Source organism: Thauera sp. 27 (assembly GCF_000310125.2).
Taxonomy (GTDB): domain Bacteria; phylum Pseudomonadota; class Gammaproteobacteria; order Burkholderiales; family Rhodocyclaceae; genus Thauera; species Thauera mechernichensis.
Window position 1 is genome coordinate 1 of the sequence record NZ_AMXB01000002.1, and the last position, 115,343, is coordinate 115,343.

The following is a 115,343-nucleotide window of genomic DNA, read 5'->3' on the forward strand; positions in this document are numbered from 1 at the left end:
CGCCGTCGCGCCCCCGCCCGCCCCGGGTAGCGGCGGCAGGTCGGCGGCAGCCGCCTCGCGCCACTGCCCCGGCGCCAGTCCGTCCAGGGTCCACGGCCCGATCGCCAGCCTCACCAGGCGCAGGGTCGGGCACCCCACCTTCGCGGTCATGCGCCTCACCTGGCGGTTCTTGCCCTCGCACAGCACGATCTCGAGCCAGCTTGTCGGCACGCTCTTGCGGAAACGCACCGGCGGCTCGCGCGGCCACAGCCAGTCAGGCTCGCCAACGCGCCGCGCATCACATGGCCTGGTATGGAAGTCGCCCAGGTCCACACCCGCGCGCAAGCGCGCCAGGGCGGCATCGTCGGGTTCGCCTTCGACCTGTACGAGGTAGGTCTTGGGCAGCTTGTGGCGAGGATCCGCAATGCGGTGCTGCAGCCCGCCGTCATCGGTCAGCAGCAACAGGCCCTCGCTGTCGGTATCGAGCCGGCCCGCCGCATAGACGCCCGGCACGGCGACATAGTCCTTCAGCGTGCGACGCCCATCCTCGTCAGAGAACTGGCACAGCACGCCGTAGGGTTTGTTGAGCAGGATGAGACGGGACATGGCAGGCGGACCGAGGCGTGCGGGAGGGCGGATTATCGCGCGATCGCCCCGTGCCGCAGCATGAAACGGAGGCGGCTCGGGGCCAATGGGTCGCGGGGCAGGACCTTAGTTTACGTGCGAAAGGAGTTCCCCTTGAAGGTCAATCCTCCTCTACCCGAAGCCCAGCCGGCGGCCCTCGCGCACAAGTGCGGCAAAGGCGTCCGCCTCGAGCGGAGCGCTGAAAAGGTAACCCTGCATTTCATCGCAGTTGTGGCGGCGCAGGAAGTCGAGCTGGGCCCGTGTCTCGACCCCTTCGGCAACCACCGTCTGGCCGAGACTGTGGGCGAGCGAGATCACCATCAGCGCGATTGCGGCATCCTCGGCTGAGGTCGTGAGGTCGGTCACGAAGGTCCGGTCGATCTTGATGCTGTCGATGGGAAAGCGCTTGAGGTAATTGAGGCTCGAGTAGCCGGTGCCGAAGTCGTCCAGCGAAATCTGCACACCGAGCGCCTTGAGAGCCCGTAGCGTGGCGATGGTGGCCGCAGGGCTGCGCATCACACCGCTTTCGGTGACCTCGACATGCAGCTGCTTCGGCGCGACCTTGGACGAGCACAGCGCCGCTCCGAGCACACCGACGAGGTTCTCGTGCTGGAACTGGCGGGCCGACACATTCACCGCGACGCTCACATCGCACAGCCCCTGCTCGCGCCAGTCGCGCAGTTGCCGGCACGCGGTCGCAATCACCCACTCACCGACGGGTACGATCAGCCCGGTCTCCTCCGCAAGCGGAATGAAGTCGCCGGGCGGGATCAGCCCGAGGGACGGGTGGCGCCAACGGATCAGCGCCTCGGCGCCGACGACGCAGCCGGTGCGCAGCTCGACCTTGGGCTGGTAGTGCAGTTCCAGTTCGTCGTGCTCAAGTGCGTAACGCAAGCCGTTTTCGAGCTCGAGCCGCTCGAGCGTGCGCGCGTTCATCTCGGGGGCGTAGAACTGGAAGCGATTGCCGCCAAGATCCTTGGCGCGGTACATCGCGACGTCGGCATTCTTCACCAGGGTCGGGACGATCGCACCATCACGCGGGTAGAGCGACACGCCAAGGCTACCGTTGACAACCAGGTCATGCCCCGACAGCCTCATCGGCGCCGCCACGGCCACCAACAGCTTGGACGCGATGGTCGCCGCGTCATCCTCGGCGCCGAGTTCCGGCAGCACGATCATGAATTCGTCCCCACCCAGCCGCGCCACCGTGTCGCCCTGGCGCACGCAAGCGGCGAGACGACGAGCGACCTCGCAGATCAGCTCGTCGCCAACAGTATGGCCGAGACTGTCATTGACGAGCTTGAAGCGATCCAGGTCGAGCAGCATCACTGCCACCGCCCAGGCACTACGCTCGGCATGGACAATCGCCTGCTGCAGTCGGTCGTTGAGGAGATTGCGGTTCGCAAGGCCGGTCAGCGCATCGTGATTGGCCTGCTGTTCGAGCTGCTCCTCGTAGCGCATGCGTTCGGTCAGGTCATTAAGGATGGCGATGAAGTGCGTCACCCGGCCACCGTGATCGCGCACCGACGCCAGCGCGATCTCGTTCCAGAACAAGCTGCTGTCCTTTCGATAGCAGCGCAGCGTGACGCGGGCATCGCGTCCCCAGCGGACAGCGTCGCGCAGCCGCTCGATGTCGGCTTGGTCCCAGTCGCGACCGATCAGCAGGCGCGCATTGCGACCGATCGCCTCATCGGGCCCATAACCGGTCATCAGCGTGAAAGCGGGATTCACGTAGAGAATCGGATTGTCGGCCGCCTGGTCGGCCGCACTGATGACGATCGCATTGATGCTCTCTTCGATCGCACGATTGTGCAGCCTGAGCGTCGCCTCGGTGCGTTGCTGGGCAGCGCGCGCGCGCAGGGTGCGGATGCCGTAGGCGATGTCGTCGGCGAGTTCGACGAGAAGCTCGACCTCGTCGGCGTCGAAAGCATCCTTCTCGGCCGCGACGATGCACAGCACGCCAAAGCTGTCGGCTTCGTGGGCCAGCGGGAGCACTGCCGCAGCATTGAAGCCACGTTCGAGCGCCACCGCCCGCCAGCGCACGACACGCGGGTCGCTGACGATGTCATGCACCACCTGAGGCTTGCCGGTGCGCACTGCCTCACCCGCCGGGCCGCGGCCGAACTCGTTGTCGGCCCACGAGAGGCGGAACGAGTTCAGCTGCCCGGTGTCGTCCCCCGCACTCGCGACGGTCTCGATCGTGCAATCCCGATCATGCCGCGCCATCCCAATCCAGGCCGAGCCGTAGTTGCCTAGCGCGACGAGAAAACCACACATTTCTTCAAGCAACTGGCGCTCGTCGGTCGCACGCACGAGCGTGCGGTTGCACTCGGCCATCACTCTGCGGGCACGCAGCACCCGCCGCAATTGTCCTTCGGCGCGCTCACGGGTCGCGACCTCGCCCGCAAGGTCTGCGGCCCGCCGCTCGAGCTGGCCGTAGAGGTTCCAGTTTTCGTAGATGTGGCCTGCCTGCGCAGCATGGGCGCCCGAGATCCATTCGTCCTCAGCGGTAAACTCCGACGCACCGAGCTTGTCCAGCAAGCAGACCCAGCCGAACACCGAGGTCGCCGAAGCGATTGGCGCTGCAACGCCGCAATGCACGGCAGGGAAATCGCGCGGCAGCCCCACACCTTCAGGCCGCCCGTCGGCATTGACGAAGCGCACGGGCCTGCGCTCGGCGAGCACGCGCCGAAACGGCCCCTCGTCGAATCTGCGCCCCTGCAGCCCCTGTGCCTGCTCCGGCGACAGGCCGCAACCGAGCACGAAAATCGATCGGCCGTTGCCGCGGTGCTCGAAGCAGAGAATTGCGTAGCGCGCTCCCGTCAGCGAACGCGCGCCCTGGCACACCTTGTTGAGCAGCACTAAGGTATCCCGCTCGGCAGACAACTGCAGGTTCAGCTCGGTGAGCGCCGCGAGGCGCTGGTTGGCACGCTCGAGCTCGGCAGCCTTCTCGGCCAGCTTGTCAGTCAGCACCCGCAGGTGTTCGCGGTCGAACGCCTCGTCGGTGCCTACGGCAGCCGCCCCCTTGGGCTCGTTCGCGAGAGCCTCGTCAATGGCTGCGAGGATCGCCTCGGGGCCGGAGGGTTTGGCAAGGATCCGCGACACGCCAAGAATCGTCGCCAGCTTGCTCGCCTCGCGCTCATGGTAGTTCGCGGTGTAGAACATCACCTGGGTGTCGGCAATCGCCGGCTCCGCGCGCAGCCTACGCACGAATTCGTATCCGTCCATCGTCGGCATCAGGATGTCGCAGATCACCAGTTGCGGGCGCTCGGCCCGCACGATGGCGAGTCCCTCGGCGCCATCGCCAGCCTCGAAGGTCTCATGACCATCGTAGCCGGCAAGGGTGGCGATCAGCTCGCGATTCGCCGGATGATCATCGATGATCAGAAGCTTCGCCATCTCACTGCTCCTTTACGGCCCAGACGATGAACCCGCGTGGCGCCGCCCGGCCTGCAGGAACTTCTCAACCTCGCCGATGAAAGACTCGGGCACGATGGGCTTCGACAAGTAGCCGTCGAAGCCCGCATTCATCACGCGTGTACGATCGGCCGCCATCGAGAACGCGGTGACCGCGATCACGGGGAGCCCGTCCAGGGTCGCGTCCTGACGGATCCGGCTGAGCAGCTCGAAGCCGTCCATCACCGGCATCCTCAGGTCGCTGATGACCAGATCCGGGCGGGGCAGCTGATGCACGAGCGCAAGCGCCTGCTCCCCGTCCTCGGCACGCAGTACGGTGTGGCCGCCCGCCTCCAGCAGGTAGCCGACCAGTTCCAGGTTGGCCTCGTTGTCATCGACGATGACGATGCGGGCAGCCATGGTCATCCTCCCGGCAGCACGAGTGTGAAGCTGCTGCCCCGGCCCGGCGCGCTCTGCACAATGATCCGCCCGCCCAGCGCGTCTGCAAGCTTCTGGCTGAGGTGCAGACCGAGTCCGGTGCCCTCGGCCCCCTCGGCGCCCTTGCCGCGTTTCGCGGCAATGCGCGAGAAAGGCGCGAACAGGCGTGTCTGGTCCTCCTCGCTGATGCCCATGCCGGTGTCGCTCACGGTCACTGCGACCACCTCCGCCGCACCTTCCCGCATCCGCGCCAGGCGCAGGACCACGCAGCCTTCCTCGGTGAACTTGATGGCGTTCTGCACGAGGTTGATCACGATCTGGCTGAACGCACGCCGGTCGGTGCTGAGCGGGCAGGCTCCGGGCGGCGCCTCGACGCTCAGATCCAGGCGCCGCCGCTCGGCCTCGGGGCGCAAGGTCCCGACGATATTGTCGATGAGCGCCCGGCAATCGATGATCTCGGGGCTGAGTTCTATCTTGCCCGCCTCGATCTTCGCAATGTCGAGCAGGTCGTTGATCAGCGCAAGCAGATGCTGGGCACTCGATTGCACGGTGCGCAACTGCTTGTGCTGCGCCTCGTTGAGTGGGCCCGGAAGCTTCATCAGCAGCGTGCCGGTGAAGCCGATGATCGCATTGAGCGGGGTACGCAGCTCATGGCTCATGTTGGCGAGGAAGTGGTCCTTGGCCGCGTTCGCCCGCGCCAGTTCGACGTTCTTCTGCTGCAATGCGCACTCGAAGCGCTTGCGCTCGGTGATGTCGCGGATGGCACTGGAGACCAGCATCCCATCCTCGGTCTCGAGCGGGCTCAGACTGATCTCGACCGGAAACTCGTCGCCGTTCTTGCGCCTGCCATACAGCTCAAGTCCCACGCCCATCGGCCGCACGCGCGGATCGGCGAAGAAGGCCTTGCGGTGCCCCGGGTGTTGCGAACGGTAGCGCTCGGGCAGCAGCATCTCGATCGATTCGTCGGCAAGCTCCGTGCGCGTGTAGCCGAACAGCCTCTCGGCCTGGGTGTTGACCAGCACGATGCGGCCCGCGCGGTCGACGATGACCATCGCATCAGGAGCCGACTCGAGCAAGCCCCGGAACTTCTGCTCCGCCTTCTTTCGCCCGCTGACATCGCGGATCGCGCTCATGACGAAGGCGCCCTCATCCGTCGCGAGCGGACTCAAGCTGATCTCGACCGGAAACTCCGTACCATCCTGGCGCAGACCGAACAACTCCAGGCCACTCCCCATCGTACGCGTGCGCAGCTGGCCGAAATAAGTGACGCGATGCCTCACATGCGCGCCACGGAAGCGCTCGGGCAACAGCGACTCGACCATCCTCCCGTGTAGCGTGCCCGAGGCATAACCGAACATGGCCTCGGCCTGACTGTTCGAGAATACGATGTACCCGGCCGCATTGATCATCACGATCCCGTCCGGCATGGATTCGAGCAGGTTCCGATAGCGCGCATCCATCAGCTTCGCATCGCGGGCGGCCTTGAGCTCGGTGACGTCCTTGATGGTGACGACGACGTGCTCGGCTTGCCCCGAGGCATCCGGCACCGTCCTGCACAAGATGGAGACGTAGAGGAGCGAACCATCCTTGCGCCGGCGCAATGACTCGATCGCGGCGTAGCCATTCTCGAGCACCTCGCGCATCATCCCGCGCTCATCGTCGAGACCGTCGGCGGGCACCAGGATCTCGCTCAGCGCGCGCCCCACCACCTCATCCGCGCGGTGGCCAAAGATCTCTTCGGCACGACTGCCCCAGTACAGCACCGTCCCCCTCGGATCAACCACCAGGACGGCATCGGGACCCTCTTCGAGAAAAAGTCCGCACGCATCGGTTGCCATGCCTACCCCCTCCGCAAGCTGCCGCACCCGCTTGCCCACAAGCTGCCAGGTTGTGGAATCTGCAGCTGCACAGGTGGCAAAGGGCCGGACGCTCAAGCCGACGATCAATTCGGTCTGCGCGGCATCGACAGCCATGCTCATGACAAAGATATAGCAGCGTCCTACCCGAAGATCAAACTGCGCGACCGGATTGATCGTCCGCTACCGATCGCCGCGAGACACCACCCGCGAAGCGGCGACACCCCCTTCGCGGGGCTCGGTCGACCAAGGGGGGAGGCTCGATGTGGGCGGCTTTCGCCCGCACGATGGAGGGCGATTGATGATTGAGGTGCGCACGACAGAAGGGCGCGCAGGAGCCGGAACCATGCAAACGGGGGTGGCGGAGGCGGTGAGATTCGAACTCACGAGGGGCGTAAACCCCTGACGGTTTTCAAGACCGTTGCATTCAACCGCTCTGCCACGCCTCCGCAAGGCCGCGGATTATAGCGCAAGGGCCGACGGTGCGCATTTGCCGCAAGCGTCACCCATTTCCCGCAGCCATGCTAGCGCCCCCCCCAGCGTTTGCCCCCACTTTTGGAGCGGCGCCAGCCGCGAGGGAGTGGGAGCGATAGGCGTGAGTGTTCGCGCCAAAGATCTCGCGGCTGGCGCCGCTCCAACAGTGGGTTTCGTGCGGCTGCGGGCCGTTGACGGTGTGGTGCTGCACGGCGCAGCTCATTGCCGCGCCGTGCGACGCTCTGTCAGGCGTCCTGGCCCTGGATGCGCATGTCCAGGCGTTCGAGCAGGCTGCGGTCGCGGCCGGTCTGCGGGTTGGGGGTGGTAAGCAGGTGGTCGCCGTAGAAGATCGAGTTGGCGCCGGCCATCAGGCACAGCGCCTGGAGCGCCTCGTCCATCTGCTCGCGGCCGGCGGACAGGCGCACGTAGCTGGTGGGCATGGTGATGCGGGCGACGGCGATGGTGCGTACGAACTCGAACGGGTCGATCGGATCGACGCCGGCCAGCGGGGTGCCGGGGATGGGCACGAGGTTGTTGATCGGCACCGACTCCGGGCAGGGCTCGAGGTTGGCCAGCTGGGCGATCAGGCCAGCGCGGTGGCTACGCGTCTCGCCCATGCCGACGATGCCGCCGCTGCACACGTTGATGCCGGCAGAGCGCACGTTGTCGAGGGTGTCGAGGCGATCCTGGTAGGTGCGCGTGCCGATGACCTTGCCGTAGTACTCGGGCGCGGTGTCGAGGTTGTGGTTGTAGTAGTCGAGGCCAGCCTCCTTGAGCGACTGCGCCTGGTCCTGGTCGAGCATGCCCAGGGTCATGCAGGTTTCCATGCCGAGCGCCTTCACCTCGCGCACCATCGCAGTGACGCGCTCCATGTCGCGCGCCTTGGGCGAGCGCCATGCGGCGCCCATGCAGAAGCGACTGGCACCCTGGGCCTTGGCGGCGCGCGCGGCGGCGATCACCTCGTCTACCGGCATCAGCTTGGCGGCCTTGACGTCGGTCTCGAAGTGCGCGGACTGCGAGCAGTAGCCGCAGTCCTCTGCGCAGCCGCCGGTCTTGATCGACAACAGCGTCGACAGCTGGATCTCGCTCGGGTTGAAGTGTTCGCGATGCACCTGCTGGGCGCGAAACACGAGGTCCATGAAGGGCAGCGCGAACAGTGCTTCGACTGCCTCCACCGACCAGCGTGCCTGGCCCGTGGGCGAAAGGGTTGCGGGCGCGGCGCTGCGGCGCAGGGATTCGGGCGAGATGGTGGCCAAAGTGCTCATGGTGTCTCCGTTGTAAGGTCTTGAGTCTTGAAGAGTGTGTGCAATGCGGGAACGTTGAGGTAAGGCGCGATCGCCTCCGGCGTCGGTGCAGGCAGGCGCGGGATCAGGCCCAGGCAGGGCGCACTGCCCAGCCCGTGGGCAAGTGCGTCGAGGTTCTCGGCAACCCACGGCATGTCGGGGTCGACAGTGTTGGCCACCCAGCCGCACAGGTGCAGGCCGCGGGCACGGATGGCCTCTGCACTGAGCAGGGCGTGGTTGATGCACCCCAGACGCAGGCCGACCACCAGCAGCACCGGCAGGCCAAGCTCGACAGCGAGGTCGGCGGAGTCCCACGCCCCGTCCGGGCCGGCGGCGTCGCCCAACGGCACGCGGAACCCGCCCACACCCTCGACCACGATGCGGTCGGCACGCTGCGCCACGGCCGCGACCGCTGCAAGCACGCCGGCACGCTCGATACGCCGGCCTTCGAGCGCGGCGGCGACATGGGGTGCGCAGGCAGCGGCGAACTGATAGGGGCAGATCTCAGCGGCGGTGATCGGCATGGAGGCTGCTGCGCGCAAGGCGTACACATCCTCGTTGATGCATTCACCATCGATAAGCTCGGTACCGGCGGCGATCGGCTTGAGGCCAGCGGCGCGCAGGCCGCACTTGCCGAGCAGGGCAACGATGGCCGCGCTGACCCGGGTCTTGCCGATTTCGGTGTCGGTGCCGGTGACGAAGATGCCTTTTGAGGCGTCGATCAAGGGTGCTCTCCTTCGCTCGCGAGTTGCGCCAGTGCGGCGCACAAGCGGTCTACGTCGGCGCGGCTGTGCGCCGCGCTCAGGGTTATGCGCAGGCGCGCGCTGCCTGCCGGCACGGTGGGCGGACGGATGGCGGGGACGCGCAGCCCGCGCGCCTCGAGCGCCGCCGACAGTGCGACCGCGGCGGCATTGTCGCCCACGATGAGCGGTTGGATGGCGGTCGCGGACTCGGCGAGCCGCCAGCCGCAGTGCGGGTGTGCGGCGATGACGGCGGCGAGCCCGGTGCGCAGCGCTTCGACCAGCGCATTCAGGTGGCCACGCCGCGCCGCGCCCTCGTCGCCCGCGATCAGCGCCAGGCTTGCCAACTGTGTGTGGGCGAGCGCCGGCGACGGCGCCGTGGTGTAGATATAGCTGCGCGCGCCCTGCACCAGGGCTTCGACAACCAGCGGGTGGGCGGCGACGAAGGCACCGCTCACGCCCGCAGCCTTGCCCAGCGTACCCATGTAGATGATGCGTTCGCTGCGCAGGCCGAAATGTGCGAGCGCGCCCTGCCCGCCTTCGCCCAGCACGCCAAAGCCGTGGGCGTCGTCCACGATCAGCCAGGCATCGTGGCGCTCGGCCAGGGCGAGCAGTTCGGGCAGCGGCGCAATGTCGCCGTCCATGCTGAACACCGCATCGGTGACGATGAGCCGCAGCGCCGCGGTGCTGTCGGCAAGCATGGCGTCGAGCAGGTCGAGCCGTGCATGCGGGTAGCGCCGCATCCTGGCCTCGGCGAGCAGGCCGCCATCGATCAAGGAGGCGTGGTTGAGCTTGTCGGCGAAGATCACCGCCTCAGCGTCGGCCAGGGTGGTGAGCAAGGCCAGGTTGGCCATGTAACCCGAACAGAAGCCCAGCACCGCCGCCTGCGGGATGTACGGCGCCAGCCAGCGCGCGAGTTCATCCTCCAGCGCCGCATGGGGCGTGGCGTGGCCGCTCACCAGTGCCGATGCGCCGCTGCCCACGCCCCAGCGCCGCGCGCCCGCGGCAAGCGCGTCGATCAGCGCCGGATGCGCGGCCAGGCCGAGGTAGTCGTTGCTGCAGAAGGCAAGGAGCGTACGCGTGCCCTCACCGCCCTCGGCCAGATGCTGGAGGGGCGCGCACGCTGAGTCAACGACACGCCGCTGCCGCCACAGTGCGGCCGCCTCGCGCTCACGCAGTCGGCGGTTCAGGTGTTCGAGCAACATGATGAGGCGCGGCCTGGGCCGCATCGGCCAGGGTCTGTTCAAGGGTGTCGAGGGTGCGGGCGGCCAGCCAGGCCGCGAGTTCGTCATCGAGCACGTAGGGCGGCATCAGATACACGGTGCGACCGATCGGGCGGATCAGCAGCCCCCTGGCCCTGCCGGCAAGGTGGAAGCGCTCGGCGAAGCGCTCGCCGGCATGGGGCTCGCGCACATCGAAGGCCCAGATCATGCCGCGCTGGCGCAGGTGTTCGATACGTTCATCCTCGGCCAGCGGCGCCAGCGCCGCGCTCAGCGCGGCGGCAGGTGCGCGGTTACGCGCGATCACATCGTCCTCGGCAAAGCGGTCGAGCACGGCCAGCGCCGCCCTGCACGCCAGCGCGTTGCCGGTATAGGAGTGCGAATGCAGGAAGCCGCGTGCGATGTCGTCATCGAGAAAGACGCGATAGATCTCGTCACGCGTGAGCACCAGCGACAAGGGCAGGTAGCCACCGCTGATGCCCTTGGACAGGCACACGAAATCCGGCCATACGGCGGGCTGGGCGGGCGCGGCTGCCTGCTCGAAGGCGAAGAAGCTGCCGCTGCGGCCACAGCCCACGGCAATCTCGTCGGCGATCAGGTGCACCTCGTAGTCATCGCACAGGGCGCGCAAGCCGCGCAGATAGGCCGGGTCGTGCATCGCCATGCCGGCAGCGCATTGCACCAGTGGCTCGACGATGAAGGCAGCGATGTGTTCGTGACGGGACTCGAACAGGGCGCGCACCTCGGCCAGCGCACGCGCGGCCACGTCGGCCGGGCTCTCGCCCGCGGCAGCAAGCCGTGCATCGGGCGAGGCGACGAGGTGGGCGCGCATCAGCAGCGGGTCGTAGGCGTCGCGAAACACGGCGACGTCGGTGACGGCCAGCGCGCCCAGGGTCTCGCCGTGATAGCCCTGGCGCACGCAGACGAATTCGCGCTTGTTGCCGCGCCCGCGGTTGCGCCACGCATGGAAGCTCATCTTGAGCGCAATCTCGACCGCAGAGGCACCGTCGCTGGCATAGAAGGCATGGCCGAGGACGCCACCAGTGAGCGCGTTCAGGCGCTCGGCCAGTTCCACCGCCGGCGCATGGGTGCAACCGGCCAGCATGACATGGGGCAAGGTATCGAGCTGGTCGCGCAGCGCGGCATTGAGGCGGGCGTCGGCATGGCCGAACAGGTTCACCCACCACGAGCTGTTGGCGTCGAAATAGCGCCCGCCCTCGTAGTCGTACAGCCACGGCCCGCTCGCGCGCGCGATCGGCAGCGGCGACACCGTCTGCGCGCGCTGCATCTGGGTGCAGGGGTGCCATACGCTGGCGAGGCTGCGGCGCTGCCAAGCAGCGTTCGGCGCTTCGCCCGCAGTGGACGGGAATCGAGGGTCTGATGCGGGACTCACCACGAGCTCATTTTGTATTCATAATTACGGACAAACGGCGCGCCATTCTCCCAGCACGGGGGGCAAATGTGAACCCTCGCTACAGCGACCCGGCCCACTCTTTCAGCCGCGCTCGAAGAGCGCGACCGACTCCACATGCGAGGTCTGCGGGAACATGTTGGCAATGCCCGCCCCACGCAGCACGTAGCCCTTCTCGCGCACCAGCACGGCGGCGTCGCGTGCCAGCGTCGCCGGGTTGCAGGACACATACACGATGCGCGCTGGCGAATGCTCACCGCCAAGCGCCTTCGCTACCGCAATCGCACCTTCGCGCGGCGGATCGATCAGCATCTTGTCGAGCGGGCCGAGCGCGGCCAGGCTGTCCTCGGTGGCCTCGAAGAGGTTTGCGGCGTGGAACTCGGTGAGGCTGTCGAGGCCATTGCGGCGGGCATTGTCGAGTGCGCGCGCGACCAAGGCATCGCTGCCCTCGACGCCAATGACCCGGGCCCCAAGACGCGCGATCGGCAGGCTGAAGTTGCCCAGGCCGCAGAACAGGTCGGCGATGCGCTCACCCGCACGCGGCGCGAGCAGTTGCATGGCGCGGCGGATGAGCAGGCGGTTGATGTGTACGTTGACCTGGGTGAAGTCGGTCGGGCGGAAGTCCATGCGCACGTCGAACTCGGGCAGCGTGTAATGCAGCGCACGCTCGGCGGACGGATCGAAAGGTATGGCCGTGTCTGGCCCGCCCGGCTGCATCCAGGCCTGGATGCCCTCGGCTGCGGCGAAGGCGGCGATGCGCTTCTCGTCTGCGCGGCTGAAGGGCTGCAGGTTGCGGAACACGAACACCGTAGTGTCGTCACCGATCGCGATCTCCACCTGCGGCAGGCGGTCGGCGATCGACAAGCCGGCGATCATCTCGCGCAGGCGCGGCAGCAGGGCCGAGATGCCTGCGGGAAGAACCGGGCACTCGCGCATGTCAACGATGTAGCTTGAACGCCGCTCGTGAAAGCCTATACGCAAGCCGCCCTTGCTCGGCACGAGGCGAACGCCAAGACGGGCGCGATAGCGGTAGCCCCAGGCCGGTCCATTGACTGCCGGATAGATGATGGCGGGCCGCAGTTTGCCGATATGCCAGAGCGCATCTTCCAGGATGCGCTGCTTGGCCGCGGCCTGGGCGAGCGGGTCGAGGTGCTGCATCGAACAGCCGCCGCACACACCGAAGTGAGCGCACCGCGGCTCGACCCGCTGGGCGCTGGAGCGCAGGATTCGCACCGCAGTCGCCTGTTCGTAGTTCGGCCGGCTGCGCTGGACCTCGTACTCGACACGCTCTCCGGGGAGACCGCCTTCGATGAAGACGGTCTTGCCGCCGACATGGGTAACGCCACGGCCTTCGTGGTCGAGTGATTCGATGGTGGCGATGCTCATGACGGTGCGCAGGCGGGGCGGGAAACTCGGGAGGGCGATTCTACCGCGGGAGCGCAGCACCGCGCGCGGCACCCCGGTGCAGCACCCGAGCACACCCGGCATCTGACATCCGGATACAAAGTCGCTCGAAACCAAAACGCCAAGCCATTGTTTACAAGCATGTTGTCAACAACCCGAGAGCTATTGCGCTGCAGCAGTCCGAGCAGCCATACATGCTAATATGCCCGCGTCCAGTCAGCCCTCGAGGTTGGCAGACACCTACACAAACCAAGAATCCCTTCTACAAAAGGAAGACACGTGATGAAGCATCCCCTTCTCGTTGCCGCCCTCGTCGCCGTTGCCGTTGCCGCTTGCGGCAAGAAGGAAGAGCCCGCCGTCCAGGCTCCGCCTTCGGCTCAGGAACAGATGAAGGAGTCGGCAGCACAGGCCGTAGAGGCCGCCAAGGAAAGCGCAGCTGCTGCGGGTGAAGCCGCCGCTGCCGCAACCGAAGCTGCCAAGGAAGAAGCTGCAGCCGCGGTCGAAGAAGCGAAGGAAGGCGCCGAAGAGGCCAAGTCGGCAACCGACGCCGCAGTCGAAGCGGTCAAGGAAGAAGCTGCTGCTGCGGTCGAACAGGTCAAGGACGCCGCCGAAGCAGCAAAGGCCGAAGCGGCCGCTGCGGTGGACGCGGCGAAGGAAGCGGCCGGCGCAGCCGTCGGCGCTGCCAAGGAGGCGGCGAAGGACTGAGTCGCCCTCGCCACCCAACAAAAAAGCCGGCTTGCGCCGGCTTTTTTGTTTCGTGCGCAGTGTCGATCAGCGCAGTTGTTGCTGCAGCAGGCCCAGCATGCGGCGAGCGGTGTCCGAGTTATCGACGCCGCCCTCGCGGCTGAGCACGCTGACGCGCGATGCGTCGCCCTGCCCTTCCACACGCAGGCGGTATTCACTGCCAGCCTGGGCCGGCTTGTCGTCACTGCGCCAGAACGCGAGACGGGACAGGAAGCCCTTGTTGGGGCTGCGGTTGTCCGCATCCGGATCAACGTAGCGGACGTAGTACAGGCCCTGTGCGCGGTCGCGGTCCTCGACCGTGAAGCCGATGCGGTCGAGTGCGAGGCCAACCCTGCGCCAAGCGCGGTCGAAGGGCTCCTCGACCTGCAACGCAGCCTGACCATCGGCCGCGGAAACGACTCGCGCGCGCTCGGGCGCGGCTGGCGCAACCAGTGCAGCCTCGGCACGCGCCTCCTCGGCCCCGAGGTGCACCATCAGGCGCCGCAACATCTCGGCCTCGAGCTCGGGGTCGGCAGGACGCGGCTGCCAGATGGTCGAGTCCTTCGCCTCAGTCGGATAGATCTCGATCATGCCGCGGTGACTGACGTAGATCTCCAGCGTCCCGGCGTCCTTGCCCTGTTCGAAGCGGGTACGGAACTTGTCGCGCTCGGGGGTCGAGAACAGGCCGTCGAGTACGCGGCCGATGGTCGAACGCACGAAGTCCTGCGGAATCTTGGCACGGTCTTCGGCCCAATCGGTTTCCATCACGCCGATTTCCGGGCTGTCGATGTTGAGGATGAACCCCATCTCGAGCCAGAAGTCCTTGACCTTGGGCCACAACTCGGCGGCATTGCCACCGACCACGAGCCAACGCTGGCTGCCTGCGCGCTCGATGCGCATGGTGTCGGAGCCGGCCAGCACTTCGGGACTCCCGCTCGCGACCGTCGAGCGTCCCGCACGGTCGGCCTCATAGGCCGAGTAGGTCGCGATGCCGGTGCCCGCGGTATCCGGCACGGCAAAGCGGTCGTCGCGCCGCGGCGCGGTCAGGTCGGGCGGAACCTCGAGCGGCCGCTCGATCTGGCGTGCGCTCTTGTAGTCGATGCGCTTGCCTTCGAACATCGAAGTCGAGCAGCCGCCAAGCGCCAGCGAGAGCGCGACCAGGGAAAGGGAAGTGCGCGTGGAACGATTCATGGAATACCTGGACAGAGGGTTTCGGTTCAGAACTGGATGCCGGCCTTGCTCAAGGCCTTGCGCACACGCTCGTGGTACGCCTCGGCCAAGGGCGTGAGCGGCAGGCGGATGCCATCGCCGATCAGGCCCATGCGAGCAACCGCCCACTTGACCGGAATGGGGTTCGCTTCGCAGAACAGGTCGCGATGCAGACCCGTGAGCGCAGCATTGGTTTCACGCAGGGTCTTCATGTCACCCGCAGCGGCCGCTGCGCACAGCTGGTGCATGGCACGCGGCGCCACGTTTGCGGTGACCGAGATGACGCCATGGCCGCCCAGCATCAGGAAGGCGGCAGAGCTCATGTCGTCGCCGCTGTAGAGGCCGAAGCCCGCCGGCGCGCGCTCGATGAGGTCGCAGGCGCGATCGAGGTTACCGGTAGCGTCCTTGAGGCCGACCACGTTGGGGATCTCGGCCAGCCGCAGCGTGGTGTCGTTGCCGAGATCTGCAACCGTGCGCCCGGGCACGTTGTAGAGGATCAGCGGCAGTTCGACCGCCTCGGCAATGGTGCGGAAGTGCCGGTAAAGGCCTTCCTGCGACGGCTTGTTGTAGTAGGGGACGACCGACAGGTGGGCATCGGCGCCGGCACGGGCAGCAAAACGAGCCAGTTCGACCGCCTCGGATGTCGAGTTGGCACCTGTTCCGGCGACGACCGGGACCCGCCCAGCCACGTGCTCGACGGTGCAGCGGATCAACTCGCAGTGTTCATCGACGCTGACCGACGGCGACTCGCCAGTGGTGCCGACGATGACGATGCCGTCCGTACCTTCGGTGATGTGCCAGTCGATGAGCTTGCGCAAGCTCGGGAAATCAAGACTGCCGTCGTCATGCATGGGCGTGACGATGGCGACAAGCGATCCGGTAATCATGGCGTGGGGGCGTGCGTAAAAGATTCGATTCTAACCGATCGCCGGATTCGGGCCAGCCTCGCGCGCGTGGAGGTCACGCACGCGAGGCTGGCCCGCAGCGGCAGGCTCAAAGGTCTGCAAGCGCCTTGATGTGGGCAACGACCGAGCGCGCCAGCGACGACAGCGAATAACCGCCCTCGAGGATGGACACGATGCGGGTATGCCCACAGTCCGCAGCGACCCCCTTGATCTGCTCGGTCGCCCACACGTAGTCGGCCTCGACCAGGCCAAGCGAGCCCATGTCGTCCTCGTAGTGGGCATCGAAGCCGGCAGAGATGAAGATCATTTGCGGGTTGTGGCTGCGCAGCGCCGGTACGACGACATCGCTGAAGACCTGGCGGAACGCATCGCCGCGGGTCCCCGCCGGCAAAGGCACGTTGCACATGTGCGCGGGCGGATTGTCCGTTCCGCTGTAGGGGTAGAAGGGATGCTGGAAGATCCCCGCCATCATCACCCGCGGATCGTTGCGGAAGATGTCCTCGGTGCCGTTGCCATGGTGAACGTCGAAGTCGACAACCGCGACGCGTTCGAGGCCATGGGCCTCGAGCGCATGCCGTGCTGCGATGGCGACGTTGTTCATGAAGCAGAAGCCCATCGCCTTCGCACGCTCGGCATGATGGCCGGGCGGACGCACGGCGCAGAAGGCATTCTCGATCTCGCCCTTCATGACCAGGTCGGTGGCGAACACCCCGGCACCGGCCGAGCGCAGCGCCGCCTTCATCGTGCCCGGCGACATCGCGGTATCCGGATCGAGGTGGCGAATGCCGTGCTCGGGCACGTTGCCCACGAGGTCGTCCAGGTACTCGGCCGGATGTACGCGCAGAATCTGCTCGCGCTCGGCAACGGGCGCGTCGTAGAAGGAGATGTACATGTCCAGACCAGCCGCGATGAGCCGGTCGTTGATCGCCGACAGCCGGTCCGCGCATTCGGGGTGCATCGATCCCATGTCGTGCAGCCAGCAGTCACGATGCGTGATGAATGCCGTCGTCGTCATACTCCTCCCTCTCATCTCGAGAACAATGATTCGGCCTCAAGTGGCGCGTGCGCGCCCGGGCCCATTATTGACCTGGCAACGTCACCCCTGGCCGCGGGAGCGCTGCTCTTTGTCGTCTATTATCACCGCTTCCAAGCCAATTTCACAGTACGCGCCACGATGCCCCTGCACCATGCGAATCGCCTGCTCGAAGCAGCAGGCCGGATCATCCTCGGCAAGGACCGGGAGCTGCGTCTCGCCCTTGCCTGCCTCGTTGCCCGCGGCCACCTGCTGATCGAGGACGTTCCGGGCGTGGGCAAGACCACGCTCGCGCATGTCTTCGCGAGGCTCACCGGGCTGCAGTTCCAGCGCATCCAGTTCACCAGCGACCTGCTGCCGGCCGACATCCTGGGCGTGTCCGTGTTCGATCGCGAGTCGAGCGCGTTCCGCTTTCATCCAGGGCCGGTGTTCGCCCAGCTGATCCTCGCCGACGAGATCAACCGTGCCACCCCGAAGACGCAGAGTGCGCTGCTCGAGGCCATGGAGGAGGGCCAGGTCACCGCCGACGGCGGCACCTTCGCGCTCCCCGAGCCCTTCTTCGTGATCGCAACGCAGAACCCGGCACACCAGATCGGCACCTTCCCGCTGCCCGAGAGCCAGCTCGACCGCTTCTTGCTGCGTATCAGGCTGGGCTATCCCGACCGCGAGGCCGAACGTGCGCTGCTGATGGGCGAAGACAGGCGCGGCATGCTCGGGCGCCAGGCTGCTGTGATCAGCCCGGCGGCGCTCGTCGAGTTGCAACAGGCGGCCATGCGTGTCCATGTCTCGGCGGCCCTGGTCGATTACCTTCAGGCTGTGCTCGAGGCCAGTCGCGGCAACCCCGAGCTTGCCGGCGGACTCAGCCCGCGCGCGGGCCTGGGCCTGCTCGCGGCAGCGCGCGCCTGGGCGCTTATCGAAGGTCGCGACCACGTCCTGCCCGAGGACGTGCAGACCCTCTTCCCCCACGTCGCCGGCCATCGGCTGCACCTGGCCGGCGACGGCCGCCCGGTACCGGCGGCAACGCTGACGCGTCTGCTGCACGCGGTCAAACTCGTCTGATGATGAGGCCAGGGCAAGGCCGCGCGCTGCGCATGCTGGAACGGGCCGAGCGCTGGCTGTTCCGTATCGGCACCCCGGAGCCGGCGCCGATCCGCCTGGTGCAGCGACGCATCTACGTACTGCCTACCCCGGCCGGACTCGCCTTCGCCGCCGCCCTCGCGACCATGTTGCTGGCCTCGATCAACTACAACCTCAGCCTCGGCTACGGCTTCGTGTTCCTGCTCGGCGGGACGGCCATGGCGAGCATGGTGCATGCGTTTCGCAACCTGCTTGGCCTGTCCATCCGCGCCGAGCGCTGCGAGCCCGTGTTCTGCGGCGACACCGCCGGCTTCGTGTTCAGCATCGATAACACGCGTAACCGTCGGCGCCCTTCGCTCAGCCTGCGCGCACACGGCCAGCAGGTCGGCTTCGACACCGGCCCCGCACAGCTCACCCGGGTATGCCTGCCCTGCCCGACGACGCGGCGCGGCCAGCTCAGCCCTGGGCGCACGGTCATCCAGACGACCTGGCCGCTTGGCCTGATCCGGGCGTGGAGCGTATTCGTGCCCGAGCAGCACTGCGTCGTATACCCTGCGCCCGAGCCGGATCCGCCCGCGCTGCCGGAAGATGCCGGTGCCGATGCCGGAATGCGCGGACGCAGCCGCGACGGCGACGACGATTTCACCGGCCTGCGCACCCACCGCAGCGCGGACTCGCCGCGCCACGTTGCATGGAAGGTACTGGCGCGCGGCGGGCCGATGCTCACGAAATCGTACGCCAGCTGGAGTTCGCCCGACCTCGTGCTCGACTGGTCGCAGCTACCACAGCAGCTCGACGATGAACGCCGGTTGTCGCGCCTGACAGCCTGGCTGCTCGCGGCAGAACAACACAACCGGCGCTACGCTCTCAAACTGCCCGGATGCGAAGTCGCGAGCGGCCAGGGCAAGGCCCACCTCGAGTGCTGCCTCGGCGAGCTTGCCCGCTTTGGCGCGCCACGGGAGGAGGCATGATCGGCCGGCTGCTGCGCGCCCTTCCCATCCGGCGCCACTCAACGGCGCCGCCGGAGCGCGCCCTGGACCGTCGTCAGGGCGCCTGGCTGTTGGGCGGCGCCGCGCTCACCCTCGCCCCGCATGCGCTATGGCTGCCGGCCTGGGCGAGCGCTCTTGCAGCCCTGCTGCTGTGCTGGCGCGGGCTGCTGCTGTGGCGAGGCAAGCGGCCACCGGCACGCCTGCTGCTGCTTGCCGTCGCGGTAGCGGTTGCCGTGGGGGTCCGCCTCGAATTCGGCCATTTTTTCGGCCGCGAACCAGGCGTGACCCTGCTGGCCCTGCTGCTCGGCCTCAAGCTGCTCGAGTCGCGTGCAGCGCGCGACATTCGCGCCGGGGTGCTGCTGTGCCTGTTCCTGCAACTCGCCATCTTCCTCGAAGATCAATCCTTGCCTGTCGCCGCCCTCGCACTGGGCGCAAGCCTGGTCACCCTGGGCGCGCTGGTGGCGCTTGCCGACCCGGGCGGACCGCAACGCGAACACCTGCGGACGGCGACACTCCTGGTCGCCCAGGGCCTGCCCTTCATGCTGCTGTTCTTCGTGCTGTTCCCGCGCGTGCAGGGGCCGCTCTGGGGCTTGCCTGCAGATGCGTTCAGCGCGCGCACGGGTCTGTCCGAAACCATGGACCCGGGCTCGATCAGCGAGCTGAGCCTGTCCAGCGCGATCGTCATGCGCGCGGTGTTCGACGGCGCACCGCCCGCGCCGACCCAACGCTACTGGCGCGGCCCGGTGCTCACCGAGTTCGACGGCCGCACCTGGCGCGCAGCCCCCTTCGTTGAGGCCGAGACGCCGTTCTACGTGGTGTCCGGACCTCGGCTCGACTACACCCTCACCCTCGAACCCCACAACCGGCGCTGGCTGCTTGCCCTCGACTTTGCCGGCAGCGCAAGTCCGGCGATACGCCATGCAAGCGACTACCACGCCCTGGCGGTGACCCCGCTGCGCGTACGTAGCCGCCTTGCACTCACCGCTTACCCTGACATCCTCACTGGGCTCGAGGAGGACGCCGACGTGCTGTCGGCCGCCTTGCGCCTACCGGCCGACAGCAACCCGCGCAGCCGCGCGCTTGCGGCCGAACTGGCCGCGGGTGCGGCATCCGACCGGGAGACACTGGCGCGCGTGATCGACTACCTGCGCTCGGGCCGCTACATCTACACGCTGCGCCCGCCTCTGCTCGGTCGCCATAGTGCGGACGAGTTCCTGTTCGACACACGCAGAGGCTTCTGCGAGCACTTCGCCTCGGCGTTCGCCGTGCTGATGCGCGCTGCCGGCGTGCCGACACGGGTGGTGACCGGCTACCAGGGCGGCGAGATCAACCCGGTCGACGGCAACCTCGTCGTGCGTCAGTCCGATGCGCACGCCTGGAACGAGGTCTGGCTCGCCGGCAGCGGCTGGGTGCGCATCGACCCTACCGCGCTCGCCGCCCCCCAACGCATCGACGACGGTCTCGCGGCTGCGCTTGCCGAGTTCGACGGCCTGCCGCTGATGCTGCGCGCCGACATGGAATGGCTACGCGCGCTGCGCGATCAGTGGGAGGCGGTATCGAATGCCTGGAACCAGCGCGTGCTGGGTTATGACACCGAGCGCCAGCGCGCCCTGCTCGCCCGCATCGGGTTCGAGCGCGTCGATGCGACCACGCTTGCTGCAATCCTGAGCCTGGCCACCGCGGCACTGTTCGGCGTGCTTTATCTGTGGGCCATCAGGCAGCGGCGTGCGCAGGACCCTCTGGAGCGACAGTGGGCCCGCTTCTGCACTCGCATGGCGCGTCAGGGACTGGGGCGCGAACCGTGGGAAGGCCCGCTCGACTACGCCGACCGGCTCGCGCGCGCGCGCCCCGGGCAGGCAGATGCGTTACGTACGATCTGTGCAAGCTACGCCAGCCTGCGGTATGGTCGGGACGTCGACAAGGACGCGCTCAATGCCCTGCGCCACCGCATCGATGCCCTTCGCAACCCGTAGCCACCGAATGCCATGCCCCGCCTCTCAGCCTCCAGGCCGCTGCGCCAGCTCGCAGCACTGCTTGCACTTGCCCTGCCTGCCCCCCTGCTTGCCTCCTACGCCGACCGCGATGATGCGCGCAGCTTCATAGCCGAGGTCGCCGCCCGCCACGATTTCGACCCAGCCGAGCTCCACGATGCGCTCGGCCGCGCCCGCCACGACGCCAGCGTCATTCGCCTGATCACCCCGCCTGCGCGCCGCGGCGCCAGGTCATGGCAGAACTACCGCAGCCGCTTTCTGGACCGCACCCGGATCGAGGGCGGCCTCGCCTTCTGGCGCGAGCATGAGCACGAACTGGCACGCGCCGAGCGCAGCTTCGGCGTACCTGCCGAGGTCATCGTAGCCATCATCGGCGTGGAAACGGTGTATGGCCGCCAGACCGGCAACTTCGAGACGCTGTCGGCCCTTGCCACCCTGGCCTTCGACTATCCGCCCAGGGCCGAGCTGTTCCGCCGCGAACTGGAGTCGCTGTTCGTGCTCGCACGCCAGCAGGGCCGCGCACCGGACAGCTTCACCGGCTCCTTCGCGGGAGCTCTCGGCTATCCCCAGTTCCTGCCCAGCAGCGTGCTTGCCTACGCGGTCGACTTCGATGGCAACGGCCGGATCGACTTCGAATCCGACGCCATCGACGCCATCGGCAGCGTAGCGAATTACCTCAAGGTGCATGGCTGGCAGACTGGCGCCCCCGTCGCCGAGCGCGCCCGGCTGGCGCCGACCACCGACGCAGCAATGCTCGTAGCCGCCGGCATCGAGCCAGCTCTGGACCCTGCCACCCTCAGCGCTGCCGGCGTGTCCACCCTCGACGGCGGCAGCGCGGCAGCCACGGCAACCCTGGTGGACCTCGAAACGCCCGGCGCAGACACCGAGTACTGGTTCGGCTACCGCAACTTCTATGTCATCACACGCTACAATCGCAGCAGCTTCTACGCGATGTCGGTATATGAGCTTGCCGAGGCCCTCAGGCTGCGGCGCCTGGTAGACGAGGTCCGCGCCCAGAGGCGCTGAGGAACACAGCGATGAGCCCGATGCCGAACACCGAATCCGCGGCCACCCTGCAGCCTGCGCCGCTCACACTCGCCGACCTGAAGGCGGCGATCGCGACGGGTATTGCACAGTATCGCGCTGCACCAGGACTCAGTAGCGCCTTCGCCGGCGTCTTCGTCGCGCTGGGCCTGCTCATGTACGTCGTCCTCGAGTTCGCGACCATCGCACCGATGAGCTTGTCGCTGGCGGGCGGCTTCATGCTCGTGGGGCCGGCGCTGCTTGCCGGGTTCTTTTCGGTGGCGGACAAGCTCCGCGCTGGCCGACGGCCAAGCGTGGGCGACGTGTGGGACGGCTTCAGGCAACTGCCACGCGGCGGGTGGGTGATCTCGTTCGTGTGCGGGCTGCTGTTCCTCATATGGATCACCGACGCCGGCATTCTTTACGGCTTCATGGTCGGGCGTGAGCCGATCGGCTTCCTGCGCCTGCTCCACCTAGAGGAGATCGTCGTCAGTTATGCCGGGTACAGCGCCATCATGGGTGCCGTGCTGGCATTCATCCTGTTCGCCGTGTCGGCGTTCTCGCTACCGCTCATCTTCGATGGCCGGGCGCAACTTGTTTCCGGCGTGGTCGCGAGCGTACGCGCGGTGTTCGGCCGCTTCGCCGTGATGATGTGCTGGGCCGGCGTATTGTCCTTGGTGATCATCGCCAGCGCCCTGTTCCTGCCGCTGCTGCTCGTCAGCCTGCCGGTCATGGCCTACGCGAGCCGCGAGCTTTATCTGCGCACTTTCCCGCGCTGAGCCGCGCCGGCAGGACAAACGCTAAAGCAGTGCGTCGCGCGAGATGCCGTGCCGCTTCAGGATGCGACGCAACTGACCCAGCGCTTCGAGCTGGATCTGGCGTACGCGCTCACGGGTAAGCTCGAGCCGGCTGGCGAGCTCTTCCAGGGTCAGCAGTTCGCACTCGTCGATACCGTAACGATGCCGGATCACCATGCGCTGCTTTTCGCTGAGCATCTTGATCCATGCACGTACCAGATCCTCGATCTCCGCACAGTGAATCTGTATCTCGGGCGTAGGCTGGTGCTCGTCGGCGAGCGATTCGCCGATCGAGAGGTTCGGATCGATATCGAGCGGCGCGTCGAGCGAGGCCGTGTGTTCGCTCAACGCGAGGGTACTGCGAACCTCTTCGACCGTCTTCCCCAGCCGCGCCGCGATATCCTCGAGCGTCGAAATGCCATTCGAGGCGGCCTCGATACTGCGCTGCGCACGCAGGACCTGGTTGAGCTCCTTGACCACATGCACCGGCAGACGGATCGTGCGCGACTGGTTCATGATCGCGCGCTCGATATTCTGGCGGATCCACCACGTCGCGTATGTCGAGAAGCGGAAGCCACGCTCGGGATCGAACTTCTCCAGCGCGTGCATGAGCCCGAGATTGCCTTCCTCGACCAGATCGAGCAAGGGAATGCCGCGGTTGAGGTAATGCTTGGCGATATTGACGACCAGGCGCAGATTGCGCTCGATCATGGTCTGGCGCGCCTCGAAGTCGCCGCTGCGCACGCAGCGAGCCAAGCGCAACTCATCTTCTGCCGAGAGCAGCGGGTTGGCACCGATCTCGTTCAGATAGAGCTGCGTGACGTCACTGAAAAAATCGTTCTCGACGACCGGCGTGGGGTGACTGGCAAACACCTCCACTTCGGGCGGAAGATCCGGTTCATGACTCTCCAGGTCGTCAAGACTTGCCGGCTCCTCCATGCGTCCCCCTTATCGTGCGGGCAAGTATCCCATCGGATCGACGGCCTTGCCCTGCTTGCGAATCTCGAAGTGCAGCTTGGGTCGATCGGCTTCCGAACTGCCCAGCTCGGCGATCTTCTGTCCCTGCACCACCTCGTCGTCTTCCTTGACGAGCAGCTTGTCGTTGTGAGCATACACGGAGTTGTACTCCTGATTATGCTTGATGACGATCAGCTTGCCATAACCACGCAGACCGCTGCCAGCGTACACCACCTTGCCCGAGGCCGCGGCATGGACCGGATCGCCAACACGACCGGCGATATCCACACCCTTGTTGGTCGCCTCGTTGAATCCGGCGAGGATCGCCCCATTGGCCGGCCATCGCCATTGCCCACTGACCGCGGGCCCAGCGGGCGGTGCAACAGTCGGCGCGGGCGGCGGCACGACCGGCTCGGCGATGGTCACACGGCCACCCACCGGCTCCTGCTTGAGCGGCACCACGCCAGCGTCCGCGCCGCTGGGCGGAACAGGGGTGGCGATCGCACCGGTCGCGGGCAAGGGCACGGGCGTGACGGCCGCGGTCACCGTGCCCGGCGGCGCGACGAGCAGGGTCTGGCCGACCCGAAGCTGATTGGGATCGGTGATGCCATTCCACGACACCAACTCGGGGAGCGTCACCCCATACTGGCGCGCGATCGCGAGCAGGGTCTCACCCTGGCGCACGGTATGCAGCCCCTGAGGCTGGGCCGGCACGCCCCCGACAGGCGCAGCCGGTGCCACTACACCACTGCCGTCGCGAACCGGCGCCGTCACCTTGGAGGCGCAGCCGGCGAGAAGGCCAACCGCCAGCAAAATCGCTATCGAGCTTGAACGTGTTTGCATCCGAAAATACCGTCTCTCATTCTGTACCTCCGAGAAGCGGAACGAAGCGGACTGCCTCGTGCCACGTTTCCCGGAATAGGTTGCCTTGTCGCTCTACCAGGAGCAAACGTTGTTCGCCGCCCCCGACCGGCACGATCAGACGCCCACCGGGCGCCAATTGTTCCTTCAGCGCAGGGGGCAGGCCCAGAGCCGCCGCCGCAACGATGATGGTGTCGAACGGTGCCGCCTCTGGAAGACCCAGACTACCGTCAGCAAGTTTCAGGCGTACGTTGGGAAGCCGCAAGGGCCGCAGGTTCGCGCGCGCACGATCGAGCAAGGGCCGTATGCGCTCGACAGCGTAAACCTCGGTCGCGAGTCGGGACAACACCGCAGCCTGATAGCCACAGCCTGCCCCCACTTCGAGCACACGCCCCAGCGAACGCCCAGCCTGCAACAGCTCGATCATCCTGGCGACCACGAAGGGTTGCGAGATGGTCTGCTGATAGCCGATCGGCAACGGCGTATCGTCGTAGGCGCTGAACGCCAGACCCTCGTCGACAAAGGCGTGACGCGGTATGGCCTGCATGGCAGCGAGCACGCGCTCGTCACGGATACCCTGGCTGCGCAGCCGCTCCACCATGCGCGCACGCGCGCGTGTCGCCTGCCCAGCGTCGCCAGTCCTTGCGATCACTGCTTCAACCAGTCGAATACCGGCGAAATGAGGCCGGTGTGGGTGAGATCGATCTGCAGCGGCGTCACCGAGACAAAGCCATTGGCGACCGCATGAAAATCCGTGCCCTCACCAGCGTCGGCCGCGCCGCCCGCAGCGCCCACCCAGTAAACCGTGTCGCCGCGCGGGGTCACGCTACGCACCACGGGCTCGGCCTTGTGGCGCTTGCCCAGGCGGGTGACCTTGACACCTTGCAGACGGTCGTACGCCACATCGGGCACATTCACGTTGAGCAGGACAGGATGCGGAAACGGGTTACGCATGAAGCGTTCGGCGAGGTCACGCGCGACACGCGCAGCCGATGTGAAATCGCTTGCCGACTTGCTCACCAGGGACACTGCGATCGAGGGTACGCCGAGCAGGAAGCCCTCGGTTGCGGCGGCGACGGTTCCGGAATAGACCGTATCGTCACCCATGTTGGCGCCATGATTGACACCCGAGACAACCATGTCCGGGAGATGCTCGAGCATGCCCGTGACAGCCAGGTGTACGCAGTCGGTCGGCGTGCCGTTGACATGATAAAAGCCGTTGGCCGTACGCTTCAGCGAAAGCGGACGATCGAGCGTGAGCGAGTTGCTGGCCCCGCTGCGATCGCGCTCTGGCGCGACCACCGTGACCTCACCGAGGGTGCCGAGGGCTTCGGCGAGCGCCGCAATCCCGGGGGCGAAATAACCGTCGTCGTTGCTGACCAGGATACGCATCTGAAATCGGAGCAGAGTGCCGTCTGATGCGGCAGGGGAAGAAATGTTAGCACAGCGTGCTGCCACTGCCGGGCAGCGAGCGGTGAAAACAAAAAAACCGGCAAAGGCCGGTTTGTTTGATTGGTCGGGGCGGCGGGATTCGAACTCGCGACCCCTTGCACCCCATGCAAGTGCGCTACCAGGCTGCGCTACGCCCCGACACAAGCCGCCATTATAGCAGCGTTTTCAGAAATTACCAGAAACTGCTTCCGAAATATTGCTCATGCACGCAAGACCTCGAGCACCTTGACCAAGCCTGCACGGACCTCGGCCACCACCGCCTTGTATCGCTCGACCTCGACCCCGTTCTCCTGCTCCTGGATCGCAGACTCGCCGAGGCGATTGCGCGCACCGGAGATGGTGAAACCCTCCTGGTACAACAGCTGCCGGATGCGCCGGATGAGCAGAACCTCATGGTGCTGGTAGTAACGGCGGTTGCCGCCCCGCTTGACCGGCTTGAGCTGGGTGAACTCCTGCTCCCAATAGCGCAGGACGTGAGGCTTCACGCAGCAAAGGTCGCTGACCTCTCCGATCGTGAAATAGCGCTTCGCCGGAATTGGCGGCAGCGCTTCGACGCCGATTTCAGGGCTGCTTGCTTGCATCGCTGAGTTGCTCCACCGCGGCCTTCAGTTTCTGGCTGGCATGGAAGGTGACCACCCGCCGGGCGGTGATCGGGATCTCTTCGCCAGTCTTGGGATTGCGCCCGGGGCGCTGGGGCTTGTCACGCAACTGGAAGTTGCCGAAGCCCGACAGCTTCACGCTGTCGCCCCGCTCGAGCGCCATCCGGATCTCCTCGAAAAAGCCCTCGACCATGTCCTTGGCTTCGCGCTTGTTCAGCCCGACCTGATCGAACAGCAGATCGGCGAGTTCGGCCTTCGTCAAAGTCATGTCAGTCCCCTGCTCCACGCAGGCGTGCGCCGAGTACCGCTTCGGCCTGCCTGACAAGTAGTGTGACGACTGCCTCAACTTCGCCCTCTTCGAGTGTGCGCTGAGTATCTTGCATCGATACCCTGAAGGCAAGACTCTTCTTGTCCGGGTCGATGCCCTTGCCATGATAGACATCGAACAGCTCGATCTCGCGCACGATGGCCGGCGCAGCGGCACGCAGCACCTCCACGACCTTGCCGGCATTGACCTCCACGCCCACCACAAGGGCGAGGTCACGAGTCACTGCGGGCATGCGGGAAATCTCGGCGCAGGCCGGCATCTCTGCAGCGAGCAGTGCATCGAGCTCGATCTCGAATACGACCGGCACACTGCCGAGCTCATAGCGCTGCACCCAGACCGGGTGCAGCTCGCCGAGGATGCCGATGCTGCGCCCGTCGAGACGGACGCTTGCAGCGCGCCCGGGGTGCAGGGCTGGATGCGACAGGCGCTCGAAGTCGAGCCGGCGCGGGGCGAACAGCGCTTCAAGGTCGCCCTTCACATCGTAGAAATCGACGTTGCGCGCCTTCTCGCCCCATTGCTCGGGCACTACCGTGCCCGCCGCCAGTGCGGCGAGCTTCATGACCTGATGAAAACCGGCAACCGGCTCGCCGTCAGCTTTGCGCTCGAAGGTGCGAGCGATCTCGAACACGCGTACACGGTCGGTCTGGCGCTTGCGGTTGGTGGCGAGGTTGCCGATGAGGCCACCGATCAGGCTCGAGCGCATGACGCTGAGCTGGCTGGCGATCGGGTTGGCGAGGCGGATCGGTTCTTCGTTGGCGCAGAAGTCGCGCTCCCAGGCCTCCTCGACGAAGGCAAAATTGATCACCTCCTGATAGCCGCGCGCCGCCACCAGATGGCGCAGCGCCCATACCGGACGGCTGCGCTCAGAGCGCGGCAGCATCATCAGGCTGCCCTGCGGTGCAACCGCGGGAATGTTGTCGTAGCCGTGAAGACGCGCGAGCTCCTCGATAAGATCTTCCTCGATCTCGATATCGAAACGCCACGACGGCGGCGTCACAAGGAAGTCATCACCGCTGCGCTCGACTGCAAGGTGAACGCGCCGCAGGAGTTCGAGCATCGCCTGGTCGTCCAGCGTGATGCCGAGCACACGGCGTGCGCGCGCCGGCCGCAAGCGTACCGGCGCGCGCGCCGGCAGTGCGTCGGCAGCGACAGCCTCTTCAACCGGTCCGGCCTCGCCGCCGCAGATGTCGAGGATGAGGCGGGTCGCACGCTCGATGGCAATGCGCGCCAGCTCGAAATCGACGCCGCGCTCGAAGCGGTGCGAGGCATCCGAACTGAAGCCGTAGCTGCGCGCCCGCCCGGCGATGGCATCGGGAGCGAAGAACGCGCTCTCGAGAAAGACCTCGGTGGTGTCGAGCGTGATGCCGCTCTCCTCACCGCCCATGATGCCGGCCAGCGCAAGCGCGCGCGATTCGTCGGCGATGAGCAGCGTGTCAACCGCGGGCGTCACGGTTTGCTCATTGAGCAGCAGGACCGTTTCGCCCTCCTGCGGCAAGCGAACGTGGATCGCGCCCTGCAGTCGGGTGTTGTCAAAGGCATGCAGCGGCTGGCCGAGCTCGAGCATGACGTAGTTGGTGACATCGACCAGCGCGCTGATCGCACGGATGCCACTGCGTGCCAGTCGGCGCACCATCCATTCCGGCGTGCGTGCGCGCGCATCGACGCCGCGCAGGATGCGACCACAGTAACGCGGGCAGGCCTGCGGTGCATCGAGCACGATGCCGCGACGGGCCTCGAAGCTCGGTGCGACCGGGATGACCGCCACGGGGCGCAACTCGACACCGGTCACCGCCGCCACCTCGCGTGCGACGCCCGACAGGCTCAGGCAGTCGGCGCGGTTGGGGGTGAGCTTGATGGTGAACAGGGTGTCGTCCAGCCCCAGGTAATCGCGGATGTCCGCGCCCACAGGGGCGTCATCGGGCAGGGCATAAAGGCCGCCATGATCTTCCGAGAGCCCAAGCTCGCGCGCCGAACACAGCATGCCGAAGGACTCCACTCCACGCAGCTTGGCAGCCTTGATGGAGAAATCGCCCGGCAGCACGGCACCCACGCGGGCGCACGGCACCTTCATGCCGGCCGCGGCATTGGGCGCCCCGCAAACGATCTGCAACAGCTCGGCGCCACCGGCATCGACCTTGCACAGCTTGAGCTTGTCCGCGTTGGGGTGCTTGTCGGCCTCGACAATGCGCGCGACCACCACGCCGCTGAAAGCGGGTGCCGCCGGCTCGGCCTCCTCGACCTCAAGGCCCGCCATCGTCAGCAGGTGGCCAAGTTGGGCGCTATCGAGTTGCGGATCGACGAAGGTCCGCAGCCACTGTTCAGAGAATTGCATGATTCCTTAACCCGGATTGCGTGAATTGGGCGATGCGAGGGGGCAGCGCAGGCTCAGCGGAACTGGCCCAGGAAGCGCAGGTCACCCTCGAAGAACAGGCGCAGGTCGTTGACACCGTAGCGCAGCATGGTCAGGCGATCCGGCCCCATCCCGAAGGCAAAGCCGGTGTAGCGCTCGGGGTCAATGCCACCGAAACGCAGTACGTTCGGATGCACCACGCCGCAACCCGCGATCTCCAGCCAACGACCTTCCAGTGCGCCGCTCATGAAAGCGACGTCGATCTCGGCCGAGGGCTCGGTAAACGGGAAGAAGGAGGGGCGGAAACGGACCTGCAGGTCATCGGTCTCGAAGAAGCGGCGCAGGAAGTCGGCCACCACGCCCTTGAGATCGGCAAAGCTCACCTTCTCGCCCACCCACAGGCCTTCGACCTGATGGAACATCGGCGAATGCGTAGCATCGGAATCCACCCGGAACACCCGTCCGGGCGCAATGACGCGCAGATCGGGCATGGCGTCGAGATCCTTGCAACGCTCGACATGCGCCTGCATCGCACGGATCTGCACAGGACTGGTGTGCGTGCGCAGCAGCACGTCGTCGTGCCCTTCGAGGTAGAAGGTGTCGTGCATGGAGCGCGCCGGATGGTTCTCAGGGGTGTTGAGCGCGGTAAAGTTGTGCCAGTCGGTCTCGATCTCGGGGCCGTCGGCAACGACGAAGCCGATCGACGCGAACAGCTGCTCGATGCGCTCCAGCGTACGACTCACCGGATGCAGCCCGCCCTGGACGCCACCGCGCCCCGGTAGGGTCACGTCGAGCGCCTCGGCAGCGAGCTGGGCCAGCAGCGACGCCTCGCGCAGCGCATTGCGCCTGGCCTCGAGCGCCCCCTCGATGGCCACCTTGGCGGCATTGATCGCGGCACCCGCTTCGCGCCTGGCCTCGGGCTCGAGCTTGCCGAGCGACTTCAGGCGCTCGGTGAGCGAACCCGCCTTGCCCAGGTAGCGCGCCTTGGCCTGTTCGAGCTGCGCGCCATCGGCGGCGGCGGAGAAATCGAGCGTCGCCTGTTGTACGAGTTGATCGAGCTGTTCCATGTTCCTGCCCTGGCCGAATGCGGTGTTGCGTGGAAAGTCGTGCAAAGTTCAGAAAAAAAAAGGAGGCCAGGCCTCCTTTTTTCGGACTGCGTTCGATTACGCAGCGAGTTTGGCCCGGGCTTGTTCGGCAATCGCGGCAAAAGCCGGCTTGTCGAACACAGCCAGGTCGGCCAGCACCTTGCGGTCGATCTCGATCGCAGCCTTCTTCAGGCCATTCATGAAGGTGCTGTAGGTCAGGCCGATCTCGCGGGCAGCCGCGTTGATACGGGCGATCCACAGGGCACGGAACTGACGCTTGCGCTGACGACGGTCGCGGTAGGCGTACTGGCCAGCCTTCATCACCGCCTGCTTGGCGATGCGATAGACGTTCTTGCGACGGCCACGATAACCCTTGGCCTGGACGAGGACTTTCTTGTGACGAGCGCGGGCGGTTACACCACGTTTAACGCGAGGCATTGCGGTCTCCTATCAAGCGTACGGAAGCATGGCACGAATCAGCTTTTCATCGGCAGCATGAACTTCGGTCATGCCGCGCAGCTGACGCTTCGCCTTGGTCGTTTTCTTGGTCAGGATGTGGCGCTTGAACGCCTGGGACCGCTTGATCCCACCGCTGGAGCGGACCTTGAAGCGCTTCTTGGCGCCGCTCTTGGTCTTCATCTTGGGCATTGCTGAGACTCCATGTTTTTGGATGACACCAGGTAGCGCCGATGAGCCCCGACGCATTTTGTTACCCGGCACCACTTGTTTTCCGCCGGCAGGACCATTCCGGCCAGCGGTCTCACCCCTTGCGAGGCAATTTCGTCACAACCGAGCCGCGCGGCTCAGTGCTTCTTCTTTGGCGCGATGATCATGATCATCTGGCGCCCTTCCATCTTCGGCATCTGTTCGACCTGACCCTGTTCTTCAAGGTCCGCCTTGATGCGCTCGAGCTGACGCAGACCGAACTCCTGGTGGGCCATCTCGCGGCCGCGGAAGCGCAAGGTCACCTTGCACTTGTCGCCTTCATCCAGGAAGCGCTTGAGGTTGCGCAGCTTGATCTGGTAGTCGTTTTCGTCGGTTCCGGGACGGAGCTTGACCTCCTTGACCTGAACCTGTTTCTGCTTGAGTCGGGCTTCGTGGGCCTTTTTCTGTTCCTGATACTTGAACTTACCGAAATCCATCAGCTTGCACACCGGCGGTGCAGCCATGGGAGCAATTTCGACAAGGTCCAGCCCGGCCTCTTCGGCCATGTTCAGGGCTGCGTTCAGGGACACGATTCCGAGCTGTTCGCCTTCTTCGCCAACCAGCCGGACCTCGGGCGCGTTGATCTCCCTATTTACGCGCTGCTTCTTATCTTGAGCGATGGTTCAACTCTCCACGAAAACCAAAATCAGACCGCACCGGCCTTCGCTTCAACCTCGCGAAGCCAGCATTCGATCAGCGAATCGAGGGACATTTGGCCAAGATCCTGGCCACCCCGCGCACGTACGGCCACCAGGCCCGCTGCTTTTTCCTTGTCGCCAATGACGATCTGGTAAGGCAGCTTCTGCACGCTATGTTCTCGGATTTTATAGTTAATCTTCTCGTTGCGCAAATCCGCCTCGACGCGGAAGCCCGCTTTCCTGAGCCTGGCAACGACGTCAGCCGCATACTCACCCTGGGCCTCGGAAATGTTCATCACCACGGCCTGCACCGGCGCAAGCCACAGCGGCATGGCGCCGGCGTGGTTCTCGATCAGGATGCCGATGAAGCGCTCGAGCGAACCGAGGATGGCGCGGTGCAGCATGACCGGCACCTTTTTGGTGTTGTCCTCGTCCACGTACTCGGCACCAAGCCGCACCGGCAGGTTGAAATCGAGCTGCAAGGTACCGCACTGCCACACGCGCCCCAGGCTATCCTTGAGCGAGAACTCGATCTTGGGTCCATAAAAGGCCCCCTCGCCCGGCTGCAGGTCGTAGCTGAGCCCCTGTGCGTCGAGCGCCGCCGCGAGCGCCGCCTCGGCGGCATCCCACTGCTCGTCGGTACCGACACGCTTCTCCGGCCGCGTGGACAGCTTGACCAGCACGTCGGTGAAACCAAAATCGGAATAGACCTTCTGCAGCAGGCGAATGAACTCGGCCGACTCGGCCTGCACCTGACCCTCGGCACAGAAGATGTGTGCGTCGTCCTGCACGAAGTTGCGCACGCGCATGATGCCGTGCAGCGACCCAGAGGGCTCATTGCGATGGCAGGAGCCGAACTCGGCCATGCGCAGCGGCAGGTCACGATAGCTCTTCAGACCCTGGTTGAAGATCTGGATGTGACAAGGGCAGTTCATCGGCTTGACGGCATAGTCGCGCTTCTCGGACTGCGTGGTGAACATCAGGTCCGAGTACATTCCCCAGTGACCCGACTTCTCCCACAGCGAGCGATCGACGATCTGCGGCGTCTTCACTTCCTGGTAGCCATGCTCGCAGATGATCCTGCGCATGTACTGCTCGACCTGCTGCCACAGCGTCCAACCCTTGGCATGCCAGAACACCATGCCCGGCGCCTCATCCTGGATATGGAAGAGATCGAGCTGGCGACCGAGCTTGCGGTGGTCGCGCTTCTCAGCCTCCTCGATCATGTGCAGGTAGGCGTCGAGCTCGTCCTTCTTTGCCCATGCCGTGCCATACACACGCTGCAGCATCTCGTTCTTCGAGTCGCCCCGCCAATAGGCTCCGGCCAGCTTGGTTAGCTTGAAAACCTTGAGCTTACCGGTCGACGGCACATGCGGCCCGCGACACAGGTCGATGAAGTCGCCCTGTCGATAGAGCGAGACATCCTCATTGGCCGGAATCGAGGCAATGATCTCCGCCTTGTAGTGCTCGCCGATACCCTTGAAGAACTCCACCGCCTTGTCGCGCGACCATACCTCGCGATGCACCTGGATCTCGCGCCTGGCGATCTCGTTCATGCGCGCCTCGATCGCGGCGATATCCTCAGGCGTAAACGGGCGCTTGTAAGAGAAGTCGTAGTAAAAGCCGTTATCGATGACCGGGCCGATCGTGACCTGCGCCTCCGGGAAGAGCTCCTTCACCGCGTGCGCAAGCAGGTGCGCCGTGGAGTGGCGAATGATCTCCAGCCCGTCCTCGGACTTGTCGGTAACGATCGCCAGCGCCGCATCTGTCTCCAAACGATGAGAGAGATCGACGAGACGATCACCAACCCGGCCCGCCAAGGCCGCCTTGGCCAGACCCGCGCCGATCGAGGCAGCCACTTCCCCCACCGTCACGGGGTGATCGAAGCTGCGTACAGAACCGTCAGGGAGCGTGATGTTGGGCATGACTTGAGCCTCGATCCGGATTCAGTCCCGACCAACGACCGGGATGCGATGCAAAATTGTGGACGAAAAAAAAGCGCGGTCTAGGCGCGCTTTTTTCTCTAGCAGACAAGCGGAGCCGACCTGATCAGTTTCCGGCCTGAGTGGTAGTTCGGAACATGAATCGACTCCAAAATCTTGGTAGGCGCGATTGGATTCGAACCAACGACCCCCACCATGTCAAGGTGGTGCTCTAACCAACTGAGCTACGCGCCTGCTGAAGACACGCATTATAGACAGCTCTTCAGCGTTGTCAAAGACTTTTTTGAAGAATCGCTACAAGCTGGATTGTCCTCAGGCTTTGAGCCGGCGCACCACGAACAGGATCACTACTGCGCCCACGACCGCACCAACGAAGCCGGCAGCCTCTCCGGCATGGTAGATCCCGAGGAACTGCCCCCCATAGGTGGCGAGCATCGAGCCGCCAATACCCAACAAGGCCGTCATGATGAGCCCCAGCCCGTCCTTTCCGGGATGCAGCAGGCGTGCGATGAGGCCCACAATGAGGCCGATGAGAATGGTGCCGAGGATGTCCATGAAGCGCCCCTTCCGAAGTACCCTTGGCCGGCCCAGGCGCTCACGCCGTCGGCCAGGCCTCCAAAAACTGCCGCCAGTGCGGTGCATCCAGCCGCGCCAACGCGCTGCGCACGACCTCGACCTCGTCGGCCCACGCCTTGGCGTCGAGGTGACCGCGCATGCGTTCGAACCGCAGGTATACCAGATAAGTATTGACCACATCCGTCTCGCAATAGTCGCGGATCTCGGCAACCCGTCCGTCCTGGAAGGCCTGCCAGACTGCTGAACCGTCCATGCCGAGCTTGCCCGGATACCCCATCAGCTTGGCCAGGTCATCCAGCGGCGCATTGGCGCGCGGCTGATACATGGCGAGCAGGTCCATGAGATCGAGATGGCGGCTGTGGTAGCGCCCGATGTAGTTGTTCCACTTGAAATCGCGCGAGTCGTGGTAGTCACCCTCACCCTGATCCCAGTAGCGCGGCGCACAGACACCATGGAGCAGGCCACGGTAATGCAGCACCGGGAGGTCGAAGCCGCCGCCGTTCCACGACACGATCTGCGGCGTGTAGCGCTCGATCCCATCGAAAAAACGCTGGATGATCTCGCCCTCGCCCACATCCGGCTCGGACAGCGAGAACACGCGGAAGTGCTGTGCGTCGCGCAGCACACAGGAAATCGTCACCACGCGCTGCAGGTGGTGAGGCAGGAAATCCGTGCCATGGCTCGCCCGGCGCTGCTGGAAGGCCCACTCCGCGACCTCGAAATCCGACAGTGCGGCAGGCAGCTCACCGAGCGCGCGAATGCCGTGGACATCCGGAATGGTCTCGATGTCAAAAACGAGGACGGGCATCACTTGCGGACCCAGTTGCCGCCCTGCTGCACGTACCAGCCGGGCTGCGCGCGGTCGATCCAGCGTTGCGCAAAAGTGCGCCGGACATCGGCCTCCCACTCGGGACGGCCATTGGCGCGCGCGATCTCGCGATACAGCGCCGCACGATCGGCGTTCTCTGCGGCGAGCAGGCTATTCGCTTGCGCGCGCTGCGCCAGCGGGATCGCGCTGGCGTCGCGCAGCGCGACACTGCCATCGGCGGCAAGACCGATTGCCCCCGCCGCGTAAAGCGGCGCAAGCTGGGCGTGACGCTGCTGCATCGACTGCCGTAGCGCCGAGACTGCAGGCGTATCGATCTCGAGGTTACCCTGGGCATGAACGGCGCTCATGCCTCCGAGCGCCAGACACAGCAGCACGCACCAGCGTGTGAGTACCATCGACAGGTTCATTTGGAATCTCCTTGTGCGGCGGGCGTCTCGGCTGCAGCACCCTCGCGCAGCTGCCACACCTCGTCGATGATGCGATCGGCCGCCTTCTCGGCCGCTGCGGCAGGAAAATAGATGTTGATGGTGACACAGGCCGAGGCCGCGACGGCGAGCACCGTGACGGCTAGGCGACGCAGCCACGGCGCAGCCTGGGACGGCATGGGCACGGCGGACGAAACGGAATTGGATGCCACGGGATCCTCCTGCATGGGTTCGGAAGCCGGCGCTCAGCGCAGTTCGGGAGAGACGTTGTCGGCCATGACGCGCTGCAGGCGTTCAACCAACTCGTTCCAATTGACGCGTCGATTGTAGCCGATGACATCCAGCGCCGGGACGCCCCCGCCACGCACGATCACGAAGCCGCCATCCGCGCGCGCGCCGCCCTCCACACCATCCATCATGCATACACCGGCGCGCAACCTGCATGTCAGCCCGAGCTCGCGGTAGCCGAAAGTATCGAAGATGCCCAGCAGGCTGCGCTGAACGGCCGCCATCGCCCCGCCACCGCCCAGGGCGCTGATGTTCTGCACTGCACGCTGGCTAATGCGACGCGGATAGCGCCCCGGGCTGCTGCTGATACGGGCATCGAAAGCCACCGGACGCCAACGCACCAACTCCAGGCCTGCGAGGCTCAGGTCCACGAAGCCCGTGACGCTGCCGAAACTGAAGGTATCGGTCAATTGGGAAAGGTCGAGACGGCGCCCCTCGATGTCCGCGCTCAAATGCGAAGCAACCCCGAAGGGCTCGACAAGACGCAGGCCGGTGGCCTGAAGATAGCCATCGAACACCGATACGACGAGCGCACCATTCAACGTAATTTCACCCGGACTGACCCGTACGTCGGGCAGGGAAGCCGCGAGCACGCCCCCCATCCGTGGCATCTCGAGGGCCTCGGTCAGAAGCGGCATCGACACCGGCTCGATCACCACGCCCCCCACGCCCTGCCAACCGGCATCCGTGTGCGCGAGCGTGAGGTGTTCGATGACGAGGGCGCCGTCGAGCACAGGCAAACGGGCGGGCGCCAGGCTCAGCGAGCGCCCGTCGAGGCTGGCCTCGAGCTCGAAACTGCCCAGCGCGATTCGCTCCCATTGCCCACCACCAATCCGCAGCCGGCTTGAAGTGCTCGCACCTGCGTGCCACGCGAGGGTGCCACCGACCGGCCCAAGCGCGAAGCCGCCCCCGCCCGCAGCGCCGACGAAACCGAACCCAGCACCTTCCAGCCGGACATCGATTTGGGCCAATACCCCGTCCTGCAGCCGTAACAACCCGTCCAGTTGTCCGCCGAAGTACATGCGGTCGGCACTCGCCGGCGCAATCAAGGGCGCGATCCAGCGCGGCCCAAGCACACCGAGGTCAGCGTTGGTCAGTTCGAGTTCAAGCTCGAGTACGGCTGCCGTGTCGAGCTCGACACGCGCACTCGCATCCAGCCTGCCCACCCCCTCCAGCGCCACCTCGCCGCGCTCCACGACGACGACCCCGCCCTGCAGGCGCCCCTGCGCACGCACGCTCGGGCCAGCCTCGAGGTACAGCGGGTGCAGATAGGCGGCCCCATGTCGCCACTCGACCTCGCCCTGCCACGCCCAACCGTCGTCGAGCGCCCGTGCCGTGCCTGAGATTGCGAGCTCGAGCGACTCGCCCGCCTGCAAACCGTCCGCGCTACCGAAGCCGGCATCGAACAGGCGCACATCGATGCTGACGCGCGCAGGCGAATTGCCGTCTGCACCCCAGCGCAATTCCCCATCCAGGGTAGCAACAGGGCGGAAACGCTCGAAGAGTGTGTCGATGTCGGCGTCCAGACCCGCCAGCACCGCGTGCAGCTTGTCCAGAGCAAGCCGATCCGCCCTCGCCCGCAGGACGCCACCCTCGAAGGTGAGTCCGAGTCGCCCGCCATCGGCGAAGGTCAGACCGAGCTCGCCTCGACCATCACCAGCCAGCTCAAGCTCGGCCACCAGCGGCAAAACCCTGCCGGCGACGCTCAGGCGCGCAGCGCCGCAGTGCACCGCATCGAACGTCAGGGTGGCATGGCTGCAGCGCAACGCCAGGTCGCGCCACTGTCGCTGCCCCAGGCGCAGCCGGTCCACGCGCAACACCGCCGCGCCAGACTCGTATTCCAGGCTGAGCCGCTGCAGGGCCAGCATCGGGCTGGCGAGGTCGCCCAGGCGCAGCGCCAGGCGGTCGACGGCAGCCGCGGGCGCAAGTGACCACAGCACAGCCGCCGACAGCAGGAACAGAATGAGCAGCCGGCCCCGGCAGACCGTGCCGCGCCGCGAGAGCTCAGGCGGGGAAGACACCCGTCGACAGGTAACGGTCGCCACGGTCGCAGACAATCGAGACGATCACCGCGTTCTCGACCTGCGCTGCTACGCGCAGCGCGACATGCAGCGACCCGCCCGACGAGATGCCTGCGAAGATGCCTTCCTCGCGCGCCAGCCGGCGCGTCATCTCCTCGGCCTCGGCCTGACTCACACGCTCGACCCGATCGACGCGTGGACGCTCGAAGATCCGCGGCAGATAGGCCTCCGGCCACTTGCGGATACCGGGAATCTGCGAACCCTCCTCGGGCTCGCAACCGATGATGCAAACCGCCGGGTTCTTCTCCTTGAGGAACCGGGAGGTACCCATGATGGTGCCCGTCGTGCCCATCGAGCTGACGAAGTGCGTCACCGTACCAGCGGTCTGCTCCCAGATCTCGGGCCCCGTGCCCTCGTAATGGGCGAGCGGGTTGTCCGGATTGGCAAACTGATCAAGGATGATGCCCTTGCCCTCGTCGCGCATACGCTCGGCGATATCGCGCGCCATCTCCATCCCGCCCGAGGTCGGCGTGAGCACGAGCTCTGCGCCGAACGCGCGCATGGTCTGGCGCCTTTCCACGCTCTGGTTCTCGGGCATCACCAGGATCATGCGGTAACCGCGCATCGCGGCAGCCATCGCCAGCGCGATCCCGGTATTGCCACTGGTGGCTTCGATCAGCGTATCGCCGGGCTTGATGTCTCCGCGAGCCTCCGCCCGCATCACCATCGACAGCGCCGGACGGTCCTTGACCGAGCCCGCCGGGTTGTTGCCCTCGAGCTTGGCGAGGATCACATTGTTGCGGCCGGCGTTGATGCGCTTGAGGCGCACCAGCGGAGTGTGGCCGACGTAGTCTTCTAGGGTCCTGAAGTCCATTGTGTTCATTCGCGCTCGTTGGAAAGGGGAGACACTGGATGTTTACCGCGATCGAACGCGGAGACGATGCTCAGGGCACGAGATCGAACTCTTCCGTTCGTCGCGGCGGGTAGGTTTCCCAGCCACCGCAGGCAGGGCAACGCCAGTGGAACTGGCGTGCCTTGAAACCACACGCGTCGCACCGATAACGGGCCACGCGCCGGGTGTGGCCATGGATCAACTGCTTGACCAGTTCGATATCGCCACGCTGCTCGACGGGAGCGGCAAGCAGGGCTGCCTCAAGCAGTTTGTCCAGACCGAGCAGGGTCGGATTGCGCCGCAACTCCTCACGCACCAGCTCGTATGCCGCCTTCGGCCCTTCGCGCTCCATCTCCCACTGAAAGAGCTCGTCGAGCAAATCCAGCGAGGCATGGGACGACAGCCAGGCGCTCAGCAGCTGATGCCCCTGCTCCACCAGGCCGCGCCTGCCATAGGCCTCCATGACACGCTCGGCGACCAGCGAAAGGTAGATCGGGTTCTGGTTCTCCACCCGCTTCCAGGCTTCGAGTGCTGCCTCATCGTCGCCGTTCGCGGCGTGCAGATCACCAAGCAGCAGACTGGCCCGTACACTACGTGGATTGACCACAAACGCCCGCTCCAGGTGCCCGCCAGCCTCATCGGGGCGGGAGTTGGCCATCGCGGCCGCAGCAAGCTCGCAGTGAAAGTTGGCGACCTCGGTGCGCCACAGGTGACTCTCGTGTTGAGGCAGGGCCTGCGCGACATCGATCGCCTTGGCCCAATCCTTCTCCTGCTGGTAAATCTCCAGCAGGTAACGCAGCGCGACGTCGTTCGCCGGCGTGCCGCGCAGCCGCACGAAGACGGCCTCGGCGCGATCGAGCAGTCCCGCCTTGAGGAAATCCTGGCCAAGCTCGCCCAGGGCCTGCAGGCGCTGCTCCTCGCTGAGGTCTTCGCGATCGACGAGCAGTTGGTGGATACGGATCGCGCGGTCGGTCTCTCCACGACGCCGGAACAGGCTGCCGAGCGCAAAATGGAGCTCAACCGTGTGCGGGTCGATGCGTACTGCCTCGACGAAGGCGTCGATCGCCTTGTCGGGCTGCTCGTTGAGCAGGAAGTTGAGTCCGCTCAGATAGGAGCGCGGCAGGGAGCGCGACTCCTTGACGACCTGACGAATATCAATGCGCGCAGCCAACCAGCCGAGCGCGAAGAACAGCGGCAGGGCCAGAAGCCACCAGAACTCGATTTCCATGAGGCCTCAAGGCATGGGCAACTGGGCTTCGCCCGCTGCCGGGCCGACCTGAGGTTGCGCCCTGTCGCGCTCGGCTTGCTCGAGCTGACGGCGCAGGCGGGAGATCTCCCGACGCTGACGCATGAGCGACGCAAGGGTCGCCGTCACGCCCAGCAGGGCCCCTGCCGCGAAAGTCAGGAGAATGACGAATACCAGGGGAAGCTGCCACTGACTGCCGAAGAAGAAGCTCAGGGTCACAAGATGATCGTTCTTGATCGCGAACCCGAACAGCAGAAAGAACAGCACCAGGCGGATGAACCAGATGATTGCGCGCATGGCCGGCATTATCCCCGAGCAATGAACAAAAAAGAAGGCGGCCGCAGCCGCCTTCCATTATTGCCTGTAAATCCGATCGCCGCGCGGTCACGTGCCGCTGAGGTCCACCCGCTCGCGCAACTCCTTGCCCGCCTTGAAATGCGGGACGTATTTTTCCGGCACATGCACCTTCTCGCCGGATTTCGGGTTGCGCCCGGTACGGGGGGGACGGTAGTTCAGCGCAAAGCTGCCAAACCCGCGGATCTCGATGCGATCACCGCGCGCCAGCGCGTCAGTCATCGCATCGAGGATCATCTTGACCGCGTAATCGGCGTCCTTTGCGACCAGCTGGGGAAAACGCTCCGCCAGCTGGGCGATCAGCTCCGATTTGGTCATGATCGGTCAGCTTACTGCTTCTGCTCGTTCAGCTTTGCCTTGAGCAGGGCACCCAGGTTGGTCGTGCCAGCCGAGCCCGAACCTTCCGAGGCGAGCTTGTTCATGGCTTCGGACTGCTCGGCCTGATCCTTGGCGCGGATCGACAGGCTGATCGAGCGGGTCTTGCGATCGACGTTGATCACCAGCGCCTCGACCTCGTCACCTTCCTTGAGGACGGTGGTCAGGTCATCAACGCGATGGGCAGCCGCTTCGGAAGCGCGCAGGTAGCCTTCGACATCGTCACCCAGCGAGATCACCGCACCGCGGGCCTCGACCGACTTCACGGTGCCGCGCACGAGGCTGTTCTTCTCGTGGGTGGCAATGAAGTTGGTGTAGGGGTCGCCTTCGAGCTGCTTGATGCCGAGCGAGATACGCTCGCGCTCGACGTCGATCGCCAGCACCACGGCCTCGACCTCGTCGCCCTTCTTGAACTTGCGCACGGCGTCTTCGCCGGACTCGCTCCAGGACAGGTCGGACAGGTGCACCAGACCATCGATGCCGCCTTCCAGGCCGATGAACACGCCGAAGTCGGTGATCGACTTGATCTGGCCACGGACCTTGTCACCCTTCTTGTGGTTGATGGCGAAATCGTCCCACGGGTTCGACATGCACTGCTTCATGCCCAGGGAGATGCGGCGACGGTCTTCGTCGATCTCGAGGATCATCACTTCGACCTCGTCGCCCAGCTGGACGACCTTGGTCGGGTGGATGTTCTTGTTGGTCCAGTCCATTTCGGACACGTGCACCAGGCCCTCGATGCCCTGCTCGACTTCGACGAAGGCGCCGTAATCGGTGATGTTGGTGACCTTGCCGAACAGACGGGTGCCCTGCGGGTAACGACGCGAAATGCCGACCCACGGATCTTCGCCGAGCTGCTTGAGACCGAGCGAGACGCGGTTCTTTTCCTGGTCGAACTTGAGCACCTTGGCTTCGATCTCGTCACCGACGTTGAGCACTTCGCTCGGGTGACGGACGCGGCGCCAGGCCAGATCGGTAATGTGCAGCAGGCCATCGATGCCACCCAGGTCGACGAACGCACCGTAGTCGGTGATGTTCTTGACGATACCCTTGATGACGGTGCCTTCCTTGAGGTTCGAGAGCAGCTTCTCGCGCTCTTCGCCCATCGACTCTTCCAGCACGGCACGACGCGACACCACGACGTTATTGCGCTTGCGGTCGAGCTTGATGACCTTGAACTCGTATTCCTTGCCTTCGTACGGCGTGGTGTCCTTGACCGGACGCATGTCGACCAGCGAGCCCGGCAGGAAGGCGCGGATGCTGTTGGTCATGACGGTCAGGCCACCCTTGACGCGGCCAGTGATGACGCCCTTGACCAGGGAGCCTTCGTTGAGCGCCTTTTCGAGGTCGTTCCAGGCGGCGATGCGCTTGGCCTTCTCGCGCGACAGGCGGGTTTCGCCGTAGCCGTCTTCGAGCGCGTCGATGGCCACATGGACGAAGTCACCGACGTTGACCTCGAGTTCGCCGCGATCGTTGCGGAACTCCTCGATGGGCACGTAGCTTTCGGACTTCAGGCCGGCGTTGACGACGACGAAGTTCTGGTCGATGCGCACGACTTCGGCGGTGATGACTTCACCGGCGCGCATTTCCTGGAGGGCGAGGCTTTCCTCGAAGAGGGCGGCAAAGCTTTCTTCGAAGGAGGGGGTGGCGTTGGACATAGGGATAAGGATCCGGCACCGCCGTGGGACGGCAAACATGGTTGGTTCAAGAAAAAACGCGCCGAAGCCCACGCTTCTGCGCGACGGTTTCAGGCCGGACGCCTAGCCACCCGCCCGAACGAGGTCGAGCACGAAGGCCACGGCCTCGTCGACGGACCTCTCGGTGGTATCGAGCAGCACCGCATCCGGCAGTTTCACGAGGGGCGCGACAGGCCGGGCGGCATCGCGCGCATCCCGTTCCTGAAGGTCCTTCAGAAGACTTTGGATATTAGCAGGCATTCCCTTTTCCATCAACTGCTTATAGCGGCGCTCGGCACGCGACTCAGCGCTGGCGGTCAGGAACACCTTCACCCCGGCGTCGGGGAACACCACTGAGCCGATATCGCGCCCCTCGGCCACCAGGCCGGGGCCGATGCGATAGTCGCGCTGGCGGTCGAGCAGAGCCTCGCGCACCTGCCCCAACACCGCCACCTTCGACGCCCCGACCGAGCAGGCCTCGGTGCGGATCGCATCGCTGACATCCTCGCCTGCGAGCAGGATAAGGCCGTTCTCGAAACGTGCCGGGAGGTCCGCGGCAATCGCTGCGACGCCCGCCTCGTCATCCAGCGCAATGCCTGCACGCATGGCCGCAAGCGCAACCAGCCGGTACAGCGAGCCGCTGTCCAGACAATGCCAGCCCAGCGCCTCCGCCACGCGCGCCGCCACCGTCCCCTTGCCCGAAGCCGACGGCCCATCGATGGCGACGACCGGCACGGCTCGCGCCACCTGCCCGAACACGTCGAAATAGCCCGGGAAGGTCTTGTTGACGCAGCGCGGATCGTTGATGCGGAGCCGGCATCCGCCCAGCGTGACGAGCGAGAAGCACATGGCCATACGATGATCGTCGTAGGTATCGATCGCTGCCGGCTGCAGGCGCGCCGGCGGCGTCACCACGAGGTAGTCCTCGCCCTCCTCGATCTGCGCCCCGACCTTGCGCAGCTCGATCGCCATCGCCGCGATGCGGTCAGTCTCCTTGACGCGCCAGCTGGCGATATTGCGCAGCCGGCAGGGACCGTCGGCAAACAACGCTGCCACCGCCAGCGTCATCGCCGCGTCCGGGATGTGGTTGAGGTCCAGATCGAAGGCCTTGAGGCCTCCCTCGGCCGGCGCCGCGGCCTCGATCCAGTTGTCTCCCATGGTGATGCGGGCGCCGAGTTGCTCGAGCGCTTCGGCAAAGCGTACATCGCCCTGGATGCTCGCCCGCCCCACCCCTTCGACCCGCAGCGGGCCACCGCCGATCGCCCCCGCCGCCAGAAAGTAAGAGGCCGACGACGCGTCGCCTTCGACGAACACCGTTCCCGGGCTTCGATAGCGGGCGCCGCCGGGCACGACGAAGCGCTCCCAGCCATGCTGCTCGACCTGCACGCCGAAGCGCGCCATCAATTCGAGCGTGATGCGGATGTAGGGTTTGGAGATGAGTTCGCCGACGACCTCGACCGTAGTTTCCACTCCCGTCAGCGGGAGCGCCATCAGCAGGGCGGTAAGGAACTGGCTAGACACGTCGCCCCGCACCCTGACCACACCGCCCGGGCGGATGCTTGCCGGTCGCAGGTGCAGCGGCGGATAGCCCTCGTTGGCGGTGCACATGATGTCGGCACCGAGTGCACGCAGCGCGTCGACGAGGTCGCCGATCGGGCGCTCATGCATGCGCGGCACACCCGAGAGGCGGTACTCGCCCCCCGACAAGGCCAGGGCTGCGGTCAACGGCCGGAAGGCGGTACCGGCATTACCAAGGAAGAGCTCGGCATGCTTGACCGGAAACGGTCCGCCAACGCCCCGCACGCGGTAGTCAAGCGAGTCGCCATTGCGCTCCCAGCACACGCCAAGCGTCTGCAGGGCGTCGAGCATGCGCTCGACATCGTCCGACAGCAGCAGATCGCGAATCTCGGTCTCGCCCTCGGCAAGCGCAGCAAGCAGCAGGACCCGGTTGGAAATGCTCTTCGAGCCCGGCAGGCGAACCGTACCGGCTGCACCGAGCATCGGCGGCAAATCGAGAAATTCCATCATCACCTCTCAGGGATCGCCCCACGATGCGGGGCGGGAAGAACGGGGGCGGCTCCAGCGGCGAGCACAGCGGTCACAGCGCCACTCTCGGGTCGGCCAGGACTGCAGCCGATGCGGCGGCACCGCCGCGCTATTCTGCGGCCTGTACCGGCAAGCCCTCTGCCCATGCATTGCGCGCCCGGCGTGCACGCTCGAACACCGCCTCGAGACCGGCGCCATCACCGGCCTCGAGCAGCCCACGCAGGTGCGCGAGCTCACCGAGATAAGCGTCAAGCTCGTCGAGCAAGGCGACCCGGTTGGCGATGCAGATATCGCGCCACATCTCGGGATGACTGCCCGCGATGCGGGTGAAGTCGCGAAAGCCGCCCGCCGCATGGGAAAACAGCAAGGGCGCGTTGGGTCTGCGTGCGAAGTCATCGACCAGGCCGAACGCCAACAGGTGCGGCAGATGGCTGACCGCCGCAAAGACCCGGTCGTGCTCGCCGGGGCTCATGTCCACCACGCGTGCACCACAGGCTTCCCAGGCGGCACGCACGAGCTCGACCGCCGCTGCGCGACTCTCGGGCAGCGGGGTCAACACTGCCTTGCGTCCGATGTAGAGCTCGGCAAACGCGGCTTCGACGCCGCTCTTTTCCGCACCTGCAATCGGGTGCGCAGGCACGACATCGGCAAGTGCGCCGGAGAGGTGGCGGTGCACCGCCTCGATCACGTCACGCTTGGTGCTGCCCGCATCCGTGACTACCGTACCTGGCCGCAGGTGAGGCGCCATCGCCGCCATGATCGCGTCCATCTGGCCAACGGGCGCTGCAAGCAGGACCAGGTCGGCGCCGTCGAGCGCACCCGCCCAGCCGGCCGCGACCTCGTCGATCACACCCAGCGCGAGCGCCCGCTGCAGGGGCTCGGGGCGCCGCCCCACGCCGACAACCCGCCCCACCTGCCCGGCACGGCGCAAGGCAAGGGCAAAGGAGCCGCCGATGAGGCCGACGCCGCAGATGACGAGCTTGCCGATCAGGGCCATCCTGCACCCTCCACTCAGGACAGGGCGCGGCGAAGCGCAGCGATGAAACGGGCGTTCTCTTCGGGCAGGCCGATCGAGACACGCAGCCAGTGCGGCATGCCATAGGCTGCAATCGGACGCACGATGACGCCCTGCTTGAGCAGTGCCTGGTTGATACCGATCGCATCACCGACCTTGAAGGTGACGAAGTTTCCAAACGACGGAATCCACTCCAGCCCCAGTTCGGCAAAGGCCTGGGTGAGTTGGACCATGCCGCGTCGGTTGATCTCGGCACTGCGGGCGATGAACTCTTCGTCGCCCAGCGCCGCCTCGGCCGCCGCCAGACCGACGCTGGTCACGTTGAACGGCTGGCGAACCCGGTTCATCAGATCGGCCACCTCGGGATGCGTCACTGCGTAGCCGACGCGCAGCCCGGCCAGGCCATAAGCCTTGGAGAAGGTGCGCGAAACGAGCAGGTTCGGATAGCGCCCTACCCAGGCCATCGCATCGTAGCGCTGCTCGGGCGCAAGGTATTCGGTATAAGCCTCGTCGAGCACCACCAGCACATGTTTGGGCACCGCGCTGATGAACGCCTCCAACTCGCCCCCCGGAACGAAGGTGCCGGTGGGATTATTGGGATTGGCGACGAAAACCACGCGCGTCTGCGGCCGGATCGCAGCCAGCATCGCTGCCAGATCATGACCGAAGTTGCGCGCAGGCACCTCGATTCCACGCGCGCCGCGCGCATGCGTCGCCAGCGGATAGACCGCGAACGCGTGCTGCGAATAGACCGCCGACAACCCCGGCGCCAGAAAAGCCTGCGACACCAGTTCCAGGATGTCGTTGGAGCCGTTGCCGACCACGATCTGCTCAGGGGCCACGCCAAACTTGTTGCACAACGCGCTCTTGAGCGCGAAAGCGCCACCGTCCGGGTAGCGCGCCACATCGCCTATCGCATCGCGTGCGGCGTCGCGCGCCGCAGGGCTCATGCCGAGCGGATTCTCGTTCGATGCGAGCTTGACGATGCTCGATTCGGCCAGCCCCATCTCGCGAGCGAGCTCCGAGATGGGCTTGCCCGGCTGGTAGGCCATGATCGAGCGGATGTAGTCGGGTGCCAGCGAGGCGATGCTCATCGTCTTCTCCTGTTTGTTCTGCATGCCGGTCGGGCTGCAGCATCAAGCGTCGCGCACCGGCGCCAGCCGCGCGCGCTCGCGCTGTGTCAGATTGCCGCCACCGGATACGAGCCGATGACCTTGACGAACGCTGCGCGATCGTTGAGTTCAGCAAGCGCAGCCGCCACCTCGGGATCGTCGCGGTGTCCATTGATGTCCGCGTAGAACACATACTCCCACAGCCCCGAGCGCGCCGGCCGCGACTGCAGCTTGGTCATGTCGACCCCATGGCGGGCCATGGGTTCGAGCAGGCCATGGATGGCGCCCGGACGGTTCGGTGCCGAGAACACCAACGAGGTGCGATCCTGGCCGGAGGGGCCCGCGTCGTGGTCGGCGATGACCAGGAAGCGCGTCGTGTTGTTGGGATCATCCTCGATGTTGGGGGCGAGAATGTTGAGGCCGTAGAGTTGCGCGGCCGCCTCACCGGCAATGGCGCAGGACTCCGGATCCTCCGAGGCCATGCGCGCGGCCTCGGCATTGCTCGCCACCGGGATGCGCGGCAGATGCGGCAGGTTGCGGTTCAGCCACTCGTGGCACTGCGCCAGCGACTGGGCATGCGAGTAGACACGGCGGGCCGCGCCGATGCCGTCGGCGCGCGACATCAACTGCTGGTGGATGCGCAAGCGCACCTCGCCGCACACCTTGAGCGGATTGGCGAGGAGCAAGTCAAGCGTGCCGCCCACCGCCCCCTCGGTAGAGTTCTCCACCGGCACCACGCCGTAGTCGGCATTGCCTGCCTCGACCGCTCGAAAGACGTCGTCGATCGCCGCCATCGCCATGAAATTGGGCGCGGAGCCGAAATGCTTGCGGCTGGCACTTTCGGAGAAGGTCCCGGCCGGGCCGAGATAGGCCACGCGCAGCGGCTGCTCCAAGCCCAGGCAGGCCGACATGACCTCGCGGAAGATGGTCTTCACCGCATCGGGTGACAAGGGCCCGGGGTTGAGCTCGGCCAAGCGGCGCAGCACCTGGGCCTCGCGCTCGGGGCGGTAGTACATGACGCCGCGTTTGATCTCCCCGACCCGTTGCGCGCAGCGCGCGCGCTCGGATAGGCGGGCGAGGATTTCCTCATCGAGGCGGTCGATCTCGTTGCGCAGTTTCAGCAGTTCGTCGCTCATGCTCGGCCCATGGCCCCCTTCAAGTTCCGCGTGTGGTTCTCGTTCGTGTGCTGCCCGGCGCGCTCAGCCGCGGCGAGCAGCGAAGTCGCGCATGAAATCGACCAGCGCCTGCACGCCTGCGATCGGCATCGCGTTGTAGATCGACGCCCGCATGCCGCCTACCGACTTGTGCCCCTTCAGCTGCACCAGGCCGGCCGCTCTCGACTCTGCCAGGAAGGCCTCGTTCAAGGACTCATCCTTCAGGAAGAAGGGCACGTTCATGCGCGAACGGCAAGCCGGGTCGATGCGATTCTCGTAGAAGTCGCTGGCATCGAGGAACTCGTACAGCAGCTTCGCCTTGGCGATGTTGTGCGCCTCGACCGCCGCCAAACCGCCCTCGCGCTTGAGCCACTGGAAGACCAGGCCGGCGATGTAGATCGCGTAGGTGGGCGGCGTGTTGTACATCGAGCCGTTGTCGGCCACGGTCTTGTAGTCGAAGGCGCTCGGGCAGTGCGGCATCGCGCGCCCGAGCAGGTCCTCGCGCACGATCACGATGGTCAGGCCCGCCGGGCCGATGTTCTTCTGTGCGCCGCCGAAGATCAAGCCGTACTTGGCCACGTCGATCGCGCGCGACAGGATGTGCGAGGACATGTCGGCCACCACCGGCACCTCGCCGCGGCCGATCTGCGCCAGATCGGGCTCGAAGGGGTACTCGACGCCGCCGATGGTCTCGTTGGTGCAGGTGAACACATACGCCGGATCGGCAGACAGCCTCCAGTCCGTCATCGGCGGCACGGTCGCGAAGCCGCTCGCCTCGGAGGTGGCCGCGATGTTCACCTCGGCGTACTTGCGCGCCTCCTTCTGCGACTTCTGCGACCACGCGCCGGTGACCACATAGTCGGCCACGCGCTTGCCGCCCATCAGGTTCATCGGGATGATCGCGTTCTCGGCGATCGCGCCGCCCTGCATGAAGAGGATGCGGTAGTTCGCCGGCACCGCCAGCAGCTCGCGCAGGTCCGCCTCAGCCTGGGCAGCAATGGCGGTGAACTCCTTGCCGCGATGGCTCATTTCCATCACGCCCATACCGCTGCCTTGCCAGTCGAGCATCTCGTCGGCGGCCTGGCGCAGCACCTCTTCGGGCAGCGCCGCTGGACCCGCGCTGAAGTTCCATACGCGACTCATCAGGCGCCACCCTCCTCGCCATCGGCAGATCCGTCAGCAGCATCGCCCGCCTCGCCCGCAGGCCTCTGCACCGAGGCGGCTGCCTCCTCCTCGGTCTCACCTTCGCCATTGACGCGCATGCTCTCGTCCGACTCGGACTCGGCCACCTTCTCGACGCTGGCAAGCCAGGTGCCTTCATCGAGGCTGATCAGCGTCACGCCCTGGGTCGAACGACCCATCTCGCGGATGCTCTCCACACCAGTGCGGATGAGCACGCCGCCGGTCGAGATCAGCATGATTTCGTCACTGGGCTCGACCAGCACCGCAGCCACCAGCTTGCCGTTGCGGTCGCTGGTCTGGATCGCGATCATGCCCTTGGTGCCGCGGCCATGGCGGGTGTATTCGGCCACCGGCGTGCGCTTGCCGTAGCCGTTTTCGGTCGCAGTCAGCACCGACTGCGACTCGTCCTTGGCCACCAGCATGGCGATCACCGACTGGCCGTCCTCGAGCATCATGCCGCGCACGCCGCGCGCATCGCGCCCCATCGGGCGCACGTCGGTCTCGGCAAAGCGCACCGCCTTTCCGGCGTCGGAGAACAACATCACGTCGCACTGGCCGTCGGTGATCGCCACCCCGATCAGGTGGTCGCCGTCGTCCAGATTGACGGCGATGATGCCGGCCTTGCGCGGGTTGGAGAACGCGGTGAGCGCCGTCTTCTTGACCGTGCCTTCCGAGGTCGCCATGAACACGAAGTGCTCCTCGTCGAACTCCTTGATCGGCAGCACCGCAGTGATCTTCTCGCCTTCGATCAGCGGGAAGAGATTGACGATGGGCTTGCCGCGCGAGTTGCGCGTACCTTCGGGCACCTCGTACACCTTGAGCCAGTAGCAGCGCCCGCGGCTGGAGAAGCACAGCACGGTGTCGTGGGTGTTGGCGACAAAGAGATGGTCGATGAAGTCCTCGTCCTTCATCGAGGTGGCCTGCTTGCCGCGGCCGCCGCGACGCTGGGCACGGTAGTCGGCCAGCGGCTGGCGCTTGAAGTAGCCGGTGTGCGACAGGGTCACGACCATGTCTTCCGGCGTGATCAAGTCCTCGATGTTGATCTCGGCGGTGTTCATCACCAGCTCCGAGCGGCGCGGGTCCCCAAACTGATTGCGGATCGCACCGAGCTCGTCGACGATGATCGCAGTGATGCGCTCGGGGCGCGCCAGGATATCGAGCAGGTCGGTGATGACGTCCATCACCTCGCGGTATTCGCCGACGATCTTGTCCTGCTCGAGGCCGGTCAGACGCTGCAGGCGCAGTTCGAGAATCGCCTGGGCCTGGGTTTCGGACAGACGGTAGCCCTGCGCCTGCAGGCCGTACTGCGGATCCAGCCCTTCCGGCCGGTAGCTGTCGGCGAGCGCGCGCGACAGCATCTCTTCGACCAGCGCCGAGCGCCACTCGCGCGCCATCAGTTCGCGCTTGGCGTCGGAAGGCGTGGGCGCGGCCTTGATCAGCGCAATAATCTCGTCGACGTTGGACAGCGCCACCGCCAGACCTTCGAGGATGTGACCGCGGTCACGCGCCTTGCGCAGTTCGAAGATGGTGCGGCGGGTGACGACCTCGCGACGATGCTCGAGGAAGCACACCAGCATCTGCTTGAGGTTGAGCAGGCGCGGCTTGCCGTCGACCAGCGCCACCATGTTCATGCCGAAGCTGTCCTGCAGCTGGGTGTGCTTGAACAGCTTGTTGAGCACCACCTCGGGCATCTCGCCGCGCTTCAACTCGATCACCAGGCGCATGCCCGACTTGTCGGACTCGTCGCGGATCTCGCTGATGCCCTCGATCTTCTTCTCGTTGACCAGCTCGGCCATGCGCTCCTGCAAGGTGCGCTTGTTCACCTGGTAGGGCAGCTCGTCGACGATGATGGCCTGGCGGTCGGTCTTGCCGATGGGCTCGAAGTGGGTGCGCGCACGCATGATCACGCGACCGCGGCCGGTACGGTAGCCCTCGCGCACGCCAGCAAGGCCGTAGATGAGGCCCGCGGTCGGGAAGTCCGGCGCCTGGACGATGTCGATCAGCGCCTCGATGTCGGTGTCCGGATCCTCGAGCAGCTTCAGGCAGGCGTCGACCACCTCACCGAGGTTATGCGGCGGGATGTTGGTCGCCATGCCGACCGCGATGCCGCTCGAACCGTTGATCAGCAGGTTCGGAATGCGCGCCGGCATGACCAGCGGCTCCTTCTCCGAGCCGTCGTAGTTCGGGCCGAAGTCCACCGTTTCCTTGTCGATGTCGGCCAGCAGCTCGTGGCCGATGCGCGCCATGCGGATTTCGGTGTAACGCATCGCCGCCGCGTTGTCGCCGTCGACCGAGCCGAAGTTACCCTGCCCATCGACCAGCATGTAGCGCAGCGAGAAATCCTGCGCCATGCGCACGATGGTGTCGTACACCGCCGTATCGCCGTGCGGGTGGTACTTACCAATGACGTCACCGACGATACGCGCTGACTTCTTGTAGGCGCGGTTCCAGTCGTTGGACAGCTCGTGCATTGCGAACAACACGCGCCGATGCACCGGCTTGAGGCCGTCGCGCGCATCCGGGAGTGCCCGACCCACGATCACGCTCATTGCGTAATCGAGGTAGGAGTGCCGCATCTCCTCTTCAAGGCTGATCGGCAGAGTTTCCTTGGCGAACTGAGTCATGCTGGGAGCGGGCGTACCGCGTTTACCAAAACGCGAAATATTAACACGCGCGCCCTCCGCCCGCCCCGCCTTGGGCATCGGCGCATGCTCAAGGCACGATCACTCCAGCGCGGCGATGGCATCCTCGCGCCAGAAACGTAGCGCCGCGTAATACCCCTCCCACACGCAGCCGTTGCAACCGCGCCCGCAGCAGCTGTCGGGCACTGGCGGTGGCGCGCGCAGGGCAAGGCCGCGCGCCTGCAGCGCGAGCTGCACCAGACTCACCAGCGCTTGCGCCTCGGCAAGATTGCGCATCGGCAGCGCAACCAGATCGCTCGTTCGCATGTTTCAGATCCTCGGCCTAAAAAATGCGGCTCCAGCCCTTGAAATGACCAGACCGACCCCAATTTACCAGCGTCAGGAATTTACGGGAGCCTTATCCATGCAGGAACAGAACCCTTCGACGACGCCCGCCGATGAACTGGAAGTCCAGGCTGCCACCGCCGAACACGCCGCCAGCGATGCATCCAACGCGATCGACAGCATGCCCAGCCTCGAGGAGAGCCTGCGACAGGCCGAACTGAAGGCCGCCGAGCATCACGACGCCTGGCTGCGCGCCAAGGCCGAGACCGAGAATGTGCGTCGCCGCGCGCAGGAAGACATCGGCAAGGCCGCCAAGTTTGCCGCCGAGAAGTTCGCCAGCGCGATGCTGCCGGTCAAGGACAGCCTGGAGGCAGCCCTCGCGGTGGACAACCAGACCGTCGAGAAGCTGCGCGAAGGCGTCGAGTTGACGCTCAAGCAACTTGTCGCCGCTTTCGAAGGCGCGAGCCTGGCCGAAGAGAACCCCGTTGGCCAGAAGTTCGATCCGAACAAGCATCAGGCGATCAGCGCGGTCGAGTCGGACGCCGAACCCAACACCGTGGTCACGGTGCTGCAGAAGGGCTATCTGCTCAACGAGCGCGTCCTCCGCCCGGCACTGGTCATGGTGGCAAAGGCCAAGGGCCAGTAAGGAATCTGCGCGCGGCGGCTTGAAACCGTTGCGCGCCCCCCCATATTCGATCCAGACCGGCGCGCTACGAGCCGCGCCTCCAAATAAAGACTGAACTGACTGAGAAGGAACACTCATGGGCAAGATCATCGGCATCGACCTCGGCACCACCAACAGCTGCGTCTCCGTGATGGAAGGCGGCAAGCCGAAGGTCATCGAAAACTCCGAAGGCGCGCGCACCACCCCGTCGGTGGTGGCCTACGCCGAGGACGGTGAAATCCTGTGCGGCGCGCCGGCCAAGCGCCAGGCCGTCACCAACGCCAAGAACACCCTGTTCGCAATCAAGCGCCTGATCGGCCGTCGCTTCGAAGAGAAGGAAGTCCAGAAGGACATCGCCATGATGCCCTTCACCATCGCCAAGGCCGACAACGGCGACGCCTGGGTTGAAGTGCGTGGCAAGAAGATCGCACCGCCGCAGGTTTCCGCCGAGATCCTTCGCAAGATGAAGAAGACCGCCGAGGACTACCTCGGCGAGGAAGTGACCGAAGCAGTCATCACCGTGCCGGCCTACTTCAACGACAGCCAGCGCCAGGCCACCAAGGACGCCGGCCGCATCGCCGGCCTCGAGGTCAAGCGCATCATCAACGAGCCGACCGCGGCCGCGCTCGCCTTCGGCATGGACAAGAAGCCGGGCGACTCCAAGATCGCCGTGTATGACCTCGGCGGCGGCACCTTCGACATCTCGATCATCGAGATCGCAGACCTCGACGGCGAGCACCAGTTCGAAGTGCTGGCGACCAACGGCGACACCTTCCTGGGTGGCGAGGACTTCGACCAGCGCATCATCGACTACATCGTCACCGAGTTCAAAAAGGAACAGGGCGTCGATCTCAAGAACGACGTGCTCGCACTGCAGCGCCTGAAGGAAGCGGCCGAGAAGGCCAAGATCGAGCTGTCCTCGGGCCAGCAGACCGAGATCAACCTGCCCTACATCACCGCCGACGCCTCGGGCCCGAAGCACCTGGCGATCAAGATCACCCGCGCCAAGTTCGAGTCGCTGGTCGAAGACCTGATCGAGCGCTCGATCGCGCCCTGCCGCATCGCCCTCAAGGACGCCGGCCTCAAGGTTTCGGACATCGACGACGTGATCCTGGTCGGCGGCCAGACCCGCATGCCCAAGGTCATCGACAAGGTGAAGGAATTCTTCGGCAAGGAACCGCGCCGTGACGTGAACCCGGACGAGGCCGTCGCCGTGGGCGCCTCCATCCAGGGCGGCGTGCTGCAGGGCGAGGTCAAGGACGTACTGCTGCTCGACGTCACCCCGCTGTCGCTGGGCATCGAGACCCTGGGCGGCGTGATGACCAAGCTGATCCAGAAGAACACCACGATCCCGACCAAGGCCAGCCAGGTATTCTCCACCGCCGACGACAACCAGAGCGCGGTGACCATCCACGTGCTGCAGGGCGAGCGCGAGATGGCCTCGGGCAACAAGAGCCTGGGCCAGTTCAACCTCTCCGACATCCCGCCGGCGCCGCGCGGCATGCCGCAGATCGAGGTCACCTTCGACATCGACGCCAACGGCATCCTGCACGTGTCGGCCAAGGACAAGGCCACCGGCAAGGAGAACAAGATCAAGATCCAGGCCAACTCCGGTCTGTCGGACGAGGAAGTCGAGCGCATGGTGCGCGACGCCGAGGCACACGCCGAGGAAGACAAGAAGGCCCACGAACTGGTCGACGCCCGCAACCAGTGCGACGCGCTGATCCACTCGACCAAGAAGGCGCTGGGCGAGTACGGCGACAAGCTCTCCGACGACGAGAAGGCCAAGATCGAAGCCGCGATCAAGGACGCCGAAGAGGCCATCAAGAGCGGCGACAAGGACACCATCGAAGCCAAGAGCCAGGCCCTGGCCATGGCAGCGCAGAAGCTCGGCGAGCAGATGTACGCCCAGGCCCAGGCCGAAGGCGGTGCCCAGGGCGCAGCCGGTGGCCAGCAGGCTGGCGGCAAGGCCGAGGATGCCGACGTAGTGGATGCCGAATTCACCGAAGTGAAGGACAAGAAGTAATCGTCACTCTGGCGACCCCTTCGCGGCCGAGCCCCGCCGGAGCCCTGCTCTGGCGTCGGCTCGGCCTTTGCTTGAGACCAGACTGAGCGACGCACCATGTCCAAAAGGGATTACTACGAAGTCCTCGGCGTCAACCGCGACGCCGGCGACGATGAGATCAAGAAGGCCTACCGCAAGCTGGCCATGAAGTTCCACCCGGACCGCAATCCGGACAACAAGGAAGCGGAAGAGAAGTTCAAGGAGGCCAAGGAGGCCTACGAGATGCTCTCCGACCCGCAGAAGAAGGCGGCCTACGACCGCTACGGCCACGCCGGTGTCGACCCGTCGATGGGTGGCGGCGGTCAGGGCTTCGAAGGCGGCTTCGCCGATGCCTTCGGCGACATCTTCGGGGACCTGTTCGGCGGCGGAGGCCGCGGCGGCCGCTCCAACGTCTATCGCGGCGCCGACCTGCGCTACAACCTCGAGATCACGCTCGAGGAGGCTGCGCGTGGCGCGGAGAAGACCATCCGCATCCCCACCGTCGAGGAATGCGGCACCTGCCACGGCAGCGGCGCCAAGCCCGGCACCCAGCCCAAGACCTGCCCGACCTGTAACGGCCACGGCCAGGTGCGCGTGCAGCAGGGTTTCTTCTCGATCCAGCAGACCTGCCCGAAGTGCCATGGCAGCGGCAGGATCATCCCCGACCCCTGCCGCGACTGCGGCGGTGCCGGCAGGGTGAAGAAGCAGAAGACGCTGGAGGTGAAGATTCCCGCCGGTATCGACGAAGGCATGCGCCTGCGCCACGCCGGCCATGGCGAACCCGGCGTCAACGGTGGCCCGCCGGGCGACCTCTACGTCGAGATCCACATCCGCAAGCACGCGGTGTTCGAGCGCGACCACGACGACCTGCACTGCGAGATGCCGATCAGCATCACCACGGCAGCCCTCGGCGGCGAGATCGAGATTCCGACCCTCGAAGGCATGGCGCGCCTGAAGATCCCGGCCGAGACCCAGAGCGGCAAGGTCTTCCGCCTGCGCGGCAAGGGCATCAAGAACGTACGCAGCCATGCGCATGGCGACCTGATGTGCCACGTCGTAGTCGAGACGCCGGTCAGTCTCACCGATCGCCAGAAGGAGTTGCTGCGCGAGTTCGAAGAGATCTCCAGCGGTAACGCCGACCGCCACAACCCCAAAGCCAAAGGCTGGATGGACAAGGTGCGCGACTTCTTCGGCAACTGAGCCCGGGCTACCCATCGGAAGAACGCCCGCCCTGCAATGCAGGAGCGGGCGTTTTTACATCTCTTGAAGTCCGTGGCCTGGGCCTCGTGCGCCGATGCGCACTACCTCAGGCGTCAGGCGCGGCGCCAGGTGGTGCCGCCAGGCCCGTCCTCCAGGACGATGCCGGCCGCGGTCAGCTCGGTCCGGATCCGATCAGCCTCGGCGTAATCCTTTGCCTTCTTGGCTGCGGCGCGCGCCGCAATGCGGGCTTCGATCTCACCGGCATCAAGGCCCGCCGCATCCGCAGCGCCAGCCTGCAAGAAGGCCCGCGGGTCGCGCTGAAGCAGGCCCAGCACGCCTGCCAGGGCCTTGAGTTGCCGCGCCAGAGCGGGCGACGCACTGCGGTTGACCTCGTTCGCCAGTTCGAACAGCGCCGCGACCGCCTCTGCGGTGTTGAAGTCGTCGTCCATCGCCGCGCGGAAACGCCGGGCGTGAGCCTCTTCCCAATCCACCTCGGCATCGCCCTGCACCGGCACGTTCTTCAGCGCGGTATAAAGGCGCGTGAGCGCGTTGCGCGCGTCCTCGAGGTGGGTGTCGGAGTAGTTGAGCGCGCTACGGTAGTGCGCACGCAGGATGAAGAAGCGCACCACCTCGGGGTCGTACTTCTGCAGCACCTCGCGGATGGTGAAGAAGTTGCCGAGCGACTTCGACATCTTCTCGTCATCGACGCGCACGAAGCCGTTGTGCATCCAGTAATTGACGAAGGCGTGGCCGTGCGCGCCCTCGGACTGGGCGATCTCGTTCTCGTGGTGCGGGAACTGCAGATCCATGCCGCCACCGTGGATGTCGAAGTGGTCGCCAAGCAGGTCCGAGCTCATTGCCGAGCACTCGATGTGCCAGCCGGGCCGGCCCTCGCCCCACGGCGACGCCCACTTCACCTCGCCGGGCTCTTCGGTCTTGGCGTGCTTCCACAGCACGAAGTCGAGCGGGTCGTTCTTGTCCTGCGCCACGTCGACACGCTCACCGGCGCGCAACTCGTCGAGCGACTTGCCCGACAGCTTGCCGTAGCCCTCGAACTTGCGCACCGCGTAGCACACGTCGCGGTTGGCGGCGACGTAGGCGAGGCCTTTGTGCTCGAGGCGCGAGATCAGCGACTGCATCTGGGCAACGTAGTCGGTGGCGCGCGGCTCGTGGTCGGGGCGCAGCACGCCCAGTGCATCGGCGTCCTCGTGCATCGCTGCGATGAAGCGGTCGGTGAGCGCGCGGATGGTCTCGCCATTTTCCTGCGCGCGACGGATGATCTTGTCATCGATGTCGGTAATGTTGCGCACGTAGGTGACGTCCAGCCCGCTCGCACGCAGCCAGCGCGCCACCATGTCGAACACCACCATCACGCGCGCATGCCCGAGGTGACAGAAGTCGTACACCGTCATGCCGCAAACGTACATGCGGACCTTGCCAGGTTCGATGGGCGTGAAGACTTCCTTGTTGCGCGACAGGGTGTTGTAGATGTTGAGCATCGGGATGACGGAAATACCGAAGATGAAGCACGCTGTGAGCGCGATTGTGAGGGGTGGGGCTTGTTGCTAGAATCTTGCGTCCAGCGGGCTCCAGGCCCGCATCGGCAGGGCGCAAATATACCACGGCAGCGGACCTCGCCCTTTCGTCATCCCTGCCTGCAAGGAAGGTTCGCGACATCTGTGCGAGAGCCTGCGCCAGTCCTGAGATGCCTTCACGCCCGTGGCCATGCGGCCAAGCACCGGAGACCCCATGAAGAAGCAATTGATCGCCTTTGCAGTGCTCGCAGCGAGTGCCTTGAGCACGCTGGCCGCCAACCCGATGGTCGAACTCAAGACCAACCAAGGCGAGATCGTGGTCGAACTGTTCGCCGACAAGGCGCCGAAGTCGGCAGAGAACTTCGTCCAGTACGTCAAGGACGGTCACTACAACGGCACCATCTTTCACCGTGTGATCGATGGCTTCATGGTCCAGGGCGGTGGCTTCGACGCCGACATGAAGCAAAAGAGCACCCGCGCCCCGATCGAGAACGAAGCGAAGAACGGCCTCAGGAACGAACCCGGCACCCTGGCCATGGCGCGCACCGCCGACCCGCACTCGGCCTCGGCACAGTTCTTCATCAACCTCGTCCCCAACACCTTCCTCGACTACCCTTCGCGCGACGGCTGGGGCTACGCCGTGTTCGGCAAGGTGGTGAAGGGCATGGACGTGGTCGACAGGATCGCCAAGGTCCCGACCGCGAACCGCGGTTTCCACCAGAACGTGCCGGTCGAGCCCGTGATCGTGGAAAGCGCCCGCCTGCTCGACGCTCCGGCAGGCAAGGCCGGCAAGTAAGAAGGGCCCTTCAATGGACGGGCGAGCGCACGCACTGCCCGGACGACAACAACCTCCCCAGGAGAGCACCACATGGCAGTCAAGTTGCACACCAACCACGGCGTCATCACCCTCGAACTCGACGCCGACAAGGCACCGGTCACGGTCGCCAACTTCCTCGCCTATGTGGAAGCCGGCCACTACGACAACACCATCTTCCACCGGGTCATTGACGGCTTCATGATCCAGGGCGGCGGTTTCGAGCCCGGCATGAACCAGAAGCCCACCGGCGAACAGATCAAGAATGAAGCCGACAACGGCCTGAAGAACGAACGCGGCACCATCGCCATGGCGCGCACCCAGGCGCCCCACTCCGCCACCGCGCAGTTCTTCATCAACGTTGCCGATAACGACTTCCTCAACCACCGCTCGCCCGACACCCAGGGCTGGGGCTACTGCGTGTTCGGCCGTGTCACCGAGGGCCTGGATGTGGTCGACTCGATCCGCAAGGTCAAGACCGGCTCCAGCGGCTTCCACCAGGACGTGCCCAAGGAGGACGTGGTCATCGAGCGCGCCGAAGTCGCCTGATCGTGACCACGCGCAGCGCCTCGCAAGCCAGCCCGCAGCCGGCGGTTCCGGACGGGTCTGGCGCGCCGATGCCGGAGGCCGCACGCGCGGCCCTTCCGGCATTGTTCATCTCCGACCTGCACCTGAGCGAAGACGAACCAGCCAACGTCGAGGCCTTCCTCGCCTTCCTGGAGGGCCCGGCACGCGAGGCGGCGAGCCTGTTCATCCTCGGCGACCTGTTCGAATACTGGGCGGGTGACGACGATCTTGCCACGCCCTTCAATGCGCGCATTGCAGAAGCAATCCGCACGCTCTCGTGCAGTGGCACCGCAGTGCACTTCATGACCGGCAACCGCGACCTGCTTGCCGGCCCGGCCTTTGCGACCGCGATCGGCGCGACCCTGCTCGATGACCCCGCATGCGTGCGCTTCGGTGACGCGGCAAACGCCCCCGTGCTCCTGCTCTCACACGGCGACGCCCTGTGCACAGACGACCTCGCCTACCAGGCCTACCGCCGCCAGGTACGGGACCCTGCCTGGCAAGCCGGCTTCCTCGCCCAACCCCTGGCTGCACGCAAGGCCTTCATCGCCAGCCTGCGCCAGAAGAGCGAAACCGCCAAGGCCGGAAAATCGATGGAGATCATGGACGTCAACGCGGAGGCGGTCGCAGCCCTGCTCCGCAGTCACGACTACCCAATCCTTGTCCACGGCCACACCCACCGCCCGGACCACCACGCGCTGAAGGTCGATGGCCGCGAGTGCGCGCGCCACGTGCTCTCCGACTGGCGGGGCGCCGCCTGTTGGCTCGCCTTCGACGGCAGCCGGTTCAGCGCCCACACCGGCACAAGCGCCGGCTGAGCAATCCGGCTGCGCGCTCAGCGCGCCAGGCCGCGCGCCAGGTCTTCCTTGATGTCGTCGACGTGCTCGAGACCGACCGCCACGCGCAGCAGGCCGTCGCCGATCCCCGCGCTGGCTCGCGCCTCGGCGCTGATGCGGCCGTGAGTGGTGGTCGCAGGATGCGTGATCGTGGTCTTGGTGTCGCCCAGATTGGCCGTGATCGAGATCAGCCGGGTCGAGTCGACCACCTTCCAGGCGGCATCGCGACCGCCCTCGACGTCGAAACTGACGATTGCTCCACCCGTCTTCTGTTGGCGCATTGCCAGTTCGTGCTGGGGGTGAGAGCGCAAGCCAGGGTAGTACACCCGCGCCACACCAGGCTGGGCTTCGAGCCATTTCGCCAACTCCAGCGCGCTCGCGGACTGCGCCTCCATGCGTACGCGCAAGGTTTCAAGACCCTTGAAGATCACCCAGGCATTGAAGGGCGACAGCGTCGGCCCTGCTGTGCGCAGGAACTTGAACACCTCGTCGGTAACGAGCTTGCGGCCTGCTACGGCCCCGCCCAGTACCCTGCCCTGGCCGTCCAGATACTTCGTCGCCGAATGCACGACGACATCCGCACCGAAGTCGAGCGGACGCTGCAAGGCCGGTGAGCAGAAGCAGTTATCGACGGCCAGCAGCGCCCCGGCCTCGTGTGCGATGTCGGCCACGGCCGCAATATCGACCACTTCGGTCAGCGGATTCGAGGGCGTCTCGGTAAAGAACAGCCGTGTCCTCGGCTGCGTGGCATCGCGCCAGGCATCGAGGTCGGTGGTCGGGACGAAGGTCGTTTGAATGCCGAACCTGGAAAGGATGCCGCCGAACAATTGCTGCGTGGCCCCGAACAAACCATTGGACGCGACCACATGGTCGCCCGCCTGCAGCGTCGCCATTGCGAGTGCAAGAATCGCCGACATTCCGGAGGCAGTCGCTACGCAGCCCTCTGCGCCTTCAAGCGCAGCAAGCCGGGTCTGCAGCGCACTCACTGTCGGGTTCGAGAAACGGGCATAGACATAGCCCTCCTCCTCACCCGAGAAGCGCGCCGCCGCCTGTGCTGCGTTCTCGAACACGAAGCTGGAGGTCAGGTACATCGCCTCCCCATGTTCTCCGAACTGGCTGCGCTCGATGCCCGAACGCACGGCGAGCGTGTCGGGGTGAAGAGAATGCGGATCTGGAAGGCTCATGTTCGCTGCAATGGGATGTTCAGGAGGCTTGCGTGCAGGGCGTCAGCAGGCTCAGTGGTCGCCAGCGGAGGCGAGATTGAGGTCGAGCTGGCCGCCCTCGCCGCCCTCGCCGTCGTCGCCATGGTCGCCGGCATCACCCTTGCCCGCCGCGGGCTCGCTACGCTGATTCTCGACGCCGTTCAAATATTCGGCCGTGATGTCGCCGGTAATGTAGCTGCCATCGAAACAGGACGTCTCGAAGAAGCTAAGGGCGGGATTGAGCGCCCGCACGGAAGCCTTCAGATCGTCGAGATCCTGGTAGATGAGGCCGTCAGCCCCGATCTCGCGGCAAATCTCCTCATCGTTGCGATCCGAGGCGATCAGCTCACCGCGCGTGGGCATGTCGATCCCATACACATTGGCATAGCGCACGGGAGGCGCCGCAGACGCGAGGTAGACCTGGGTCGCGCCAGCTTCGCGCGCCATATTCACGATCTCCTTGCTCGTGGTGCCACGGACGATCGAGTCGTCAACCAGCAACACGCTCTTGCCCTTGAACTCCTGGTGAATCGTGTTGAGCTTCTGGCGCACAGACTTCTTGCGCGTCGCCTGGCCCGGCATGATGAAGGTGCGCCCGATGTAGCGGTTCTTGACGAAACCCTCGCGGAAGGGCAAGCCCAGGCGATGCGCCATCTGCATGGCCGACGGCCGGCTCGAGTCCGGGATCGGGATCACCACGTCGATGTGCACCTTGGGCATGGTCCGCTTCATCTTGTCGGCCAGGAACTCGCCCATCTTCATGCGCGACTCATAGACCGACACGCCGTCGATGATCGAATCGGGTCGCGCCAGGTAGACGAACTCGAACATGCATGGTGCGTGCACCGTCTTGGCTGCGCACTGGCGGCTGTGGAAGCGCCCCTCGATATCGACCAGCACGGCCTCGCCCGGCGCGACGTCACGCAACAAGCGGAAGCCCAGCACATCGAGGGCGACCGACTCGGAGGCGACCAGCCACTCGCTGCCCGCAGCCGTGTCGTTGCGGCCGATGACCAGCGGTCGGATCCCGTACGGATCGCGGAACGCCAGCAGCCCGTAGCCGGCGATCATGGCAACGACCGCATAGGCACCACGGCAGCGCCGATGCACGCCGGCCACTGCGGTGAAGATCGCGTCCTCGTCGAGCTTGAGCCCCTTGCTCGCTGCCTGCAGTTCATGTGCCAGCACATTCAGCAGCACTTCGGAATCGCTGCTGGTGTTGATGTGGCGCAGGTCCGAGAGGTACATCTCGCGCTTGAGTTCGTCCGCATTGGTCAGGTTGCCGTTGTGCGCGAGCAGCAGCCCGAACGGCGAGTTGACGTAGAAAGGCTGTGCCTCGGCCGCGTTGTAGGCCGAGCCCGCGGTCGGATAACGCACATGGCCGATTCCCCAGTTACCGGTCAGGTTGCGCATGTTGCGCGTACGAAAGACGTCGCGCACGAGGCCCGAGCCCTTGTGCATGTGAAAGCGCCCGCCCTCCGAGGTAGCAATGCCCGCCGCATCCTGGCCGCGGTGCTGCAGGACCTGCAGTCCATCATAAAGAAGCTGGTTGACCGGAGAAGTCGCGACGACACCGAGAATTCCACACATGGAGGTATGCCTATCTGAATCGAATCTTGTCGGCCACCTCGTCGGGCAGCCAGGGTTTTGCAGCAATCACGGCCGATTCCATCGGCGCCGAAAACAGCGCCTGCGACCACCAGGGCTCGCGCGCCACGCCCGCGATACCGCCGACCAGGACGACGACGAACGCGACCGCAAGCCCGCGTGCAACGCCGAACAATGCACCGAAGAAGCGGTCCGTCGCCCCCAGGCCGGCAGCGCGCAACAGCTCCCGCAGCAGGTAGCGCAGCAAGGCCGCGATCAGCAGCACTGCAACCACCACCAGCGCGCCGCCCGCAACCTGCCTCCACACCGGCTCCACGATCATGCCGGTGAAGAACGCCGCTGCCTGTTCGTTATAGCGCCAGGCCGCAAAAAGTGCTGCCACCCAGGCCAGCAGGGCGACAACCTCGCTCACCAGCCCTCGCCACATGCCGATCGCAGCCGAAAAGCCGAGCACACCCAGGAAGACGTAGTCGAACACTGTCATGGCTGCGGCTCAACGCGGCTGCAGGACGGCCTGATGGCCCGACGCCTTCAGGCGCGCGGCCACCGAGTCGGCTGCCTGCCGGCCCGTGATCGGGCCGACGCGTACTCGTGTCACGCTGCCCGAGCGCTCGGTGAAGGCCTGGAAGCCCTGCGCCTTGAGTTCATCGGCAAGGCGGGCAGCCTTGGCGGCATCGCTGAAGGCGCCGACCTGGATCACGAAGGCCTCGCCACGTGGCGGCACGGGCTGGCCCGAAAGGATCGCACGCACCCTCGCCTCCTCGTCGGCATCGGTTGCCGCTCGGCTTGGCGCCGGCTTTGCCGCCGGCGATGCCTCCTGGCGCACCGGCGGCGCCTGAGGCGCTACCGCAGGCGGCCGCGCTGTCGTGGCAGGCGCAGGCGGCGGAGCCGCAGGCGTTTTCTCTGCAGGGGGCGGCTCGACCGGATCGACCGCAACCAACTGCGGGCCATCGGCGGCCACATCGTCATCCTCGGATACGGCAGGTGGCACGGCCGCCACAGACTCCGCGGGAGCAGCCGGCCGCTTCAGCGCAGGGGCTGCGGCCCGATCGGGGATCGTGATCTGGATGTCCTGCACCGAAGGGTGCGGCTCCGGGTCCATCATCATGGGCAACACGATGGCAGCCAGCAAGGCGAGCGCAACCGCGCCGACCAGACGTCGGCGCGCGCGCTTCTTGATATCCAGGTTGTCAGCGTCACTCACCGGGAGAACCTCATCGCTGGCGTGCGGCCTTGATCGCCGCAAGCACATCGGCCACTGTCAGGAACGAGCCAAAGACGACGATTCTATCACCCTCGGCTGCAGCATCTTGCGCTGCAGCAAACGCAGCAGCCGGCTGTTCGTAGCAACGGATATCGCCCGCACTGCCAGCCGCGCGCACACGTGTGGCAAGGTCTTGTGCCGAAAGGCCGCGCGCGCCGGGCAGGTCGGCGAGCAGCCAGTGGTCGACGCGCCCAGCCAGACGCTCGACCACCCCCTCGACGTCCTTGTCTACCAACATGCCGAGCACGGCCCATGTTTCCGGAAAGAAACCCATGCTGCCGAGGTTCTCGGCCAGCACACCCGCTGCCTGCGGATTGTGCGCGACGTCGAGCACCACCGCCGGGCGCCCCGGCAGCACCTGAAAGCGCCCGGGCACCTCGACCAGCATCAGTCCCTGACGCACATGCTGCATGGACACGGGCAGCCGCGCACGCAACAACTCGAGCGCGGTGATGACCGCAGAGGCGTTGAGCAACTGGTTGGCACCGCGCAAGGCCGGATATGCCAGCCCGCCACGCTTTACGAGACCGCCCTGGGCACGCGGCCGCTCGTAACGCCAGTAGCCCCACTGCTGGCGGTCACCACCAAAACCGAAATCCCGACCGCTGATCCACAGCTCTGCCCCAATGGCCGCTGCATGGTCCACCAAGGTCGCAGGTGGTTGGGGGTCTCCGCACACGGCCGGACAACCCGTGCGAAAGATACCCGCCTTCTCGTAGCCAATCGCCTCGCGCGAATCGCCGAGGAACTCCATGTGGTCCATTGCCACGCTGGTCACGATCGCGCAGTCGGAATCGAAAAGGTTGACCGCATCGAGCCGGCCACCCAGACCGACCTCCAGGACGATCACATCGAGCCCTTCGCCCGCCAGCACCGACCACGCCGCGAGCGTGCCATGCTCGAAATAGGTCAGCGGCGTGTCGCCGCGCACCGCCTCGACGGCGGCAAAGCCTTGCACCAGGCGCTCGTCGTCGACATCCCTGCCGTCGATGCGAACACGCTCGTTGTAGCGCAACAGGTGGGGCGATGTGTAGCAACCGACGCGATAACCTGCCGCCAGCAGAATACCCTCGAGCATCGCACAGCACGAGCCCTTGCCGTTGGTACCGCCGACGGTGATGACCAAGGCCTCGCTGCCTGCAGCCATCGCCTGCTGGACCTTGCGCACACGCTCGAGACCGAGCTCGATGCGTTGCCCATGGCGCTGCTCGAGCAAGGCCAGCCAGCCCTCGAGGCTGGCTGGCAGCCCCGGATCCGCAACCACCGCAGGCCTCACGCCGAAACCGCGTCCGCAGGCTGGCGCGTCAGCATGGCAAGCACGCCTGCGATCTCGTCGCGCATCTCGCGTCGATCCACGATCAGATCGATCGCCCCTTTGTCGAGCAGGAACTCGGCGCGCTGGAAGCCTTCTGGCAGCTTCTCGCGCACCGTTTGCTCGATGACGCGCGGGCCGGCAAAACCGATGAGCGCGTTCGGCTCTGCGATCACCACGTCGCCCATGAAGGCAAAACTGGCGGACACCCCCCCCATGGTGGGGTCGGTCAGCACGGTGACGAAGGGCAGCCTGCGCTCGGCAAGACGCGTGATCGCAGCCGTGGTCTTGGCCATCTGCATCAGCGACAGCAGCCCCTCCTGCATGCGAGCACCGCCCGAGGCGGTAATGCAGATGAAGGGGATGCGCTGCTCGTAGGCACGCCTGGCGCCGCGCACGAAGCGCTCACCCACGACCGAACCCATCGAGCCGCCCAGGAACTCGAATTCGAAGCAGGCCACGACCACCGGCAGGCTCTTGATTGCGCCCTGCATCACCACCATCGCGTCTGCTTCGCCCGTGTCGGCGGTCGCGGTCGACAAGCGCTCCGGATACTTGCGCGAATCCTTGAACTTGAGCGCATCGACCGGCGTCACCTCGGCACCGATCTCGACCCGCCCCTCGGCGTCGAGCAGCACGTCGAGCCGCCTGCGCGCGCGCAGGCGATGGTGATGCCCGCACTTGGGGCAAACGCCCAGGCTGCTGTCGAGGTCCGAACGGTAAAGCACCGACTCGCAGCCTTCGCACTTGCTCCACAACCCCTCGGGAATCGACTTGCTGCGCGCGGACACTTCGCCGCGCTTGATCTTGGGCGGCAGCAGCTTTTGCAACCAACTCATTGAGTCACTCCTTTACCGGTGGCGAGGTCGTCAAGCGCGCAGCGGATGTCGCGCATGAAGGCGGCAACGCGTGCAACCTCCTCGCCAGGGTTGTTCTCGATCTCTTCGATGATGCGGCTGCCGATCACCACCGCGTCGGCCACTGCGCCAACCGCGCGCGCACTCTCCGCATCGCGGATGCCGAAACCGACGCCCACCGGCATGCCGACGGCCGCGCGGATGTCCGGAATGCGGCGCGCAACCTCCTCGACGTCCAGCTTTGCGCTACCGGTGACGCCCTTGAGCGAAACGTAGTAGATGTAGCCGCTGCCGGCAGACGCGACGTCCGCATAGCGCTGCTCGGACGAGGTCGGCGCGAGCAGGAAGATCGGATCGAGGCCACCGGCCTTGGCGGTGGCGGCAAAGCCGACGCACTCCTCTGGCGGGTAGTCGACCACCAGCACGCCATCGACCCCGGCTTCGGCCGCGGCACTGACGAAGCGCTCGGCCCCCATGGCCTCGATCGGATTGGCATAGCCCATGAGCACCACCGGCGTGGCGGCATCGGTTGCGCGGAACGCCCGTACGATCTCGAGCACCTTGCGCAGGCTCATGCCCTGAGCCAGGGCACGCTCGGATGCGCGCTGGATGGTCGGGCCATCGGCCATGGGGTCGGAGAACGGAACACCAAGCTCGATGATGTCGGCGCCCCCGTCGACGAGGGCCTGCATCAGCGGCAGGCTCAACTCAGGACTCGGGAAGCCGGCAGTGACGAAGGGGATCAGCGCCTTGCGGCCTTCGGCCTGCAGGCGCTGGAATACGGTCTGGATTCTTGACATGTCTCGATCACACAGCGGGCCACCATGGCGGCCCGCGTTGGTTCAGAACTCGATACCGGAACGCTCGGCGACGGTGTGCATGTCCTTGTCGCCACGGCCGGACAGATTGACGAGCAGGACCCGGTCCTTGGGCAGGGTCGGCGCCAGCTTCGCGGCATAAGCCAGCGCATGCGAGGACTCGAGCGCAGGAATGATGCCCTCGAGCCGGCAAAGATCGTGAAAGGCCTTGAGTGCCTCGTTGTCGGTGATGCCGACATAGGCGGCACGGGCGCTGTCCTTGAGCCAGGCATGCTCGGGACCGACGCCAGGATAGTCGAGCCCTGCCGACACCGAGTGCGTCTCGATGATCTGTCCGTCCTCGTCCTGCAGCAGGTAGGTACGATTGCCGTGCAGCACACCCGGCCGACCAGCCGTGAGCGAGGCCGAGTGGCGACCACTGTCGAGACCGTCGCCCGCCGCCTCGACACCCACGAGCTTGACGCCGGGGACGTCGAGGTAAGGATGAAAGATGCCCATCGCGTTCGAGCCGCCACCGACGCAGGCGATGACGTAGTCGGGCTGGCGCCCCGCCATCTCCGGCATCTGCTCGATACACTCCTTGCCGATCACCGACTGGAAGTCGCGCACCATCATCGGATACGGATGCGGCCCCGCAACCGTGCCGATGATGTAGAACGTGTCGGCGACGTTGGTGACCCAGTCGCGCATGGCCTCGTTGAGCGCATCCTTGAGGGTCTTCGAGCCGGACTCGACCGGCACCACGGTGGCACCGAGCAGCTTCATGCGATAGACGTTGGCCGCCTGGCGCTTGACGTCCTCGGCGCCCATGTACACCACACACTCCATGCCGTAGCGCGCGGCCACGGTGGCGGTGGCGACACCGTGCTGGCCGGCGCCGGTCTCGGCGATCACGCGCGGCTTGCCCATGCGGCGGGCCACCAGGGCCTGGCCGATGCAGTTGTTCACCTTGTGCGCGCCGGTATGGTTGAGGTCCTCGCGCTTGAGGTAGATCTGTGCGCCGCCGAGCAGACCCGACCAGCGCTTGGCGTGGTAGATCGGACTCGGACGACCGACGTAGTGCTTGAGTTCGTATTCGAACTCGGCGATGAACTCCGGATCGGCCTGGCAGGCTGCGTAGGCTTCGCGCAGCTCGGCCAGTGCGGGCATCAGCGTTTCTGAAACGAAGACGCCCCCGTACGGGCCGAAATGCCCGCTCGCGTCGGGAAACTGGTAAGGCGTGTCAGCCATCTGCATGTCGAACTCCGGCTATGAAGGCAGCGATCTTCGCCGCATCCTTGATTCCCTTTTCACTCTCGACCCCGCTCGACACATCGACCGCCCACGGGCGCAGTCTGCGCACCGCGTCGCCGACGTTGTCCGCATCCAGACCGCCGGACAGCACAAGCCGGCCGCCGAACCCGGGAGGGATCAGCGACCAGTCGAAAGTCTTCCCGCCGCCACCATAGCCATCGACGAACGCGTCGACCAGAATGCCACTGGCGCCGGGATACGAAGCTGAGAATTCTACCAGATCGACCCCGGGGCGCATCCGCGCGGCCTTGATCCAGGCCCGCCCGAAACGCGCACACTCGGCCTGCGCCTCATCGCCATGGAACTGCAGCAACTGCAAAGGCACGCGCGCCAGCACGGCTTCGACGTCCGCCGCCGCTGCATTGACGAACAGACCGACGGAACTCACGAAGGGCGGCAACAGGGCAACCAGTTCGGCCGCCTGTTCGATGCCGACTGCACGCGGACTGGGCGGATAGAACACGAAGCCGATGGCGTCAGCCCCCGCGTCGACGGCGGCGCGCACGTCTTCCGGCCTTGTCAGGCCGCAGATCTTGATTCGGGTACGGGGCATTCAGGCGAGGGGTAGCTGGGGCAGCGCGATGATACGCCCATCGTCCGGCAGCGGCCAGCGCGACGGGTAGCTCACGCCGCACAGGTAAAGCCCGTCAGGCGCAAAGGTGGGCGCAGCCCCGCGACGATCGCAGGACTCGAGCAACTCACGCATCCAGGGCACGGGATAGCGCCCCTTGCCAACGTACACAAGCGCACCGACAAGATTGCGGATCATATGGTGCAGGAAGCCATTGGCACGAAAATCGAACAGCAGGTAATCGCCTTGCCGGGAAACCGCCGCCTCATGCATCAGCCGCACGGGCGTCTTCGCCTGGCAGCCGGCGGCGCGGAAAGCGCTGAAATCATGCACGCCCACCAGGCACTCCGCGGCGGCGGCCATACGAGCCTCATCAAGCGGCAGGTGGAACCAGCCTACCCTGCCCGCAAGCAGCGCCGGGCGCGTCGGCGTGTTGTTCAGGATGTAACGATAGCGCCGGTCGGTGGCGAGAAAGCGCGCATGAAAGGTGTCGTCGACCTCCACTGCCCAGCGCACCACCACCGCCGCTGGCAGCAAGGCATTGACGCCGCGGACCCAAGCGCTCGCCGGACGATGCGCATCGGTGTCGAAATGCGCAACCTGCACGCTGGCGTGCACCCCGGTATCGGTACGGCCGGCACAGTGCAGCCGCACCCGCTGCGCCGCAATCTGGCCAAGCGCAGACTCCAGCACGTCCTGCACGGTACGCCCGTGCGCCTGACTCTGCCAACCACAGAAGGCATCGCCGGCGTACTCCACGCCGAGCGCAATTCGCTTCATGCCACACTCCACCAGATCAGCGCCGCGAACACAGCGATCGCAACCAAGCCATCGACCAACCCCAGGCGTTCTCGCAGGATACGCACCGATTCGCCGTCGCCTCCGCCCTCGTCACGCGCAGTCGTATCCGCTCGCCCACGCTCGCACTCGTCTTCCAGCCAGTGCCTCCAGTCACCGTGCTGAGTGCCGCGCGGACTCGCCTCGACCAGGCGCAGGACGAGCAGCAGTCGCAAGGCGAGCCGCTCGGGCGGCACGCCGAGCACACGCAGGGGCGAGGCAAGCGCATGCAGGCCACTGACCAGGCGCTCGATCGGCAACCGCTCGAGCAGCAACGCGACCGCACACACGACTGCGAGCAGGCGCCCCGCGTGAAGCAAGGCGAGCATCGCACCTTCACGGCTGGGCCCCAGTCTCGGCCAGTCGACCCACAAGGCCTCACCAGGGGTAAACCAGGCAAACAGGACCACGATGGCGAGGAGCAGGATGCGGACACGCCGCACCAGCCTCCATGCACGTACGCGCGCCCACAGCAGCGCAGCGCACGCACAGGCAAGGACGGCAAGGCCGAGCGCGGATATCGGCAACAACTGCACCGAAGCAACCGCGGCCAGCCAGAGAAGAAGGATCAGGCCTGAATGCATCTTCGTAAACGCACCGGGCCGCTGCAGGCTGGCCCGCAGCGGCCCGTCACATGAGCCAGCCTCAGCCGAGGCGGGCGATCATCTCCTGCGCCGTCCGCTGTTGCCTGGACGACCCCTCGCCGAGCACCTCCTGGAGCAGTTCGAGCGCGCCTTCGTTGTCGCCCATCTCTTCGTAGGCACGCGCGAGCTCAAGCTTGGTCTCGGCCTCCTCGTTATCGGCTTCATCAGCCGCCGCCTCGACGACCTCGGGCAGCGGTTCGTCTTCGACCGCCTGCGGGCGCGGTTGGCCGATGTCGGTGGATTCTGCCTCGAAAGGCACCGCTGTCATCTCCGGCACACCCTGATCGTCGAAATTCTCCAGATCGAGGTCGATCGAGGTCAGGTCCAGCCCAGCTGGCCCCATGGTTGCCGGGATATCGGTTGCAGAAGGCGTATCGATATCGAAGTCGAACTCGAGCAGGCTGCTGTCGAAACTCGTCTTCTCGAGATCGACGATGCGCTCGTCGCCCTGCACCTCGCGCCCCTCGACACTCGAGACACCCTCGGCATCCGCCGGGAACGCCTCATCGCCGTCACCGGATGCCGGGAGGCTAGAAGCGACGACGGTGGCGTTCAGGTCGAGCAAGCCGGATGCGGGCGGCTCGGACTCCATGTCAGGCAACTCGAACTCGAGCCCGCTGACCAAGCCATCGGTGCTCTCGAACTGGGTCGCAGTGGCATCGCTGGCAGTCGGCTCGGGGAGATCGCCAAGCTCGGGCTCCTCCTCCACCTCAAGCGCCTCAGCAGCACCAGCGGGCGGCTCGGCTGCCGCTGCAGGCACTTCAAAATCGCCGATATCCAAGTCGAACACCAGCCCACCGTCCTCCTCCTGGCGAGCCTCGACCGCCGCAGTCTCTGCCGCAGGCTCACCGGACACCGCCAGATCGAGCGAAGCGACGTCCTGCACCTCGTCAAGATCGAGTTCGAAATCGATCACCTCATCGTCGATCTGGAGCGCGGCCTGATCCTCCTCGACGGAGGCTTGCGGCGGCAGGGTGTCGGGCAGCTCACCTTCGGCATTGGTGAGACGACTCAAGTCGCCCGGAACCGTCCAGGTGTCGCGCAGCTGGGACTGACTGGGCTCAACTGGAGACGAGATGGTGAAATCGAGCGCGGACAACTCCTGCGCGGCCTGCTCCTGCTGATCGCCAGCAGCGGCAGACGGCACCTCTTCTGCCTTGACCGCAGCCGTCGCCAGAGCCGCTCCCGCTGCTGCCAGCGCGACGCCCTGGTCGACCGGCGCGCGCGCACCGCCCTGCTGAGTGGGCGCATCATCCAGCGCCGTCGCAGGTGCAGGTGCCGACGCTGCTGCCGGTGCCGCTGTGGCAGTGTAAAGCGGATTCTCGGGATCGAGCTTGCGCCCCATCGCCGCGGCCTTCTCCCAATCGCGGCCGTTGCCAGCGCTCTGCGCGTACAGCTCGGTCGCCACGGTCTCGAACTGGCGCGCGCTGCGTCGCTGCGCGTAGATCTCCAACAGCTTGAGATGAATCGCCGTGCGAGCCGGATCGGCCTTGAGCGCGTCAAGCAGAATCTCCTCCGCCTGAGCATCGCGACCGTAGGCCATGTAGACGTCAGCCTCCGCCACTGGATCGACCCCCTCGTCGGCGTCGATCGCGGATAGTCCGGATTGGCTGAAATCCGTGTGCATGATGCTCGTGGCGCCCGTATCCACGCTCTGCCCGCCGCTACCGAAGACGACCTGGCTGTTGCCACCCAGGGCATCGGCGTCGAGCGCCGAGGAAGCAGCCTGGATTTCCGCCTCCTTGCGCCGCTGACGAAGCTTCAAGCCGAGCAGCGCCAGCAACAGTGCGAGTACGCCACCACCCCCTGCGAGCACCGCGGGATCAGCCATCAGGCTGTCGACAAGACTGGGCTGCGGCGCAGGCGCTGCCGGCACGACGGCGGGTGCGGGGCGTTCGGCTGCAGCCGGCGCGGAGACCGGCGCCTGGTCGGGCTGGTCCGAGACGGCTGCGGGTGCAGGCGCGGGTGCGGGTGCCGCCTCCTGCGCCACCGGCTCGGCGGGCGCAGCCCCTTCCTCGTCGCTCACAGGCGCAGTCTCGCCCTTCGCCTCGGCTTCGTCCTGGACGGTTGCCGGCAAGGTCTCGGTGACGGCACCCGGCGCAGTCGCCGACTCGGCCGCGGGCGCAGCCTCGGCCTGCTGCTGCAGCTGCCCCATCGTACCGCTCTGCAGTTCGAGCAGCTGCTGCAGATCGCGAATACTCTTCTCCAGTTGCGCCAGCCGCTGATTTGCCTCCTCCAGCGCACGCTCGCGAGACCCGAGCTCTTCCTCGAGCGCAGACAGGCGGGCCTGGGCGTCACTGTCTCCACCACCGGTCTGCGTCCGCGACACACGCACCTGGTCGCCAGCCTGCTCGACCCGGGCGGCCTCCTCCACGCGCGGCGTGATCCGGCCCACGCTCTCTTGTTCGGTACGAGCCGTCACGGGCGCCTGCTGGGCGGCCGAGCGCGCAAGTCCGCGCCGGTAGGCCTCGAAATCGGCGGACTGGGCACGGATCTCGCGCCTTGCCTCGGCAGCGTCGATCGCGCGCACCGCATCCGCCCCCGGCAGGGTCAGCACGGCACCGCTGCGCAGGCGGTTGATGTTGCCGTCATCGAAGGCCTGGGGGTTGGCACGCAGCAAGGCAACGAGCATCTGGTCCAGCGTCGATCCCGGCTGGGCGTGAGCGGTCGCGATACGGTGCATCGTGTCGCCGCGGCGCACGGTATAGGTACCGGAAGGCGCGCGTACCGCAGCCGCCCTTTGAGCGGGCGCTGGGGCTGCTTGCGGGCGCGGCACTGGCGCTGCTGCCGGCGTGTCCACGCTCGCCGCCAACGGGCGCGGCGCAGCGATATCGACCGGATCGAGCAGGAAGGTGTACTCGCGTACGAGCCGCCCGCCCCCCCAGTCGAGCTCGACCAGCAGATCCACGAATGGGTCGTTGACCGGCCGATCACTGGTCAGTCGCAGCACCGGCCGCCCGCCACGCGTATCGACACTGACACGAATCGCGCTCACCGCACTGCCATAGGTCAGATTGGCCTGGCGGAACGCATCGGCTGAAGCGATACGTGCATTGAGGGTCTGCAACTCCTCTGCAGTCGCGCTGACCTGGATCTCGGCCCGTAGCGGCTGCCCTAGGCCGCTGTACACGTTGATTTGCCCAAGCCCCGCAGCCTGGGCGGCAAACGGCATGGCTGCGATCGAGAGGGCAATCAGGGACGCCCTGAGCGACTTTGTCATAGTGTGTTTCAAACCGCGTTTCCCCCGAAGCTGAAGTCGACGGTCAATAGCGCCATGGAATTGCCTAGGAATTTAGCATTTTCCGCGACTTCCCGCATGCCGGGGCCGCACTTCGACGAAACAGACGTGACCGAATACCTCATTCCCGCGCCCCCTCACAAACAAAAAGGGGGCAAGCGCCCCCTTTCTTAACGTCACTGACGAGCAAATCTTAACGCTCGAGCAGGATGCGCAGCATGCGGCGCAGCGGCTCTGCCGCGCCCCACAGCAACTGGTCGCCAACGGTGAAGGCGCCAAGGTACTCGGGCCCCATCGCCATCTTGTGCAGGCGGCCGACCGGAATGCCCAGCGTACCGGTGACGGCGGTCGGGGTGAGCTCGCGCTCGGTGGTCTCGCGATCGTTGGGCACCACCTTCACCCACGGGTTGGCACCCGCGATGATGTCGGTGATCTCGTCGAGCGGCACGTCCTTCTTGAGCTTGATGGTCAGTGCCTGCGAATGGCAGCGCATCGCGCCGATGCGCACGCACAGGCCGTCGATCGGGATCGAGCCCGGGCTGCGGAAGGCCGGGTTGCCCAGGATCTTGTTGCACTCGGCGCCGCCCTTCCACTCTTCCTTGCTCTGGCCATGCTCGACCGGTACATCGATCCAGGGGATCAGGCTACCGGCGAGCGGGGTATTGCGGAAGTTCTTCTTGGGGAAAGCGTCCGAGCGCATGGTCTCGGCGACCTTGCGGTCGATCTCGAGGATGGCCGAGGCCGGATCGGCGAGCAGATCCTTGACCGAGTCATGAATGGTGCCCATCTGGCTGATGAGTTCGCGCATGTTCTGCGCGCCGGCACCCGAGGCCGCCTGGTAGGTCATCGCCGAGATCCACTCCACCAGACCATGCTTGAACAGGCCGCCCAGGCCCATCAGCATCAACGACACGGTGCAGTTACCGCCGATCCAGTTGCGCCCGCCCTTGGCAAGTGCAGCATCGATGACGTTGCGGTTGACCGGGTCGAGAATGATCACCGCGTCGTCATTCATGCGCAGCGCGGAGGCCGCATCGATCCAGTGGCCATTCCAGCCCGTGGCGCGCAGCCTGGGGAAAACGTCCTTGGTGTAATCGCCGCCCTGGCAGGTGATCACGATGTCGCAGGCCTTGAGCGCGTCGATGTCGGTCGCGTCCTGCAGCGGCGCAGCCGCCTCCTTGCCGCCGAAGGACGGCGCCTTGCCGCCAGCGTTGGAGGTGGAGAAATAAACCGGCTCGATGAAGGCGAAGTCGCCCTCTTCCACCATGCGCTGCATCAGCACGGAACCCACCATGCCGCGCCAGCCAACCAGACCAACTCGATTCATGTTCATCACTCTCAGCTAAGACGTTTTCTGAAATCCAACCGCGAAGCAACAGCTTACAGCGCAGCGAGCACCGCGTCGCCCATCTCGCGCGTGCCGACCCGCTTCGTACCCGGTTCATGGATGTCGCCGGTACGATAACCTTGGGCGAGCACCTTCTTGACCGCGCTCTCGACTCGCCGGGCAGACTCCTCCTGATTGAAGGTATAGCGCAGCATCATCGCCGCCGACAGGATGGTGGCGAGCGGGTTGGCAAGGTCCTTGCCGGCGATATCCGGCGCGGAACCGTGCGAGGGTTCGTACAGGCCCTTGTTGTTGGCGTCGAGCGAGGCGGAGGGCAGCATGCCGATCGAGCCGGTGAGCATCGAGGCTTCATCCGACAGGATGTCGCCGAACATGTTGCCGGTGACCATCACGTCGAATTGCTTGGGCGCACGCACGAGCTGCATGGCAGCGTTGTCGACCAGCATGTGGCTGAGCTCGACGTCCGGGTAGTCCTTGGCGAGCTCCTCGGCGATATCGCGCCACAGCTGTGTCGTCTCGAGCACATTCATCTTGTCGACAGAGCACAGGCGCTTGCCACGCTTCTGCGCCGCCTCGAAGGCCACCTTGAGGATGCGGCGGATCTCGTACTCGGCATAGATCATGGTGTTCCAGCCCACGCGCTGCTGCGTGCCCTCGACCTCGCGCACCTCGATGCCGCGCGGCTGGCCGAAGTAGATGTCGCCCGTCAGCTCGCGCACGATCAGGATGTCCAGGCCAGCGACGATCTCGGGCTTGAGCGAGGAGGCGTTGGCGAGTTCGGGGTACAGAATCGCCGGGCGCAGGTTGGCGAACAGCCCGAGGTCCTTGCGGATGCCCAGCAGGCCGCGCTCCGGGCGCTGGTCGCGCGGCAGCGTATCCCACTTCGGACCACCGACTGCGCCGAGCAGCAGCGCATCGGCCGCGCGCGCGAGCTTTTGCGTGGCTTCCGGATAGGGGTTTCCGGTGGCATCGACCGCGCAACCGCCGATCAGCGCCTCTTCCATCTCCATCTTGAGATCGAGCGCCTTCAGCACGCGCACGGCCTGCGCCATGATTTCGGGACCGATGCCGTCACCCGGCAGCACGCAAATCTTCATCGAAGTGTTTTCCTTGGTTTCACTAAGCGCTGCAGCTTCGAAGCCGCACGCTCAGGCAAAGTAATAGGGATGTTCGGTACGGCGCTTGTCTTCGAAGGCGCGGATCTTGTCGGCATGACGCAGGGTCAGACCGATGTCGTCCCAGCCGTTGAGCAGGCATTCCTTGCGGAAGGGGTCGATGTCGAAGGCGATCGACTTGCCATCCGGGCGGGTGATCGTCTGGGCGGCCAGATCGACACGAAGACGATACCCTTCTGCGGCCTCGCACTGGCGGAACAGCTCGTCGACCTCGGCGGCGTCGAGTTTGATCGGCAGCAGGCCGTTCTTGAAGCTGTTGTTGAAGAAGATGTCCGCGAAGCTCGGCCCGATCAGGACGCGGAAGCCATAGTCCTCGAGCGCCCAGGGGGCGTGCTCGCGCGAACTGCCGCAACCGAAATTGTCGCGCGTGAGCAGGATCTGCGCGCCCGTGTAACGTGCCTGGTTGAGCACGAAGTCGGGGTTGAGCGGGCGCTTGCTGTTGTCCTGGCCGGGCTGGCCGACATCGAGATAGCGCCACTCGTCGAAAGCGTTGGGGCCGAAGCCGCTGCGCTTGATCGACTTCAGGAACTGCTTGGGGATGATCGCGTCGGTGTCGACGTTGGCGCGGTCGAGCGGCGCAACCAGACCGTCGAGCGTGGTAAACGGCTTCATTATTTGACTGCCCTCTGGATGGCCTCGCCACCCTTTTCGATGTCCTTGCCGATGCCCTGCACGGTGTTGCAGGCGCCGAGCGCAAGCACGGCGAACACGGCGGCGCAGAGGCTTGCGATGGTTCTCTTCATCGGAAACGCTCCTCGGGAAGCGCGCGCTCAGGCGAGCGTGCGCACGTCGGTGAAGTGGCCGGTCACCGCGGCGGCGGCGGCCATGGCCGGGCTCACGAGATGGGTGCGCCCGCCTGCGCCCTGGCGGCCCTCGAAGTTACGGTTCGAGGTCGAGGCACAACGCTCGCCCGGCTCGAGGCGGTCGGCGTTCATCGCCAGGCACATCGAACAGCCCGGCTCGCGCCACTCGAAACCAGCGGCGAGGAAGACCTCGTGCAAACCCTCGGCTTCGGCCTGACGCTTGACCAGACCGGAGCCCGGCACCACCAGCACGCGCTTGACGTTGGCGGCCTTCGTTCGCCCCTTGGCAACCGCAGCGGCCTCGCGCAGATCCTCGATGCGCGAATTGGTGCAAGAGCCGATGAAGACCTGGTCGACCTTGATCTCGGTGATCGGGGTGTTGGCCTCCAACCCCATGTACTTGAGCGCGCGCTCGACACCCTCGCGGCGTACGGGGTCTGCAACCGCAGCGGGATCCGGCACGCAGCCATCGACTGTGGTGACCATCTCGGGCGAGGTACCCCAGGTCACCTGCGGCAGGATGTCCTCGGCCTTGAGCTCGACGACCTTGTCGAACTCCGCGCCCTCGTCGCTGTGCAGACTGCGCCAGTAATCGACCGCCTTGTCCCAGGCCTCGCCCTTGGGCGAGAACGGACGGTCCTTGAGGTAGTCGATGGTGGTTTCGTCCACGCCGACCATGCCGGCGCGCGCGCCCGCCTCGATCGCCATGTTGCAGATCGTCATGCGGCCTTCCATCGACAGCGCACGAATCGCACTGCCGCCAAACTCCATCGCGTAGCCGGTGCCACCGGCCGTGCCGATCTTGCCGATGATGGCGAGCACCACGTCCTTGGCCGTGACACCGGCGCCAAGTTGGCCGTCGACCCTGACCAGCATGGTCTTCGACTTCTTCTGCAGCAGGCATTGGGTGGCCATGACATGCTCCACCTCGGAGGTGCCGATGCCGTGCGCCAGACAGCCGAAAGCGCCATGCGTGGAGGTGTGCGAGTCGCCGCACACCACGGTCATGCCAGGCAGCGTGGCGCCGTTCTCGGGCCCGATCACGTGCACGATGCCCTGGCGCTCGTCCTTGAATGGGAAGTAGGCAAGCGAGCCCACCTCGCGAATGTTGGCATCGAGCGTCTCGACCTGCTGGCGCGACACCGGATCCTGGATGCCCAGATCCCAATGGTCGGTCGGCGTGTTGTGGTCCGCCGTGGCCACGATCGAGCTGATCCGCCATGGCGTGCGCCCGGCCAGCTTGAGGCCTTCGAAAGCCTGCGGGCTGGTCACCTCATGGACAAGGTGGCGATCGATGTAGATCAGCGCCGTACCGTCAGCCTCCTGATGGACGACGTGACTGGACCAGAGCTTTTCGTACAAGGTTTGAGCTTGCATCCCGGGGATTCCGCGTCAAGAAAAATATCGATTATTTCACAAAGGCTGCGAGACTGAACAGCCGCCCGACTCAGCACCATCGGGCTCAGCGCCGCGCAGCCTGGTACAGCGGCATGACGCGGGCGGCGTACTCAGCCAGGTCGCGCTGGCGACTGGCGTGCGAGGGGTGGGTCGACAACCACTGCGGCGGCGCCCCTGCCGACTGGGTGGACATCTTGTTCCACAAGCTCACCGCGGCACGCGGGTCATAGCCCGCGCGCGCGGCAAGCTCGACGCCGATTCGGTCGGCCTCGATCTCATGCTCGCGCGAGTTGGGGAGCTCGAAGGTCACTTTTGCCACCGTGCTCATCAGATCCTGCCCAACCTGGCCGACGCCAAGCAGGGCACCAGCCACTGAGACCCCCAGCCCGGTGGCCATCGATTTCGACACCTGCTCGCGGGAATGCTCGCGCAGCGCATGCGCGATCTCGTGCCCCATCACGGCGGCGATCTCGTCATCAGTCAGCCTCAAGCGCTCGATCAAACCGGTGTAGATGGCCATCTTGCCGCCCGCCATGCACCAGGCGTTGAGCTCGTTGGAGGAGAACACATTCACCTCCCACTGCCACGCCGGCGCATCGGCGCGGAACACGCCCGTCTGCGCAGTCAGTCGTGCGACGATGGTGCGCACGCGCTGGACCATGGCCGGATCACGATTGAGCGCATTCTTCTGCCGCGCCTCGGCAAGCATCTGCTGGTACTGCTGCCGCGAAGCCTGCTCGACCTCCTTGGCGGACACCATCATCATTTGCGAGCGTTGCACACCCACGGCGCCGCCGCCCGTGGTTTGCACCGTCTGACACGCAACCGTCATCGTCGCCACGATGACCACGGGCAAAACGCCCCTCACAAGTCCCTTCATCGTTCCAAGCTCCTCAACCCGCTCGTCCTTCGTCCGCATCGGCAGCTACCCGCCAGCCAGCCAGCAGCCAGACCAGGCCGGCCAACGCGAACACCGAGCCCATCGTATAGGTCCAGGCCGCACCCAGCGTTTCCCAGGTGTAACCGCTCAGCAGGCCACCGAGCATGCCGCCGGCACCGAAGGAGATGCTGCCGTACAAGGCCTGCCCACGCGATTGGAGCCGTCCCGGGAACCAGAGGTTCACCACGGCGATCGCTGCCGCGTGGTAGGCGCCGAAGGTGGCACCGTGCAACAGCTGGGCGAGTACCAGCAGAGCGAGGCTGTCCGCCCCCCAGCCGATCATCGCAAAGCGCAGCACCGCACAGACAAAGGCAAAGAGCAGGATCGTTCGCAGCCGGACGTAGCGCACCAGACGCGGCATCAACATGAAGACGACAATCTCGGCAAGCACACCCAGCGTCCACATCCAGCCCACCAGGGATGTGTCATAGCCATGCTCGACCAGGAAGATCGAGTAGAACACGTAGAGCGCGCCGTGCGCAGCGGACATCAGGAAACAGGCGCCGAGCAGCGCACGCACTTCGGGCCGGCGCAGGGTCTCGCCCATGCTGGCCGCCGCGCGCGGCTCGGGAGCCCGCGCAGCCTCCGGCACCACCAAAGCGCACACGAGGATGCCGGCGAGGATGGCTGCAGTCACCCACAGCACGGCGTCGATCGGCAGATGGTCGAGCAGGTAGCCGAGCCCGAGCACGGCTGCGATGAAGCCGACCGATCCCCACACACGGATGCTGCCGTAGCGGTGCGCGGCCGTCCCGAGGTGGGAGAAGGTCAGGCCCTCCACCAGCGGCAGCGCCGCGCTCCAGAAGAAGGCCATCAGCGCCATGGCCGCGAACAGGCCGGTGAACTCGGTGGTGAGGAAGAAGCCAGCGAACCCCGCCAGTGCCGCGATCGCCGACAGGCGCACGATGGCAACGCGTGCGCCCAGCTTTTCGGCGAGCCAGCCCCACAGGTTCGGCGCCAGCACCCGCATCAGCTGCGTCAGCGACATCAGGATGGCGATGTCCGTGGCCGACAGGCTAACCGACTGCAGGTAGAGCGTGAAGTAAGGCGAGAACGCGCCGACGAAGGCGAAGTAGAAGAAATAGTAGGCGGACAGGCGCCAGTAAGGGACCATGCCGACGAAGTCCGCAACAGCCGCGCGTCAGCGCGGCGAAGGCAGGCGCTGGTGCCCCTGGGGCGCGAGTGCGGCAATCCGCGGCGTGTCGGTACTGACGTCGCCGCACTGCGCGCGGTGTCGCAGCGCGTGGTCGATCAGGACCAGCGCGAGCATCGACTCGGCGATCGGCGTGGCGCGGATACCGACACAGGGATCGTGGCGCCCGTGCGTATTGACGATGACCGGGTTGCCGGCGCGGTCGATGGAGCGGCGGTCGAGGCGGATGCTCGAGGTCGGCTTGATCGCGATGCTGGCGACGATGTCCTGGCCGGTGGAGATGCCCCCCAGCACGCCGCCGGCGTGGTTGGACAGGAAGCCCTCGGGCGTCATCTCGTCACCGTGCTCGGTGCCACGCTGGGCGACTGAGGCAAAGCCAGCGCCGATCTCGACGCCCTTGACGGCATTGATGCCCATCATCGCATAGGCGATGTCGGCGTCCAGGCGACCGTAGACCGGCTCGCCCCACCCCACGGGCACGCCGCTGGCGACCACATCGATGCGCGCACCGATTGAATCGCCCGACTTGCGCAGCTCGTCCATGTAGGCCTCGAGTTGCGGCACGATGGCGGCATTGGGAGCGAAGAAGGGATTGCCGTCGACCTCGTCCCAGGACACGAAGGGAATCTCGATAGGCCCGAGCGCGGTCATGCAGGCACGGATGACGATACCGTAGCGTTCCTGCAGCCACTTGCGCGCGATCGCGCCCGCCGCGACGCGCACCGCAGTCTCACGCGCCGACGAACGTCCGCCGCCGCGGTGATCGCGCAGGCCGTATTTCTGCAGATAGGCATAGTCCGCATGCCCGGGGCGGAAGGTATCGGCGATGTTGCCGTAGTCCTTGCTGCGCTGGTCCTGGTTGCGGATGAGTAACGCGATCGGCGTGCCGGTGGTCACGCCCTCGAACACACCCGACAGGATCTCCACGGTGTCGGGCTCGCGGCGCTGAGTAACGTGGCGCGAAGTACCCGGCTTGCGGCGATCGAGTTCGGCCTGGACATCGGCCTCGCTGAGCGCGAGCCCCGGCGGACACCCGTCAACCACGCAGCCGATGGCCGGGCCATGCGATTCGCCAAAGGACGTGACGGTGAAGAGCGTGCCGAAGGTGTTGCCGGACATGGAAGGATTCGCCTCTCGTAAGCGCCGCACCTGACCGCAGAGGCCACGGCTGCAGCGCGACTGGTTGCATCATGGAAAAGGGGATGGGGCGTGAGTCTAGCACGCAAGCCCATCCCCTCTGCGCCGCCGGGCCGATGACCGCAGCGGTGCCACGCACCGGCGCTCGGGCGATCAGTGGAAGAAGCTCTCCAGACGCTCGAAGACCTCGTGCTCGGCGCCGTGCCGGCGTACCGCCAGCACGTCTTCGAGCTTCTCGACCTGGCGCACCATCTGCTCCAGGCGCTGGTCGTCGAACACCAGCAGCCAGATACGCGAGCGCTTGCCGTCCGATACCGGCATGCACAGGATGCCCTCGACGTTGAACGCCCTGCGCGCAAATAGATTGCAGATGTGGCTCATCACCCCGGGGTGGTTGTTCACATCGATTTCGAGAACGACCTTGGCGCAGCTCGTCTGCGGCAGCGGGTCGGCAACCTGTTCGATCATCATCAGCCTCCGATCATCTCGGTGTTGGCCGCACCGGGCGGCACCATGGGATAGACAAATTGTTCGCGGTCGATCGTCGCATGGATCAGGCACGGACCCGGAGCACGCAGGGCTTCGGCAAGCGCCATACGCGGATCTTCGGCCTTGTCCAGATCCACCGCAGGCACGCCGAAGCCTTCAGCGATCTTCACGAAATCGGGCTCGGTGCGGTACTTCGAGGCGAACAGGCGCTTGCCGTAGAACAGCGTCTGCTGCTGGTACACCAGGCCGAGCGCATTGTTGTTCATGAGCACGATCTTGACGTTCAGGCCTTCCTCGGCCAGCGTCGCGAGCTCCTGGATGTTCATCTTGAAGCTGCCATCGCCCGAGAAGCACACCACGGTGCGCTCCGGCTCGGCAAGCGCCGCACCGATCGCCGTCGGCATGCCGAAGCCCATCGTGCCCAGGCCACCAGAGGTGAGCCACTGGCGCGGACGACGGAAGGGATAGGCCTGCGCAACCCACATCTGGTGCTGGCCGACGTCGGTGGCGATCACCGCCTCGTCATCGAGCGCATCGGCCACGGCCTGGATAAGCCCGTAGTGGCTGCGCGGATCCTCGATGCCGGGGAGTTGCATCGGGAAGCGCGTCTTCAGGTCCGCGACCTTCGACAGCCAGGCCTCCCGGATGATCGGATCGATGCGCGGCAGAAGCGCCGCCAGGGCGACATTCACATCGGCATGGATGGCGACATGGGCATTCTTGATCTTGTGCAGCTCGGAGCGGTCGACATCGATATGAACGATGCTGGCCCTCGGGCAGAACTGCGCCGCCTTGCCAATCGCGCGATCGTCGAAGCGGGCGCCGACGCAGATCAGCACATCGGCTTCCTCGAGCACGAAATTGGTGTAGCGCGCGCCATGCATGCCGAGCATGCCGATCGACAGGTGGTGATCCATCGGCATTGCGCCAAGAGCCATCAAGGTCATCGTGGTCGGCAGCCCGGCGCGCTCGGCCAGCTGGACCGCAAGCGGCGCCGCACCCGAGTGCACCACGCCGCCACCGAGATAGAGCACCGGCCGCTGCGCACCGTTGATCATGCGCGCTGCCTCTTCGATGGCAGCGAGGTCGAGCGCGGGCGTGGGGTCGGGCACCGCTGGCGGAGGCAGCTCCTCGATGCTGATGAGCTGGTTCTGCACGTCCTTGGGCACATCAATCAGCACCGGACCGGGACGGCCGGACATGGCAATGCGGAAGGCATCAGGGACGACCTCCAGCAACTCTTGTGCCGAACGCACAAGGAAGTTGTGCTTGGTGATCGGCACCGTGATGCCATAGATATCCACTTCCTGGAACGCATCCGTGCCGATCATGGCCTGCGGCACCTGGCCGGTGATGACCACCATCGGGATGGAGTCCAGGCAAGCGTCGGCGATGGCGGTGACCAGATTGGTCGCACCCGGGCCACTGGAGGCGATGCACACCTGGGGCACGCCGCTCACGCGTGCCATGCCCTGGGCCATGAAGCCCGCACCCTGCTCGTGGCGGGCAAGCACGTGACGGATCAGCTCACTGGACGACAAGGCGTCGTAGAACGGCAGGATCGCGCCGCCTGGCACGCCAGCGACGGTACGCACGCCCTGACGCTCGAGAAGACGCACGATAAGTTGCGCGCCGGTAAGTTGAATCATGTTGCTCTCCTTCGTTGCGGATTCGACAGCCAGACCGACGAGCCAAAAAAACAAAACCCCCGCCGGCCTTGCGCGCCGACGGGGGTTTGGAATCTTGCTGCTGGAGTGTTCTGTCCCGTTACGACGCGCGTTGTCCTACGCTTACTACGCGTACTACGACGACAGCGAGGAAACGGGCGGACAGGGTCATTACGGATTATCGACTTGAACTCGGAACGTCTCTTTGCAGACTGCGACCGATTCTAATGACTAATCGCCGCATTGCACAAGAGACTTTTTCGATTGGCAGCCCGCTGCGCCCTGGCGGGAGGACTGATCAAGCCGGCCCAACCAGCCCAACCAGCCCCGACGCGCACGCAACCATCAGGCAGCCCCACGCAGCTCCCGGCGCAAGATCTTGCCCACGTTGCTCTTGGGCAGTTCGTCGCGGAACTCGACATGGTGCGGCACCTTGTAGCCGGTCAACTCCTTGCGACAATGCGCAATCAGCGCCTCGGCGGTGAGCGCGGGGTCCTTGCGCACCACGAACACCTTCACTGCTTCGCCGCTGCGCTCGTCGGGAACACCAACAGCGGCCACCTCGAGCACGCCCGGATGACTGGCAACGACATCCTCGACTTCGTTCGGATACACATTGAAGCCCGAGACCAGGATCATGTCCTTCTTGCGGTCGACCAGCGTGATGAAACCCGCTGCATCGATGACCGCAATGTCACCCGTGCGCAGATAGCCGTCAGACGTGAATACTCTCGCCGTCTCTTCAGGGCGATTCCAGTAACCTCGCATGACCTGAGGCCCACGCACGCAAAGCTCTCCACGCTGCCCGACTGGCTGCTCGACCCCATCGTCATCACGGATACTGATGTCGGTCGACGAGATCGGCAAGCCGATCGCGTGGTTGAACTCCTTGAGATCAAGCGGATTGAGCGTAACTGCCGGAGACGTCTCGGTCAGCCCATACGCCTCGACCAAAGCCACGCCGGTCACCTTCTTCCAGCGCTCGGCAACCGCTTGCTGCACCGCCATTCCTCCGCCCAGGGACACATGAAGCGAAGAGAAATCGAGCTTGGCAAAATCGGGGTTGTTCAGCAAGGCATTGAACAAGGTGTTCACGCCGGTGATCGCCGTGAAGCGATGCTTCGCAAGCTCCTTGACGAAGCCCGGAATGTCACGCGGATTGGTGATCAGGATGTTCGTCGCGCCCACCTTGAAAAAGGTCAGGCAGTTCGCGGTAAGCGAGAAGATGTGATACAGCGGCAGCGCGGTGATGATGATCTCCTGGCCCTCGCGCACCACCGGCCTGATCCACGCATGCGCCTGCTGCATGTTGGCAATGATGTTGCGATGCGTCAGCACCGCCCCCTTGGCCATGCCGGTCGTACCGCCGGTGTACTGCAAGAAGGCAATGTCTTCATGTCCCACATCGACCGGCTTCAAGGCATGGCGGGCACCGCGCTGCAACGCGTCCGAGAAGCGGACACTGCCGGGCAAGGACCACGCAGGCACCATCTTGCGTATCCGGCGCACGACGAAGTCGACGATCGCCCCTTTCGGGAAGCCGAGCAGCTCGCCAAGACTGGTGACGACCACATGACGGAGGGAGAGCTTGCCGATGACGCTCTGCAGCGTATGGGCAAAGTTCTCGAGGATCACGATCGCCTCGACGCCCGCATCCTTGAGTTGGTGCTCGAGCTCGCGCGCCGTATAAAGAGGATTGACATTGACGACTGTGTAGCCGGCTCTCAGCGCACCATAGAGCGCTACCGGGTACTGCAGCACATTCGGCATCATCAGGGCGACACGAGCCCCCTTTGCGAGCCCCAACTCCCCCTGAAGAAAAGCGCCGAAGCGCGCACTCAGGGCGTCGAGTTCGGCATAGGTGATCGTCTTCCCCATGCAGTAGAAGGCATCACGCTGCGAAAACTGCGCGACGCTCTTCTCGAACAGATCACCGAGCGAGCGGAACTGGTCGACGTCAATTTCGGCCGGTACGCCCGCGGGATAGCTCTTCAGCCAGATTTTTTCCACGCTACCTCCTCCTGTTGCTGGAAACTGCCGAACCGCATGATTGCCGTTCGGCCCCGCCCTCCCGAGGCGTCGGGTCAGCCCGTGAGGGCAGCCCCGCAATTCCAACTTGATCGCGCCCGATTATTTTGGGTTGGGCGTCAATCGGACGAAAACAGATTCGTCACGGAGGCGTGGCGACACGGTCGCCACAAGCCGGAGTCGCTACTCCAGCATCTGTTCAGCGCTCCTCCTGTTCGGCCTCAGGCCAGTTCCTGATGTAGTTCTTGAGCATTCGGTTCTCGAAGCTCTGCTCTTCGAGCACCGCCTTGGCCACATCATGAAAACTGACGACACCCAGCAGCGTATGATCTTCCATGACCGGCAGATAACGCTGGTGATGCTCGACCATGAGGCGCCGGAGCTCGTCCATCTCCATGTTTGGCGAAGCAGCGAGCGGATCTCTCAACATCACGTCCTCGACGCACAGCGCCTGCCAGTCAGCGCCGCCCTTCTGCACGGCCTGGAGGACCTGACGGAAGGTCAGCATGCCCACCATTTCGCCACGCGAGAACACGACAAGCGAGCCCACGTCCTGCTCGTTCATGATCTCTACGGCTTCTGCAATGCTCTTCTTCGGGGAAATGGTGAAAAGCACCTTGCCCTTGATCGCCAGGATCTCGCTCACCAGCATGTCGTTCTCCGAACCTCGTCGGTTTCAGTGTCAAGTCTGCGCCATATTAGTGCATCGATGCGGCAGCGCATAGCCGCCATGCGCCCCGTTGGGTGCAATCAGCGCACAAGCTCGTCGAGCTTGCCCTTGACCTTCGCCCAGTCCTCAGCATCGGGCAAGGGATCCTTGCGCTCGACGATCGGCTTCCACTGCCTGGACAGCTCCGCATTCAGCGCAATGAAGTGCTGCTGATCCGCAGGCACATCGTCCTCTGCATAGATCGCTTCCACCGGGCACTCGGCCACGCAGAGCGTACAGTCGATGCACTCCTCGGGATCAATGACGAGGAAGTTGGGCCCCTCGCGGAAGCAATCGACCGGACACACGTCCACACAGTCGGTATATTTGCAGCGAATGCAGCTTTCGGTGACGACGTAGGTCATCGCAGGATCTCCGTTTGTCAGGCGCCCAGACCACCCATCGACGAGGCGCAGGACGTGAATATAGTCCAGCCCATTGTTTTTTTGCCACGCCTCGGCGCTCAGTTTATTGGTCAGCCATCAATCACGCTTGACGGCCGCCGAACCTTCGCATAAGTTTCGCCAAGCTTCCTTTCCGGAAGGCTTCCCCTTCCGCCAACCGCGCCCCGTAGTCCAGCCCCCCTACCGCACAACGGCTCGGGAGGTAATCGTCGAGCGCGGCGTCCAGCAGCAAGCCCCATACAAGCATCACAACACAACGAAGTCATCGGCTTTCGTCAACACCCGCTAGCCCTTAAGTGAGGAATCATGAGCGAGCATATCCACTATGTGACTGACGGCAACTTCGAGTCCGAAGTGCTGCAGTCCCAGACCCCGGTGCTGGTCGATTACTGGGCCGAATGGTGCGGCCCCTGCAAGATGATCGCGCCCATCCTCGACGACGTCGCCAAGGACTACGCCGGCAAGCTCAAGATCGCCAAGCTCAACATCGACGAGAACCAGGAAACGCCGGCCAAGTACGGCATCCGGGGCATCCCGACGCTGATGCTGTTCAAGGGCGGCAACGTCGAGGCGACCAAAGTGGGCGCCCTTTCCAAATCTCAACTGACCGCCTTCATTGACAGCAACATCTAAGCCGGACCAGGCTCCGGCCCGCTCTCGCGGCTCCTCGCGTGCCCGTCGCCGTGGCTCGCGTAACCGAGACGGTAATCCCCCCCAGAATCAGCAGAACGACAACGATCTGTTCGACGTCGACAACGGTGGCGAGGAAGGCAACTCCACGCCCCGCGATCCCGACGTGCCTGCTCTGCACCTGTCCGAACTCAAGGCCCTGCATGTCAGCGAACTGCTGCAGATGGCAACGGACGCCGGTGTCGAGGGCGCAAACAGACTGCGCAAGCAGGAACTCGTGTTCGCGCTGCTGCGCAACCGTGCCCGCAGGGGCGAACCGATCTGTGGCGATGGCGCACTCGAAGTGCTGCCTGACGGCTTCGGCTTCCTGCGCTCCCCGGACACCTCGTATCTCGCTGCGACCGACGACATCTATGTGTCGCCATCGCAGATCCGGCGCTTCAACCTGCGCACCGGCGACACGATCGAGGGTGAGATCCGCACGCCCAAGGACGGCGAGCGCTATTTCGCGCTCACCAAGCTCGACAAGATCAACGGCCGCCCGCCGGAAGAGTGCAAGAGCAAGATCCTGTTCGAGAATCTCACGCCCCTGCACCCGCAGGAGTGCCTGAAGCTCGAGCGTGAGGTCCGTGGCGAGGAGAACATCACCAGCCGGGTGATCGACATGATCGCGCCGATCGGCAAGGGCCAGCGCGGCCTGCTCGTGGCCCCACCCAAGAGCGGCAAGACGGTGATGCTGCAGCACATCGCGCATGCGATCACGGCCAACCACCCGGACGTGAAGCTGATCGTGCTGCTGATCGACGAGCGCCCGGAGGAAGTGACCGAGATGCTGCGCTCGGTGAAGGGCGAGGTCGTAGCCTCCACCTTCGACGAGCCCGCCACCCGTCACGTCCAGGTCGCCGAGATGGTGATCGAGAAGGCCAAGCGCCTGACCGAGCACAAGTACGACGTGGTGATCCTGCTCGACTCGCTCACCCGCCTCGCACGCGCGTACAACACGGTGCAACCGGCCTCGGGCAAGGTACTGACCGGCGGCGTGGACGCCAACGCACTGCAGAAGCCCAAACGCTTCTTCGGCGCCGCGCGCAACATCGAGGAAGGCGGCTCGCTCACCATCATCGCCACCACGCTGGTCGACACCGGCAGCCGCATGGACGACGTGATCTACGAGGAGTTCAAGGGCACCGGCAACATGGAGCTCCACCTCGACCGCCGCATGGCGGAGAAGCGGGTCTATCCAGCGATCAACGTCAACCGTTCCGGCACCCGTCGCGAGGAGCTTCTGCTCAAGGCCGACGTGCTGCAGAAGGTTTGGATCCTGCGCAAGCTCCTGTACGGCATGGATGACATCGACGCGATGGAATTCCTGCTCGACAAGATCAAGGCCACCAAGGGCAACGCCGAGTTCTTCGACGCAATGCGCTCAGGCCGCGGCTGATTCACTTGCCCTCTGCATCAACACAAACGCCACCTCACGGTGGCGTTTGCATTTGGGCGCTGCCGGCTCCTCCAGGGCTTCCGCCCCGGAGCGCCGAGGGCATCACTTCGCGGGGTAGTCGAAGAAGCCCTTTCCACTCTTGCGCCCGAGATAGCCCGCCTCGAGCATCTCGACCAACAACGGCGCCGGGCGATACTTCGGATCCTTGGTGCCCTCGTACAGCACCTGCATCACAGCCAGTTCCACATCGAGACCGATGAGATCACACAGGGCGAGCGGTCCGATCGGATGGTTGCAGCCCAGCTTCATCGCCTCGTCGATCTCTGCCGCAGTCGCCAGCCCCTCGCCAAGCGCGAATACTGCCTCGTTGATCATCGGGCACAACAGGCGATTGACAACGAAACCCGGGCTGTTCTTCACCTTGATCGGGGACTTGCCGATCGACTGCGCAAGCGCCTCGACGGCTTCATAAGTCGCATCGGAGGTCTGCAGCCCCTTGATGAGCTCTACCAGCGCCATCATCGGCACCGGATTGAAGAAGTGCATGCCGATGACCTGGGCCGGCCGCTGCGTGCTGGCAGCAAGGCGGGTGATCGAGATCGACGAAGTGTTGCTGGCGAGAATGGCCTCAGGCTTGGTCAGCGCATCCAGCTCTGCGAAGATCTTGAGCTTGAGATTGACGTTCTCGGTCGCAGCCTCGATGACGAGGTCGCAATCAGCCAACGCGGAAAGCGCCGTCGCCGTGCCGATGTGCGCCATTGCCGCAGCCTTCTGCTCGGCACTCATCTTTTCCTTCTTCACCAGGCGATCGAGACTGGCGCCAATGGTATCGAGGCCACGCTTAACCTGCGCCTCGGCCACGTCCATCATCACCACATCCATCCCTGCAACCGCGAAAGCTTGGGCAATACCATTGCCCATCGTCCCCGCGCCAACGACACCAACCTTGGTGATACTCATCGTACTTGCTCTCCCGACTGGTTATAAGACACGCACGGACAGACGCACAGGCACGCCCTTTTTCCATACCGTAGCGTATGTTATGAACTTTAGCTGATTCTGCTCACCAGCACCAGCCAGGAAAGCAAAGGCGAGATGGGCACAGATGGGCCAATGGAAAAAGCCCCGAGTCAGAAAGCTGACTCGGGGCTTTTTGGTGGCGGAGTGGACGGGACTCGAACCCGCGACCCCCGGCGTGACAGGCCGGTATTCTAACCGACTGAACTACCACTCCGCGCTGATCGACTTCGTGTTTCCACGAAGCTGCAGATTGATCTTTACGACGACCAAGCTGCAATGTTGGCGTCCCCACGGGGATTCGAACCCCGGTTATCGCCGTGAAAGGGCGGTGTCCTAGGCCTCTAGACGATGGGGACTGCAAGCCTACTACTGCAAAAATCATTTGGTGGAGGTAAGCGGGATCGAACCGCTGACCTCTTGCATGCCATGCAAGCGCTCTCCCAGCTGAGCTATACCCCCACAACAAGTCGGCGATTATAGCTTCTGATCAAGCTCACCGCAAGTGCATCGAATTGTCACCTTCGCTGCACATCAGAGCAAAGCTCTGTTGAAACTGGCGGAGTGGACGGGACTCGAACCCGCGACCCCCGGCGTGACAGGCCGGTATTCTAACCGACTGAACTACCACTCCGCACTAACCTGCACCGGCCTTGCCGGCTTTGCCCCCAGCTCAATGCTGGGCGCCTTGACTGGCGTCCCCACGGGGATTCGAACCCCGGTTATCGCCGTGAAAGGGCGGTGTCCTAGGCCTCTAGACGATGGGGACTGCGTACTACCAATTCTTCTTTGTGGTGGAGGTAAGCGGGATCGAACCGCTGACCTCTTGCATGCCATGCAAGCGCTCTCCCAGCTGAGCTATACCCCCGTCACCGAAGAGCGCGCATTATAGGAACTAGCCCCCACCTTGTAAACCCCCTTGTCACACAATTTCAATTCCTGCCCCCATCTCGCCCTTCTCGCTCAGGCACGCAGCGGCAGGACCTTGCCAGGATTCATCAAACCCAGTGGGTCGAGCGCGCGCTTCACCGCCCGCATCATGTCGAGTTCGACCTCAGACTTGTAGCGCAGGATCTCATCGCGCTTGAGTTGGCCAAGCCCATGCTCGGCGGAGATCGACCCGCCAAGGGCTGCAACCTCGTCATGCACGATGCGATTGATCTCAGCCGTGCGCGCTATGAAGGCCGCGTTGGCCTCGACCAGGGGTTGCGACAGATTGTAATGGAGGTTGCCATCGCCGATATGGCCGAAGGCGACGATACGAACACCGGCGTAGCGCGCCTCGAGCACTGCCTTCATGCGCTCAAGAAACTCCGGTATGCGACTGACCGGCACCGATATGTCGTGCTTGATGCTGACTCCCTCCAGACGCTGTGCCTCGGAGATCTGCTCGCGCAAGACCCACAACTCAGCCGCCTGCGCCTCGGAGGTCGCAAGCACGGCGTCGAGTACCAGGCCACGAGCCATCGCCACCGCCAACGCCTGCTCAAGTTTGGTCGCCAACCCTGAATCGAGCTGCGGGTCGGTCAACTCCAGCAGCACGCCCCAGTCGTGGCCCCGAGCCAATGGGGCGCGTGTCCTGGGAATGTGAGCGAGTACGAGTTCAAGCGCGCTGCGACCGACGATCTCAAACGCGCTCACGCGCTCACCGCAGGCGTCGCGCATCAGCCTCAGCAGGTGCACGGCCGCGCGCGGATCGGGCACCCCGACCCAGGCGGTGGCACGAGCCCGCGGCAGCGGAAACAGCTTGAGCACTGCTGCGGTAATGATGCCTAGCGTACCCTCCGCCCCTACGAACAGGTGCTTGAGATCGTAGCCAGTGTTGTCCTTGCGCAGGCCACGCAGTCCGTCCCAGATCCGTCCGTCAGGCAGCACTACCTCGAGCCCCAGCACCAGCTCGCGCATGTTGCCGTAGCGCAACACCTGCACGCCGCCAGCGTTGGTCGACAGGTTGCCGCCGATCTGGCAGCTACCCTCAGAGGCCAGTGACAGCGGAAACAGCAGATCTTCGGCGGCAGCAGCGCCCTGCACGCTTGCAAGCGTGCATCCGGCCTCGACGCAGATCGTGCCGTTATCGACATCGAGCGCGCGCACACGGTTCATTCGCCCCATGCCGATCACCACCGCACGCCCGTCGGCGAGCGGCGTGGCACCACCACACAGGCCGGTGTTGCCGCCCTGAGGCACCATCGGCACACCCGCGTGCGCGCAGGTGGCCACCACGGCAGCGAGTTCTGCGGTGGTGGCCGGCCGGACGACAGCCTGAGCGGTGCCGTGATAACGCCCCCGCCAGTCGGCAAGGCTCGGCGCCATGTCACCGGCCGCGGTAAGGACGTTCGGCGCCCCCACAATGCCTTGCAAGAGCTCGATCAGGGATGCCATGCCCGCCTCCTCAGTCTGACCTGCCGGTGAGCTCGCGCAACACCGTACGCACGCGGCCGACGGCAGCGACGCCTTCGGCAATTGCCTCATCGGCGCGATGGTAGTCCATCAGGCCGAGCTGGCCGACGCGCGGCGAGATGAGCACGTCGGCAGGATCGCCTGCAAGGCGACTACGAGCGATCCGGACCTGCATGATGTTGATGCTGGAGCTGATCACTGAAGCGAGTGAAGGCGAACTGTCGCTACCGAATGGGATTGCCGCCGACAAGGCATCAATGTCGTCACGCGAGAGTCCCAGGCCGGCCAGCAGGCGCTCGGTCCAGCCGGCCTCGGTTTCCTCGATCGGCACGGGCGCCGCAGCCGTTCGGCGCAGCGCACGCCCGACCATATCCGACCCCAGATCGACCGCAATGACCACATCGGCACCCATCGCCCTGCACAAGGACACCGGCACGGGGTTGACCAGCCCGCCATCCACAAGCAGATGACCCTGGTACATCACCGGCGTCATCAACCCGGGCAACGCAATCGATGCTCTCACGGCTGCGGACACGCTGCCGTCGTGCAGCCAGACTTCACGGCCACTGCCCAACTCGGTCGCCACGCAGGCAAAGCGTGCGTCGAGCTCGGAGAAGTCGCGATCGATGAAATTGCGCTCGAAGAAACTGATCAGCTTCTGGCCCTTGATGAGGCCACCACGCAGCGACACGTCGAGCAGGGACACGACGTCCTGCCACTTCAGCGTCTCGGCCCAGCGCGTGAGCTTGTCGAGGTCGCCCGAAGCCGCAGCTGCACCAACGAGCGCGCCGATCGAGCAGCCGCTGATCACGCGCGGCGCAATGCCCTCCTCGGCCAGCGCCCGCAGCACCCCCAGATGCGCCCACCCGCGCGCGGCACCACTGCCCAGCGCCAAGCCAATGACCGGCTCGTGGCCACCATCACGCTGCGGCGGCAGGGCGAACGCCCCCGGAGGAGTCAAGGCCCTGCTCCTGAGACGAACGCGTTTGCCGCGCCGTCAGTCGAGCCTTTCGGCGTAGAGGTCATGGACATCGCAATCCGTGATGCGGACTCGCACGAAGTCGCCCGGCTCCAGCCCTTCGGCATCGGGGATGATCACCAGGCCGTCGATCTCGGGTGCGTCACCTGGCGAGCGCGCCAGCGCGCCATCCTCTTCGATCTCATCCACAAGGACGGTCATCTCGCGGTCGATCTTTGCCTCAAGGCGCTGCGTGGAGATATCTTCCTGGAAGTCCATCAGCCGCGCCCGTCGCTCCTCGCGTACCTCGTGCGGGACGGCATCCGGCAGCTCGTTTGCCGCGGCCCCCTCGACCGGCGAATAGGCAAATGCCCCCACGCGGTCAAGCTGCGCCTCCTCAAGGAAGTTGAGCAGCATCTCGAAATCTTCCTCGGTCTCGCCGGGGAAACCGGTGATGAAGGTCGAACGAATAGTGAGTTCGGGACAGATGCTGCGCCACTTGCGCACGCGCTCGAGCACATTCTCGGCATTGGCGGGCCGTTTCATCGCCTTCAGGATGCGCGGGCTGGCGTGCTGGAAGGGTACGTCGAGGTAGGGCAGGATCTTGCCCTCGGCCATCAGCGGGATCAGCTCGTCGACGCTCGGGTACGGATACACGTAGTGCATGCGGATCCAGATGCCAAGCTCGCCCAGGGCACGCGCCAGGTCCACAAGGCGGGTCTTGAGTGGCCGCCCACCCCAGAAGCCGGTCCGATACTTGACGTCGACACCGTAGGCGGAGGTGTCCTGGGAGATGACGAGGATTTCCTTCACGCCAGCATCGGCAAGCGCCTCGGCCTCGCGCATGACCTCGTGGATAGGTCTGCTGACCAGGTCGCCACGCATGGACGGAATGATGCAGAAGGTGCACCGGTGATTACAGCCCTCGGAGATCTTGAGGTAGGCGTAATGCTGCGGCGTCAGGCGAATGCCCTGCGGCGGCACCAGATCCGTGAAGGGGTCATGAGGCTTGGGCAGGTGCTTATGCACCGCATGCATGACCTCTTCGGTAGCATGCGGCCCGGTGACCGCGAGCACCTGGGGATGCGCCGCCAGCACGACATCGTCCTTGGCGCCAAGGCAGCCGGTGACGATGACCTTGCCGTTCTCGGCCAGCGCCTCGCCGATGGCATCGAGCGACTCCTCGACCGCGGCATCGATGAAGCCACAGGTGTTGACCACCACCAGGTCGGCGTCGTCATAGGTGCCGGAGATGCTGTAGCCCTCGGCGCGCAATCGGGTGAGGATGTGCTCGGAGTCGACGGTCGCCTTCGGACAGCCGAGGGAAACGAAGCCGACGCGCGGCAGGTTCGGGGTCTTGAAAGTGGTCATGCGTGGGGAAACCTGTCCGGGGGTCGGCACGAGGGGGTGGCAGAAAGGTTCAGCCGCCCCGCTCGCGTCAGGGCATCACTTGTGGGCGTCGCCCTTGCCGGTCGCGGCGGGCGCATCGGCGCGCTCGTCGCCGGGTTTGACGTAATTGGGGAACTGGAAGCCGGTGAACATGTTGCGCGTCTGGCTCTCGAGCTGGCTCTGCATCTGCTCGAACATCTTCTTCGACTGGTCGACGTAGGCGCCCATCATGCTCTGCAGCGCGGGGCCCTGGAAATTGAGGAACTGCGCCCACAGGTCCTGACCGACCGGGCTGTTCTCGCCATAGATCGCGCGCGCCTGGTCCTGAAGCTTTCCCTGCATCTCGGTGAACGCCTTGATGTTGCTTTCAAGGTACTTCCCCATCATGCCTTGCATGGCGTTGCCGTAGAAACGGATCATGTGCGCCAGCAGGTCGCTGGTGAACATGGGCGCACCGCCCGCCTCTTCCTCGAGAATGATCTGGAGCAGGATGCTGCGCGTGAGCTCCTCGCCGGTCTTCGCATCGACGACCTGGAACTCCTCGTTGTTGAGCACGAGCTCCTTGACGTCCGAAAGCGTGATGTACGAACTCGTACGCGTGTCGTACAGGCGACGATTGGGGTACTTCTTGATCAGGCGCTGCTGTTCCTGCATTTCTCCATCTCCTCGACGGCGGTCCGTCCCGCTCTGGGTTGCGGGATCGATTATATCGCGGTGCGAAAACGAAACCCCGCCATTCGACGGGGTTTCGTGATTTCACGCATGCTGCAGTGCAGCCATCAGCACATGTGCAAGCCGCCATTGATGTTGATGGTGGCGCCGGTGATGTAGGCTGCCTTGTCCGACGCGAGGTAGGCGCACAGATCGCCAATCTCGTCCGGACGACCGAGGCGCTTCATCGGCACGGTGTCGATGATGCCTTGGCGGATGTCGTCGCGAATGGCCATGACCATGTCGGTGCCGATGTAGCCCGGCGCGACGGCATTCACGGTGACGCCCTTGGTCGCCAGCTCGGCGGCAAGCGCCTTGGTGAAGCCGAGCACACCCGCCTTGGCTGCCGAATAGTTGGTCTGGCCGGCCTGGCCCTTGACCCCGTTCACCGAGGAGATGTTGACGATGCGCCCCCAGCCACGCTCAGCCATCTTGGCCGACACATGGTGCGTGACGTTGAACAGGCTGTTGAGGTTGGTGCTGATCACCGCGTCCCACTGGCCCTTCTCCATCTTCGGGAAGAACTTGTCGCGGGTGATACCGGCGTTGTTGACCAGCACGTCGATCGGGCCGACCTCGGCCTCGATGCGGGCAACCATGGCGGCGCAGGACTCGTAGTCCGAGACATCGCCCTCAGCCGCGACGAAGTCGAAACCCAGGTCGCGCTGGGCAGCCAGCCAGCCTTCCTTCTGGTCGAAGCCAGGCAGGCAGTTGGCGACAACCTTCATGCCATCCTTGGCCAGCGATTGACAGATCGCGGTGCCAAGACCACCCATGGCGCCAGTGACGAGAGCGATTTTCTGGGACATCTTGAGATCCTTCAGGAGCAATTTTAGATGCCGACGCTCCAGGCTAGACCGGATCCTGGACCACATTCGGCGCTTCTTGCGGCAGCGCATCAACTGCCTTGCGATCGCATTATAAACACTGTTGACAACTCTTGTTGCAACGCAATAGAACGCGGCATCGAGGCGAAAAAAAAGCGCCCCCTCAGGAGCGCTCCACTGCCGGCTCGGCAAGCCTGCAGGCAGGAATCAGAACATGTGCTGACCGCCGTTGATCGAGATGTTCGCGCCGGTGACGAACGCCGCCTCTTCCGACGACAGGTAGGCCACCAGACCGGCGATCTCTTCCGGCTTGCCAAGGCGCGACACGGGAATCTGCGGCAGGATCTTCGAGTCGAGGATCTCCTGCGGGATGGCCATCACCATCTTGGTGCCGATGTAGCCCGGCGAGATGGTGTTCACGGTCACGCCGTTACGTGCGACCTCGAGCGCAAGCGCCTTCGTGAAGCCGTGCATGCCGGCCTTGGCAGCGGAATAGTTGGTTTGACCGAACGCCCCCTTCTGACCGTTGACCGAGGAGACGTTGATGACGCGCCCCCACTTGCGCTCGACCATGCCGTCCATGACCTGCTTGGTCATGTTGAAAACCGAGTCGAGGTTGGTGCTGATCACCGCATCCCAGTCCGCCTTGGTCATCTTCTTGAACGTCATGTCGCGGGTGATACCGGCATTGTTCACCAGCACATCGACCGGACCCACTTCCCGAGTCACCTGCTCCACGCAAGCCTTGGCCGAATCGAAATCGGCAACGTCGCAGGGATAGGCCTTGAAGCCGTAGCCCATGTTGTTCATGGTCTGCAGCCACTCTGCCGCCTTGCTGTTACCCGGCGAATGCGTCGTCACAACCTTGTAGCCCAGCGCCGCGAGCTTGATGCAGATCGCCTCGCCCAGACCACCCATACCACCGGTTACCAGTGCAACTCTAGACATTGTTCTCTCCTCTCCCTAGACGGGGTTCTTGTGTGCCGGACGGGCTTCAATCGTGACGACAGCGCCCGCCCCAACGCTGTCGCCGCAAATCTGGTCGAGACAGACGGATCAGGCACGCTCCTTCACGTAGCGTCCCGGAGCCGGCTCGATCGGCTCATAGCGCGTGCTGCCGAGACGCCCTCGCGCCGCAACCTGCTTGCCGCCATGCGGACGCAACCACTCGATCCAGTTCAGCCACCAACTGCCCTTGTGCTCTGTCGCACCTTCGAACCACTCATCAGGGTCGGTCGGCCGCCCTTCAGCGGTCCAATAGCTGCGCTTGTTCTTGGATGCCGGGTTGATCGCACCAGCGATATGCCCGCTCGCGCCGAGCACGAACGTGGTGTCGCCGCCCAGCAGGTTGCGCGCCAGGTAGGCGCTCTTCCATGGCACGATGTGATCTTCGCGTGCCGCAAGCAGGTAGGCGGGCATATCCACCTTGGCAAGATCGACCTTCTGCCCCAGCATCCGGAGCTTGCCCGGCACTCGCAGGTTGTTCTCGAGGTACATGTTGCGCAAGTACCAGGTCAGGAAAGGCCCGGGCAAGTTGGTCGAATCAGAATTCCAGTACAGCAGGTCGAAGGCCGCAGGCTTGTTGCCCTTGAGGTAGTTGCCGACGACGTACTGCCAGACCAGATCGTTGGCACGCAGGAAGGAGAACACGTTCGCCAACTCCTGCCCCTTGAGCACGCCGCCCTTGCCGATCGCTGCCTCGCGCGCGGCCACGCCGGCCTCATCGACCAGGCAGCCCAGCTCGCCCGCATCCGAAAAATCGAGCAGCGTCGTCATCAGAGTGAGGCTCGCCACCGGGTCCTCACCACGCGCCCGCGCCACCGCGAGCGCCGAGGTCAGGATGGTGCCGCCGACGCAAAAACCGAGCACGTTGGGTTTCTTTACGCGGGTCACCGCGCGCACGACATCCAGCGCAGCCAGCGGCCCCTTCTCCAGGTAATCGTCCCAAGTGAAATGCCCGCCAGACTCCGGACGGGGGTTCCGCCAAGACACCAGGAACACGGTGAAGCCCTGCTCTACCGCGAATCGAACCAGGGAGTTCTCCGGCTGCAGATCCATGATGTAGAACTTGTTGATGCAGGGCGGCACGATCAGCAGCGGCGCCTGCGCCACCTTCTCGGTCAGCGGGGCGTACTGGATGAGCTGCATGAGCTCGTTCTCGAAAATCACCGAGCCCGGCGTCAGTGCCAGGTTACGGCCGATCTCGAAGGCCGAGTCATCGGTCATCGAGATGCGCCCCTTCTCAAGGTCGCCGAGCAGGTTCTGCACGCCACGCGTGATGCTCTCGCCCTTGGTCTCAAGCGCGGTCTTGATGAACTCGGGATTGGTCGCGGCAAAGTTGCTCGGCGACAAGGCATCGATGTACTGCCGGGTCAGGAACTGAATGCGCGACTTCGCGCGGCCGTCGGCGATCGGCATGGCCTCGGCAACCTGGGTGAGCAACTCGGCGTTGAGCAGGTAGGCTTGGCGCAGGTAGTCGAACACCGGACTCTCACTCCACTCCGGCGCGGTAAACCGTCTGTCGCCCGGCGGCGGCTGAACAACGGCCGGCGCAGGCTCGCCGTCCTTGCGCGCAAGCATCGACGACCACAGCTGGGCGTGCTTCTCCGCGTAGGCCTTCTGGATGGCGCCAAGGGCCTCCGTCTCGGGCAGCGGCAGCTTGGGAGCCGCTACGCCCGAGGAATCCTGCATTGCCGCATGCTGTCGCGCCAGCGCGTCGAAGAAGCTCTTCGCCATGGACTGCCCCGCCTCGAACATGGCCTGCACGCCAGGCGGCGTCCCCTTACCCGCTGAATCCGACATTCACATCTCCCCAAGCTGGTGGCGACGGCCGGCGGCCATCGCGTGCTGATTTGTGCTGCATGGCAATCCCGATCCGGCGTCGCAGCGGCGCTACAATTGGCGCATGTACCTGATTCCGATTGCCTGGCTCTATGTCGCCATCCTCGTCGCCGTGTCCGAGGACACCGTCGTCGCTGGCGTGTTGACCTTCGTCTTTTGGGGCATCGCCCCACTCGCCCTCTTCATGTGGATCTTCGGTACCCCGGCCCGCCGGCGGCGCCAGCGCGAACGCGAAGCCCTTGACCGCAACGATAGAGCCGAAACGGGCCCTGATCAATAGCCCAAGCCGTTTGGAGGTCGATGCGAAGCGGGTGCCGGTCATGCCGGAGCCCGGAATCAGTGCGCATCGAGCCAGACCAGAGACGCAAAACGGCCCGTCCTTGCATCACGGCGATAGGAATAGAACTGCCGTGGCGACGAATAGGTGCACGCCCCGCCGCCATCGACACGCTCAACGCCAAGCCTGCGCAGGCGCAGGCGGGCAAGCATGAAGAGGTCAGCCATCCACTTGCCAGGCGCAGCGCCCGCCACGAAAGCCTGCGCGGCCTCCTCATCACTGTCGGCGAGCGCGCACCGGACATCGTCACCGACCTCGAAGGCACCAGGGCCGATCGCCGGCCCCAACCACGCACGCAGGCTGGATGGCGCAACCGCCATATGCGCGACCGTCGCCTCGACGATACCCGCCGCCAACCCGCGCCATCCGGCATGCACCGCTGCCACGACCGTGGCGTCGTCATCGCACAGCAGCACCGGCAGGCAGTCCGCCGTCATCACGGCGCACACCCGGCCCGGCGTCCTTGAAACTGCGGCATCCGCACGAACATGGCCCGTCACCGACTCGGCGTCGACCACCGTGCATCCATGTACCTGATCAAGCCAGGCCGGCTCCGAGGGCAGATGGGCGCGCAACCGTGCGCGATTCGACGCCACCGCCGCCGGGTCGTCACCTACATGGGCACCCAGATTGAAGCTGGTAAAGTCGCCCGCACTAACCCCGCCCTCACATGTCGTCAGCAATGCACCGACACCCTTGGGCAGAGCCCAGTCCGGGCACAACAAGCCAGGAACCAGCGGCCGACCAACCGTCGGCGAGTGCCCCCCGCTCACGCCAGCTCCTCACGCAAAGCCTGCAGCAGCATGGCGAAGTCGGCGGGCATGGGACACTCCCACGCCATGTCATCACCACTCTGCGGGTGGCGCAAACCCAACCTGAAGGCGTGCAGCGCCTGGCGCGCAAAGCTGTCGAGCAAGGCTGAGCCCGTGCGACGCTGACCATAAACGGCGTCGCCCACCAAGGCGTGGCCGACATGCGCCATATGGACCCGGATCTGGTGCGTGCGCCCTGTCTCCAACCTGCATTCGACCAAGGTACAGCGCGCAAAACGCTCTCGCACAAGGTAATGGGTGACGGCCGGGCGGCCGTTTCCGACCACCGCCATCCGCGTGCGCAGACTGGGGTGGCGCCCGATCGGCGCATCGACGCTTGCGCCCGCCGTGAGTTCGCCCTTGACCAGCGCCCAGTAGTGGCGCTTGACGGTTCGCGCCTGAAGCTGGCGCACCAACTCCGTCTGCGCAGCGAGCGTCCTGGCAACGACAAGCAAGCCGCTCGTGTCCTTGTCGAGCCGGTGCACGATACCCGCCCGCGGCACTGCCGCCAGCTCCGGGTCGTGGTGCAGCAGTGCATTGAGCAGCGTGCCGCTCCAGTTGCCGCTGCCAGGATGCACGACCAACCCGACCGGCTTGTTGATCACGAGCAGGTGCGCATCCTCGAAGACGATGTCGAGCGGGATGTCCTCGGGCTGCTCGGCGCCAAGCTCGGGCGCGGGCGGCGGCGCGATCTCGACGCACTCGCCGCCCCACACTTTGCGCTTCGGGTCAGGCGCGTTGCCATCGAGCAGGACGTAGCCATCGCGCATCCATGACTGCAAGCGACTGCGCGAATGCTCAGGGCGCAAGCGGGCGAGCGCCTGGTCCAGGCGCAGGCCTGCAAGTTCATCAGGAATCGTCAGCGCTTCGAGCGAGTCGGGCTCGTCGGCTGGGATATAATCGGCGCGTTCATTCACGCGAGTGTCTTCGATGGCCAGGTTCACCCTCGGAAGTTTAACGGCAAAAGCTGTTCTTATTGGCGCCCTGCTGGCCGGTGGCTGCGGGCTACTGCCCGATCAGGTCGACGAAACAACCGGCTGGAACGCCCAGCGGCTGTATTCCGAGGCAAAGACTTCGATGTCCGAAGGCGCCTACGACCGGGCTGTCACCCTGTTCGAGAAGCTCGAGGCACGCTATCCCTACGGCAGATTTGCCCAGCAGGCCCAGATCGAGGTCGCCTATGCGTACTTCAAGCAGGGGGAACAGGCGCTGGCACTGGCAGCAGCAGACCGCTTCATCCGGCTGCACCCCAACCACCCCAACGTCGATTACGCCTACTACCTCAAAGGCCTGATCAACTTCAACGAAAACCTTGGCCTGCTCGCCAACCTGTCGCGCCAGGATCTCTCCGAGCGCGACCCCAAGGGCGCTCGCGAAGCGTTCGACAGCTTCCGCGAACTCGTCGAGCGCTTCCCGGACAGCCGCTACGCGGACGACTCGCGCGCGCGCATGCAGTACCTGGTCAACTCGCTCGCCTCGCACGAAGTTCACGTCGCGCGCTATTACTACAACCGTGGCGCCTACGTTGCCAGCATCAACCGCGCTCAGACGGCAGTTACGAACTTTCCCCAGGCACCGGCCATCGAGGAAGCCCTGTTCCTGCTCGTCAAGAGCTACGACGCGCTGGGCATGACCCAACTGCGCGACGACGCCGAGCGCGTCATGCGCACGAACTTCCCTGACAGCGTCTATTTCCGTGGCGGGCCGGCAAACACCAAGCCGTGGTGGCAGCTGTGGTGAGATAGCCCCGGGCAGGGGCTATGCCCTGCAGGACATGAAGAAAGGCGCCCACGGGCGCCTTTCTTCATTGGCCCACCGACCGAGCCGCAGCCGGTGGCGCAGCGGGCCTCGACCCGCTGCCGACCCAGATCAAGCGCCGAAACGGGCCTTGAACTGCTGGCGATAACGATGCAGCAGCGGCTCAGTGTAGCCACTGGGCTGGGCGCAGCCTTCGAAGATCAGCGCACGCGCAGCCGCGTAGGCCACGGAAGCACCGAAGTCCGGCGCCATCGGGCGATACAGCGGATCACCGGCATTCTGGCCATCGACTACCGCAGCCATGCGCTGCAGCGTGGCCTCCACCTGCTCGGCGCCGACCACGCCGTGGCGCAACCAGTTGGCGATGTGCTGGCTGGAGATGCGCAGCGTGGCACGGTCCTCCATCAGCCCGACGTTGTTGATGTCGGGCACTTTCGAACAACCGACGCCTTGCTCCACCCAGCGCACCACATAGCCCAGGATACCCTGGCAGTTGTTGTCGAGCTCCTGCTGCAGCTCGGCCTCGCTCCAGTTCGCCTGCTCCACCACCGGGATGGTGAGCAGATCGTCGAGCAGGGCCTCGGCCTGCGCGTTGAGATCGAGCTTCTCGATCTCCTGCTGCACCGCGGCCACGCTGACCTGGTGATAGTGCAAGGCGTGCAGTGTGGCGGCAGTCGGCGACGGCACCCAAGCGGTGTTGGCGCCCGCCTTGGGGTGGGCGATCTTCTGCTCCAGCATCGCCGCCATCAGGTCCGGCATGGCCCACATGCCCTTGCCAATCTGGGCGCGGCCACGCAGGCCGGCGGCAAGACCGATCAGCACGTTGCGGCGCTCGTAGGCCGCGATCCACTTGCTGTTCTTGATGTCGCCCTTGCGCATCATCGGACCGGCTTCCATGGCGGTGTGCATCTCGTCGCCGGTACGGTCAAGGAAGCCGGTGTTGATGAAGGCAACACGCGCGGGCGCAGCGGCAATGCAGGCGCGCAGGTTCACGCTCGTGCGACGCTCCTCATCCATGATGCCGAGCTTGACCGTATGGGCCGGCAGGCCGAGCAGCTGCTCGACACGGGTAAAGAGTTCGTCGGCAAAAGCGACTTCGGCAGGTCCGTGCATCTTGGGCTTGACGATGTAGATGCTGCCCTTACGCGAATTGCCGCGGCGGCCGAGGTCGCGCTTGGCGATCAGCGTGGTCACCACCGCATCCATGATGCCCTCGGGAATCTCCTTGCCCTCACCCCACAGGACGGCAGGATTGGTCATCAGGTGCCCCACGTTGCGCACGAACAGCAGCGCACGGCCATGCAGTTTCACCACCTTGCCATCGGCGCCGGCGTACTCGCGGTCGGCATTCAGGCGGCGGGTCATCTGCTTGCCGCCCTTCTCGAAGCTGTCCTCGAGCGTGCCGCTCATCAGGCCAAGCCAGTTGCGGTAGGCAACGATCTTGTCGTCGGCATCGACTGCAGCGACCGAGTCCTCGCAGTCCATGATCGTCGACAGTGCGGCCTCCATCAGCAGGTCATTGACGCCAGCCGCATCGGTCTTGCCGATTGCGCCGTCGCGATCGATCTGGATCTCGATGTGCAGGCCGTTGTTGCGAATCAGGAGCGCGCTCGGCGCTGCGGCCTCACCCTGGAAGCCGATGAACTTCTCGGGCTGTTGCAGCCCGACGGTACTGCCATTGCGCAGCGCAGCCACCAGCTCGCCAGCGGACACGGTGTAAGCGGTGACATCGGCGTGCGAGGCGCCGGCAAGCGCTGCGGCCTGGTCCAGCACCTGGCGACCGAAGGCGATCACCTTCTGGCCACGCACAGGATTGTAGCCCTTGGTGAGTTCGGCGCCGTCCTTCTGGGGAATCGCATCGGTGCCGTAGAGCGCGTCGTAGAGCGATCCCCAACGCGCATTGGCAGCATTGAGCGCATAGCGCGCATTCATTACCGGCACAACGAGCTGGGGCCCCGCCTGAACGGCGAGCTCGTCATCGACATTGGTGGTGCTGACCTTGGCATCAGCCGGGACCGGGAGCAGGTAGCCGATGGAGGCCAGGAAGGCCTTGTAGGCAGCCATGTCCTTGATGGGGCCTGGATTGGCACGATGCCAGGCATCAACCTCGGCCTGGATGCGATCGCGCTCAGCCAGCAGGGCTGCGTTTCGGGGGGCCAGATCATGCACGAGCGCATCGAACCCGCTCCAGAACGCGGCAGGGTCCACACCGCTGCCCGGCAGGGCCTCTTCCTCAATGAATCGCTTCAGGCTGGTGGCCACCTGAAGACGCTCGCAGGTCACTCGTTCGGTCATGTTCGGGCTCTCTGTACTTGATGTTGACACCACGCCCCTCCTTCGAGGGTGCTTAACCAACGAAGGATGCGATTGAATCGCGCGCGGGTCAATACTCTGAAGCCAAAAGTCTTCTATAAGACACAACATATATCGAGATTCTCCGCACAAGCGCTCAGCCCTCCCAAAGCCGACTGCTCGAGAGGTCTCTGCACGACGACCTCGTCGCCGCGGATCACCGGACGTATCATGCGTTTGCCAGCCATGGAATGAACGCCCCAGAGAACACACACAGTGCGCGCCAACCGATGAACCTTCGTGCCCGGTTCCTTGAACTGCAGACCTTGCTAGCTGAACACGAAGAGATCTGGCGCCCAGCTCCGTTTCATTCGGTCAGTCCCCGGTGGAGGGACCACAGGCCCGCGCTTGCGACCGCTCTGGAGGCGCTGGACGACGAGGCGGTCAAACGCTTCGGGCTCGACCCCGGAGCCTGCGCAGACTGGCTCGCGGCTTACCTGCCCGCGCTAGGCATGGTAAACAAGCTCTCCGAGGTCCCTGCGCTGCCCGCTCGCTCACGACCTGCTTCCCGTGCGCGCGAGGATGACGGCATGCCAGGACGCAAGCGCGCGCAAGTCGAAGCATTTGTCCGTCACATCCCGGCCACCGTGACCCCTGCGCTTGAGTGGTGCGCAGGCAAGGGCCACCTCGGCCGCAAGGTTGCACTCACCGACCAGGTACCGGTGGTCTCGCTCGAGCTCAACCCCGCGCTGTGCGCCGACGCCAAGAGCCTTGCCACCCGCAAGGGTGTCGACCAAGAGATCTTGTGCGCCGACGCGCTCACCGCGAGCGGACACGGACACGTGCGCGGTCGCACGGTCTTCGCGCTCCACGCATGCGGCGAACTCCACCGCAGCCTGGTACGCAACGCACATACTGACGGTGCCGAGGCTTACCGGATTTCTCCGTGTTGCTATCACCTGGGAAGCGAAGACCCCTACCAACCCCTGAGCAGCGACGCCTCGCTGATGCTCGACGCCTCAGCACTACGGCTCGCTGTAACCGAGTTGGTTACCGCACCAGAGCGCGATCGCACTCGTCTCGCGCGCGACCAAGCCTGGAAGCTTGGTTTCATCGCGCTACGCACTGAAGTCGAGGGTGAAACGCGACGCCCTTTCCGTCCCGTACCTGCGGCCTGGTTTGACGGCAGCTTCGATGACTTCTGCCGCAGACTGGCGATCCGCGAGCATGTAAGGCTGCCCGCGAATCCGGCATGGGCGGACTGGGAGCATGTCGGCTGGAAGCGACGTGACGAAGTACTTCGCCTAGAACTCGTGCGCCACGCCTTCCGGCGCGGTCTGGAATTGTGGCTGGTACTCGATCTCGCGCTGGGCCTGGGCGAGCGTGGTTTCGACGTTGTCCTGGGAAGGTTCTGCGAGCGCAGCCTGACACCACGCAACCTGCTCGTTATCGGACAGCGGCGACCAGATTCACGCACTGCGGCATAGCGAAGCGCCCGTTTTACGCTACCGCCCAGCCTACTCCACCACGCTCTGCCCCGAGCGTTCCGGACCGCAAGGGAGTTCGATCGTGACTGATGTGCCCTTGCCTTCCTCGCTCTCGATCCTGACTCGCCCACCCAAGATACCGGTCACCAACTGGTGGGTTATGTGCAAGCCCAACCCAGATCCCCCCTGCCCCATCCGAGTGGTGAAAAATGGATCGAACACGCGCTTGAGATTAACGGCAGAAATACCGCAGCCGTCGTCGCTGACGACCAGCCTCAGCCAATCCTCCCCAGCGGGAGCTGCCGTGAGGGTGATCGCACCCCGATCACGTCCCTCGAAAGCGTGGACAAGGGCATTGTTGATGAGGTTGATCAGCACCTGCCCGAGCGGCCCGGGATAACTGTCCAGCTTCAGCCCAGCGGGCACCTCGTCCACCAGCCGGAAGGGGGTACGGCGGATACTCGGCTTCATCGCCAGCCCCACCTCCTGCACGACCTCGCGCAGATCGAATGGGCGACGCTGATCGCTGGTCTGGTCCACGGCGAGCTGCTTGAAACTGCCGATCAGCTCGGCCGCCCGACTGAGGTTGCGTTCGATGATGCGCCCCGCCTCGTCCACACAGGCAAGGAAGTCGTTGAAGACCGATCGCGTGAAACCCGTCGCCACACGTGCGTTGAACTGGCGGTAGACATCGTTCAGCGTACTCGACGCAGTGACCGCGTTGCCGATTGGCGTGTTGAGCTCGTGGGCCACGCCCGCGACCAGAGCGCCAAGCGAAGCCAGTTTCTCGCTCTGCAGCAGCTCGTCCTGGGTACGGCGCAGATGCTCGAGCGCAGCCTCGAGTTCGCGCGTCCGATCGGCGACTCGACCCTCTAGCGTAGCGTTCAACTCGAGCACTTCACGTTCACGCTGCTTGCGGACACTGATATCGCGCGCGACACCGATTACCAGCCGCTCGCCGTTTTCGTCGAACCCACTCAGCGCCACCTCTGCATCAAAGGTGCCACCGCCGCCGCGCGAGTGAACCCATTCGAAGCGTTGCGGCTGCCCCGCACGCGCCGCGGCCAGGTAGCGCGCAGCCAACTCGGCGGAGGCGCCCCCACGCTGCATGGGCGGTGACAACATCAGGGGCGAGTGCCCGATGATGTCCTCGCGTGCCCGCTCGTACATCACCAGCGCGGCGTCGTTGCAGTCGATGACGATGCCGTCGCGAACGAGGAACATGGCGTCATTGGAATGCCGCACCATGTGCGCCAGCCGGCGCATGTGCTGGGCGGCCTGATCCCGCTCGATGGCGGCGCCGATCCAGCGCGCGAGCAACTCCACGAAGTACTTCTCACCGGCGCTGAAAGGCGTCTGTCTCGCTTCAGCCGCAGCGAAACCGAGGCAACCGTATAGCCGTCCGCCCACCTCAAGGCGGATACCGATGTAGGTCTCGAAGCCAAGCATGCGGTAGCTCGGGTGATCGCGCGCGGCCGAGGCCCCAACGGACTCGAAGGCCTGGATGCAGCCCGCACGCACCGGCAGGTCGCAGTAGCTCGACGCGAGTTCGAACTCGCTGCCCTGGACCAAACCGGACTCACTCGAGGCATGGATCGCCGTCACTCGGCAGCGCTCGTCATGGATCTCGCAGATCACCGCGATCTCGATACCCAAGAACTCGGCCCCCAGACTCAGCGCAGTGGACAGTTGCTCGGCAAGCGTGAGCGCACTGCGCGACGCGATGTCGTTGAGCACCGCAAACGCCCTCACCTGGCGTTCGACCTCGAGCGCAGCCTGCTTCTGATGAGTGATATCGAGCACGAAACCGTCGAGATAGCGCGGCCCGCCATCGCGTGGCGGAACAACCGCACCGTACTCCGCCATCCAGTGCACCTGCCCATCGGCGCCCAGCATGCGGTACTCCATCTCCCAGCTCCCAGCCTCCTCGACGGCATGCTTGACCAGCTCGGATACCCAGGCGATATCCTCCGGATGCACGCAGCCGCCCAGGGTCCGCCCCCCGGCAACGAGGAAATCCGCCGTCGGATAGCCGACGATATGCTGATCCCTGCCGCTCATGAAATGTGCTGTCCAGTTCTCGTCGTCAAGACAACGAAAGACCGTGCCCGGGAAGTGCTCGATCAGTGTACGTAGCTTGGTTTCACTGTCCTGCAGTGCGCGCTCCGCCGCGCGCCGCTCGGCAATCTCACGACGCAGTGCCTCGACGACCTTGCGGCGCTGCCGCAAGATGAAGCTCAGCAGCCCGACCACTGCAAGAAGCAAGGCAGCAAATACGGACAGTGCGATCGTCAGGTGCTGCGCACGCTGCGCGAGTCGGGACGCGCCCCTATCGTCGCTCGCGACCGTACCGACCGGAGCCGCGCCCTGCCCCTCTCCCCGCGCCGACAACCCAGTCGGGGAGAAGTCGACACCTGCCGGCACCTGCTGAACAGCGGCCTGCGGCACGGCAGCATGCACGCCAAGCGGAACGGCAGCGATCAACAGCAACACCGATAACCCCGCCGCGAACCATGCGCGTGGCAATGATGGCATTTGCATCGACTGTGACCCCACTGGAGCATGCCGCGAAACAGGGGGCGCAAGACCTGGCCAAGGGGCGTGCAACTGATCGCCGGTTGCCATCGGGCTGCGCAAGGACGGGCCTGCCAGCGAGGCCACCCAAGCATTGTCGCCAAGTTCGACAGACGTTTCCAGTGCGCGTCTACAAGTGCGAATTGGGGCTGCATGCGGACCTTCGGCAATGAGCGCTCCCGTCTCCCGATGCCTGTGGGCCGTCACATCGTCCGGCCGACTGGCTCGCGCAGCATCAATACACAGGTCCTCATGGACTCCAGCGGAGACGTGGGAACGTGTGATACGCCGCCGCGACACCTCCACATCCGACTCAGCAGGCAAACCGCGCCAGAAATGGCAGCAATCACCGCCATCTTGGGCAGCAGAAGTCACTCCAAAGCCGGCGTCTTGTCCTGAGGTTCCAGCTTTGGCGCAGACATTTCAAGCGCAATCCTGCTTCCGCAGAGTTGGCACGCCGATTGCGCACGCCTTGACAGAGCGAGGGCTGGCCAGCATGGCAATCCATTATTTTTAGCTATCAAAATTAACAACAGAATAAGGTTGCCATAAATATTAGAGCGCTCTAATGTTATAGCTATCGAAAGACACTCCCGTCTCCCTAGGAGCACGATCATCGAAAACACACGGCAATTCAGCTTTCCCCGCCTGAACGTACCGGCCCCTGCATTCAGCGTCCGTACAACGCACGGTGTCGCCACAGCCGAGAACTGGTGCCCGGGCAAGGATGCGGTCGTCTCCCCGCCCAAGACCGCCGAGGTGGCCGACAAGCCCGCAGTCACCGTTGTCCTCAACGCCCAGAGCCCGATGACCCCCGGCCAAGCCGGCCGACATGGGCGCCGCACTGCTGGAGCCGAACCGCAAGGTCATTGGTTTCTGACGATTCATCGCACTTGATCATCAACGGATGCCCCACGCCATGAGCTCTTATCTGCTCGCATTCCTTCTCTCTGCCACAACCGCCACCACGGTGCTGGCGCAAGCGTCCGCGCTTGAAGTCAGCCTGACCGGAATCCAGCATGATCGCGGAGGCCTGCGCGTGGGGCTGTATCACTGCAAGGAAGAACGATGAACGCCCCCGCCTCCTCCACTACGCCCGCCGCTGCGCACGACGCGCATGGCGGACGGCTCGCACATTTCCCGGTCGCCCTGTTCTCCACCGTAATGGGCATGGCGGGCCTCACCATTGCCTGGCTCAAGGCCCATCACATCGGTGGCATGCCGATCGAGATCGGCGTCGCGCTGCGCTGGCTGGCGAGCGCGCTGTACCTGTTCCTGCTCGTGATGTACGGAGCCAAGCTGCTGCGCCACCCCGAGGCGGTGAAGGCCGATCGCGCCCATCCAGTGCGTCTGAACTTCTTCCCCGCCATCTCCATCGGCCTGCTGCTGCTGTCGATCGCCTGGGCGCAGGACGCCCCGACCGTCGCGCCGTGGATGTGGGGCATCGGCGCCGCGGTGCATCTCATGTTCACACTGTTCGCCATGAGCAGCTGGATCCACCACACCCACTACGACATCAAGCACGCCAACCCGGCCTGGTTCATCCCCGTGGTGGGCAACATCATCGTGCCGATCGCCGGCGTGCGCTTCGCGCCGGCGGACATCAGCTGGTTCTTCTTCAGCATCGGGCTGGTGTTCTGGCTGGTGCTGATGACGATCGTGCTGTACCGGCTGTTCTTCCACGAACCGCTGCCCGCGCGCCTTACCCCCACGCTCTTCATCCTGATCGCACCGCCTTCGGTCGGCTTCCTGGCCTATGTCGCACTTACCGGCCAGGTCGACGCCTTTGCCCGCGTGCTCTACTTCACCGCGCTGTTCCTGACCCTGCTGCTGGCCAGTAACGCCGTGCGCTTCTTCCGCCTGCCCTTCTTTATCTCGGCGTGGGCCTACTCCTTCCCGCTGGCGGCGATGACGATCGCCACCTTCGAGATGAGTGCGCGCAGCGGACTGCCTTTCTACGCGGGGCTTTCCTGGCTGATGCTCGCGGTGCTCAGTGGGGTCGTAGCGCTGCTCGCATGGAAGACCTTGGCTGCGGCTCACCATGGCAAGATCTGCTTGCCGGAATAGACGTGCGACACGAGCGCATCCTGCGCGATGAGCGCATTCTCAACACTTCAACATGGAGGTTTGGCCATGCAACGTGCTGACATCCAATCCTTTTTCGATCCGGCCACCTTCACCGTAACGCATATCGCCTCTGACCCGGCTAGCCGCCGCGCGGCAATCATCGACAGCGTACTGGACTACGACCCCAAGTCCGGGCGCACATCGCGCACCTCCGCCGACAAGGCCATCGCTTACGTACGCGAGACCGGTCTGACGGTAGACTGGCTGCTCGAGACCCACGCCCACGCCGACCACCTGTCTGCCGCGCCTTACCTCAAGCAGCAGCTCGGCGGCAAGATCGGCATCGGCGCGCATATCCGCCAGGTGCAGGGCGTATTCAAGGACATCTTCAACGCCAAGGACATGAACACCTACGGCGCCGAGTTCGACCACCTGTTCGAGGACGGCGAGCGCTTCCGCATTGGTGAGCTGGACGTCGAGGTGATGCACACCCCTGGCCATACGCCGGCCTGCCTCACCTACATCGTCGGACCGGACGCCTTCGTCGGCGACACCCTGTTCATGCCCGACTACGGCACCGCGCGCTGCGACTTCCCCGGCGGAGATGCAGCCACGCTGTTCCGCTCGATCCGCAAGGTGCTCTCGCTGCCACCCGAGACGCGGCTGCACCTGTGCCACGACTATCCGCCCGACGACCGCGCCCCGGTGTGGGAAACAACGGTCGCAGAGCAGAGGGCGAAGAACATTCACGTCCATGACGGCGTGACCGAGGCCGACTTCGTCGCCATGCGCACCGCGCGCGACCGTACGCTGGCCATGCCGACGCTGCTCCTGCCGGCGATCCAGGTCAATGTGCGTGCGGGCAAGCTGCCACCAGCCGAGGACAACGGCGTGCATTACCTGAAGATACCGATCGATCTGCTTTAGGCACGCCATCCCATGCCCACGACGACGGCCGCCGCCCCCCGCACCCTGCTCGCGCGCTGGCACGACTACCGGCTCGGTGCACTCAGCGACGACCTGATCGCGGCAGTGATCGTCACCATCCTGCTGGTACCGCAGAGCCTGGCCTACGCCATGCTTGCCGGCCTGCCGCCGGTGGTCGGCGTGATGGCGAGCCTGCTGCCGATCGTCGCCTACGCCGCCTTCGGCTCCAGCAGCAGCCTCGCCGTGGGGCCGGTGGCGGTGCTGGCGATGATGACGGCGCAGGCGGTCGGCGGCGTCGCCGCCGCGCATCAGATCACGCCGCACCTGGCGGCACTGGTACTGGCGCTGGAGATGGCGGCGGTGTTTCTCATCGCCGCGCTGTTCCGCCTCGAGACGCTGGCGGCGCTGCTCGGCACGCCGGTGCTGCACGGCTTCATCACCGGTGCCGCGCTGGTGATCGCGATCGGCCAGCTCCCCGCACTGCTGGGGGTGCAGGCCGGCGGCAGCACGGTGCTCGCACTGTGGCAGTCGCTCGCGGACGCCAGTCATCCACTGCCCCATATGACCACCGCACTCATCGGCCTGCTGGCGCTGGCGATGCTGTGGGCCCTGCGCCGGCACGGCAGCCCCGTGCTGCAAGGCCTGGGTTTCAGGCCCCGGACCGCCCAGCTGCTGGCGCGTACCGCGCCCATCGTCGTGGTCGCGGCTTCGATCGCCTGGGTCGCCGGCTTCCCGCGGTTGAACGAGGGGGTCGCCCTGTCCGGCGCCGTCAGCCTTGGCGAGGGGCTGGTATTCCCGATGCCGTGGACGGCGCCGTTGCCGGTGTGGCGGGAGCTGCTTGCCCCTGCGGTGCTCCTGGGACTGGTGGCGTATGTCGAGAGCCTCGCCGTCGCCGAGGCCCTCGGCGCACGCCGCGGCGAGAAGGTGTCGCCCCGGCGCGAACTCTTCGGCCTGGCGGCGGCCAACGCCGCGGCCAGCGTGTCCGGCGGCATGCCGGTTACCGGCGGCTTCGCGCGCAGCATCGTCAACTTCGACGCCGGCGCGCGCACGCGCATGGCCGGCGTGTGGACCGCGCTCTTCCTCGCGCTGGCGATCGCGCTGCTGGGCGACGTGCTGCACTACCTGCCGCGCGCGGTGCTCGCGGCGACCATCGTCATTGCCGTGCTGTCGCTGGTGGATTTCGCGCCCTTCGTGCTGGCATGGCGCTACTCGCGCACCGAGTTCGCCCTGATGCTGATGGTGGCGGTGCTGACACTGACGGTGGGCGTGGAGGAGGCTTTGCTCGCCGGTGTGGTTGGCGCCATCGGCCTGCTGCTGCAGCGCACCGCCCGCCCCCACTGGACCGAGGTCGGGCGCCTGGCCGGCACCGACGTATTCCGCAACGTCAATCGCTTCGAGGTAGAGACGCTGCCCGAGGTCCTGTCGATCCGGGTCGATGAGAGTCTGGTGTTCACCAACTCACGCTGGATCTCCGAGACGCTGTCGTCTGCCCTGGCGCGCCGCCCGAACCTACGCCACGTGGTGCTGATGATGAGCGGGGTCAATGGCATCGACCTCACCGGCCTAGAGGTCCTGATGCAGCTAGATCGCGAACTGCGCGCCAAGGGCCTGCAGCTGCATTTCTCGGAACTGAAAGGTCCGGTGCGGGACCGCCTGGACCGGACCGGAGTGACAGCGTGGCTGTCGGGCCGCATCTTCATGACCCAGGCCGAAGCCTTCAACACCCTCGCCAGAAACTGTTGCAGCGCCCACTGACGCGGGCGCAATGCAGGCCTTGACGCAGCCACTGCGGCCTGCGTCCGCCTAGCTGGCGTCGCGCGCGTGATCGTGCGCCACTGCGGGCTTCTCCACGCCCCGCGAGCCGGCACAAGTGCTGACAGCGTTCCGTGACGCCGCGCTCTGGCGCACAACCTTCCATCGCTGCCACCTTGACACTTCAAGGGTGCACGAACTGCCACATCTGCAGACAGCAGCAGTGACAGCCCTCTCCCCTGAGCAAGGGCTCTACCCGCAAGTGCCTTGATTCAACTCAAATTCAGCCCATTCGGCGACGCTGGCACGGGACTTGATAAGCACCCCCTTATCAAAGGGAGTTCCGCATGAACCTGCCAGATCAAGGCCTGCTGCGCCATCTCGTCGTCGTCGTACTGATCAAGCTCGCGCTGATCACGGCGCTGTGGTGGGCCTTCATCCGCGACGCACGCGTATCGGTCGACAGCTCGACCATGGCCGCACAGGTTTCCCGCTCAACTCCGCCATCGCATCGACCACCTCCAGGAGAAACCCATGGTCAGTGAGCAACTCGTCGACCTGTCGCGGCTGCAGTTCGCAGCCACGGCGATGTACCACTTCCTCTTCGTGCCGCTCACGCTCGGCATGGTGTGGATGCTGGTCATCATGGAAAGCGTCTATGTCATGACCGGCAAGACGATCTACAAGGACATGACCCGCTTCTGGGGCAAGCTCTTCGGCATCAACTTCGCACTGGGCGTCACCACCGGCATCACGCTGGAGTTCCAGTTCGGCACCAACTGGGCCTACTACTCGCACTACGTGGGCGACATCTTCGGCGCACCGCTGGCAATCGAGGGACTGATGGCCTTCTTCCTCGAGTCGACCTTCATCGGCCTGTTCTTCTTCGGCTGGGACCGCCTGTCGCGCCAGCAGCACCTGCTGGTGACGATCCTGATGGCGGTGGGCACCAACCTGTCGGCGCTGTGGATCCTGATCGCCAACGGCTGGATGCAGAACCCGGTGGGTTCCGAGTTCAGTTACGAGACGATGCGCATGGAGCTCACCGACTTCTGGGCGGTGGTGTTCAACCCGGTGGCACAGGGCAAGTTCGTGCATACGGTGTCGGCGGGCTACGTGACCGGCGCCATGTTCGTGCTGTCGATCTCGGCCTGGTACCTGCTGCGCGGGCGCGACGTGGAGTTCGCCAAGCGCTCGTTCCGCATCGCGGCGGCCTTCGGCTTCGCCTCGATCTGCTCGGTGATCGTGCTCGGCGACGAATCCGGCTACGCCCTGGGCGAAGCGCAGCAGACCAAGCTCGCCGCGATGGAGGCGATGTGGGAGACCGAGCCCGCGCCGGCCAGCTTCAACGTCATCGCCGTGCCCAACGAAGCCGAGATGAAGAACGACTTCGCGATCCACATCCCCTGGGTGATGGGCCTGATCGGCACGCGCTCGCTCGACAAGGCGCTGCCCGGCCTCAACCAGATCTACGCCCTGAACCGCGAACGCGTGACGGTGGGCGTGGAGGCGGTGAAGCTGCTCGAGGCCTTGCGCAAGAGCCCGCAGGACGTGGCGCTGCGCGAGGCCTTCGACAAGGTCAAGGACGACCTTGGCTTCGGCCTGTTGCTGAAGAAGTACGTGGTGTCGATGGACGACGTCACCCCCGAGCTGATCGACCGCGCCGCACGCGACACCCTGCCCAAGGTGGCGCCGCTGTTCTGGACCTTCCGCATCATGGTGGCGTTGGGCTTCGCGATGCTGGCGCTGTTCGGCCTGGCGCTGTGGTACTCGATCAAGGGCGACTTCGCCCAGCGGCCGTGGCTGCTCAAGTGGGCGCTGTGGTTCCTGCCGATGCCGTGGCTGGCCTGCGAGATGGGCTGGTTCGTGGCCGAGTACGGCCGCCAGCCGTGGACCATCTACGGCGTGCTGCCCACCCACCTCTCGGTGTCCACGCTGACGGTGGAAAGCCTGTACGGCTCGCTCGCCGGCTTCGTCGGTTTCTACACCCTGCTGCTGATCGTCGAGATGGTTCTGATGATCAAGTTCGCCCGCCAGGGCCCCGGCAGCCTGGGTACCGGCCGCTACATGAACGAAACCCAGCACGCCCACGCCTGATCCCGGAGCGCACATCATGATCCTCGACTACCCGACCCTGAAACTCATCTGGTGGCTGCTGGTGGGCGTGCTGCTCGTCGGCTTCGCCATCATGGACGGCCACGACATGGGCGTGGGCACGCTGCTGCCCTTCGTCGGCCAGAACGACGAGGAGCGCCGCGTCATCATCAACACCGTCGGCCCGCACTGGGACGGCAACCAGGTGTGGTTCATCACCGGCGGCGGTGCCATCTTCGCCGCCTGGCCGATCGTCTATGCCACAGCCTTCTCGGGCTTCTACTGGGCGATGCTCGCGGTGCTGTGGGCGCTCTTCTTCCGCCCGGTGGGCTTCGACTACCGCAGCAAGATCCACAACGCCGCCTGGCGCAGCACCTGGGACTGGGGGCTCTTCATCGGCGGTGCAGTGCCGCCGCTGATCTTCGGCGTCGCCTTCGGCAACCTGCTGCAAGGCGTGCCCTTCCACTTCGACGACACCCTGGTATCCCACTACACCGGCAGTTTCTGGGGCCTGCTCAACCCCTTTGCGCTGCTCGCCGGCGTGGTGAGCACGGCGATGATCACCTTCCACGGCGCGATCTATCTTGCGCACCGTACCGAGGGCGACATCCAGCGCCGTTCGATAACCGCCGCGCTGGTTTTCGGCGTGCTGATGCTGGTGGGCTTCACCGCCGCCGGGCTATGGATCGCCAACGGCAGCTTCGGCTACGCCATCACCTCGGCGGTGGACACCGCGGCGCTGCCCAACCCACTCGCCAAGACAGTCGAACTGCAGCCCGGCGCCTGGCTGGCCAATTACGCCAAGGCGCCGCTGACGGTGCTGGTGC

At 65.2% G+C, this 115,343-nt stretch carries 104 protein-coding genes and 9 tRNA genes (1 of these 113 running past the window's edge); 25 read left to right on the plus strand and 88 right to left on the minus strand.

What is annotated here, in order from left to right:
* The 10 genes from B447_RS00895 to rlmD form a co-directional block, all read right to left on the minus strand.
* The coding region (locus B447_RS00895) for a pseudouridine synthase (RefSeq protein WP_002935699.1) at positions 1-585 on the minus strand (585 nt) is incomplete at its 3' end.
* A 150-nt stretch (positions 586-735) separates the two neighbouring features.
* Complete coding sequence (locus tag B447_RS00900) at positions 736-4,002, minus strand: EAL domain-containing protein (RefSeq protein WP_002935702.1); 3,267 nt, start codon at positions 4,000-4,002, stop codon at positions 736-738.
* A gap of 12 nt (positions 4,003-4,014) precedes the next feature.
* On the minus strand, positions 4,015-4,419 hold the full coding sequence (locus B447_RS00905) for a response regulator (RefSeq protein ID WP_002935705.1): 405 nt from the start codon (positions 4,417-4,419) through the stop codon (positions 4,015-4,017).
* Between the two features lie 2 nt (positions 4,420-4,421).
* Entirely contained in the window at positions 4,422-6,275 is a 1,854-nt protein-coding gene (locus tag B447_RS00910; protein ID WP_037982197.1) for a PAS domain S-box protein, read from the minus strand.
* A gap of 377 nt (positions 6,276-6,652) precedes the next feature.
* Positions 6,653-6,742 (minus strand) — tRNA-Ser (locus B447_RS00915).
* A 270-nt stretch (positions 6,743-7,012) separates the two neighbouring features.
* On the minus strand, positions 7,013-8,032 hold the full coding sequence (gene bioB / locus B447_RS00920) for a biotin synthase BioB (protein WP_002923952.1): 1,020 nt from the start codon (positions 8,030-8,032) through the stop codon (positions 7,013-7,015).
* Entirely contained in the window at positions 8,029-8,775 is a 747-nt protein-coding gene (bioD, locus tag B447_RS00925; RefSeq protein WP_002935709.1) for a dethiobiotin synthase, read from the minus strand. The genes bioB and bioD overlap by 4 nt, the downstream gene beginning before the upstream one ends.
* Positions 8,772-9,995, minus strand: a complete 1,224-nt coding sequence (bioF, locus tag B447_RS00930) for an 8-amino-7-oxononanoate synthase (RefSeq protein WP_232431416.1) — start codon at positions 9,993-9,995, stop codon at positions 8,772-8,774. The genes bioD and bioF overlap by 4 nt, the downstream gene beginning before the upstream one ends.
* On the minus strand, positions 9,961-11,403 hold the full coding sequence (bioA, locus tag B447_RS00935) for an adenosylmethionine--8-amino-7-oxononanoate transaminase (protein ID WP_088179214.1): 1,443 nt from the start codon (positions 11,401-11,403) through the stop codon (positions 9,961-9,963). Before bioA ends, bioF begins: the two co-directional genes overlap by 35 nt.
* Before the next feature lie 102 nt (positions 11,404-11,505).
* Complete coding sequence (rlmD, locus tag B447_RS00940; RefSeq protein ID WP_037982199.1) at positions 11,506-12,807, minus strand: 23S rRNA (uracil(1939)-C(5))-methyltransferase RlmD; 1,302 nt, start codon at positions 12,805-12,807, stop codon at positions 11,506-11,508.
* A 300-nt stretch (positions 12,808-13,107) separates the two neighbouring features.
* On the opposite strand from rlmD, the gene B447_RS00945 reads away from it, so the two are divergent.
* Positions 13,108-13,530 (plus strand): hypothetical protein, encoded by a 423-nt coding sequence (locus B447_RS00945; protein ID WP_002935714.1) that lies wholly within the window; start codon positions 13,108-13,110, stop codon positions 13,528-13,530.
* A 66-nt stretch (positions 13,531-13,596) separates the two neighbouring features.
* Here B447_RS00945 and bamC read toward each other — a convergent pair whose 3' ends face one another.
* The 3 genes from bamC to B447_RS00960 form a co-directional block, all read right to left on the minus strand.
* On the minus strand, positions 13,597-14,739 hold the full coding sequence (gene bamC / locus B447_RS00950) for an outer membrane protein assembly factor BamC (RefSeq protein WP_002923942.1): 1,143 nt from the start codon (positions 14,737-14,739) through the stop codon (positions 13,597-13,599).
* A 26-nt stretch (positions 14,740-14,765) separates the two neighbouring features.
* Positions 14,766-15,644, minus strand: a complete 879-nt coding sequence (dapA, locus tag B447_RS00955; protein ID WP_002935715.1) for a 4-hydroxy-tetrahydrodipicolinate synthase — start codon at positions 15,642-15,644, stop codon at positions 14,766-14,768.
* Between the two features lie 106 nt (positions 15,645-15,750).
* Complete coding sequence (locus tag B447_RS00960; RefSeq protein WP_002923940.1) at positions 15,751-16,677, minus strand: histone deacetylase family protein; 927 nt, start codon at positions 16,675-16,677, stop codon at positions 15,751-15,753.
* 159 nt (positions 16,678-16,836) lie between these two features.
* On the opposite strand from B447_RS00960, the gene B447_RS00965 reads away from it, so the two are divergent.
* The 5 genes from B447_RS00965 to B447_RS00985 are packed head-to-tail and all read left to right on the plus strand — an operon-like array spanning position 16,837 to position 22,554.
* A complete protein-coding gene (locus B447_RS00965) occupies positions 16,837-17,754 on the plus strand; it encodes an AAA family ATPase (protein ID WP_002923939.1) in 918 nt (305 codons plus the stop codon).
* Positions 17,754-18,743, plus strand: coding sequence for a DUF58 domain-containing protein (locus B447_RS00970; RefSeq protein ID WP_002923937.1), 990 nt, complete (start codon positions 17,754-17,756; stop codon positions 18,741-18,743). The genes B447_RS00965 and B447_RS00970 overlap by 1 nt, the downstream gene beginning before the upstream one ends.
* Positions 18,740-20,734 (plus strand): transglutaminase TgpA family protein, encoded by a 1,995-nt coding sequence (locus tag B447_RS00975; protein ID WP_002935716.1) that lies wholly within the window; start codon positions 18,740-18,742, stop codon positions 20,732-20,734. Before B447_RS00970 ends, B447_RS00975 begins: the two co-directional genes overlap by 4 nt.
* Before the next feature lie 12 nt (positions 20,735-20,746).
* Positions 20,747-21,778: a lytic murein transglycosylase B gene (mltB, locus tag B447_RS00980; protein ID WP_002935717.1), complete on the plus strand. Its 1,032-nt coding sequence runs from the start codon at positions 20,747-20,749 to the stop codon at positions 21,776-21,778.
* 11 nt (positions 21,779-21,789) lie between these two features.
* Complete coding sequence (locus B447_RS00985) at positions 21,790-22,554, plus strand: DUF2189 domain-containing protein (protein ID WP_002923929.1); 765 nt, start codon at positions 21,790-21,792, stop codon at positions 22,552-22,554.
* A 21-nt stretch (positions 22,555-22,575) separates the two neighbouring features.
* On the opposite strand, the gene rpoS is transcribed toward B447_RS00985, so the two are convergent.
* From rpoS to B447_RS01140, 31 genes are all read right to left on the minus strand, one after another.
* Positions 22,576-23,511 carry an RNA polymerase sigma factor RpoS gene (rpoS, locus tag B447_RS00990; RefSeq protein WP_002923926.1) on the minus strand — a complete coding sequence of 312 codons (936 nt, stop codon included), beginning with the start codon at positions 23,509-23,511 and terminating at the stop codon, positions 22,576-22,578.
* A gap of 9 nt (positions 23,512-23,520) precedes the next feature.
* Entirely contained in the window at positions 23,521-24,372 is an 852-nt protein-coding gene (locus tag B447_RS00995; protein ID WP_198291732.1) for a peptidoglycan DD-metalloendopeptidase family protein, read from the minus strand.
* A 16-nt stretch (positions 24,373-24,388) separates the two neighbouring features.
* Positions 24,389-25,042, minus strand: coding sequence for a protein-L-isoaspartate(D-aspartate) O-methyltransferase (locus B447_RS01000; protein WP_088178726.1), 654 nt, complete (start codon positions 25,040-25,042; stop codon positions 24,389-24,391).
* Positions 25,039-25,782 carry a 5'/3'-nucleotidase SurE gene (gene surE, locus B447_RS01005; protein ID WP_002923920.1) on the minus strand — a complete coding sequence of 248 codons (744 nt, stop codon included), beginning with the start codon at positions 25,780-25,782 and terminating at the stop codon, positions 25,039-25,041. The genes B447_RS01000 and surE overlap by 4 nt, the downstream gene beginning before the upstream one ends.
* A gap of 121 nt (positions 25,783-25,903) precedes the next feature.
* Positions 25,904-25,980: transfer RNA gene (locus B447_RS01010), tRNA-Pro, on the minus strand.
* 62 nt (positions 25,981-26,042) lie between these two features.
* Positions 26,043-26,423, minus strand: a complete 381-nt coding sequence (locus tag B447_RS01015) for a MerR family transcriptional regulator (protein ID WP_002923855.1) — start codon at positions 26,421-26,423, stop codon at positions 26,043-26,045.
* Positions 26,404-26,709, minus strand: coding sequence for an integration host factor subunit alpha (locus tag B447_RS01020; protein ID WP_002923852.1), 306 nt, complete (start codon positions 26,707-26,709; stop codon positions 26,404-26,406). Before B447_RS01020 ends, B447_RS01015 begins: the two co-directional genes overlap by 20 nt.
* Position 26,710: 1 nt before the next feature.
* Complete coding sequence (gene pheT / locus B447_RS01025) at positions 26,711-29,101, minus strand: phenylalanine--tRNA ligase subunit beta (protein ID WP_002935721.1); 2,391 nt, start codon at positions 29,099-29,101, stop codon at positions 26,711-26,713.
* A 53-nt stretch (positions 29,102-29,154) separates the two neighbouring features.
* Entirely contained in the window at positions 29,155-30,186 is a 1,032-nt protein-coding gene (gene pheS / locus B447_RS01030) for a phenylalanine--tRNA ligase subunit alpha (RefSeq protein ID WP_002935728.1), read from the minus strand.
* 96 nt (positions 30,187-30,282) lie between these two features.
* Positions 30,283-30,642, minus strand: coding sequence for a 50S ribosomal protein L20 (rplT, locus tag B447_RS01035; protein WP_002923846.1), 360 nt, complete (start codon positions 30,640-30,642; stop codon positions 30,283-30,285).
* A 12-nt stretch (positions 30,643-30,654) separates the two neighbouring features.
* Positions 30,655-30,852, minus strand: coding sequence for a 50S ribosomal protein L35 (gene rpmI / locus B447_RS01040; protein WP_002923845.1), 198 nt, complete (start codon positions 30,850-30,852; stop codon positions 30,655-30,657).
* A gap of 155 nt (positions 30,853-31,007) precedes the next feature.
* Positions 31,008-31,529 (minus strand): translation initiation factor IF-3, encoded by a 522-nt coding sequence (gene infC, locus B447_RS01045; protein ID WP_083485713.1) that lies wholly within the window; start codon positions 31,527-31,529, stop codon positions 31,008-31,010.
* A 26-nt stretch (positions 31,530-31,555) separates the two neighbouring features.
* Positions 31,556-33,472 carry a threonine--tRNA ligase gene (gene thrS, locus B447_RS01050; protein ID WP_002935730.1) on the minus strand — a complete coding sequence of 639 codons (1,917 nt, stop codon included), beginning with the start codon at positions 33,470-33,472 and terminating at the stop codon, positions 31,556-31,558.
* Positions 33,473-33,647: 175 nt separating this feature from the next.
* Positions 33,648-33,724: transfer RNA gene (locus B447_RS01055), tRNA-Val, on the minus strand.
* Between the two features lie 78 nt (positions 33,725-33,802).
* A complete protein-coding gene (locus B447_RS01060) occupies positions 33,803-34,045 on the minus strand; it encodes a GlsB/YeaQ/YmgE family stress response membrane protein (protein WP_002935731.1) in 243 nt (80 codons plus the stop codon).
* A 40-nt stretch (positions 34,046-34,085) separates the two neighbouring features.
* Positions 34,086-34,874, minus strand: a complete 789-nt coding sequence (locus B447_RS01065) for a 3'-5' exonuclease (RefSeq protein ID WP_198291734.1) — start codon at positions 34,872-34,874, stop codon at positions 34,086-34,088.
* Positions 34,874-35,302: a YdbL family protein gene (locus B447_RS01070; RefSeq protein WP_002923834.1), complete on the minus strand. Its 429-nt coding sequence runs from the start codon at positions 35,300-35,302 to the stop codon at positions 34,874-34,876. Before B447_RS01070 ends, B447_RS01065 begins: the two co-directional genes overlap by 1 nt.
* Complete coding sequence (locus tag B447_RS01075) at positions 35,299-35,532, minus strand: hypothetical protein (RefSeq protein WP_002935733.1); 234 nt, start codon at positions 35,530-35,532, stop codon at positions 35,299-35,301. Before B447_RS01075 ends, B447_RS01070 begins: the two co-directional genes overlap by 4 nt.
* Positions 35,533-35,565: 33 nt before the next feature.
* Positions 35,566-37,629, minus strand: a complete 2,064-nt coding sequence (locus tag B447_RS01080; protein ID WP_002935734.1) for a hypothetical protein — start codon at positions 37,627-37,629, stop codon at positions 35,566-35,568.
* Positions 37,613-38,503, minus strand: coding sequence for a cysteine synthase CysM (cysM, locus tag B447_RS01085; protein ID WP_002935735.1), 891 nt, complete (start codon positions 38,501-38,503; stop codon positions 37,613-37,615). The genes B447_RS01080 and cysM overlap by 17 nt, the downstream gene beginning before the upstream one ends.
* Before the next feature lie 70 nt (positions 38,504-38,573).
* Positions 38,574-39,749, minus strand: coding sequence for a lipopolysaccharide assembly protein LapB (gene lapB / locus B447_RS01090; protein WP_002923826.1), 1,176 nt, complete (start codon positions 39,747-39,749; stop codon positions 38,574-38,576).
* 6 nt (positions 39,750-39,755) lie between these two features.
* Complete coding sequence (locus tag B447_RS01095) at positions 39,756-40,064, minus strand: LapA family protein (RefSeq protein ID WP_002923824.1); 309 nt, start codon at positions 40,062-40,064, stop codon at positions 39,756-39,758.
* 87 nt (positions 40,065-40,151) lie between these two features.
* Positions 40,152-40,439, minus strand: a complete 288-nt coding sequence (locus B447_RS01100; RefSeq protein WP_002923822.1) for an integration host factor subunit beta — start codon at positions 40,437-40,439, stop codon at positions 40,152-40,154.
* 11 nt (positions 40,440-40,450) lie between these two features.
* The gene (gene rpsA, locus B447_RS01105; protein WP_002923821.1) at positions 40,451-42,154 is read right to left on the minus strand and encodes a 30S ribosomal protein S1; all 1,704 of its coding nucleotides are present in this window, start codon (positions 42,152-42,154) and stop codon (positions 40,451-40,453) included.
* Positions 42,155-42,256: 102 nt separating this feature from the next.
* Entirely contained in the window at positions 42,257-44,197 is a 1,941-nt protein-coding gene (locus tag B447_RS01110; protein WP_002935736.1) for a bifunctional 3-phosphoshikimate 1-carboxyvinyltransferase/cytidylate kinase, read from the minus strand.
* A gap of 130 nt (positions 44,198-44,327) precedes the next feature.
* Positions 44,328-45,215, minus strand: a complete 888-nt coding sequence (locus B447_RS01115) for a prephenate dehydrogenase (RefSeq protein WP_002935737.1) — start codon at positions 45,213-45,215, stop codon at positions 44,328-44,330.
* Positions 45,216-45,229: 14 nt separating this feature from the next.
* Positions 45,230-46,327 carry a histidinol-phosphate transaminase gene (gene hisC / locus B447_RS01120; protein ID WP_002923818.1) on the minus strand — a complete coding sequence of 366 codons (1,098 nt, stop codon included), beginning with the start codon at positions 46,325-46,327 and terminating at the stop codon, positions 45,230-45,232.
* 86 nt (positions 46,328-46,413) lie between these two features.
* Positions 46,414-47,481 (minus strand): prephenate dehydratase, encoded by a 1,068-nt coding sequence (gene pheA / locus B447_RS01125; RefSeq protein ID WP_002923817.1) that lies wholly within the window; start codon positions 47,479-47,481, stop codon positions 46,414-46,416.
* A gap of 63 nt (positions 47,482-47,544) precedes the next feature.
* Complete coding sequence (gene serC, locus B447_RS01130) at positions 47,545-48,642, minus strand: 3-phosphoserine/phosphohydroxythreonine transaminase (RefSeq protein WP_002935738.1); 1,098 nt, start codon at positions 48,640-48,642, stop codon at positions 47,545-47,547.
* Positions 48,642-51,305 (minus strand): DNA gyrase subunit A, encoded by a 2,664-nt coding sequence (gyrA, locus tag B447_RS01135; protein WP_002935739.1) that lies wholly within the window; start codon positions 51,303-51,305, stop codon positions 48,642-48,644. Before gyrA ends, serC begins: the two co-directional genes overlap by 1 nt.
* Positions 51,306-51,404: 99 nt before the next feature.
* Positions 51,405-51,629: an oxidoreductase-like domain-containing protein gene (locus B447_RS01140; protein WP_002923814.1), complete on the minus strand. Its 225-nt coding sequence runs from the start codon at positions 51,627-51,629 to the stop codon at positions 51,405-51,407.
* A 97-nt stretch (positions 51,630-51,726) separates the two neighbouring features.
* Between B447_RS01140 and grpE the strand changes: the two genes are divergently transcribed.
* The 3 genes from grpE (at position 51,727) to dnaJ (ending at position 55,555) form a co-directional block, all read left to right on the plus strand.
* On the plus strand, positions 51,727-52,293 hold the full coding sequence (gene grpE, locus B447_RS01145; protein WP_002935740.1) for a nucleotide exchange factor GrpE: 567 nt from the start codon (positions 51,727-51,729) through the stop codon (positions 52,291-52,293).
* A gap of 115 nt (positions 52,294-52,408) precedes the next feature.
* Positions 52,409-54,337: a molecular chaperone DnaK gene (dnaK, locus tag B447_RS01150; protein WP_002923810.1), complete on the plus strand. Its 1,929-nt coding sequence runs from the start codon at positions 52,409-52,411 to the stop codon at positions 54,335-54,337.
* A gap of 96 nt (positions 54,338-54,433) precedes the next feature.
* Positions 54,434-55,555, plus strand: coding sequence for a molecular chaperone DnaJ (dnaJ, locus tag B447_RS01155; protein WP_002923808.1), 1,122 nt, complete (start codon positions 54,434-54,436; stop codon positions 55,553-55,555).
* Between the two features lie 113 nt (positions 55,556-55,668).
* Here dnaJ and cysS read toward each other — a convergent pair whose 3' ends face one another.
* Positions 55,669-57,054: a cysteine--tRNA ligase gene (gene cysS / locus B447_RS01160; RefSeq protein ID WP_002935743.1), complete on the minus strand. Its 1,386-nt coding sequence runs from the start codon at positions 57,052-57,054 to the stop codon at positions 55,669-55,671.
* A gap of 250 nt (positions 57,055-57,304) precedes the next feature.
* Here cysS and B447_RS01165 point away from each other — a divergent pair, with 250 nt between their 5' ends.
* From B447_RS01165 to B447_RS01175, 3 genes are all read left to right on the plus strand, one after another.
* Positions 57,305-57,886 carry a peptidylprolyl isomerase gene (locus tag B447_RS01165; RefSeq protein WP_002923804.1) on the plus strand — a complete coding sequence of 194 codons (582 nt, stop codon included), beginning with the start codon at positions 57,305-57,307 and terminating at the stop codon, positions 57,884-57,886.
* 72 nt (positions 57,887-57,958) lie between these two features.
* The gene (locus tag B447_RS01170; RefSeq protein WP_002923803.1) at positions 57,959-58,453 is read left to right on the plus strand and encodes a peptidylprolyl isomerase; all 495 of its coding nucleotides are present in this window, start codon (positions 57,959-57,961) and stop codon (positions 58,451-58,453) included.
* A 68-nt stretch (positions 58,454-58,521) separates the two neighbouring features.
* Positions 58,522-59,289, plus strand: coding sequence for a UDP-2,3-diacylglucosamine diphosphatase (locus B447_RS01175; RefSeq protein WP_002935746.1), 768 nt, complete (start codon positions 58,522-58,524; stop codon positions 59,287-59,289).
* A gap of 17 nt (positions 59,290-59,306) precedes the next feature.
* Here B447_RS01175 and B447_RS01180 read toward each other — a convergent pair whose 3' ends face one another.
* From B447_RS01180 to fdxA, 25 genes are all read right to left on the minus strand, one after another.
* On the minus strand, positions 59,307-60,491 hold the full coding sequence (locus B447_RS01180; RefSeq protein WP_002935748.1) for an O-succinylhomoserine sulfhydrylase: 1,185 nt from the start codon (positions 60,489-60,491) through the stop codon (positions 59,307-59,309).
* Between the two features lie 51 nt (positions 60,492-60,542).
* Complete coding sequence (gene purF / locus B447_RS01185) at positions 60,543-62,099, minus strand: amidophosphoribosyltransferase (RefSeq protein ID WP_002923800.1); 1,557 nt, start codon at positions 62,097-62,099, stop codon at positions 60,543-60,545.
* Between the two features lie 10 nt (positions 62,100-62,109).
* Entirely contained in the window at positions 62,110-62,601 is a 492-nt protein-coding gene (locus B447_RS01190) for a CvpA family protein (protein ID WP_002923799.1), read from the minus strand.
* 9 nt (positions 62,602-62,610) lie between these two features.
* Positions 62,611-63,321: an SPOR domain-containing protein gene (locus B447_RS01195; RefSeq protein ID WP_002935750.1), complete on the minus strand. Its 711-nt coding sequence runs from the start codon at positions 63,319-63,321 to the stop codon at positions 62,611-62,613.
* Positions 63,322-63,331: 10 nt separating this feature from the next.
* Positions 63,332-64,645 carry a bifunctional tetrahydrofolate synthase/dihydrofolate synthase gene (gene folC / locus B447_RS01200; RefSeq protein ID WP_002935754.1) on the minus strand — a complete coding sequence of 438 codons (1,314 nt, stop codon included), beginning with the start codon at positions 64,643-64,645 and terminating at the stop codon, positions 63,332-63,334.
* 8 nt (positions 64,646-64,653) lie between these two features.
* Positions 64,654-65,532, minus strand: a complete 879-nt coding sequence (gene accD, locus B447_RS01205) for an acetyl-CoA carboxylase, carboxyltransferase subunit beta (RefSeq protein ID WP_002935755.1) — start codon at positions 65,530-65,532, stop codon at positions 64,654-64,656.
* Complete coding sequence (trpA, locus tag B447_RS01210; protein ID WP_002923795.1) at positions 65,529-66,350, minus strand: tryptophan synthase subunit alpha; 822 nt, start codon at positions 66,348-66,350, stop codon at positions 65,529-65,531. Before trpA ends, accD begins: the two co-directional genes overlap by 4 nt.
* Before the next feature lie 42 nt (positions 66,351-66,392).
* The gene (gene trpB, locus B447_RS01215; protein WP_002923792.1) at positions 66,393-67,604 is read right to left on the minus strand and encodes a tryptophan synthase subunit beta; all 1,212 of its coding nucleotides are present in this window, start codon (positions 67,602-67,604) and stop codon (positions 66,393-66,395) included.
* Positions 67,591-68,214 (minus strand): phosphoribosylanthranilate isomerase, encoded by a 624-nt coding sequence (locus tag B447_RS01220; protein ID WP_002935756.1) that lies wholly within the window; start codon positions 68,212-68,214, stop codon positions 67,591-67,593. The genes trpB and B447_RS01220 overlap by 14 nt, the downstream gene beginning before the upstream one ends.
* Entirely contained in the window at positions 68,215-69,012 is a 798-nt protein-coding gene (truA, locus tag B447_RS01225) for a tRNA pseudouridine(38-40) synthase TruA (protein WP_002935757.1), read from the minus strand. It abuts the gene before it with no gap.
* Positions 69,009-69,653, minus strand: coding sequence for a CbiQ family ECF transporter T component (locus B447_RS01230; protein WP_002935758.1), 645 nt, complete (start codon positions 69,651-69,653; stop codon positions 69,009-69,011). Before B447_RS01230 ends, truA begins: the two co-directional genes overlap by 4 nt.
* Positions 69,654-69,714: 61 nt before the next feature.
* Entirely contained in the window at positions 69,715-72,933 is a 3,219-nt protein-coding gene (locus B447_RS01235) for a FimV/HubP family polar landmark protein (protein ID WP_002935760.1), read from the minus strand.
* A gap of 211 nt (positions 72,934-73,144) precedes the next feature.
* Positions 73,145-74,278, minus strand: coding sequence for an aspartate-semialdehyde dehydrogenase (gene asd / locus B447_RS01240; protein WP_002923783.1), 1,134 nt, complete (start codon positions 74,276-74,278; stop codon positions 73,145-73,147).
* 53 nt (positions 74,279-74,331) lie between these two features.
* Entirely contained in the window at positions 74,332-75,396 is a 1,065-nt protein-coding gene (leuB, locus tag B447_RS01245; protein ID WP_002935761.1) for a 3-isopropylmalate dehydrogenase, read from the minus strand.
* A 51-nt stretch (positions 75,397-75,447) separates the two neighbouring features.
* The gene (leuD, locus tag B447_RS01250; protein ID WP_002923781.1) at positions 75,448-76,086 is read right to left on the minus strand and encodes a 3-isopropylmalate dehydratase small subunit; all 639 of its coding nucleotides are present in this window, start codon (positions 76,084-76,086) and stop codon (positions 75,448-75,450) included.
* Complete coding sequence (locus B447_RS01255) at positions 76,086-76,217, minus strand: entericidin A/B family lipoprotein (RefSeq protein WP_002923779.1); 132 nt, start codon at positions 76,215-76,217, stop codon at positions 76,086-76,088. The genes leuD and B447_RS01255 overlap by 1 nt, the downstream gene beginning before the upstream one ends.
* A 27-nt stretch (positions 76,218-76,244) precedes the next feature.
* Positions 76,245-77,654, minus strand: a complete 1,410-nt coding sequence (leuC, locus tag B447_RS01260) for a 3-isopropylmalate dehydratase large subunit (protein WP_002923778.1) — start codon at positions 77,652-77,654, stop codon at positions 76,245-76,247.
* An 85-nt stretch (positions 77,655-77,739) separates the two neighbouring features.
* Positions 77,740-78,555, minus strand: coding sequence for a M48 family metallopeptidase (locus tag B447_RS01265; RefSeq protein WP_002923776.1), 816 nt, complete (start codon positions 78,553-78,555; stop codon positions 77,740-77,742).
* 13 nt (positions 78,556-78,568) lie between these two features.
* Positions 78,569-79,729 (minus strand): MFS transporter, encoded by a 1,161-nt coding sequence (locus B447_RS01270; RefSeq protein ID WP_002935762.1) that lies wholly within the window; start codon positions 79,727-79,729, stop codon positions 78,569-78,571.
* Between the two features lie 27 nt (positions 79,730-79,756).
* Entirely contained in the window at positions 79,757-80,887 is a 1,131-nt protein-coding gene (gene aroC, locus B447_RS01275) for a chorismate synthase (RefSeq protein WP_002935764.1), read from the minus strand.
* Between the two features lie 171 nt (positions 80,888-81,058).
* Positions 81,059-81,376, minus strand: a complete 318-nt coding sequence (ilvN, locus tag B447_RS01280) for an acetolactate synthase small subunit (protein WP_002923773.1) — start codon at positions 81,374-81,376, stop codon at positions 81,059-81,061.
* Positions 81,376-83,043: an acetolactate synthase large subunit gene (gene ilvB, locus B447_RS01285; protein WP_002935767.1), complete on the minus strand. Its 1,668-nt coding sequence runs from the start codon at positions 83,041-83,043 to the stop codon at positions 81,376-81,378. The genes ilvN and ilvB overlap by 1 nt, the downstream gene beginning before the upstream one ends.
* Before the next feature lie 363 nt (positions 83,044-83,406).
* Complete coding sequence (locus tag B447_RS01290) at positions 83,407-85,071, minus strand: long-chain-fatty-acid--CoA ligase (protein WP_002923771.1); 1,665 nt, start codon at positions 85,069-85,071, stop codon at positions 83,407-83,409.
* Positions 85,072-85,288: 217 nt separating this feature from the next.
* Positions 85,289-85,741: a CBS domain-containing protein gene (locus tag B447_RS01295; RefSeq protein ID WP_002923770.1), complete on the minus strand. Its 453-nt coding sequence runs from the start codon at positions 85,739-85,741 to the stop codon at positions 85,289-85,291.
* Positions 85,742-85,839: 98 nt separating this feature from the next.
* Positions 85,840-86,163, minus strand: coding sequence for a ferredoxin FdxA (gene fdxA / locus B447_RS01300; protein WP_002923768.1), 324 nt, complete (start codon positions 86,161-86,163; stop codon positions 85,840-85,842).
* A 345-nt stretch (positions 86,164-86,508) separates the two neighbouring features.
* Here fdxA and trxA point away from each other — a divergent pair, with 345 nt between their 5' ends.
* Both trxA and rho read left to right on the plus strand, forming a co-directional pair.
* A complete protein-coding gene (trxA, locus tag B447_RS01305) occupies positions 86,509-86,835 on the plus strand; it encodes a thioredoxin TrxA (protein WP_002923767.1) in 327 nt (108 codons plus the stop codon).
* Positions 86,836-87,007: 172 nt separating this feature from the next.
* On the plus strand, positions 87,008-88,273 hold the full coding sequence (rho, locus tag B447_RS01310; RefSeq protein WP_157354431.1) for a transcription termination factor Rho: 1,266 nt from the start codon (positions 87,008-87,010) through the stop codon (positions 88,271-88,273).
* 102 nt (positions 88,274-88,375) lie between these two features.
* On the opposite strand, the gene B447_RS01315 is transcribed toward rho, so the two are convergent.
* The 14 genes from B447_RS01315 to B447_RS01380 all read right to left on the minus strand — a co-directional run bounded on the left by B447_RS01315 (position 88,376) and on the right by B447_RS01380 (position 98,377).
* Positions 88,376-89,233, minus strand: a complete 858-nt coding sequence (locus B447_RS01315) for a 3-hydroxybutyryl-CoA dehydrogenase (RefSeq protein WP_002923764.1) — start codon at positions 89,231-89,233, stop codon at positions 88,376-88,378.
* A 197-nt stretch (positions 89,234-89,430) separates the two neighbouring features.
* Positions 89,431-89,507: transfer RNA gene (locus B447_RS01320), tRNA-Asp, on the minus strand.
* A 66-nt stretch (positions 89,508-89,573) separates the two neighbouring features.
* A tRNA-Glu gene (locus tag B447_RS01325) sits at positions 89,574-89,649 on the minus strand.
* Between the two features lie 27 nt (positions 89,650-89,676).
* Positions 89,677-89,752: transfer RNA gene (locus tag B447_RS01330), tRNA-Ala, on the minus strand.
* A 95-nt stretch (positions 89,753-89,847) separates the two neighbouring features.
* Positions 89,848-89,924, minus strand: a tRNA-Asp gene (locus B447_RS01335).
* 59 nt (positions 89,925-89,983) lie between these two features.
* Positions 89,984-90,059, minus strand: a tRNA-Glu gene (locus B447_RS01340).
* Positions 90,060-90,082: 23 nt separating this feature from the next.
* Positions 90,083-90,158 (minus strand) — tRNA-Ala (locus B447_RS01345).
* A 95-nt stretch (positions 90,159-90,253) separates the two neighbouring features.
* Positions 90,254-91,672: an FAD-binding oxidoreductase gene (locus tag B447_RS01350; protein ID WP_002935772.1), complete on the minus strand. Its 1,419-nt coding sequence runs from the start codon at positions 91,670-91,672 to the stop codon at positions 90,254-90,256.
* Between the two features lie 10 nt (positions 91,673-91,682).
* The gene (rssA, locus tag B447_RS01355; protein ID WP_002923761.1) at positions 91,683-92,651 is read right to left on the minus strand and encodes a patatin-like phospholipase RssA; all 969 of its coding nucleotides are present in this window, start codon (positions 92,649-92,651) and stop codon (positions 91,683-91,685) included.
* 36 nt (positions 92,652-92,687) lie between these two features.
* Positions 92,688-94,019, minus strand: a complete 1,332-nt coding sequence (gene rimO, locus B447_RS01360; RefSeq protein ID WP_002923760.1) for a 30S ribosomal protein S12 methylthiotransferase RimO — start codon at positions 94,017-94,019, stop codon at positions 92,688-92,690.
* 75 nt (positions 94,020-94,094) lie between these two features.
* Positions 94,095-94,691 carry a polyhydroxyalkanoate synthesis repressor PhaR gene (phaR, locus tag B447_RS01365; RefSeq protein WP_002923758.1) on the minus strand — a complete coding sequence of 199 codons (597 nt, stop codon included), beginning with the start codon at positions 94,689-94,691 and terminating at the stop codon, positions 94,095-94,097.
* A 125-nt stretch (positions 94,692-94,816) separates the two neighbouring features.
* Positions 94,817-95,557, minus strand: coding sequence for a beta-ketoacyl-ACP reductase (locus B447_RS01370; RefSeq protein ID WP_002923757.1), 741 nt, complete (start codon positions 95,555-95,557; stop codon positions 94,817-94,819).
* A gap of 225 nt (positions 95,558-95,782) precedes the next feature.
* A complete protein-coding gene (gene phbB / locus B447_RS01375; protein ID WP_002923756.1) occupies positions 95,783-96,523 on the minus strand; it encodes an acetoacetyl-CoA reductase in 741 nt (246 codons plus the stop codon).
* Between the two features lie 108 nt (positions 96,524-96,631).
* On the minus strand, positions 96,632-98,377 hold the full coding sequence (locus B447_RS01380; RefSeq protein ID WP_037982176.1) for a PHA/PHB synthase family protein: 1,746 nt from the start codon (positions 98,375-98,377) through the stop codon (positions 96,632-96,634).
* Positions 98,378-98,480: 103 nt separating this feature from the next.
* Here B447_RS01380 and B447_RS01385 point away from each other — a divergent pair, with 103 nt between their 5' ends.
* Positions 98,481-98,696: a hypothetical protein gene (locus tag B447_RS01385; protein ID WP_037982202.1), complete on the plus strand. Its 216-nt coding sequence runs from the start codon at positions 98,481-98,483 to the stop codon at positions 98,694-98,696.
* A gap of 56 nt (positions 98,697-98,752) precedes the next feature.
* Here B447_RS01385 and pgeF read toward each other — a convergent pair whose 3' ends face one another.
* A complete protein-coding gene (pgeF, locus tag B447_RS21990) occupies positions 98,753-99,526 on the minus strand; it encodes a peptidoglycan editing factor PgeF (protein WP_232431417.1) in 774 nt (257 codons plus the stop codon).
* Positions 99,523-100,482, minus strand: coding sequence for a 23S rRNA pseudouridine(1911/1915/1917) synthase RluD (rluD, locus tag B447_RS01395; RefSeq protein ID WP_443080933.1), 960 nt, complete (start codon positions 100,480-100,482; stop codon positions 99,523-99,525). Before rluD ends, pgeF begins: the two co-directional genes overlap by 4 nt.
* Positions 100,483-100,495: 13 nt before the next feature.
* Here rluD and B447_RS01400 point away from each other — a divergent pair, with 13 nt between their 5' ends.
* Complete coding sequence (locus B447_RS01400; protein WP_037982179.1) at positions 100,496-101,305, plus strand: outer membrane protein assembly factor BamD; 810 nt, start codon at positions 100,496-100,498, stop codon at positions 101,303-101,305.
* A 129-nt stretch (positions 101,306-101,434) separates the two neighbouring features.
* On the opposite strand, the gene B447_RS01405 is transcribed toward B447_RS01400, so the two are convergent.
* Positions 101,435-103,618: a malate synthase G gene (locus tag B447_RS01405; protein WP_002935779.1), complete on the minus strand. Its 2,184-nt coding sequence runs from the start codon at positions 103,616-103,618 to the stop codon at positions 101,435-101,437.
* A 587-nt stretch (positions 103,619-104,205) separates the two neighbouring features.
* Here B447_RS01405 and B447_RS01410 point away from each other — a divergent pair.
* Positions 104,206-105,102, plus strand: a complete 897-nt coding sequence (locus tag B447_RS01410) for a methyltransferase (RefSeq protein WP_002935782.1) — start codon at positions 104,206-104,208, stop codon at positions 105,100-105,102.
* A 30-nt stretch (positions 105,103-105,132) separates the two neighbouring features.
* On the opposite strand, the gene B447_RS01415 is transcribed toward B447_RS01410, so the two are convergent.
* Positions 105,133-107,595, minus strand: a complete 2,463-nt coding sequence (locus B447_RS01415) for an ATP-binding protein (RefSeq protein ID WP_002935784.1) — start codon at positions 107,593-107,595, stop codon at positions 105,133-105,135.
* Between the two features lie 729 nt (positions 107,596-108,324).
* Between B447_RS01415 and B447_RS22465 the strand changes: the two genes are divergently transcribed.
* The 8 genes from B447_RS22465 to cydB form a co-directional block, all read left to right on the plus strand.
* Entirely contained in the window at positions 108,325-108,573 is a 249-nt protein-coding gene (locus B447_RS22465; protein ID WP_232431439.1) for a hypothetical protein, read from the plus strand.
* A 22-nt stretch (positions 108,574-108,595) separates the two neighbouring features.
* On the plus strand, positions 108,596-108,748 hold the full coding sequence (locus tag B447_RS22470) for a hypothetical protein (RefSeq protein ID WP_232431419.1): 153 nt from the start codon (positions 108,596-108,598) through the stop codon (positions 108,746-108,748).
* The gene (locus B447_RS01420) at positions 108,745-109,743 is read left to right on the plus strand and encodes an SLAC1 anion channel family protein (RefSeq protein ID WP_002935787.1); all 999 of its coding nucleotides are present in this window, start codon (positions 108,745-108,747) and stop codon (positions 109,741-109,743) included. Before B447_RS22470 ends, B447_RS01420 begins: the two co-directional genes overlap by 4 nt.
* Before the next feature lie 66 nt (positions 109,744-109,809).
* Positions 109,810-110,670 (plus strand): MBL fold metallo-hydrolase, encoded by an 861-nt coding sequence (locus B447_RS01425; RefSeq protein ID WP_002935789.1) that lies wholly within the window; start codon positions 109,810-109,812, stop codon positions 110,668-110,670.
* Positions 110,671-110,682: 12 nt separating this feature from the next.
* The gene (locus B447_RS01430; RefSeq protein ID WP_002935790.1) at positions 110,683-112,425 is read left to right on the plus strand and encodes a SulP family inorganic anion transporter; all 1,743 of its coding nucleotides are present in this window, start codon (positions 110,683-110,685) and stop codon (positions 112,423-112,425) included.
* 344 nt (positions 112,426-112,769) lie between these two features.
* The gene (gene cydP, locus B447_RS01435) at positions 112,770-112,967 is read left to right on the plus strand and encodes a cytochrome oxidase putative small subunit CydP (protein WP_002923728.1); all 198 of its coding nucleotides are present in this window, start codon (positions 112,770-112,772) and stop codon (positions 112,965-112,967) included.
* Positions 112,957-114,519, plus strand: coding sequence for a cytochrome ubiquinol oxidase subunit I (locus B447_RS01440; RefSeq protein WP_002935791.1), 1,563 nt, complete (start codon positions 112,957-112,959; stop codon positions 114,517-114,519). Before cydP ends, B447_RS01440 begins: the two co-directional genes overlap by 11 nt.
* A gap of 16 nt (positions 114,520-114,535) precedes the next feature.
* Positions 114,536-115,343 carry the 5' portion of a cytochrome d ubiquinol oxidase subunit II gene (gene cydB / locus B447_RS01445; protein WP_002935792.1) on the plus strand. The gene runs 335 nt beyond the window's last position, so only the first 808 of its 1,143 coding nucleotides appear in the window; its start codon is at positions 114,536-114,538; its stop codon lies beyond the right edge, outside the window.

Excerpts from the sequence above, each read along its gene's own strand:
- B447_RS00900 (WP_002935702.1), bottom strand. The coding sequence starts at position 4,002 with ATGGCGAAGCTTCTGATCATCGATGATCATCCGGCGAATCGCGAGCTG.
- B447_RS00905 (WP_002935705.1), bottom strand. The coding sequence starts at position 4,419 with ATGGCTGCCCGCATCGTCATCGTCGATGACAACGAGGCCAACCTGGAA.
- B447_RS00910 (WP_037982197.1), bottom strand. The coding sequence starts at position 6,275 with ATGGCAACCGATGCGTGCGGACTTTTTCTCGAAGAGGGTCCCGATGCC.
- bioB (WP_002923952.1), bottom strand. The coding sequence starts at position 8,032 with ATGAGCACTTTGGCCACCATCTCGCCCGAATCCCTGCGCCGCAGCGCC.
- bioF (WP_232431416.1), bottom strand. The coding sequence starts at position 9,995 with ATGTTGCTCGAACACCTGAACCGCCGACTGCGTGAGCGCGAGGCGGCC.
- rlmD (WP_037982199.1), bottom strand. The coding sequence starts at position 12,807 with ATGAGCATCGCCACCATCGAATCACTCGACCACGAAGGCCGTGGCGTT.
- B447_RS00945 (WP_002935714.1), top strand. The coding sequence starts at position 13,108 with ATGAAGCATCCCCTTCTCGTTGCCGCCCTCGTCGCCGTTGCCGTTGCC.
- bamC (WP_002923942.1), bottom strand. The coding sequence starts at position 14,739 with ATGAATCGTTCCACGCGCACTTCCCTTTCCCTGGTCGCGCTCTCGCTG.
- dapA (WP_002935715.1), bottom strand. The coding sequence starts at position 15,644 with ATGATTACCGGATCGCTTGTCGCCATCGTCACGCCCATGCATGACGAC.
- B447_RS00960 (WP_002923940.1), bottom strand. The coding sequence starts at position 16,677 with ATGACGACGACGGCATTCATCACGCATCGTGACTGCTGGCTGCACGAC.
- B447_RS00965 (WP_002923939.1), top strand. The coding sequence starts at position 16,837 with ATGCCCCTGCACCATGCGAATCGCCTGCTCGAAGCAGCAGGCCGGATC.
- B447_RS00970 (WP_002923937.1), top strand. The coding sequence starts at position 17,754 with ATGATGAGGCCAGGGCAAGGCCGCGCGCTGCGCATGCTGGAACGGGCC.
- B447_RS00975 (WP_002935716.1), top strand. The coding sequence starts at position 18,740 with ATGATCGGCCGGCTGCTGCGCGCCCTTCCCATCCGGCGCCACTCAACG.
- mltB (WP_002935717.1), top strand. The coding sequence starts at position 20,747 with ATGCCCCGCCTCTCAGCCTCCAGGCCGCTGCGCCAGCTCGCAGCACTG.
- B447_RS00985 (WP_002923929.1), top strand. The coding sequence starts at position 21,790 with ATGAGCCCGATGCCGAACACCGAATCCGCGGCCACCCTGCAGCCTGCG.
- rpoS (WP_002923926.1), bottom strand. The coding sequence starts at position 23,511 with ATGGAGGAGCCGGCAAGTCTTGACGACCTGGAGAGTCATGAACCGGAT.
- B447_RS00995 (WP_198291732.1), bottom strand. The coding sequence starts at position 24,372 with ATGCAAACACGTTCAAGCTCGATAGCGATTTTGCTGGCGGTTGGCCTT.
- surE (WP_002923920.1), bottom strand. The coding sequence starts at position 25,782 with ATGCGTATCCTGGTCAGCAACGACGACGGTTATTTCGCCCCCGGGATT.
- B447_RS01015 (WP_002923855.1), bottom strand. The coding sequence starts at position 26,423 with ATGCAAGCAAGCAGCCCTGAAATCGGCGTCGAAGCGCTGCCGCCAATT.
- B447_RS01020 (WP_002923852.1), bottom strand. The coding sequence starts at position 26,709 with ATGACTTTGACGAAGGCCGAACTCGCCGATCTGCTGTTCGATCAGGTC.
- pheT (WP_002935721.1), bottom strand. The coding sequence starts at position 29,101 with ATGCAATTCTCTGAACAGTGGCTGCGGACCTTCGTCGATCCGCAACTC.
- pheS (WP_002935728.1), bottom strand. The coding sequence starts at position 30,186 with ATGGAACAGCTCGATCAACTCGTACAACAGGCGACGCTCGATTTCTCC.
- rplT (WP_002923846.1), bottom strand. The coding sequence starts at position 30,642 with ATGCCTCGCGTTAAACGTGGTGTAACCGCCCGCGCTCGTCACAAGAAA.
- rpmI (WP_002923845.1), bottom strand. The coding sequence starts at position 30,852 with ATGCCCAAGATGAAGACCAAGAGCGGCGCCAAGAAGCGCTTCAAGGTC.
- thrS (WP_002935730.1), bottom strand. The coding sequence starts at position 33,472 with ATGCCCAACATCACGCTCCCTGACGGTTCTGTACGCAGCTTCGATCAC.
- B447_RS01060 (WP_002935731.1), bottom strand. The coding sequence starts at position 34,045 with ATGGACATCCTCGGCACCATTCTCATCGGCCTCATTGTGGGCCTCATC.
- B447_RS01065 (WP_198291734.1), bottom strand. The coding sequence starts at position 34,874 with ATGCCCGTCCTCGTTTTTGACATCGAGACCATTCCGGATGTCCACGGC.
- B447_RS01070 (WP_002923834.1), bottom strand. The coding sequence starts at position 35,302 with ATGAACCTGTCGATGGTACTCACACGCTGGTGCGTGCTGCTGTGTCTG.
- cysM (WP_002935735.1), bottom strand. The coding sequence starts at position 38,503 with ATGGACTTCAGGACCCTAGAAGACTACGTCGGCCACACTCCGCTGGTG.
- lapB (WP_002923826.1), bottom strand. The coding sequence starts at position 39,749 with ATGGAAATCGAGTTCTGGTGGCTTCTGGCCCTGCCGCTGTTCTTCGCG.
- B447_RS01095 (WP_002923824.1), bottom strand. The coding sequence starts at position 40,064 with ATGCGCGCAATCATCTGGTTCATCCGCCTGGTGCTGTTCTTTCTGCTG.
- B447_RS01100 (WP_002923822.1), bottom strand. The coding sequence starts at position 40,439 with ATGACCAAATCGGAGCTGATCGCCCAGCTGGCGGAGCGTTTTCCCCAG.
- rpsA (WP_002923821.1), bottom strand. The coding sequence starts at position 42,154 with ATGTCCAACGCCACCCCCTCCTTCGAAGAAAGCTTTGCCGCCCTCTTC.
- B447_RS01110 (WP_002935736.1), bottom strand. The coding sequence starts at position 44,197 with ATGGAATTTCTCGATTTGCCGCCGATGCTCGGTGCAGCCGGTACGGTT.
- B447_RS01115 (WP_002935737.1), bottom strand. The coding sequence starts at position 45,215 with ATGGCCCTGATCGGCAAGCTCGTCATCTGCGGCGTCGGCCTCATCGGC.
- hisC (WP_002923818.1), bottom strand. The coding sequence starts at position 46,327 with ATGAGCATCGCCTCGCTGGCACCCGACTACATCCGCTCGATCATGGCC.
- pheA (WP_002923817.1), bottom strand. The coding sequence starts at position 47,481 with ATGAGCGACGAACTGCTGAAACTGCGCAACGAGATCGACCGCCTCGAT.
- serC (WP_002935738.1), bottom strand. The coding sequence starts at position 48,642 with ATGAGTCGCGTATGGAACTTCAGCGCGGGTCCAGCGGCGCTGCCCGAA.
- gyrA (WP_002935739.1), bottom strand. The coding sequence starts at position 51,305 with ATGACTCAGTTCGCCAAGGAAACTCTGCCGATCAGCCTTGAAGAGGAG.
- B447_RS01140 (WP_002923814.1), bottom strand. The coding sequence starts at position 51,629 with ATGCGAACGAGCGATCTGGTTGCGCTGCCGATGCGCAATCTTGCCGAG.
- grpE (WP_002935740.1), top strand. The coding sequence starts at position 51,727 with ATGCAGGAACAGAACCCTTCGACGACGCCCGCCGATGAACTGGAAGTC.
- dnaK (WP_002923810.1), top strand. The coding sequence starts at position 52,409 with ATGGGCAAGATCATCGGCATCGACCTCGGCACCACCAACAGCTGCGTC.
- dnaJ (WP_002923808.1), top strand. The coding sequence starts at position 54,434 with ATGTCCAAAAGGGATTACTACGAAGTCCTCGGCGTCAACCGCGACGCC.
- cysS (WP_002935743.1), bottom strand. The coding sequence starts at position 57,054 with ATGCTCAACATCTACAACACCCTGTCGCGCAACAAGGAAGTCTTCACG.
- B447_RS01165 (WP_002923804.1), top strand. The coding sequence starts at position 57,305 with ATGAAGAAGCAATTGATCGCCTTTGCAGTGCTCGCAGCGAGTGCCTTG.
- B447_RS01170 (WP_002923803.1), top strand. The coding sequence starts at position 57,959 with ATGGCAGTCAAGTTGCACACCAACCACGGCGTCATCACCCTCGAACTC.
- B447_RS01175 (WP_002935746.1), top strand. The coding sequence starts at position 58,522 with ATGCCGGAGGCCGCACGCGCGGCCCTTCCGGCATTGTTCATCTCCGAC.
- B447_RS01180 (WP_002935748.1), bottom strand. The coding sequence starts at position 60,491 with ATGAGCCTTCCAGATCCGCATTCTCTTCACCCCGACACGCTCGCCGTG.
- purF (WP_002923800.1), bottom strand. The coding sequence starts at position 62,099 with ATGTGTGGAATTCTCGGTGTCGTCGCGACTTCTCCGGTCAACCAGCTT.
- B447_RS01190 (WP_002923799.1), bottom strand. The coding sequence starts at position 62,601 with ATGACAGTGTTCGACTACGTCTTCCTGGGTGTGCTCGGCTTTTCGGCT.
- accD (WP_002935755.1), bottom strand. The coding sequence starts at position 65,532 with ATGAGTTGGTTGCAAAAGCTGCTGCCGCCCAAGATCAAGCGCGGCGAA.
- trpA (WP_002923795.1), bottom strand. The coding sequence starts at position 66,350 with ATGTCAAGAATCCAGACCGTATTCCAGCGCCTGCAGGCCGAAGGCCGC.
- trpB (WP_002923792.1), bottom strand. The coding sequence starts at position 67,604 with ATGCAGATGGCTGACACGCCTTACCAGTTTCCCGACGCGAGCGGGCAT.
- B447_RS01220 (WP_002935756.1), bottom strand. The coding sequence starts at position 68,214 with ATGCCCCGTACCCGAATCAAGATCTGCGGCCTGACAAGGCCGGAAGAC.
- truA (WP_002935757.1), bottom strand. The coding sequence starts at position 69,012 with ATGAAGCGAATTGCGCTCGGCGTGGAGTACGCCGGCGATGCCTTCTGT.
- B447_RS01230 (WP_002935758.1), bottom strand. The coding sequence starts at position 69,653 with ATGCATTCAGGCCTGATCCTTCTTCTCTGGCTGGCCGCGGTTGCTTCG.
- B447_RS01235 (WP_002935760.1), bottom strand. The coding sequence starts at position 72,933 with ATGACAAAGTCGCTCAGGGCGTCCCTGATTGCCCTCTCGATCGCAGCC.
- asd (WP_002923783.1), bottom strand. The coding sequence starts at position 74,278 with ATGAATCGAGTTGGTCTGGTTGGCTGGCGCGGCATGGTGGGTTCCGTG.
- leuB (WP_002935761.1), bottom strand. The coding sequence starts at position 75,396 with ATGAAGATTTGCGTGCTGCCGGGTGACGGCATCGGTCCCGAAATCATG.
- leuD (WP_002923781.1), bottom strand. The coding sequence starts at position 76,086 with ATGAAGCCGTTTACCACGCTCGACGGTCTGGTTGCGCCGCTCGACCGC.
- B447_RS01255 (WP_002923779.1), bottom strand. The coding sequence starts at position 76,217 with ATGAAGAGAACCATCGCAAGCCTCTGCGCCGCCGTGTTCGCCGTGCTT.
- leuC (WP_002923778.1), bottom strand. The coding sequence starts at position 77,654 with ATGCAAGCTCAAACCTTGTACGAAAAGCTCTGGTCCAGTCACGTCGTC.
- B447_RS01265 (WP_002923776.1), bottom strand. The coding sequence starts at position 78,555 with ATGAAGGGACTTGTGAGGGGCGTTTTGCCCGTGGTCATCGTGGCGACG.
- B447_RS01270 (WP_002935762.1), bottom strand. The coding sequence starts at position 79,729 with ATGGTCCCTTACTGGCGCCTGTCCGCCTACTATTTCTTCTACTTCGCC.
- aroC (WP_002935764.1), bottom strand. The coding sequence starts at position 80,887 with ATGTCCGGCAACACCTTCGGCACGCTCTTCACCGTCACGTCCTTTGGC.
- ilvN (WP_002923773.1), bottom strand. The coding sequence starts at position 81,376 with ATGATGATCGAACAGGTTGCCGACCCGCTGCCGCAGACGAGCTGCGCC.
- ilvB (WP_002935767.1), bottom strand. The coding sequence starts at position 83,043 with ATGATTCAACTTACCGGCGCGCAACTTATCGTGCGTCTTCTCGAGCGT.
- B447_RS01295 (WP_002923770.1), bottom strand. The coding sequence starts at position 85,741 with ATGCTGGTGAGCGAGATCCTGGCGATCAAGGGCAAGGTGCTTTTCACC.
- fdxA (WP_002923768.1), bottom strand. The coding sequence starts at position 86,163 with ATGACCTACGTCGTCACCGAAAGCTGCATTCGCTGCAAATATACCGAC.
- trxA (WP_002923767.1), top strand. The coding sequence starts at position 86,509 with ATGAGCGAGCATATCCACTATGTGACTGACGGCAACTTCGAGTCCGAA.
- B447_RS01315 (WP_002923764.1), bottom strand. The coding sequence starts at position 89,233 with ATGAGTATCACCAAGGTTGGTGTCGTTGGCGCGGGGACGATGGGCAAT.
- B447_RS01350 (WP_002935772.1), bottom strand. The coding sequence starts at position 91,672 with ATGGCATCCCTGATCGAGCTCTTGCAAGGCATTGTGGGGGCGCCGAAC.
- rimO (WP_002923760.1), bottom strand. The coding sequence starts at position 94,019 with ATGACCACTTTCAAGACCCCGAACCTGCCGCGCGTCGGCTTCGTTTCC.
- phaR (WP_002923758.1), bottom strand. The coding sequence starts at position 94,691 with ATGCAGGAACAGCAGCGCCTGATCAAGAAGTACCCCAATCGTCGCCTG.
- B447_RS01370 (WP_002923757.1), bottom strand. The coding sequence starts at position 95,557 with ATGTCCCAGAAAATCGCTCTCGTCACTGGCGCCATGGGTGGTCTTGGC.
- phbB (WP_002923756.1), bottom strand. The coding sequence starts at position 96,523 with ATGTCTAGAGTTGCACTGGTAACCGGTGGTATGGGTGGTCTGGGCGAG.
- B447_RS01380 (WP_037982176.1), bottom strand. The coding sequence starts at position 98,377 with ATGTCGGATTCAGCGGGTAAGGGGACGCCGCCTGGCGTGCAGGCCATG.
- B447_RS01385 (WP_037982202.1), top strand. The coding sequence starts at position 98,481 with ATGTACCTGATTCCGATTGCCTGGCTCTATGTCGCCATCCTCGTCGCC.
- B447_RS01400 (WP_037982179.1), top strand. The coding sequence starts at position 100,496 with ATGGCCAGGTTCACCCTCGGAAGTTTAACGGCAAAAGCTGTTCTTATT.
- B447_RS01405 (WP_002935779.1), bottom strand. The coding sequence starts at position 103,618 with ATGACCGAACGAGTGACCTGCGAGCGTCTTCAGGTGGCCACCAGCCTG.
- B447_RS01410 (WP_002935782.1), top strand. The coding sequence starts at position 104,206 with ATGCCAGGACGCAAGCGCGCGCAAGTCGAAGCATTTGTCCGTCACATC.
- B447_RS22470 (WP_232431419.1), top strand. The coding sequence starts at position 108,596 with ATGAGCTCTTATCTGCTCGCATTCCTTCTCTCTGCCACAACCGCCACC.
- B447_RS01420 (WP_002935787.1), top strand. The coding sequence starts at position 108,745 with ATGAACGCCCCCGCCTCCTCCACTACGCCCGCCGCTGCGCACGACGCG.
- B447_RS01425 (WP_002935789.1), top strand. The coding sequence starts at position 109,810 with ATGCAACGTGCTGACATCCAATCCTTTTTCGATCCGGCCACCTTCACC.
- B447_RS01430 (WP_002935790.1), top strand. The coding sequence starts at position 110,683 with ATGCCCACGACGACGGCCGCCGCCCCCCGCACCCTGCTCGCGCGCTGG.
- cydP (WP_002923728.1), top strand. The coding sequence starts at position 112,770 with ATGAACCTGCCAGATCAAGGCCTGCTGCGCCATCTCGTCGTCGTCGTA.
- B447_RS01440 (WP_002935791.1), top strand. The coding sequence starts at position 112,957 with ATGGTCAGTGAGCAACTCGTCGACCTGTCGCGGCTGCAGTTCGCAGCC.